Origin of the sequence: Kitasatospora sp. NPDC088548 (assembly GCF_044753005.1) — a bacterium.
GTDB lineage: Bacteria > Actinomycetota > Actinomycetes > Streptomycetales > Streptomycetaceae > Kitasatospora.
Genome location: NZ_JBIVMI010000027.1, coordinates 1 through 115,343, shown reverse-complemented (window position 1 = coordinate 115,343; position 115,343 = coordinate 1). Strand labels below are relative to the sequence as shown.

Genomic DNA, 115,343 nt, shown 5'->3' with positions numbered 1-115,343 from the left:
CGTACCAGCCGATGCGGCGGTCGAGCAGCCCCTGGTCCCTGACCGCCCTCAGGAGGGGCGCGAAGTCGCTGGCCGCACGGGGTTCGGCGCTGGCGTCAAGGGTCGTGCTGGCGTGTGGCATCGCGTCTCCGGCCGGTCGTCGTCCCCCGCAGTGACCTGCGCTGACCCCATGAAACGTACGGACCGGCAGGCCGCGGCGGCCATGACGCCACCACCCCGAAGCGGCAGGGGGCTATCCCCCGGCCCGACCGGGTGGTGCCGGCCCCACCACCCGGTCGGGCCCGGAAGGTCGTCGCTGCGGCCGGCGGGGCGGGACGATCCCGGCCGGGACCGGGTCCGCGTGACCGGCGGACCCGGGAGCTACCGTACGGCGGGCACCGCGTGATGGATCCCGGTGATGGCCGCGGCGGCGTCGAAGCCGAGCACCGGGTCGGGCCGGCCGGAGAGCAGGCTCGCGTAGAGGGGGCGGTAGTGGGCGACCTTCCGCGGGGTCCGGCCGTCGTTGCCGAAGGCGGCGAGCAACTCACCGTCCCGGGCGGCGAATCCGGTCATGGCGGTGTGGTCGATCCAGACCTCCACGCCCGACCGGCCGAGGACGAGGCTGCTCTCCTTGCTGCTGGAGCCGGTCAGCCAGCTGCTGCGCAGCCGGGCCGTACCCGGCTCGCCCTGGGAGCGGAACCCGATGGTGCACCATGCGCTCGCGCCACCGTCCGTCTGCCGGACGGCGGTGAGCTCGGTGAGGTCGACGAAACGGGTGAGCATGCTGAGCTGGTTCACCCCGGAGTCCGTCCAGCTGGAGACGTACGAGGCGAAGGCCTCGGGCCCCCGGAGCACATAGGGGTCGTAGAACGCCGAGGTGATGGCCGTGACCGGCCCCCAGCCGGGGTGCGCGGCGATCAGTTCCGCCGCCCACTCCACCTCGGGAGAGAAGGCGAAGTGGTGGGCGGTGAAGAGCCGGCCCCGCACGTCGGCCTTCCCGTCCAGCGCCCGCAGCCGGGTGAGTGAGCCGAGATCGTGGACGAGGGGCTTCTCCACCAGCACCCTGGCCGTGGAGCGGACCAGGGCCAGCGCCGCCAGCTCCGTGTGCGTCTGCGTAGGGGTGGCGAGGACCACCAGATCCGGCCGGTGCGCGTCGAGCGCCTCGGCGAGGCTGCTGTGGTGGGGCGGCGCGGCGCCGCGGAACGCGACCGGCCCCACCGGCCGGGGGTCGACCGTGAACTCCAGTACCACGTCGTCCCGTTCGGCCAGGACGGCGAGATGGGTCGCCGCGATGATGCCGACCCCGACCAGGCCGACGCGTACCGGGCCGACGCGTGCCGGGCCACGTACCTGGCCGGCGCCTACCGGGTCGGTCATGAAATCTGCTCCCCTCGTCCGGCCCGGCCCCGTGTTCCGAGGCCCTGACGCCTCATCGTCGCGTGACCACCTCGGCCCAGCGGCCCAACGACACGGCCGGACCGTCGACCCACTCGACACCGGGACCGTGCTCGACGGCTTTCGGCACGCCGTCGATCCAACTGGTCACGATCGGCACCCAGTAGGTGTTGCCCCCCGACCTGCGGGTGCGCGCGTCGAGCTCGGCCCGCGTGCGGCGGGCCCCGTCGTGGTCGCCGCCGAGCACACCGAGCAGGATCTCGGCCACGTCCGCCAGGTTGTGGCCGCCCCGGTAGCCGATGCCGTCCGCCAGCCGCCGGGTGCCCCCGACCGCGTCCATGGCGGCCCCGGCATCACCGGCCACCGCGTACGCGACCGCTTCCGCGGAGCGGATCTTGACCAGCTCGACGGGATTGGGCACGAGGTCGAGCAGGTCCCGCGCCCGGAGCGCCGCGTCCGACACGGTGGCCGTGTCGCCGGACCAGCAGACCGTCTGCGCCAGGTTGGCCAGCGCCTTCGCCTCCGCGGCGGCCAGGCCCTCGCGCCGGGCCAGGCCGATCGCCTCGGTGTAGGCGGCGGTCGCCTCGTCGAAGCGGGCGTTCACCCGCCAGATGTGCCCGACCAGCCGGAGCCGTTCGCCCTCGTCCTCCGGCCCCCGGCTGCGCTGCTCCCGCAGGGACCCGAGGGCGGCGGCGAAGCGCCCGTTGAGGTAGTCGAAGTCGCAGAGCCAGTACCGGGCCGCGGTGTCGAACTCGCCGCCCACCAGCGCGCGGTAGATCTCCGCCGCTTCCGTGTAGTCGCCGTGGTTGCGCAGGGCATGGGCGAGGTGGATGCGTACCAGCTGCGCCGTCGGGCTGCCGGGCGGCACGCCCTCCCCCGCGCCGCCGAGCAGTTCGACCGCCTCCGCGGCGCGGCCCGTACGGCGCAGCTGGACTCCCCGTATCGCGGCGAGGACGGCGCGGTACTCCGGCGCCCCGGAGACACCGGGGGTGAGCCCGGCACCCAGCTCCGACCACTGCCCGGCCTCGACGAGGCGTTGCGTGGCCCGCGCCATCCAGTCCTCGAAGACCCCGTGCGCCGCCGAGAGCTTGAGCCCGGATTCGAGGGCCTGGGCGACGGCGACCCGGCCGCCGGACGGCCCGAGGCGCTCGCCCAGCCAGGTCAGCAACCGGGCGGCGACCTCCCTGCGGTCGCGGTCGGACCAGCCGTCCCGGAGCGTCCGGTCGGCTTCGCCGATGGCACGGCGCAGCGCCGCGTGCAGGGCGTACGGCAGGGCGTAGGCGTCGTCGTGCGTCAGGAACGGCCGGCGCAGGAACCGGGCCACGCTCCCGTCGGAGACACCGCGCTGTCCGGCCCGCAGCAGTTCGGCGCCGACCCGGTCGGTGAGCGCCGCGGTACGGACCAGGTCGCGTTCGTCCCGGGGCAGATCCCGGATCGACCGGGTGGCCACGGCGGTGAACGAGCCGCCGAAGTCCGCGACCGACGGCTGCCCGCCGCGGGCGAGCAGCGCGGCGAAGTGGGACACCGACAGGTCCAGGTACAGCGGCAGGCCCTGGCCGCCGGCGATGATGCGCTCACGGACGGCCGCCGGCATCACGGGCTCGCCGTCCTGGGTGAGCGCCTCGCTGAGGTAACTGTCGGCGTCGGAGTCCGAGAGGTAGCCGACGAGGTGCTGCCGGGGCTCGGCCGTGTTGTTGCTGAAGTGAAGGTGCGGCCAGCACTGCGGCCCCGTGAAGTCCAGTTCCCCGCCCACCCCCTCATCGGCCCAGTCGACGCGGTTGCGGCCGGTGATCACGAAGAGCACGTTGGGCATCAGGTAGACGCACCGCTGGATCAGGCGCTCCACCGTGCGGTCGGCCCGGCCGTTGACCACCTCGAACGTGTCGAGGAACACGCACACCGTGGGCCGCCGGGCGGGCCGGCCCCGGCGGGTCTGGTGTTCCAGGTCCCAGGCCAGGAGGTAGGGGAAGTACGAGAGCGTCTCGTAGTCGGCGTCGGCCTCGACCAGTTCGGCGAACAGCTCGCAGTCGGAGAGCAGGCGTCCTTCGCGCACGCGGTCCCGGACGGCGCGGTAGGTGGCCAGGGCCGCCCGGTGCGCCAGCCCTGTGAGGCCGCCGAGCCCGGCGGGGTCGACCTGTCGCACGGCCTCCGCGATCTGGTCACCCAGGCCGATGCTCCGGGAGGCGCGCCGCAGCACCGGGGAGGAGTCCAGGAAGTCCTGGAGCGTCTCCCCCGGATGGGCGCGGGCCCAGTAGGAGGCCAGTGCCAGGTCGAAGGCCGGCCACCGGCTGCCCAGTTGCCCCAGCCCGGCCCGCAGGCGCAGCAGCAGGCTCTCGATGTCGCAGGCGCCGTCCTCGGAGACGTCGACGCGCACGGCCACGACATCGTCGCGCTCCTCGGCCGCCGCGTCGGCGAGCAGCCGGCGCTCAAGCTCGTGGGAGAGCGTCGTCTTGCCTATGCCGCCCACCCCGTAGAGCGTCAGGACGTTGCGGCGCCCCTGCGCCCGGTCCACGACCGGCGAGACCTCGGCCTCGTCCAGGATCCGGCGGAGCCCCTCCAGCGACCTGGTGAAGGCGGCCACCTCGTCGACCCGGTTGGTGAAGACCTGTTGTGCCGTGACGGTGGACGAGAGGCCGCTCATGAACGCGGCCCGCAGGTTCACCCGTGCCATTCCGCCTCCTCCGCATGCCGCCCTGAGGCCGCTTCGTCAACATACCCTGGTGCGGCAGGTCGAATTGAGATCCTGTCAGCAATCGATCGAGCATCACAAGAAGCCCATCGGGCGGTTCGGGCGTTCGGCCGATGACGCGGACGGGTCTCCGGTCGGCCGGGAGGGCGGCCTGGAGCGGCTCGGCACCTTCCTGCCGCACGCCGCCGGGCACCGCGTCTCGTGCGGCTCAGGCCGACAGCGAGGCCGCCAGCAGTTCGATCATGCGGCTGTAGCGGGCGGTGAAGTCGACGTGGGCGGCGAGCAGGGCCGGGTCCTCCACCGCGGCCACGACGGTCGGGCCGGGGTGGGCGAGCGGCCACAGGCCGGCGATCAGGACGATCGTCGCCGAGGCCAGTTCCTTCGCCGCCGACGGGTCGAGCCCGGGCAGGCGGGTGTGGACGATGCCGGCGAGGCGGTCGTTGTTCGCGAGCGCCCGCCGCTTGTAGTCGCGCACCGTCTCCACGGACACCGTGCGTTCCAGCACGCCGGCCAGCACGCTCGCGAGTTCGCACAGCACCGGGCGGGCGGTGAGAGAGGCGGCGTAGGCGTCCGCGAAGGCGCGCGCCGTCGAGGTCGCGCCGGTGCCGTCCGTGTCGCCGAGGGCGCCCGCCCGGTCCTCGGCGGCCCCGGCGCACCGGACGACCCCGGTCTGGAGAAGGGCTTCTACGTACGCCCCACCCTCTTCGCCGACGTCACCAGCAGCATGAGGATCGCCCGGGAGGAGATCTTCGGCCCGGTCCTGTCGGTGATCGCGTTCGACACCGAGGACGAGGCCGTCGCCCTCGCGAACGACTCCGCCTACGGACTGGCCGGCGGCGTGTGGACCGCCGACCCCGACCACGGGCTCGACGTCGCCCGCCGCGTCCGCACCGGCACCTTCACCGTCAACGGCGCCCCCAGGGACATGCGCGCCCCGTTCGGCGGGTTCAAGGCCAGTGGCCTCGGCCGCGAGTACGGCCCGGTGGGCCTGGGCGCCTACACCGAGTACCAGTCCATCGGCCTGCCGGGACCGGAAACCCTTCAAGCCGGGGCGGAGCGGCACCGGCCGGACGCTCGGCCGGGTCGGGCCGGCTCCGCCCGGAACCCGGAAGAGTAGTGCAGGCAACACCCCCCTTCGGGTGTGCGGTGTACTTTCCGGACCGCTGCGGTCGGCCAGACTCGAGACGTACGGCGGCGCGGTCGCGGCCGCGTCTTCCAGAGGTTTCGAGGAGTCTTCTCATGGCCGGTTCAACCGGAAAGCCCGGATCGGGCTGGGTGGTCCTTCCGCTGGTGGTCTTCCTCACCGGTGCCGTGCTGACCTCCGTGGTCTCCCACGGGGTGACGGGCAGCACCCACACCACCGTCATGGTCGCCGGGTTCGCCCTGGACGCGATCGCCCTGGTCTGGGGCATCGCCCGCCGGCGAAAGGCGAGCAACGGTGAGAACTGACGTCCCGACCGCGGCCGAGGCCGTCCCGTCCGCCCGCACCAGCGTCGGTGACATGGCGGGCTGACGTCCCGCCACCCACGAGCGGGAGGCTGTCGTGGGCGGAACCACCGCCCACGAAGCGGCCGACCGCCCCTGGCACCCGGTTCCGCCGTGTTCCGGGCCGCTACGACTCCTGGACGTCGTGCCCCAGGAAGGTCAGTACGGCGAGTACCCGGCGGTGCACGCTGCCGCCCTCCGGCGGCAGTTCGAGCTTGTCGAAGATGCTCCGGATGTGCTTGCTCACCGCCCGCTCGGTGATCACCAGTTGCTCCGAGATCGCGCTGTTGGCCTTGCCCTGCGCCATCAGCCCCAGTACCTCGTGCTCGCGCGGGCTCAGACTGCGCAGCGGCCGGGCCGCGACCTGTCGGCTGAGCAACTGGGTGACCACCTCCGGGTCGAGCACGGTGCCGCCGGCGGCGACCGTCGCCACCGCCTCCAGGAACTGCTCCACCCGCCCCACCCGGTCCTTGAGCAGGTACCCCACCCCGCTGGCGCCATGGGCCAGCAGCTCGGCCGCGTAGGTCTCCTCGACGTACTGGGACAGCACCAGGACCGGCAGGTCCGGCAGTTCGCGCCGAGCGGCGATCGCCGCGCGCAGCCCCTCGTCGCGGAACGACGGCGGCAGCCGGACGTCGAGGACGGCCAGATCGGGCCGGTGCCCGCGCAGCGCGGGCAGGATCTCCGGGCCCGCGCCGACCGCCGCGGGCACCTCGTGGCCGTTGCTGCTCAGCAGCAGGACCATCCCCTCCCGCAGCAGGGCGTTGTCCTCCGCGATCACGATCCGCATGGCAGCTCCACCTTCAGCTCCGTGGGCCCCCCGACAGGGCTGGTGAGGGTCGCCGTGCCGTCGAGCGCGGCCACCCTGCGGCGGATGCCGACCAGGCCGGAGCCGCCGTGTTCGTCGGCGCCTCCGCGACCGTCGTCGGTCACCGTGATGGTCAACTGTCCGCCGCCGCGGTGGAAGCGTATCGAGGACCTGGTCGCCCGACTGTGCTTGCGGACGTTGGTCAGCCCCTCGGCGATCACGAAGTAGGCCGCCGCCTCCACCGACGCCGGCAGCCGGTGGCCGCTCTCCATGGCGCTGATCCGGAGTTCCACCGGAATCGGTGAAGCGGCGGCCAGCGCCCGGACGGCTCCGGCGAGTCCACGGTCCGTCAGTACCGGCGGATAGACCGTCCGGACGACCTGCCGCAGATCGGCCAGGACCCGCTCGACGCCCTCCTGCGCCTCGTCCAGCCGCGCCCTGGCCGCCTCCGGGTCCTTCGCCAACTGCTGCCTGGCCAGCCCGATCCGCAGCGACAGGGCGACCAGCTGCGCCTGAACGCCGTCGTGCAGATCCCGCTCGATGCGCCGCAGTTCGGCGCTGTGCGCCTCGACGGCACCGGCCCGGCTCTCCGACAGCTCGGCCACCCGCCCGGCCAGCCGGGCCGACTCGGAGGGGCACAACAGCCTTGCCGTCCAGCCAGCCTGACGCTCCGCCAGGAACACGTGCAGGTTGAGCACCACCGGTTCGGCCCGCGACGGGACACCCCGCCGCCCCGCCGCCCCGACGGCCAGGCCCAGCCGCACGCCGTCGACCAGCAGGCCGACCGGCCACAGCACCAGGGTCAGCAGGCTCAGTACGATCACGCCCACGGTCTGCACGGGCAGCCAGCGGGCGTCGCGCCAGGTGCCGGGATCGGTCATCGCCAGCCGGAACCGGTCCGACAGCGAGCCGTCCAGCGGCAGGTACTGCTCCGGAACCGCGGCACCCAGGAAGGCCCCGGCGCGCATCCGTTCGTGACCCGCCAGCCGGCGCAGGGCCCGCACCACCTCCGGCCAGGCGGGCGCACCGATCACGAACAGGGTGAAGAACAGCGCGGCCGGCACGGCGAAACAGCCGAGGAAGCAGACCAGCGCCACCGGAAGGCCCGCGTACAGGAAAGCACTGGCGTCCCGGGCGTCCCGGACGGCCGCCGCGAGTCCCGACGTCTCCTCGGTGTCCGTCTGGAGCTCGAACTCTGACACCGGCTGGGCCTCCTGAGGACGGGGCGTGTCGCGGCGGCGGCCGCGCCGTGACGACGCGTCCACCGTAACGAACCGGTCGTGCACCGTGCGGTGCCCCTGTCACCCCAGTCGATGGGCGTGCTCGCCCGGAGGTTCACCGATGGTCGGGAAGCGACCTGCCAAGCTCCTCAGGCGGCCATCAGTAGCGATAATCCGACGGTGATTCAGTTGCCACGATCCGCGGCCACCGCCCGCGCGCCGGGTGCCGCCGGGGCGGATCGTGCTGCCGGGACCCGTGCCCGGCCGGTCTACGCTGCTGGCGGCAGCAAGAACCCGATCACTCGATGAGGGAAAGAACGATGCGCGTTCGCACAACGAAAGCCGTGGCGGTCACCGCCACCGGACTGCTCGCCGGCGCGTTCGGCTACGGTGCGGTCAATCTGGGGCCGACCTTCTGGGAAGTGCCGCTGGACATGCGTCTGTCGTTCCACGCCGAACTCATGAAGATGAACTCCCCGGTGATGCTGACCGCGATGGGGGTCGCGTCCCTCGGGTCGCTGGCCCTGGCCCTGCAGACGCGCGGCCGCGACCGGTTACTGGCGGCCGGCGCGACGGCACTGACCGGGATCTCCTTCCTGGTCACCCGGTTCGGCAACGTCCCGATCAACGCCCGGATCAAGGTCTGGGCGATCACCTCGCCGCCGGCCGACTACGCCGAGATCCTGCACCGCTGGGACCTGTTCAACCGGACGCGCACCATCACCGCGGTGGCCGCCTTCGTCCTGCTCGTGGTCGCTCAGAACAGTCCCAGGCCCGGCCCGACCCGCTCCGCGACGCCGTCCAGCTGACGGTCGAGGGCCTTCTCCGTCTCCGTCAGCGGCCGGCCCCGGAGCGTGCGCTCGGGATGCCCCGGGGCCGGCTCCTCCAGCTGTGGGACGGAAACGGCGATCTGGCACTGGCCGTAGGTGATGACGGCATTCCCGCAAAGACGCAGCAGATTCCTCAAGGACCAACGCATGCAAACATCGTGTCCGGTCACGGAAAAGCTCGGATAAAGCCCGGCTTTTCCCGTGACCGGACACTGTTCCCGACTAGGCGGACGCCCTCATCGGCACGGGGAGCATCTCGTCGTCGGCGAGCACGGCCTGGTGGGCCATGCGCAGCTCCAGCCCCGGTTCGATGCCGAGCTCCTCGATGAGGTGGGCCCGGGTGCAGCGGTAGGAGGCCAGGGCGTCACCGCTGCGGCCGCTGCGGTGGAGCACCGTCATGAGCCGGGCGCAGAACCCCTCGCTCAGCGGGTTCTCCGCCACCAGCCGGCTCAGCTCGCCGATCAGTTCCAGGTGGCGGCCGAGCTGCAGGTCCAGGTCGATCCGCCGCTTGAGCGCGCTCATCCACACCTCGTCGTACTGCAGGGCGGTGCCGGAGAGGGCCGAGCTGTCCCGCAGCCCCTCCAGCGTCGGGCCCCGGCGGAGGTCCAGGGCTTCCCGGTACTGCTTCGACGCGAGTTCGTGGTGCCCCGCCGCCGCCGACTCCGCGGCCAGCGCGCACAGCCGGTCGAAGCAGACGGTGTCGAGGATGCCCTCGTTGACCTGGAGCTGGTAGCCGGGCGCCCGGGTGCGCAGGGTGCACCAGCGGCCGTCGAGGTCGTGCCGGATCAGGAACTTGCGCAGCTGCGAGACGTACACGCGGAGCGCGGCGAGCGCGGTGGTCGGCGGGCGGTCGCCCCACAGTTCGCGGATGAGCGCCTCGTTGGACACCGTAGCGTTCGGCCGGATCAGCAGGGTGGCCAGCAGCTGCCTCAACTTCCGCTGGGGCAGCGGAACTTCGACGGAGTCGACGACGACCTCCAGCGGCCCGAGCAGGCACAGGGCGACCCCGCGGCGGGTGATGTCCGGCAGGCCGTAGGTCGGCTGCTTGTCCATGACGACCGTCATCCCAGCACCTCCAGCCGCGGGTGCGCGCTGCGGAAGAAGGTCAGCGGCTGGTCCTCGCGGAGCAGGCCGAGGTGGACGACCCGGCCCACCACGATGACGTGGTCCCCGCCGGGGAACATCGCGTGCAGCCGGCAGTCGAGGAAGGCCAGCGCGTCGGCCAGGACCGGGGAGCCGGTCACGCCGGGGCCGTGCCGCAGACCGCCGAAGTCCGCGGTGTCACGGCGGGCGAAGGCCCGGCACAAGTCCGCCTGGTCCGCCGCCAGGATGTTGACGGCGAAGGCGCCGACCTTTTCGACGACCGAGAGGACCCGCGAGTCCCGGTGCACGCAGAAAAGCACCAGGGCGGGGTCGAGCGAGACCGAGGTGAAGGAATTCACCGTCAGCCCCACCGGCTCCTCTCCGCCGGCCACCTCGCAGGTGATCACGGCGACGCCGGTCGGATAACGGCCGCACACCTCCCGGAGCACGCGCCCGTCCACGGGCGCGGTGTCTCTTCCACCTGTGTCGAATACGGTCAAACTGTCCACGTGTTCCCCCTAGGTGAATACCGCACGCACCTCACATCAGCGCAACGACGAACGCTGGGAACGGGCGGCGCAGGTGTCCGACCCTAACGAGGCGATGTTGGTACCACCTACAGCCCAAAGGACGAGGCGGGGCGTACTTTAGGCCGGACCGCCCCTACCAGAGCACCGTGTCGGCGCGCACAAGCGCAGGTCAAGGCGGGTTCAAGCAGGTGCTGCGGGCGAGGTCGGCCGCGCCGACTGGGCAATCTGGGAGACCGGGGGCAGGCGGTCCGCCGGCCGGCCGGCGCCGCGACCGCGGCCGGCGCCCGGCCTCCCCAGGGTCTTCCGACTTTCCGGCGAGAGCTTTTGCGGGCCCTCATCCGAATTTTATCGCACCGAGTGATCCTGTTTTCACCGGTCACCGAGCGACCGGCCCAGGAACGGAAGGGAACAGAATGCGCAGCACTCTCATCGTGGCTCGCATGAGGCCGTCCGCCGAAGCCGACGTGAAACGCATATTCGCCGAATCCGACGCCGGCGAACTTCCCCATCTGATCGGCGTGGCGGAACGCAGGCTGTTCCGCTTCCACGATCTTTACCTGCACTACATGGCATCCGACGACGACGTCCGCGGCCCCATCTCCGAAATGAAGGGCCACGAACTGTTCGTCGATGTCAGCGAGCGGCTGAGGCCCCACATCACGGCGTACGACCCGGAGACCTGGCGCGGCCCTCAGGACGCCATGGCCCACGAGTTCTACACCTGGCGCGCGCAGGGCTGAGACCCATCGTGCCCGAATGGCCCGGCGACGAGGCGTCACCGGTAGGGGGGCCCGCACCGAGGGTGCGGGATGACGAGAGGAGGCTGGCGTGGCCAGCGCACGAATGACCAGGATCGCGGCGAAGGACGTGGAGTCCAACCGGCGACGGGGCGGCGATCTGCGGACGCTGCTCAGCCCGGCCACCGCAGAGGCCACCGCGGGCTTCATGGGGGTGCTCACCCTGCTGCCCGGCGAGGTCGTCACCGAGCACTACCACCCGTACTCCGAGGAGTTCCTGTACCTCGTCAGCGGCGAGCTGCTGACGAGGATCGACGGGGAGCCGGTCCCGCTCGCCGCGGGCGAGGCGCTGCACCTGCAGATCAACGTCCGCCACCGGCTGGAGAACCACGGCACGGAACCGGCGTTCATGGTCTTCCAGCTGGGCCCGCTGGCGCCCCGTCCGGAACTCGGCCACGTCGACACCGAGCCCCTGCCGGGCCAGGAGCCGGCGTGACCCGGCGCAGGGCCGTCGTCACCGGGATCGGCGTGGTGGCCCCGGGCGGTGTCGGGACCAAGGCGTTCTGGCAGCTGCTGACCGACGGCCGGACGGCCACCCGCGCCATCTCCCACTTCGACGCCTCGGCCTACCGTTCCCGGATCGCCGCGGAGTGCGACTTCGACGCCGCGGCCGCCGGGCTCACCGCCGAGGAGGTCCTGCGCATGGACCGCGCGGCGCAGTTCGCCGTGGTCGCCGCGCGGGAGGCGCTGGCGGACAGCGGGGCCGGGACCGACGGGGTGCCGCCGCACCGCATCGGAGTGTCGATCGGCAGCGCCGTGGGCGCCACCATCACGCTGGAGCAGCAGTACGTCCGGGTCAGCGACCGCGGCAGCAACTGGGTCGTGGACGCGTCGAACCCGTACCCGTACCTCTACGGGGCGCTGGTGCCCGGCACGCTCGCCGCCGAGGTGGCGTGGACGGCCGGCGCGCAGGGCCCGGTCCGGGTGCTGTCGACGGGCTGCACCTCGGGCCTCGACTCGGTGGCCCAGGGCGCGCAGTTCATCGAGGACGGCTCGGCGGACGTCGTGCTGGCCGGGGCCACCGACGCGCCCATCTCGCCGATCACCGTCGCCTGCTTCGACGCGATCAGGGCGACCTCGCCCAACAACGAGGACCCCGAGCACGCCTCGCGGCCCTTCGACCGCGACCGTGACGGCTTCGTACTCGGCGAGGGCGCGGCCGTCCTGGTCCTGGAGGACGAGGAGTCCGCACGACGCCGCGGGGCGCGCGTGTACTGCGAGGTCGCGGGCTACGCGCAGCGCAGCAACGCCTTCCACATGACCGGTCTGCGCCCGGACGGCAAGGAACTGGCCGAGGCGGTCCGGGTGGCACTGGACCGCGCCCGGGTACCGGCCGACGCGGTGGACTACGTCAACGCCCACGGCTCCGGCACCCGGCAGAACGACCGGCACGAGACGGCCGCGCTGAAGGTCTCGCTCGGCGAGCACGCGTACCGGGTGCCGGTGAGCTCGATCAAGTCGATGGTGGGTCACTCCCTGGGGGCGATCGGCGCCCTGGAGGTCGCGGCCTGCGCCCTCGCCATCGAGAAGGACACCGTCCCGCCCACCGCCAACCTCGCGCACCCGGATCCCGAACTCGGGCTCGATTACGTACCTCTGACGGCCCGTGAGCAACGGACCGACACGGTGCTCAGCGTGGGCAGCGGATTCGGCGGGTTCCAGACGGCGATGGTGCTCACCGCGCCGGGGAAGGGGGCACGTCATGACTGACACGGCGACGGCCACACGCCGCGCGGTGGTCACCGGCATCTCCGCGGTGGCGCCGAACGGCTTCGGGACGAAGGAGTTCTGGGAGGGCGTGCTGGAGGGCCGCAACGGCCTCGGCCCGGTGACGCACTTCGACGCGGCCGGCTTCCCCGTGCGCACCGTCGGCGAGGTCTTCGGGGACGGCAACCTGCCCGGTGTCGACCCCCGGCTGGCGGTGCAGACCGACCGCTGGAGCCAGTTCGCGCTGCTGGCGGCCGACGAGGCCCTGGCCGACGCCGGGGTGCGGCCGGAGGAGTTCTCCCCGTACGACCTCGGGGTCATCACCGCCTCCTCCTCCGGCGGCAACGCCTTCGGCCAGCGCGAGATCGAGGCCCTGTGGTCGAAGGGACCGCGGCACGTCGGGCCGTACCAGTCGATCGCCTGGTTCTACGCCGCCACCACCGGCCAACTGTCCATCCGGCACGGCATGAAGGGCCCCTGCGGGGTCGCCGTGGCCGAGCAGGCCGGCGGCCTGGACGCCATCGCGCAGGCCCGCCGCGCGCTCCTGCACGGCGACGCCAGGCTCGTCCTGACCGGCGGCACCGAGGCACCGCTGAGCCCCTATGCGCTGACCTGCCAGACCACGTCCGGGGGGCTGAGCCCCGGCGCCGACCCGGAGCGCGCCTACCTGCCGTTCGACGCGGCCTCCCCCGGTCACGTGGCCGGCGAGGGCGGGGCGATCCTGGTCCTGGAGGACGAGCAGGGCGCCCGCGCCCGCGGTGTCGAGGCCCCGTACGGCGAGATCGCCGGTCACGCGGCCACCTTCGACCCGGCCCCCGGCACGCCGGAGGCCGGCACCCCGGTCGCACTGCGCCGGGCCGTGCTGCTCGCCCTCGCCGACGCCCGGGTCCGGCCGGAGGACGTCGACCTCGTCCTCGCCGACGCCGACGGCACGCCCGAGCGCGACCGGATCGAGGCCGCCTGCCTGGCCGAGGTGTTCGGGCCGCGCGGAGTGCCGGTGACCGCGCCCAAGGCGCGCTACGGCCGGCTGTACGCCGGCGGCGGGCCGCTCGACGTCGTCACCGCGCTGCTCGCCCTGCGCGACCAGGTGATCCCGCCGACCGGGCCGGCCGTCGTCGCGGACGCCGCGTACGGCCTCGACCTCGTGGTGGAGCCCCGGCCGGCGCGGCTGCGCACGGCCCTGGTCGTCGCCCGCGGCCACGGCGGTTTCAACTCCGCCCTCGTCGTCCGGGCCCTCGCCCCGTGACGGCGCGCCCCACCTACCACCCCGCGATGCCGAAAGGATCCCACCCCGATGACCGCAGTACCCCTTGAGTACGACGCGTTCCTGACCATCGTCGAACAGTGCACCGGCGTCCCGCTGGAGAGCCTGCAGACGGACGACCCCGCCGTGACGATCGACGACCTGGGCATCGACTCGCTGGGTCTGATCAACATCCTCACCGAGGTCGAGAACCGCTACGACATCCGCCTGGACGCCGAGGGCCTCACCCAGCTCCCCGGCATCTGCGGCCTGGTCAACGAGCAGCTGCGGCTGGCCGCGGCGCGCACCGAGAACGGCATCGTGATCGACGCGCCGTTCGACCTGGTCTGGGACATCACCAACGACGTGGCCGGCTGGCCGGACCTGTTCAGCGAGTACGCCGTCGCGGACGTCCTGGAGCGGCACGGCAACACGGTGCGGTTCCGCCTCGCCCTCCACCCGGAGCCCGACGGCAAGGTCTGGAGCTGGGTCTCCGAACGCGTCATGGACCGCGAGAACCGCAGCGTCCGGGCGCGCCGGGTCGAGACCGGCCCGTTCGCCTTCATGAACATCCACTGGACGTACGAGCAGACCGGCGCCGGCGTGGAGCTGCGCTGGGTACAGGAGTTCCGCATGAAGCCGGACGCCTCGGTGGACGACGCCGCGATGACCGCGCGCATCAACGAGAACTCCAAGGTCCAGCTGGCACTCATCAAGGAGCGCGTGGAGGCCGCCGCCCGCGCCGGCGCCGGAACGGCGGTGGCCCGATGACCGCCGCCCTCGGCTTCGGCCTCAAGGGCCGGCACGCCCTGGTGACCGGTGGCGCCCGGGGCATCGGGCGGGCCACCGTGCTCGCCCTGGCCGCCCAGGGCGCCGCGGTGACGGCCTGCTACGTCAACGAGAGCGAGCAGGTCGAGTCGCTCCGCGCCGAACTGGCGGAACTGGGCGCCCGGGGGACCCTGGTGCGCGCCGACGTCGCCGACCACGAGCACGCCGCCCGGCTGGCGGCCGAGGCGCACGAGCGGTACGGGGCGATCGACGCCGTCGTGAACAACGCGGGCGTCATCAGCCACCTGCCGCTGACGGACCTCGGTCCCGACGAGTGGCACCGCATCCTCGACACCAACCTGTCCGGCACGTACCACGTCATCCGCGGGGCGCTGCCGCACCTCGCGGAGACCGCCTCGATCGTCAACATCAGCTCCGCCGTGGCGCACCACGGCATGCCGGGCGCCGCCCACTACGTGGCGTCCAAGGCCGGGGTGATGGGCCTGACCCGGGCGCTGGCCAAGGAGCTGGGTCCGCGGGGCGTGCGCGTCAACTGCATCGCCTCCGGGCTGGTCGAGACGGACCAGATGAAGGCGGTCAGCGCCGAGGGGCGGGCCGCGTACGAGCAGCGGATCTCGCTGCGCCGGCTCGGCCGGCCGGCGGAGATCGCCGACGCGGTGCTGTTCCTCGTCTCCGACGCCGCCCGCTACGTCACCGGCGCCACGCTCGACGTCGACGGCGGCATCTGACCCGAAGGAGACCGCACGCCGTGATCCGCGCCGTGTTGGAGATGACGGTCCGGGAGGGCCGCGAGGAGGAGTTCCGCGCCGCCTGGCTGGAGACCGCACGGGCCGCCGCGCTACTGCCGGGCTCCGTCGCCCAGTCGCTGGCCCGGGACCCGCGCACCCCCCGCACCTACCTGGTGATGGCCGACTGGGCCGACCGGGCCGCTCTGGAGGCCTTCCAGAACGGCCCGGCGAGGGAGCAACTCAGCGCCAGGCTGGAGCAGTTCCGTGAATCAGCCCGCAAGCACGTGCTCGACGTGGTCGAGCACGTGCCGGGCACCACACCGATGAAAGGTGGTCCGTCGTGACCGTTCGCATCATGGTTTCCGCCCGGGTCGAGGAGAACGACCAGGCGGCCTTCGAGGAGGCGTACCGGCAGGTCACCGCCGCGGTCAAGGGCACCCCCGGCCACCTGCGCGACGAGCTGCTGCGCGACGCCGAGCAGCCCGGCCGTTACATCCTGCTCGCCGAGTGGGAGAGCGAGGAGGCGTTCCGCACCTGGGAGGACGCCCCGACCCACCGCGAGACCGCGGCCCCGATGTTCCCGTACTGGAGCAAGGGCGAGATCGAGCGGCGGATCTTCGACCTGCGGGCCCGCCTCGACAGCGTGCCGTCGCAGGGCTGAGCGGACCACGGCCCATGGCGACCATCCGAAAGGCCCTGGTGATCGGGGCCGGCATCGGCGGGCTCACCACGGCGGCGGGGCTGCTGCGGCAGGGCATCGCCTGCGAGGTGTTCGAGGCCCGCCCCACGCCGGGACGGCTGCTGACCGGCGGCGGCTTCATGCTCTGGCACAACGCCTTCCTGGCGCTGCGCCGGATCGGGCTGGACGAGGCCGTCGCCGCCGACGCGGTGCGCATGCGCTTCCACGAGTTCCGTTCCGACTCCGGCCGGCGACTCGCCCGGTGGCGGCTGGACGGCCCGACGGAGCGGATCGGTGCGCCGGCCTGCGCGCTGCGGCGGTCGACGCTGCACACGGTGCTGACCGAGGCGGTCGGCGAGGAGCGGATCCACCTCGGCCGCCGGTTCACCGGCTTTACCGAGGACGCCGACGGCGTCACCGCCCACTTCGACGACGGGTCCACGGCCCGCGGCGACGTGCTGATCGGCGCGGACGGACTCCGCTCCACCGTGCGCGCCACGCTGCGCAACGGCTTCGAACCGCCGCCGCGGTACGCCGGCTACACGGCCTGCCAGGCCATCACCCGGCTGCCGGGCGAGTCGCTGGTGCCCACCGGCACGTTCTTCAACATGTGGGGCAAGGGCGGGCTGCGCTTCCTGTACTGCCGGCTGAACGAGGAGGAGGTCTACTGGGACGCCATCACCAGTGACCGCGCGACCGCCGGGATCGACACCCTGCGCCTCTCGCGGGGGGCCGGGCTGGCGGCCGCGTACCGGAACTGGCCGGACCCGGTCGGCCGGATCATCGCCTCGACCGACGAGGAGGCGATCCTGCCGGTGCCGATCCACGACCGGCCGCCGGCCGGCGGGTGGAGCAAGGGCCGGGTGGTGCTCACCGGCGACGCGGCCCATCCGATGACGCTCAACCTCAGCCAGGGCGCCGGTCAGGCCATCGAGAGCGGTGTGGTGCTCGCCGACCTGCTGGGCCGGTGCGAGCCGGACGCCGTGCCCGCCACCCTGCGCGCGTTCGAGTCCGCCCGTCGCGCGCGGGCGGCGGACATGGTGACGACCTCGTGGCGCATCGGCGCGCTGGGGCTCGCCCACAGCGGCCCGCTGTGCCGGCTGCGCGACGCGGCGATGTACGCGTTCTTCGACTCGGTCGCGCGAGGCCAGAGCTACTCGCTGATGCTGGACGACCGGCTGGAGCGGGCCCCGCTGCGGACGGCCGAGCCGCTCGGCCACGGGGCGGGGTGAACCGGCCCGATGCTGGTCACCATTCTGGCCGTCGTCCTGGTCCTGTGCACGGGGATCCTCGCGGGCGCCCTGCTCGCGGTGGAACGCGCCATCGTCCCGATGCTGCTGCGGCTGCCGCGGCAGACCTGGTCCGACGTGCACCGGCTGCTGGACCCGGGGTTCGACCCGCTGATGCCGACCGTCAACAAGGTGGCCCTGGCCGCCGGCCTCGGGCTCACCGTGCTGGCGCCGGGGGCCGCCGCGAAGGCCGCCTTCGCGGCGGCGCTGGCCTCGGTGGCCGGGGTCGCCCTGGTGTCGGAGCTGCGCAACGTGCGGATGAACCGGCGGATCGACGGCTGGGCCGCGGCCGGCGAGATCCCCGACGGCTGGGACGCCCTGCGCACCCGGTGGGCGCGCGCCAATCTGCTGCGCACCGTCTTCGCCGGCCTGGCGTTCGGCATCGCGCTCGGCGGCACCTGGCTGGTGCTCGGCTGAACCCGGCCCCTGAGCCGAACTCCCCTTCCCTGGAGGGCACTTCGCCTTCCCTGATCCGACCTTCGTCCTCGGTGGACCGAGGACCCGTTCCCGATCCGAGGAGCTGATCCGGTGAATCCGGCACACGAGGAGCACGAACCGCACGCACCCGCCCCCGGGGCCGCCGGCCGGACACCCGGAACCCCGGAGTTCGCGGGCCGGGTCGCCCTGGTCACCGGTGCCTCCCGCGGCATCGGCGCGGCCACCGCCCGGCTGCTGGCGGCCCGCGGGGCGCGGGTCGCGGTCAACTACCACAAGAGCGCGGACCGGGCCGAGGACCTGGTGTCCGCGATCCGGCGGGACGGCGGTGAGGCGGTGGCCGTCCAGGGCGACGTCACCGACCCCGCCGGGGTGACCGCCCTGGTCGGGGCCGTCACGACCGCGCTCGGCCCGATCGAGGTCCTGGTGCTCAACGCCGCCGGGCTGGGCGCCCACGAGGCGCGCATCGCCCCTGCGGCGGACCTCTCCTGGGAGGACCTGGAGCACGTGGTCAGCCAGCAGCTCAAGGCGCTGTTCCTGACCGCGCGGGCCGTGCTCCCCGGCATGGTCGCCCGGGGCGGCGGCTCGGTGGTGGCGGTCGGGGCGGCGCTCGCCAAGCGGCCGGCACCCCGGTTCCTGCCGCTGACCGTGGCCAAGGCGGGCGTGGAGGCCGCCGTGCGCACCCTGGCACTGGAGGTGGGCCCGCACGGGGTGCGGGTCAACGCGGTGGAGCCGAACCTCGTGCTCACCGAACTCGCCCGCTTCATCCCCGAGGAGCAGCGCCGGGCGGCCGCCGAGCGGGCCGCGCTGCGGCGCAACGGCACCCCGGAGGACATCGCCGAGGTCGTCGCGTTCCTCGCCTCCGAGCGCGCCGCGTACCTCACCGGCAGCTGCCTGGTCGCGGACGGCGGCACGTCACTCGCCTGACGCCCCGGCCGGCCGGCACCCGGCCACACCCCAGCACCGGGTTTTCCCGCTCTTTATCACCCTCTTTGCAACCACTGATTGCCTGTCACCACGGCTGCCGTCCGCCTCCGGACGATCCGACCGAAAGGAATGAACCTTGTCGAAGCCCGAACGGAAAGTCGTCAACCGGGACGAGGTCGAGCCCGTCTGCTGGTTCGGCGAGGAGGGCCGGTTCCTGCTCCGCAAGGAGGACACCGGCGGTCTGTACAGCTTCTACCAGATCTCCACCCAGCCGGGCAGCGGTCCGCCGCTGCACGTCCACGAGACCGCCGACGAGGCGTTCTTCGTCAACAAGGGCACCTACGAGTTCGAGGTCGGCGGGGTCACCGAGCGGATCGGCGAGGGGACCGTGATCTTCGGCCCGCGCGCCGTGCCGCACCGCTTCCTCAACGTGGGTGACGAGCCCGGCCAGTTGCTGGTCATCGCGACCCCCGGCGGGGTGGAGAACTTCTTCATCGGGCTGTCGAAGCTCGTCTCGGGCGGCGGCATGCCGGACTGGGAGAAGATGCAGCAGCTCGCCAACGAGAACGAGATGCGCGGATTCATGCCGCCGCCCGGCGCCCGCGGCGACCTGAAGGGTCCGCAGGCCGTCCGGCACGGCCTGCACGGCGCCCCGGCCGACGCGCGGCCCCGCGGCTGATCCACCCGGCCCGGGGGTGACCCACCCGGCCCGGGGGCGGGGCCCGCGCCCTCCACCACCGGACGTCCGTCCGCCGAACGGCCCGCCGGGCCCCGGCCGGGGCAGCGCGCCATTCGCGCTGTCCCGGCCGACCCCGTTCCGCTCCGGCGCACCTGTGGCGCCGCCCACCTGCCTCAGTCCGACCAGGAGGACACCATGCCCGGACAACCCTCCGGCAACCGCGCCGGCCTGCGGCTCGCCGCGCCGCCGCGCCACGACGTGATCATTCTGGGTTCCGGCATCGCCGGTTCGACCCTCGGCGCCATCCTCGCCAAGCAGGGCGTCTCCGTCCTTCTCCTCGACGGCGGCGTCCACCCGCGGTTCGCCGTCGGCGAGTCGACGACGCTCTACACCCTCAAGGTGTTCCGGCTGCTCGCCCGGCGCTACGGCGTTCCCGAGCTGGAGTCGCTCACCTCCTCCGACGGCATCCGCGACGACATCTCGCCGACGTCCGGCACCAAGCGGCACTTCGGCTTCATCCGGCACGAGGAGGGCAAGGAGCCCGACCCTGCCGAGTTCCTGCAGTTCAGCCCGCCGTCCAAGGCCCTGCAGACCGGTCATCTGTTCCGTCAGGACACCGACGCGTACCTCTTCCACACGGCCATCCGCTACGGCTGCGACGCCCGGCAGGCGTTCCACGTCGAGGACGTGGAACTCGCCGAGGACCACGTCGCCGTGGTCGGCCGGGGCGGCGAGCGGTACGAGGGCCGCTGCCTGGTGGACGCCAGCGGTTTCCGCTCGCCGCTCGCCGCGAAGCTGGACCTGCGCCGTCCGCCGGAGGCGCTCAAGCACCACTCCCGCTCGATGTTCACCCACATGCTGGGGGTCCGGCCGACCGACGAGTGCCTGCGCGTGGGGCCCGAGGACGCGCCGCCGATCCCGTGGGTCGAGGGCACCATGCACCACCTCTTCGACCGCGGCTGGTTCTGGTCGATCCCGTTCAACAACTCTCCCGGCTCGAAGAACCCCCTGGTCAGCGTGGGGCTCACGCTCGACGAGCGGAAGTACCCGCGGAACCGCGACGTGACCCCGGAGGAGGAGTTCCGCGCCTTCGCGGCACGCTTCCCCGCGGTGGAGCGCCTGTTCGCGGACGCGCGGACGGTGCGGCCGTGGGTGTCGGCCGACCGGATCCAGTACACCTCGACCCGGACGGTGGGTCACCGCTGGTTCCTGATGTCCCACGCGGCCGGCTTCCTCGACCCGCTGTACTCCCGTGGTCTCACCAACACCGGTGAGGTGATCAACTCGCTCGCCTGGCGGCTCCTCGAGGCGCTCTCCGACAACGACTTCGACGAGGAGCGCTTCCGCTACGTCGACGAACTCCAGCAGGGCCTGATCCGGCACAACGACGAGCTCGTCAACAGCTCCTTCGTCTCCTTCCAGGACCACACGCTGTGGAACGCCGTGTACCGCGTCTGGTGCGCCGCCGAGGTGCCGATCAACCTGCGCTTCGACCGGTTCACCGAACGCTTCGAGGAGTCCGGCGACGACGGCGTGCTCCGCGCGATGGAGAAGGCCGCGTACCCCGGGCTGCCCGTTCCCGGGTCCCCGGGCTACAAGGCCCTGTTCGACGAGATGGTGCGGATCTGCGACGCGGTCGACCGCGGGGAGCGGACCGCCGCCGACGCCGGGGCCGAGCTGCTGAAGACGGTGGTCGAGGCGCCGGTCGTGCTGGACCACCTGGGCCTGCGCGACCCCGAGTGCCGGTTCGTCTACCCGATGCCCGACGACCTGCGGCGGATGGCCGGCTGGCTGCGCAACGACGGTCCCGACGAGCTGCGCTACCTGACCACCGGCGTCGACGTGCACGGTGCGCCGCTGCCGACCGAGGCGGACGTCGAGAAGGCGCTGCCGCACTGACCCGGCACGCGGAACGGCCGTCGGCGGCCGGGCGTTCCACGCTCCGGGCAGTGCGCCCGGCCGGCACGAGCGGCCGACACGAGCGGCCGGCTCCCACGAAGGTGTGGGAGCCGGCCGCTCGGTGCTGTGCGCGGCCCGCGGGTGCGCCGCGGGCCGCGGCCTCAGGGCGTCCGGGGCGTGACGCGGAACACCGGGCAGCGCTCCGCGGCCGCCTCGAAGTGCTCCGGGGAGCCGGACTCGACCAGCCCGTTGCGCACGAACGCGCCCACGCCCCGCGGGACCTGCCGCGGGAACTCCCGCAGCACGCGGCCCCGCTCCGCCACCGGCAGCTCGACCAGGTCCACCCGCTGCGAGCGCCGGCCCCGGGTCAGCGTCCCGTGGCCCGCCGCGCGGGCGTTCCTGACCCAGTCGGACTCCGGGTACGCCTGGAGAAGGTGGCGAACGCCGTCGACCACCACCGGGGCGACCGGGTTGGTCCGCGGCAGGCCGCTCCGGCGGCCGGGGACGGTGAGCAGGTACATGGGCCCGAAGGGCAGCCCCAGCCGGTGGAGGAGGACCACGGCCTTGTTGCGGACCCGGTGCCGGGGGGAGATCCGGCGCCGCGCGGTCATGCCGCCCGCCGCTCGTGGACGCGCCGCGTGATGGCCCGGACCACGGACCGCGGCATCGCCCGCATCAGGGGCAGCCGGACGCGGTACGCCAGGCCCGGCACCGTGGACGTCCGCCCGGCCGCCACCGCGTCCAGGCCCGCCCGGGCGACCTGATCGGCCGTCAGCCACTTGATGCCGGGCAGCGCGTCGGTCGACACCCCGGCCGCCTCGTGGAACCCGGAGCGGGTCAGGCCGGTGTGCACGGTGGTGATGTGGACGCCGTGGCGGGCGACCTCCATGGCCAGGCTCTCGCTCAGCGAGGAGAGGAAGGCCTTGGAGGCGGCGTACGTCGCCGAGCGCGGCTTGGGCAGGACGGCGACCAGCGAGGAGACGTTCACGATCCCGCCGGAGCCGCGGGCGATCATGCCCGGCAGGCAGGCGTGGGACAGCCTCAGCGGGACGACCGCGTTGAGCACCGCCGTGTGCAGCTCGCGCTCCGCCGGCAGCTCCGCGAAGTACCCCGAGCCGCTCGACCCCGCGTTGTTCACCAGCAGCTCCACCGGCCGCTCGGGATCGGTGAGCCGCTGCTCGGCGAGCGCGAGCTGACTCTCGTCGGTGAGGTCGAGCCGGAGCACCTCCACGGTCACCCCGTGGGCGGCCCGCAGGTCGCTCGCGAGCCGTTCGAGGAGTTCGCCCCGCCGCGCCACGAGGACGAGGTCGACGCCCTCCCGCGCCAGGAGCCTGGCGAACCCCTCACCGATCCCGCCCGACGCCCCGGTCACCATGGCCGAGGCGTAAGGAAATCGCCGCATGCTGTTCCCCCAATTCCTGAAAAATTCGACCGGACACGCTCGAACACATTAACCTAGGCCCCGGCGGACGGGCCAGTGAACGGAATACCCGAAGAAGCCCCGCGGCACCGATTTATACCTGCTTAACCCCGGTTTCATCGGCCGGTGGTGCAATGCTGCCGCACGATTTCCCGACCTCAGAAGACCGCCGGCCGCACCCGGCCCCGTCCCCGTCGAAATGGCTGGTGTCGTTTCCATGAGATCCTCCGCGCAAGAGCGGAAATCACCGCTCCCCGCGCCCTCCGCCCCCGGCGCCGGTCCGGCCGCCCGGCTGAACTCCCTCACCGGCCTGCGCTGGATCGCGGCCCTCGCCGTCTTCCTGTCGCACGTCGGCACCCTGCTGCCGCTGCCGGACGCCAAGCCGCTGCTGTCCCTCGGCTCCTCCGGCGTGACGTTCTTCTTCGTCCTCTCCGGCTTCGTCCTGACCTGGACGTGGACGGCCGGCGACCGGGTCGGCCCGTTCTACGGCCGCCGGTTCGCCCGCATCTGGCCGGTGCTGCTGGTGGCCGTGCTGGTCCCGCTGCTGCTCCAGCTGCCCGACGCCCGGCCGGACCACGCCGACACCCTGAAGGTGACCGCGCTCTCCGCCGTCCTGCTGTACCAGGCCTGGGTGCCCGGCCACATCCTGGACAGCGCGAACCCGGTGGCCTGGTCCCTCGCCTGCGAGGCGTTCTTCTACGCGCTCTTCCCGTTCGTCGCCAGGCCCCTGGCGCGGCGGTCGCTGCGCTGGCTCGGCGTCGCGGCCGTCCTGCTGCTGGTGGTGGGCTGGGGCCTGAGGATCTGGCTGTGGGACGCCTACCCGCCCCAGGCGCGGCCGAAGTTCACCGGGGTGAACGGCCTGCTCCTCGGCACCTTCTCGCCGGTCGCCCGGGTCTGGGAGTTCCTGCTCGGCGTGGTCGCCGCGGCCGCCGTGCGCAAGGGCTGGCGTTCCCCGATCGGCGTCGCGCCGGCCGCCGCCCTGGTCGCCGCCGGCTACGTCGTCCTGTGGCTGCTGCGCGAGGAGACCTGGCGTCTCTTCGTCGTCTACGACGCCCTTCCCCAGGTCACCGCTCCGCTGTTCGCCCTGCTGATCGTGGCCGTCGCCGGAAAGGAGATCTCGGGCGGCACTTCGTGGCTCGGCACGCGGCCCATGGTGAAACTCGGAGAATGGTCGTACGCCTTCTACCTCCTGCACTTCACGGTGCTCTTCGAGATTTCCTCCTCGCTTTTCGACAAGAACGGCGTCATGGAGTACTACATGCGCCCGGTGAAGGCGAGCTGGTCGAATGCGGGGTGGGCGGTCCTCGCCCTCGCGATCACCCTGGCCGCCTGTGCGCTGCTGTACCAGTTCTACGAGCGCCCCGTGGAGCGGTGGCTGCGCGCCCGGATCGGCGGCGGCCGCGGCGGACGGTGACGGCCGCCCGACGGACCTGACGGTGCCCGGCCCCGTCCCGGCCGGGCACCCGGCACCAGGCACCCGACACCAGGAAGCGACGAGCACCCGCTCCCGGACCGACCAGCAGTCCGGGAGCGGGTGCTCGTCACGCCCCTGGTCCCCGTCCGGCCCGGCCACCGGCCCCGGGGACCCGCGGCCCGTGGAGGGCCGGCCGGGGTCCACCGGACCGTACTGTCCGGATCACTGTATGGATGCGATCCCGCTGTGGAACCATACTGCCACCGCGTAACCATGATCCCAGGGGGAGAAACATGCCGGTGGCGCCCCGCCTCAGCATCCTCGTCGTCGACTCGCACCCCATCTCGCTGGCCGGCCTGCGCACCATTCTGGACAACTGTCCCGATTTGACGGTGGTCGGTACGGCGCACGACCGCGAGAGCGCCGTCGAACGGTACCGGGAGCTGCGACCCGATGTGGTGGTGGTGAGCACGCACAAGCATGCGGGCCGGGCCCTGGACATCGTGGGCGCACTGTCCAGGACCCGGTCGCCGCTGCCCGCGGCCAAGGCGCTCGTCCTGGTCGACGACGTGGACGCGGCGGCGGACCACGTGCTGCAGGCCGGTGTCCACGGCGTGCTGTCCTGCGCGAGCACGTCCGAGGAGGTCGCCGCCGCGGTCCGCATCACGGCCACCGGCCGCTCCCTGCTGATCCCCCGGGCCCGGGAGGAGTCCGGGGATTCCCCGCTGGAAACGCTGACCGAGCGGGAGCTCCAGGTCTTCCACCTCGTCGCCCAGGGATTCAGCAATGCCGAGATCTCGGCGGAGCTGAAGCTCAGCCAGAGCACCGTGAAATCGCACATCCGGAACGCGATGGAGAAACTCCATTTGCGCAACCGCGTGCACGCCGTCATCTTCGCCTACGAGAACAGGATCATTCACGCGGACCGGTAGCGAAAGGCGCCGGGCCCGGGGTGTCCCGGTCCTGCGCCCGCAGCTGGGAAAGGACCCGCTGCACGTCGAAGACATTCCGGTCCTCGACGACGAGCCCGTTCTCCACCCGCCACAGCTGGATTCCTTCCGAGGAGATCGCCCGCCCGGTGGGCGGAACGCCGGCGAACTCCCCCACGTGCGTGCCCCGGGTCGTGTACCAGCTCGCCACCCACGGGCCCTCGGCCACCTGCAGCCCGACCTCGACGGTGAGCCCGGCGAACGCCGCGCGCCGCAGCCGGACGCTCTCCCGGGGGCCCTCGGGGCCCACCGGCCGGCCGCCCAGCCGGAACTCCGGGGCGAAGATCAGGTCCGCCACGTCCAGCTCCCCGCGACTCCAGCCCTGGTCGAACCAGCGGCGGGCGAGGGCCTTGTTCGCCTCCTGGACGCTCGCCACCCCCTCCGGGGCCACGGTGCTCACCGGCCTCCCTCCGCGGGGAGGGGGGCCGACCCGGCACCGGCCGCGCGCAGGGCGTCGAGGCTCTCGCGGCCGATGGTGCTCAGCGCCGGCACCGGCGATCCGGCCGCCCACTGCAGGAACTCCACGATCTGGCCGCGGTCCGGGTGCATGAACCGCCGGTTCTCGTCCTTCCAGCCGAATCCCGGGTGGACCGCCTCGGAACCCCTGACGAGTCCCATGATGATGTCCGCCGCCCGGTCGCCGTCGATCTCCTTCGCCTCGTACTGCTCGCAGGCCCTCGCCGTACCGTCCAGAAGGGCCTTGAAATCGTCGTTGTCGGGCCACCAGAGGCCGACGTGCGGCACCTTCTCCAGCTCGTCGAAGACGCGCGCGTCGCGGTCGGCGCGGTACTTGCGCAGCGCGTTGTTGATCCGCAGCGTGCCGGGTGTGTTGCCGCTCCCCCAGACACGGAAGACGGCGTCCCAGAGCCGGAAGTGGGAAAAGGAGATGAACGAGCAGTTGACGAGGGTGTCGTTGTAGTCGAGCAGGCCCTGTTCGAGCTCCTCGACGTAGCGGAAGCGCTCCTCGTCGAAGTCGTCGTCCGCGAGTGCGGCGAGCAGCCGCGGGGCGAGCGCGTGGATGATCTCGAAGGTGTTGGACATGCCCCGGGAGTAGAGCGGGTCGAGGAAGCCCGCGGCGTGCGACATCAGGCACCACCGCTGTCCCACGGTCTTGTTGGAGGAGTACTGCAGCCGGCCCGTGGACACCCACTCCCGGACCTTCCTGGCCCCCTCGAACTGCCGTGCCACCGCCGGGAAGCGGCTCAGCAGCAGCTCGAACTCCTCTTCCGCGCCGATGCCCTCCGGCTTGGGGTACAGCCGCGGGTCGAAGGTGACGCCCACGCTGCACAGCGGGTTCCGGGAGAGCTCGTGGTTGTCGAACGGGATGATCCAGAACCAGCCCCGCTCGAAGAGGTGGTGCATGGTGCCGTTGTGCCAGGGCACCGGCGGCCGGTCCTGCTCGGGCACCTCCAGCACGTCGTCGAACCGCTTGACGCCGATCATGTGCGTGAACAGCGAGCGGGAGTGGTGCCGGAACCGGGCCGGCTGCTCGCGCAGGCCCAGGTGGTCGGCCAGCGGCGAGCGGAAGCCGCTCGCGTCCACCAGGTAGCGCGCCCGGACCAGGTGCCCGTCGGTGCCCGTCACGGTGACGCCGTCGTCGTCGAAGTCGATCTTCTCCGCGCGCCACTGCTGACGGGTGTCGCAGCCGTACCCGACGGCGACCCGCAGCAGGTAGGCGTCGCTGTCCTGGCGGAACAGGTGGCTCGCCGAGGTCAGCGCGTCGGGGATGACGAACTGGTGCGCCTCGGTCGGGTCCGGCTCCTGGCCCGGCCGGTGCAGCATGAAGCCGAAGTGCTGCTTGCGGCCGAAGGTGTTGCTCACCTGCTGGTTGATGGTCGTGGCGTCGGTGAGGGCCTCGAACTCGGGGATGTCGTAGCGTTCGGCCAGTACCTGGAGCCAGGCGACGAGTTGAGGGATCATGGACTCGCCCACCGCGAAGCGGGGGTGGGTGCCCGCGTCGGCGATCAGCACCTTCGCCCCGCTGCGGGCCAGCACCGCGCCGAGGGTGGATCCGGCGATTCCCGATCCCAGGATCACCACATCGTGGCTGGGGCTCTGTATCGACACTGTCGGTTCCCTTCGCACTCGTCCGGTCGGGGGCGCCGCGTTGCCGTCGGCGCCCGCGCCACCAGCCTTGCGCACTCAGGTGAAGCGGTGAGAAAGCGCGTGCAGGCCACCGCGCCGTGGCGCGGTGGCCTGCACCGTCAGGCGCGGTTCTGCGGGCCGGCCTGCGTGGCGGGAGCGGCGGACGAGCCGTCCGTCCGTCCCGCTTCCCCTGCCGCGTCGTCAACGGCGGGGCGGTTCCTCGGGGCGGGTACCCGTTCGGGGGTAGTGACGAGCAGCCGGCCCAAGGAGCGTGGGAACCACCAGTTGGACCGCCCGAGGAGGGTGACCAGAGCCGGGGTGAGCAGACCCCGGACCACGGTGGCGTCGATGATGATGCCCGCCGCCAGAGCGGTGGCGAACACCTTCACATCGGTGATCGGAATGCTGGCCAGTGCGGTGAAGGCCAGGAAGAGGATGAACGCCGCGGAGGTGACCAGCCGGCCCGTGCGGCTGATGCCCGTCACGACGGACGGCACCACGGTGTCGCGCACGCCCTTGGCACTCAGCTCCAGGTGGGTCTCGCGGATGCGGTGGAGGATGAACACCTCGTAGTCCATGGACAGCCCGAAGAGGAAGGCGAAGACCGCCATCGGGACCCAGATGGTCACCGCCCCGATCGCCGGGGTGTCGAACAGCAGCTCGCTGCCGTAGCCCTTCTGCCAGATCAGGACGACCACGCCGTACGCCGCGCAGGTGGACAGCGCGTTGAGGATCAGCGCCTTGATCGGCAGAACCACCGAGCGCAGCGTCCGGGCGAGCACCACGAAGGTGAGCAGGGCGACGAAGACCAGGATCAGCCCGAGGGAGCCGTAGACCCCGTCGATGAAGTCCACGTCCGTGGCGGGGCCACCGCCGACCAGGGTGCCCGGGGTGTCCTCCGCGAGGTCCATGACCTTGGTGACCGTGTCCCGGCCGGTGCTGCTGGACGGGTCGGCCTTGGTCCACACGTCGATGACGCGCTGTCCGCCGCGCGCCCAGTCCGCCGGGGCGGCCGAGCCCGCGACGCCTTCGAGCGCGGCGAGCCTGCCCTGCACGGCGTCCGAGCCGCCCGCGTCGACGACGACCTCCAGCGGGCGGGCGATGCCCTCGCCGAAGCCAGCGTCGACGATCCGCTGGTAGGCCGCGGCGGGCTTGCCGCCCTGGGCGAGCGTCACGGTGGCCGGCTGGCCCAGGCGCAGGGCGAGCACGGGGGCGGCGAGGGCCAGCAGCACCGCGCCGCTGAGCACCGCGCACAGCGCGGGACGGCGGGTGGTGAAGCCCGCGATCCGGCCCCACAGCCGGCTGTCCGGACGGTGCACCCGGCGCGGCCGGTCGAGCTTGTCGCCCCAGGCGTACAGCAGGACGGGCAGCAGGGTGATCGCGACGCCGACGCTGACCAGCGGGATCAGCAGGCCCGCGTAGCCGACGCTGCGCAGGAACGGGACCGGCAGGACCACCAGCGCGGCGAGCGAGATCGCCACCGTGGCGCCGCTGAGCACCACCGCGTGGCCCGCGCTGGAGACGGCCCGGACGACCGCCTCCCGGCGCTCCTCGGGCGAGGAACCGTCGGATCCGGGCTTCTGCCGCTCCTCCCGCCAGCGGGTGACGATCAGGAGCGCGTAGTCGATCGCGATGCCCAGGCCGATCAGCGCCACCAGGTACTGGACGATGAAGGAGACGTCGGTGATCCCGGTGATACCGCGCACCAGCAGGAACGTCGTCGGGATGGCGACCATGGCCATCAGCAGCGGCACCACGGCGAGGCCGCTGGCGAAGACCAGGGCCAGCACGACCAGGGCGCCGAGGGCCCCGATCAAGGTCTCGTAGATCGGGCTGCGCTGGCCTCCGCTGTCGCGGCCGGACAGGACCGGCTGGCCGGTCAGTTCGACCGGGGCGCCGCCGATCCTCGCGCTCTCGACCGCCGTCTTGATCGCCGGGAGCGACTGCTCGTAGGGGGCGTTGGAGCGGTTGGCCGGCGGGTAGACCAGCGCGACCGTGGTGCGCTTGTCCTGGGAGACCAGGGACTCGCCGCCGGGACCGGCGAACGAGACGCTGCGGCCGCCCTTCGGGGTGACCTTGGCGATCAGGTCGCCCCACTGCTCGCGGACACCGCCGCTGTCGACCGTCGAGCCGTCGGGCACGGTCACGACGAGCAGCAGCGGGGCGTTCTTGCCGCCGGTCTGCGAGAAGCGCTGGGCCAGGGCGTCGTTCGCCTCCTGGGAGTGCTTGTCCGGGAGCCGGGACTCGAACGAAAGCTTGTCGATCGTGCTGCCCGACATGGCACCACCGGCCAGGGTGAGCACCACCCAGACCAGGACGACTGACAGCCGATGGGCGAGCACCCACCGCGTCATGCGCTCCAAGGTAACCCCTCCTGTAGGGACGCTACTGTGTAGCTACGCTACGCATGTAGGAGGAGACCATAGCCCGGCCACAACCGGTGACGCAATATCAAATGAACCGATCCGGTCGCGAGTTGGCACACGACGGAACGGCCCCGGAACGCACCGGTCCCCTGGTGGGCGACCGGCCGCGAGTGGCACAACGACCGGCCCGAGGGCCGGGTGAGGGGACCGGGGCCGCCAACGCGAAACGCCCGGCCGGGAGACCCCGGCCGGGCGCCTGCGTGAACTCATCGCGGCCCGGACGACCGACCACGTGGTGCAACGTCCCCCCGGAAACCGCCGTGTCGGCGGCCGGGGCCGGACAGGAGACGGCGCTACACGGGATCCGCCCCGCGCAGGACGGAGAGGAAGCGCTTCAGGGCCGTCCCGAAGTACCCGGCGGCCAGCAGCGTCAGCGTCGCCGGCAGGACGACCTTGGGCCAGTCCAGCGACTCCGGATGACTCACACCCCGGTTGACCAGCAACAGGGTCAGCGCGCCCAGCACGCAGAGCAGCCCGATCAGGGCCGCGAGCGTACCGGTGGCGACCACCTGGTCCCGCGGAGCGGCCGCCGCCTCGAAACCGATGCCCTTGCGGATGCCGGAGAGCCCGCCCGCCAGTGACAGCACGCAGCCGAAACCCACCACCGCCAGCCCCACCAGCAGCAGCGGCGGATGCTGCGGCCAGGGGCCGGCCGGCCCGCCGAGCAGCGCCGAACCCCAGGCCACCGCCAGCAGCGGCAGGGCACAGACCGCCTGCAGCGACAGCCGGTTGGCACTGATGCGCAGCGTGGCGTCGTTGTAGGCACGGGCGACCTCGGACGGCGCACCCCACTCCAGGACGGCGCGCTGCGCCGCCTCCTCCAGGTCGTCGCAGACGTCCAGATTGCCCTCCGCCGCGCACTGGAGGCCGTCGAGTATCTCGTCGACGATGGCCGAACGGCGCGAGTCCGGCCCGACCAGGTGCTCCGCCACATGGTCGGTGAAGCTCTGCAGCACGGCCGCGTGCGTCACGGCTGCCCGCCCAGGACGACCGAGATCACGGAGGAGACCTCCCGCCACGCCGTCCGTTTGTCGGCCAGTGCCCGGCGGCCCGCCGTCGTGAGGAAGTAGTTCCGCCGGCGACGGCCGTTGTGGGTGATCCACTCGCTGTCGACCAGCCCGGCGGCCTCCAGCCGGTGCAGCGCCGGATAGACCGTCCCGGTCGGGAGGTTGATGGCGTCGCCGCTACGCCGCCGGAGCTCCTCGATCACCGCGTAGCCGTGCTGCGCCCCGGGCTCCAGCACCGACAGCAGCATGCCTTCCAGATTGCCTCTCAGGGTCTCGGCCTTCACGCTTCCCCACCCTACACATCGGGGCCCGGCCGGAACACGGCTGATTCGAGCCGCAATCGTTCAGCCGGACGCACGGCCCTGCCGTCCGGCCGTGGCCATGTCCTCCTCGACCGCGCCACCCCCGGCGCCGGGGCCCGGCACCACGGCCGGCGCCCGGCGGGCGCTCCTGGCCTCGATCAGGTTCAGGACCGGCCCGGTCATGGCGGTGGTCACCAGCGCCATGACGACCATCAGCGAGTACAGCGGGCCGTCCAGCAGGCCGAGTTGCAGTCCGACGCCGAGGATCACGAGTTCGGTGAGGCCCCGGGTGTTCATCAGCGCCGCCAGGGTCCCCGAGTCCTCCGCGGTGAGTCCCTGCGAGCGGGCACCCAGGTACGTCCCGCCGAACTTGCCGCCGATGGCGACGAGGAGGATGACGGCCAGCTCGGTCAGCCCTTCGAGGCCCACCCCGCGCAGATCGACCTTCAGGCCCGCGACCACGAAGTAGACGGGGAGCAGCAGCGAGGTGATCTCGCCCGTGCGCTCGCAGAGCTCCTCGCGCGTCGCCTCCGTCCCCTCGCGGGGCATCAGCGCACCGAACAGGAAGGCGCCGAAGATGTAGTGCATCCCCATCGCCTCGGTCGCCGTTCCGGACAGGAAGATGCCGACCATCACGACGGCCATGCCCGTCGGGGTGAGCCCCTTCCCGGGGGCGCCGTGGGTGAGCACCCGCCGCAGCAGGGGCCGCAGGGCCAGCAGGAGCACCGTGAACGGGACGAGCAGGGAGACCTGCCAGTAGCCGCCGGCGCCGCCGACGACGGCCTGCACCCCGGCCAGCGCGGACCAGGCGACGACGTCGACGACCGCGGCGGTGGCCAGTGCGAGGCCGCCGATCGCGAGGCGGGACATGCCCCGGCCGACCAGGATGCGGGCGAGCACCGGGAACGCGGTCACCGACACGGACAGGCCGATGAACACCACGAACGCGGCCCGCTGCTCGGTCGGGTGGTTGCGCAGCAGGAAGAAGGCGAGCGGGATGCCGAGGGCGAACGGCACCAGGGTCGAGCCCGTCGCGGCGCCGACGGTGATCCTCACCCGGCCGCGCAGGAAACGGTGTTCGAGTTCCAGCCCGACGACGAACATGAACAGGGCGACGCCGATGTTCGCCAGCGCCCCCAGCAGGGGCCGCACGTCGGCGGGGAAGAGCCGGTTGGCGACCAGGCTGCCGAACAGCGTCGGTCCGAGCAGGATGCCGGCCAGGATCTCGCCGACCACGGGCGGCTGGCCGAGACGGCCGGCCAGCGCGCCCAGACCGCGGGCGAGCAGCAGGATGAGACCTAAGTCCAGGAACAGCAGCTCAACTTGATGGGTCGTCATGATCGGTACGGTCCTCGATTCGGCCGGGCGTCGACGGAAAAGGCGTTGACCGAGCGCCACCCGTGCCGCGGGGCGCGGGGGTGTTCGTTCGACGTGCCGGTGCGGCCACGTCGTGAAAGGGGCGCGCGACGAATCGCGGCCCCGCAGCGCGCGTCCCGGTTCGGGGAAGGTGCCATCGACGGCACGCGGCGGCTGCGCGGCGTTTCCCGACGGGGGGTCACACGCTCCGTCGGCGCTCCCAGCCTGCGGTTCGCTCCGCGGCGGTGTCATCGCCCAGATTGCCCATCCGGCGCCCGGCGCCGACCCCCCCGGCAAACTTTCCATAAATCACGTGACCTGCGTATCCGTCGCCGACGTTTTGTCGGTTGCCTCGAAGCGGATCCGTATGCAAGGCTCAAAGCCGCCGTAACAGACTGCAACGGGGGGTTGCTGAGTGTCTGCAGGTGAACACAGACCCGGGCGGGGCCGGCTCCGGCACGGACCGTCGCACGAAGAGTCTTCCGCACAGTCAGCATCGCCGCCCACGGCCGGAGTCCTCCTCCGGGCCGACTGCCCGCACGAGCCGCCGACACCTCCGGGTGTGTCAGGTGCGCGGCCCGTCCGCGCGACGCCCCGCTCCCCCGGCAGCACCCTCCGCTGAACATCACTCTGTTCTCGTACGGGCGCGCTTTCCTGCTGCCGTTCCAGTCTCTGCGGGACACCGGAACGGCGCCACAGCGGCCGCACGCCCGTTTCTCATCGTCGTCGACCGGATCAGGGAGTGCGGAGAATGGAGCACCATGCGCGCCGCGCCGTCACGATCATTCGCCAGAATTACCACGAGCCACTCGTCCTGGACGATCTGGCCCGATCGGTAATGGTGAGCAAATTCTATTTGATCAGGGTTTTCCAGCGAGCCACCGGAGTAACTCCAGGGCGCTTTCTGAGCGCCGTTCGGCTGCACGAGGCGAAATCCCTCCTGGTGCACAGTTCCCTGAATGTGGCAGAGATTTCCGCACGGGTGGGCTACAGCAGTCCCAGCACGTTCTCCCGCCGTTTCACGACCTCGGTGGGCGTCTCCCCCACCCAGTACCGGCGGATCGGCCGGCACGACACGGACGAGGACCCCGGCATCGCCCCCAGCCCCGTCGAGCGCGGCCCGCTGGGATCCGTGGCGGGCACCGCCCATGTGCTCGGGACGTCGCGCTCGCCGCTGTACATCGGCCTGTTCGACAGCCCGATCCTCCAGGGGCAGCCCGCGGCCTGGACGAAGCTCGACGGGACCGGGCCCTTCCGGGTGAAGAACGTGCCGCCCGGCACCTGGCACCTGCACGCGGTGACGCTCGGGGCGCGGACCTCGGCCGAGCAGTGGGGCGACTCCCCGCTGCTGGTGGGTACGGTCGGTCCGGTGGACATCTGCGCCGGCGCCCGCACCCGCATCGACGTCGTGCTCCAGCAGGAGGACTGGACCCGTCCGCCGGTCCTGCTCGCCCTCCCCGGCATCGGCTCGCGGCCCGGCCGCCCGGTGCGGTCCCGCGGCCGGTTACCGCACCCCGCCGCGGCGTTCTACGGCCCGCAGCCGATCCGCCGGAGCGGGCGGCCGGCCTGCCGCGGCGCGGAGTGAACGGACCGGGGAAGCGCGAGGGCCGCCCGGCGGACAGCCGGGCGGCCCTCGGGCGCGCCGTGCGGAGCTGGGCGGACCTCAGCCCAGGGTGAAGCGGTCCGCCGCGGCACCCCGGAGCCGGCCCTTCGGCACCTTGCGGCCGAAGGTGAGGAGCAGCAGGTCCTGGGCGGCGCCGGTGACCTGCGATCCGCTGCCGAAGCTCCAGTCGAGGTCGTCCGCGCTCAGCCGGACGCCGTCGAGCTGAGCGCCGAAGAACTTGAACGCCTTGGGGTCGACGGCGTCCAGCAGGATGCGGAGCCGGTCCTCGGGGAGCTTCCGGTCGAGACCGATGGGCACCGTGATGTCGAGTCCGTGCACGACGTCGTGGCCGAGCGCGGCGGCGAAACCGCCGACCGGGGGCTTCCACGGGTGGGTGGCGTTGTCCCGCAGGAAGGCCGCGAGCCGGTCGGTGGAGAACTCGGCCGCGTCCTTGCGCGCGCAGCGGTCGGTCATGCGGTTCAGGCTGCCGCCGGCCAGGACGAGCTCCTTGGCCATCCGGGGAACGGAGTAGCGGAATCCGAACGACATGTGGGCGACGACTTCCCGGACCCGCCAGCCGGTGCACAGCGACGGCTCGTCCCATGTCTCCGCGGGCAGCTCGTCGAATACGGCGGCGAGTTCCCTGCGCTCGGCCGCGATCGCCGCGCGAATCTCGGATTCCGGATGCCCGTGTGACACGTTGCTCATGGCCCCATTTTACCGACCGGCCGGGGAGGAGCCAATAACATTCCGTTATCGCACCCAGGGCCTGCGGTTATGACCGCAGGTCACCTCGGTTGCATTCCGGTCCCGGTGAAAACCCGCCAGAACCAGAACTGGCCGAGGGTCACCGGGACGAGGGCCGGGAGCACGATCGCGGCCAGCAGCGTCAGGGAGCCGGAGTCGGCGATCGCCCGGGACAGCTCCAGTCCGCCCTGGCCCGAGTGGGTGGCCAGCACCGTGGTGCCGTTGACCGCGCCGACCAGGACGGGCAGGGCCACCAGCGGCGCGGCGCCCAGCAGCAGCGCCGCTCCGGTGCGCCCGGTCGCCTGGACCCGGTCGGAGGCGTACACGGCCGCGGCGGTGAGCACCCCGACGACGCCCACCACCACGGGGGCGTCGGTGACCACCGCGGCGGCCACCACGACGAGCAGGGGCAGCAGCAGGAGAACCGGGGTCAGCACCCGGGTCAGCCGGCCGAACCCGACCCGCACCGGGTTCCCCTCCGGCAGGCTGCGGGCGGCGCAGAGCAGGCCCTGGCGCAGGCAGCCGGCCACCGCCAGGGCGGCGCAGAGCAGCGTGAAGGGGTGGACCAGATCGGCCGCGGCCGCCACCGAGTGCCCGTCCGGCCCGACCGAGAGTCCCCGGACCAGCATGCCCAGCACCGCGCCCCAGCCGGCCGCGAGGACCAGGCTGGCGGCCGACAGCACGATGTCCCAGGTGCGTCGCCAGCGGGCGCCCTCGTACGCCGGGCGGAACCACAGCGCGCCGTCGCGCAGGAACCAGGCGCAGAGCACGGCGAGGAAGGGCAGCCGCAGCGCGCGCAGCAGTTCGCCCTCCGCCACGGGCAGGGCTCCGAAGAGGAGCCCGCCGAAGGCGACCAGCCACACCTCGTTCGCGAGGAAACGGGGGACGATCGCGCGCCGCATCCGGACGCGGCCGGCTTCCGTGTCGGCGAACGGCATCAGCATCCCGATGCCGAAGTCGATGCTCTCCAGAGCCAGGTAACCGGCGAGGAGGAGCCCGACCAGGGCGTACCAAAAGACATCCACCGTTGATTCCCCATCAGCTGGACATGTGTGCGTTCATGGCATGGGTCAGTAGGAGGGGCGGACGTCCGCCGGGGGTGCGCCCCGGCCGTCCTCCCGCGGCGCCCCGCGCTCTTCGGCGTCCGGGAAGAGGTCCGTGTCGCCGAGCAGTCCCACGTCCGGTCCGAGCCTGGCGAAGCGGACCATCAGCGCCCAGTCGACGACGGCGAGGGTGGTGAGCACGAGCGTGAAGACGACCAGGGAGGCGAGCATCCCGCTGACGGGGACGTCCGCGACCGCGTCCCGGACCGTCAGTTCGCCGGTGACCATCCAGGGCTGCCGGCCGACCTCCCGGCTGAGCCAGCCGCAGATCAGGGCCAGGAAGCCGAGCGGCAGCAGGAAGGCGGGGAGCCGCAGCCCGAACCGCCGGGCCGGTGGCGTCCCGCCCGCCCGGCCACGGCCGGCCGTGGCCGGGATCCAGACCAGGAAGGCCAGCAGGACACCGATGAGGAGCATGAGCACGGCCGCTCCGCCCACCCAGGCGGGCGGCATCCAGTCGCCGGCGCCGTACCGGGCCTGTGCCCCGGCGCGGACCGCGTCGAGTTCGGCGCCGCTCTGCCCCATCACGACGGCGTACTTCTCCGGCTGGTAGTCCTTGAGCGCCCCCAGGTGCACGAACCCCGCCACCACGGTGACGAGCGCCCCGCCGCCCGCGAGGTACGAGCCCTGGAGCAGCGTCGGGCGGAAGAACTCGGTGTCCCGGTCGCGGCGCAGGTGGTAGGCGCTGACGGTGGCCATGAACAGCCCGGCGATCAGGGCCACGGCACCGGCGATGTGCACCACCGCGTACCAGGTCGCCCCGTTGGTGAGCAGGGCGCCCCAGTCGGTGACCCGGGCGACGCCGTCGCGCATCTCGTAGCCGACGGGGTTCTGCATGAAGCCGTTGACCACCATCACCCAGAACGTGGAGGCGTACGCGGTGAGGGCGACGCCCCAGATCAGCGCGAGGTGGGCCCGCGGCGGCACCCGGGCGAAGCCGAAGGCCCAGAGCCCGAGGAAGGTCGATTCGAGGAAGAACGCGACGACCGTCTCGATCGCCAGCGGGGCGCCGACGACGTTTCCCACGACGTGCGACAGGCCGGACCAGTTCATGCCGAACTGGAACTCCTGGGCCAGCCCGCTGACGATGCCGAGCGCGTAGTTGACGACGTAGAGGCCGCCCCAGAAACGCACCCGCCGCATCCGGGTGGCGCGCAGGACGGGGTCGGTGGTGCGCACCGCCCGGGTCTGCGTCAGGGCGACCACGGTGACCAGTCCGAGGGTCATCGCGACGAACAGGAAGTGCAGGGTCGCCGTGACGGCGAACTGGAGTCGCGCGAGGTCGATTGCGTTCACGGGGCGTCTTCCGGTCGGGTGGGAGGATCGGGAACGGTCGGCGAAGGGCCGGCGGCGCGGGCTAGCCGAGCTGGGTGCGCGCCTGTTTCGCGAGGGCCTTGGCCGCCGGGCTCATCCGGCCGCCGGCCCGCCAGGCCAGGGCGAGACCGCCCCGCAGGTGCATGCTGGAGATCCGCACCGGGTGCAGCAGCTCCGGCTGGGAGAGCACGAACCGCTCCGGCAGGATCGCCATGCCGATGCCCCGGGAGGCGAGCTGGGCGAGCACCCGGGGATCGCTGGCCTCGAAGGCCACCCGGGGTTTGACGCCCGCCGCCGCCCAGGTCGCGTCGGAGGCCGCGCGCACGGCGCTGCCGACGGGCAGGCACATCAGCGTGTGGGATTCCACCTCGTCCACGGTGATGCTGCCGCGCCCGGCGAGCGGGTGGGCGTGACCGACCGCCCCGACCAGCAGTTCGTCGGCGATGACCAGGGTTTCCAGCCCGGCCGGCGGATCGACGCCGACACCGATGATCGCGACGTCGATCCGGCCCGCCCGCACGGCCTCGACCAGGTGTTCCGTGCTCCCCTCACTCAGGGAGATCTCCACGGCGGGGTACTTCTCGCTGAAGTCCGCGACCAGATCGGGAAGCCGCAGGGACAGCGAGGACGCGACGGAGCCCAGCGCCACCTGTCCGCGCACGACGCCGGTGACGTTCTCCACCGCGTCCCGCACGCTGTCGACGGCGGCCAGTGCCGCACGCGCGTGCGGCAGCACCGCCGCGCCCACACCCGTCAGTTGGACCGTCCGACCGCTCCGGTCTATCAGGTCCTTGCCCAACTCCCCTTCCAGCCGTCTGATCTGCGCACTCACACAGGGCTGGGTCACGAAAACGCGCGCGGCCGCTTTCGTAAAGCTGGCTTCTTCGGCCACCGCCACGAGGTACTCCAGCTGACGCAATTCCATGGATTGATCGTACCGGTCAACCACCCTCGAAGAGTCGGCAATTGGGACACCCGGCGAACGGCGGAACAGCGAACCTCCACAGCGGCGTGAAGAAATGTCAGACCCCCGTGAGCAAAGGGTCAAATCCGGGTCAAGACTTCGCCGCCGGGGCTTCGAGCCGGTTGAGGGTCCCGGTCAGGTACTGCTCCCGGCAGGGCCGGCGGCGCACCTTTCCGCTGGTGGTCTTCGGCAGCGTCCCGCGGCGGATCAGCACCACGTCGGCGACGTCGATCCGGTGGTTGCGGCGCAACGCCTCCCGCACGGCGGTGGTCACCTCCTCCGCGCTCGCGTACCGGCCCACCCGGCTGTCGCCCTCGACCACGACGACCACGGACTCCTCCCGGCCGTCGTCCACCGGGAACGCGGCGGCGGAGGCCGGCCGCAGCAGCGGGTGGCTGCCCTCGACGGTGTGCTCCAGGTCCTGCGGGTAGTGGTTGCGGCCCTTGACGATGATCAGGTCCTTCAGGCGGCCGGTGACGAAGAGGTCCCCGCCGTGCACGAACCCCATGTCGCCGGTGCGCAGGAACGGCCCGTCCGCCCCGGCTCCGGATATCCGCGCCCGGAAGGTCCGCTCGCTCTCCTCCTCGCGCCCGAAGTAGCCGGCCGCCACGCACGGACCGGTCACCCAGATCTCGCCGACCTCGTCGGGTGCCGCCTCGCGGAGGGTGTGCGGGTCGACGATCCGCACCCGGGTGTCGCCGACCGTACGGCCGACGCTCATGATCGTGCTGGTCCCGGTGACGGCCTCCGGCTCGCCGGCGACCGGGACCACCTTGCCCCGGCCCAGCGCCCGCGCGTCCAGCACCAGCGGTGCCGGCTCGATGCCCGGCCCGCTGCCGCTGACCTTCAGGGTGTGCTCCGCGAGGCCGTAGCTCGGTGCGAGGGCGGCGCTCTCCAGGCCGCTGGCGGCGTACTTGCCGGCGAAGTCCCGCAGCGTGTGCTCACGGACCGGCTCGGCGCCGTTGGCGGCCATCCGCCAGCGCGAGAGGTCGATCGAACCACGCACGCTGTCGCTGCGCACGCACAGGTCGTAGGCGAAGTTCGGGGCCGAGGAGTGCGTGCCGCCGAACCGGGACAGCGCCTCCAGCCAGCGGCCGGGGCGGCGGATGAAGGCCTCCGGCCCCATCAGGTACGAGGGCCGGCCCGCCCACAGCGGCAGCACGATGCCCAGCAGCAGGCCCATGTCGTGGAAGAACGGCAGCCAGGAGACGACGGAGCCGTCGTCCTCCAGCGGCCACAGCTGGTCCGTCTCCCCGGCGTTGAACCAGAAGTTGGCGTGCGTGACCATCACGCCCTTGGGCGTTCCGGTGGAGCCGGAGGTGTACTGCAGCAGGGCCACGTCCGACAGCGCCGGCACGGGCAGTGCGGTCCCGGCGGCCGGCACCGGCAGCTCGTCGGTGGCGACGATCTCCAGGCCCTCCAGTTCGGGCAGCCCGGCGAAGTCGGTGAGCACCTGGTCGCGGACCTCACGGGTGGTCAGCACCAGTGTCGTGCGGGCGTCGTCGGCGATGGTCCGCAGGCGCTGCACCGCGTGGTGGCGGGTCGGCACCTGGACCGGGGCCCCCATCAGGCCGGCCGCGGTGCAGGCCAGCCAGGCCCTGATGAACTCCAGCCCGTTGGGGTACATCAGCACGGCACTGCGGCGCTCGCCGGCCAGCCCGGCGAGGGCGCCGGCCCTGGCCAGCACCTCGCGGTGCAGTTGCCCGTAGGTGACCTCCTCGCCGACCTCCTCGCCGTTGCGCAGGTACACGTAGGCGACGGTGTCGGGCATCTCGTCCGCCCGCCCGGCCAGCAGCGCGGGCAGCGGCAGCGGAGTGCGCTCTGTCATGGAATCAGTGCTCATTGCCGTCCGTTCATCAAGGGTGGCAGGCGGACATCCTCGAAGGGCCGCTCAGGCGAGGTCGGTGAGCCCCGCGCGCGGCGCGTTGATCAGCGCCGCCATGTTGCCGGGGGGCTGGCGGTTCTCGTGCATCAGCTGGTGGGCCTCGCCGATCTCCGGCAGGCTGAACAGCCCGGAGAGGCAGGGGTCGAGCTGCCCGGAGGCGACGAGGTGGATCACCGCCCGGCACTGGGCCGGGTTGAAGCCGTGCGAGCCCTGCAGGCGCTTCTGGCGCATCCACAGGAACCGCAGGTCGACGTCGGCGGCGTAGCCGGAGGTGCCACCGCAGATGGTGACCATGCCGCCGGTGTCGCACAGGTACATGGAGGTGGGGATGGTGTCCTGGCCGCTGTGCTCCAGGACGACCTTCGGCGCCCGGCGGTCGCCGAGGGCCTCCCAGTAGGCCCGGCCGAAGCGGCGCAGCTCCCCCATCCAGGCGCCGAACGCGGCCGGGTCGTTCAGGTCGGGCATCCGGCCCCAGTGGGAGAACTGGCGGCGGTCGACCGTGCCGACCGCGCCGAGGCCGCGGCAGTACTCGGCGCGCTCCTCGCTGGAGACCACCGCGACGGGCAGCCCGCCCGCGTTGCGGACCAGCTGGATGGCCATCGACCCGAGCCCGCCGGCACCGCCCCAGATCAGCACCGGGTCGCCCGGCCTGACCGTGTTGGGCGCCCAGCCGAACAGCTGGCGGTAGGCGGTCGAGCCGGTGAGGATGAACGCGGCCGCGGCCTCCCAGGTGAGGTTCGCGGGCTTCGGGTGGCACTGGTAGTCGTCGACGAGCGCGAACTGGGCGAAGGTGCCGAAGTTGGACTCGTACCCCCAGGCCTGCAGGGTGGACGAGAAGGTCGGGTCCCCGCCGAGGCGGATGTCCTCCGAGGTCTCGTCCCACTGGCCGCCGGAGAGCACGACCTGGTCCCCCACGGAGACCCCGGCCACGCCGTCGCCGACGGCGAAGACCACGCCCGAGCCCTCGGAGCCGCCGATGTGGAAGTCCTCGGGCTCGCCGCGCTTCTGCCGGGCGCCGATGACGTCCAGCGGGTAGCCGAGGCCGGCCCAGACGTTGTTGTAGTTGATGCCCGCCGCCATCACCCAGACGAGGACCTGGCCGCGCCCCGGCTTCGGGGTGTCGACGACCTCGGTGGCGAAGGACTTCAGCGGCTCGCCGAAGCGGCTCCGGCGGATCACGGACGCGTACATCTTCTCCGGAACGGAGCCGAGCGGCGGCATCTCACCCAGCTCGTAGAGGCTCTTCCCCATGGACACTGCTCTCCTGTGGTCGTGGAACGGATGACGGTCGAACGGAACGCCGGGGTGCCGGGAGGTGCGCGGTCAGACCGCGGGCACGGGGAACGCGGAGCGTTCGTACGGGTAGCCCGGCAGCGAGGTCCGGCGGGGGGTGCGCCGCGGGTGCAGTCCCGGCCAGTCGATCTCGACGCCGGCGGCCCACAGCGCGCCCAGCGTCGACAGCAGGATCTCGGGGTCGGGCGTCTCGTCGGTCGGGTGCGGCAGGCCCTGCAGGATCGGGTGGTTCCAGCGGAGTTCGGCATGGCGCCGGGCCAGCGACGTGAGCGTGGTGCCCGGTCCGACCTCGACGAGGGCGCAGCCCGGCAGGGCGTTCAGCGTCTCCAGGACGTCGTGGTAGCGGACGGCGTGGCGCATGTGCCGGCACCAGTAGCCGGGCGTGCGGATCTCGTCCGGGTCGGCCCAGGTCCCGGTGGTGTCGGAGACCACCCGGATCGCCGGGCGGTGGAAGGTGATGCCGGCGAGGAACTCCTCGTACTCGTCGAGCACCGCGTCGACCAGCGAGGAGTGGCCGGCTCCCGGCACCTTCAGCAGGCGCGTCTCCAGGCCCTTGGCCGCGTGCTCCTCGACGAACCGCTCGACCGGCTCGCGCGGCCCCGAGACGGTCACCTGGTCGGGGCCGCTGATCACGGCGATCCCGACGCCCTCGGGGAGCAGCGGCAGCAGTTCGGCCTCCGGCAGCCGGACGGCCGCCATCGCGCCGGGCGCCAGGGTCAGCAGCAGTTCGGTGCGCTTGAGGACCATCCGGACGGCGTCGGGGAAGGAGAACACCCCGGCGGTGCACGCGGCGGCGTAGCCGCCGAGGCTGTGGCCGACGACCGCCGCGGGGCGCACGCCCCACCGGACGAAGGCCTTGGCGAGGGCGTACTCCAGGACGAAGACCGCGAGTTGGGCGATCCGGCCGTCCGCGACGGCCTGCCGTGCGGTTTCCTCGGCGGCCTCCCCCACCGGGTCGTAGACGACGCCGAGGTCGATGCCGGAGGCGTCCAGGACGTGCGCCACGCACGCGTCCAGATCGGCCCGGAAGTACGGGTCGAGGCGGTAGAGCCCGCGGGCCATGCCGGCGTGCTGGCCGCCGTGCCCGGGGAAGGTGAAGACCACCGGCGGCGGGTCGTCCGCGGCCGACCCGCGGGGCCGGTCCTTGTCCTTGACCTTGACCCCGGCGAGCGCGGCGGCGGCCCCGGCGGGGTCGCGGGCCACCACGAAGCCCCGGTGGGCGTACCTGGTCCGGCCGGTCTGCAGGGTCCACGCCGCGTCCTGGAGCGCCGCGCCGTCCGCGGCCCGTTCCAGGTGGCGGCCGAGCCGCGCCGCGACGGCGGCCAGCGCGGTCGCGGACTTCGCCGAGTACGGGAGCAGCTGCCAGCCGTCCGCGTCGGGGGCGGCCGGTCCGGTCCGCGGCGCCGCGGGCGGCTGCTCGACGATCACGTGGGCGTGCGTTCCGAAGGGGCCGGAACCGCCGGCCGACGCGCGGCGCGGCCCGGTGTCGTCCGCCCGCCGGCCGGGCCCGTCGTGCACCGCGAGGACGGCCCGTACGAAGGCGGCCGCGGCGGGCGCGGTGTCGGTGACGCCTCTCCCCGGGGCGGTGTCCTGTTCGGCGACGGTGTCCGCGGCGACGCCGCTCACCGCGAGGGCGTCCCGGACGATCCGGGCGCGGCCCTCCGCCGCGGACTCGCCCGGCCCCGTGGTGCCGACGGCGGTGCCGCGGACCACCGCGTAGATCCGGTCGCCGTCGTCCAGCGCGGCCCGGAGCGGCTTCAGCACGGCCACCGCGCAGCCGCCGCCCGGCTCGGCGCCCTCGGGGCCGAGCACGCCGACCGACCCGGCCAGGGCGAGGTCGCACTCGCCGCCGAGCAGCGCCTGGACGGCGGTGTGCACGGCGACCGGGGCGGTCGCCCCGGCCGCCTGTACGGAGACGGCGGGGCCGGTCAGCCCCAGCTTGTAGGCGACCCGCGAGGCGAGGAAGTCGGCCCCGGTGGCGGCCCGGATCTGCCGGTCGTCGATCGGGGGCGCCCCGGCGGGCCGGCCGCGCAGCCGCGCCGCGTGGGTGGTGGTGGCGCCGCCCGCGTAGATGCCGACGACCGCCTCGTCCCTGGCCGGGTCGTGCGCGGCGTCCTCCAGGGCGTGCTGGGCGCACTCCAGCAGGAGGCGCTGCTGCGGGTCGAGGATCGCCGACTCGCGCGGTGAGATGCCGAAGAATCGGTGGTCGAACGCGTAGGGGTCGGCCAGCGGTCCGGCGGTCGGGTCCGCCGGGCCGGCGGACCGGCACCCGCGGAAGGCGTCGAGGCCGTCGGCCTGCCCGATGCGCGCCGCCAGGCCGACGACGGCGATGTGGGCGTCGGGGTCGACGTCGTGGTCGCCCGGTGCGAGGTCTGTCATGGGGTCCGCCGTTCCCTTTCCGGTTGAGAGTGCGTGCTCGTGCGGCCCGGTCAGGCCACGGGAACGGTCGGGCGGACGAAGCGGTCGCCCTCGCGGCCCAGCGCGGCGTCCTGGTGGTTGGCGATCAGCTCGTAGGGCTGGCCGGGCCGGAACCCGCCGGCCTGCTCCAGACGCTCGAACTGGGCGTCTTCGAGGGTGAGTTCGAGCGCGGCGAGGTAGTCCTCCAGCTGCTCGGCGGTGCGCGGGCCGATGACGGGCACCATCGCGGTGGCCGACCGGGCCGACCGGGCGCGCAGCCAGGCCATGGCGACCTGCCCGGCGGGGGCGCCGGTCTCCTCCGCGACGGCGAGCACGGCGTCCAGGACGGCGGTGCGCTGCTCGGAGTCCTCGACCCGGATGGCCTGGCCGTCCCAGTCGGTCAGCCGGCCGCTCCGGCTCTGCCGGTACTTGCCGGTGAGCAGGCCGCCGCCGAGCGGTGCCCACAGGGTGGCGCCCAGGCCCAGGGCCTCGGCCATCGGGAGCAGTTCACGCTCGGCGCCGCGCTCGGCGAGGCTGTACTCCAGCTGGATGCCCACCAGGCGGGGCAGTCCGCGCAGTTCGGCGAGGGTGACGGCGCGGGAGATCCGCCAGGCCGGGAAGTTGGAGAAGCCCGCGTAGAGGATCTTGCCGGACCGGACGAGGCCGTCGAGGGCGCCCAGGATCTCCTCGACCGGGGTGACCGAGTCGGGCAGGTGGGCCCAGTACACGTCGATGTAGTCGGTGCCGAGGCGCCGGAGACTGGCCTCGACCGAACTGCGGATGTTCTTGGCGCTGTTGCCGGTGTTGGAGATCCGGGGCCGGCCGGCGCCCAGGGTGAACTTGGTGCTGACCACGAAGTGGTCGCGGTCGGCGCCGAGGAACTCGCCGAGCAGCTTCTCGGACTCGCCGATCTGGTAGTTGTCGGCCGAGTCGAGGAAGGTGCCGCCGGCCTCCGCGAAGCGGTCGAAGATCTTGCGGGCCTCCTCGCGGCTGGCGCCGCCGCCCCACAGGGTGCCGAAGTTCGCCGTGCCGAGCGCGTACTCGGAGACCCGCAGGCCGGTGGCGCGGCCGAAGGTGGTGTAGTGCATGGCTGTCCCCTAATTCTCCGTGGTCAGCGCGTCGTTGACGATGCGCAGCAGTTCGGCCTGCGACTGCGGGTCGCGGAAGTAGAAGTGACCGCCGGGCAGGACGTGCGCGGCGAAGGCGTTCCGGGTGTGCGGGGCCCAGGCGAGCTGGCCGGGGTCCTCCTGGTCGCCGACGAAGGCCGTGATCGGGATGTCCAGCGGCTCCTCGGCGACGTACTCGTGGGAGTCGGCGAGTTCGGCGTCCGCGCGCAGGTAGCGCAGCGCGAGCCGCTTGAGGTCGGATTCCTCGTGGACGACCATCGGCAGCGCGCCCCAGCGTTCCTCGATCGCGGCGAGCAGTTCGTCGTCCGGCAGGTCCCGGATGTTCCGGCGTTCCGGGAGAGGCGGCGGCTGCATGGAGGACAGCAGCAGGGCGCGGGGCAGGCGCCGTCCGGCCCGGCGCAGGGCCCGGGTGGTCTCGAAGGCGATCAGCGCGCCCAGGCTGTGCCCGAAGAAGGCGAAGTCCCGTCGGCCGAAGTCGGCCTGCTCGACGAGGTCGCGGACCAGGTCGCCGATCCGCGTGTACGGGGCCTCGTCCTGCCGGGGGGCGCGGCCGGGCAGCTTGACCGCCCAGACCCGGATGCCGGGCAGGGCGCCGCCCCAGCGGACGAACTCCCCCGCCGAGCCGCCCGCGTGGGCGAAGCAGTACAGGTCGAGCGTGGTCTCCGTCCTGGGCCTGCGGCCGGAGAGCCAGCGGGCCTGCAGGTCGGCCGGGGTGGTGGCCTCGGGTGCGGGGCCGCCGCCGGTCGCGGTTCCGGTGCCGGTCATGCCGACTCCTCCTCGGTGTCCTGGTGCGGGGCGGCCAGTTGCTGCTCGATCAGTGCGGCCAGGTCGGCCGCCGTCGCGGACGCGAACAGGGCGCTCATCCTGATCTCGACCGGGTAGATCTCCTTGAGCCGGGCGAGGAGTTTGACGGCGATGAGGGAGTCGCCGCCGAGTTCGAAGAAGCTCTCGTCCGGTTCCAGGTCGGGCAGTCCGAGGGCGTCGCCGAACAGCCGCAGCACCACGCCGAGGGGGGTGTCGTCGGCGGACTCCGGCCGGCTGCCGTCGGCGGGGGCGGTGCTCGTGACGGCGGGCTCCTCGTCCGCCGTCCGGGTCTCCGCGACGCCGGTGCCGGTGACGCCGGCGGTGGCGACGGCGCCGTTCCCGCCGGCCGTCCGGGACTCCTCGTCCGGGTGGCGCACCAGGTACGGGAGCCGCTCGAAGGGGTAGCCGGGCAGCGGGACCTTGGCCCGCCGCTCGCCCTCGTGCACGCCCGCCCAGGAGACCCGGGCGCCGGACAGCCACAGCCGGCCCAGCGCGTCGTAGAGGACCGCCAGCGCGTCACCGCCGTCGTCGGGGTCGGCCAGCCCGGCGAGCAGGAGGTACCCGGGGGTGCACCGGGGCTTGCGGCGGGCGGTCTCGACCAGGCTCGAACCCGCGCCCACCTGGAGGAGAACGCGCTCGGGGTCGGCGAGGAGCGTGTCCAGCGCGGCGTCCGGGTCGGCGGCGGTGCGCAGTTCCGCCGCCCAGCGGCCGGCCGTGACCGGTGTCCCGGGGTCGTTCCAGCTGCCGTCGCCGAGGACGACGGGGATCCGCTGCGGCCGCGGGTCCAGTGCGTCGAGCAGCGCGCGCAGGTCCTCCTCGGTCCCGCCGGAGCGGGCCGGTTCGGCGATCAGCCGCACCGCGCCGGCCACCGGGAGGACACCCGCGACGACGGCCGCGACCAGCGAACCGGTGCCGGTGCCGAGGACCGCGCCCGGCCGGATGCCCCAGCGCTGCCAGAGCGCGGCCAGGGCGTACTCGAGGGCGAACACGTAGGTGTCGCGCACCACCGGGTCGCGCGGCAGGGCCAGGCCGCGGGCGGTCTCCCGCACCGCGCGGACGAGCTGCTCGTCGACGCCGTCCAGGACGCTGTCGAACGCCTCCCGGAAGGCCGGTTCGGTGAGGTGCAGCCGCCAGGCCTCCGCCGGTCCGATCCGCCCGGGGAAGAGGAACACCACGGGCCGTTGCCGCGGCGCTCCGGTCGAGTGGACCGTCGTCCGCTCCCGGCCGTCGCCGAGGACGGTGAACGCCCGGTGCCCGTGCTCGCGCCGGCCGGTCTGGAGGGTCCAGGCGGCGTCGGCGGGCGCGGGCGCCGCGGGGCCGGCCAGGTGCGCGTCGAACCGGGCCAGCCGGACGCCCAGCGCCGGGGCGGTGCGGGCGGAGTGCACCAGCAGGTGGGCTCGCCGCTCGGACGCGCGGACCGGCCGCTCGGGCGCCTCCTCCAGCACCAGGTGGGCGTTGACGCCGCCGACCGCGAAGGAGCTGACCCCGGCGCGCCGGGGGAGGTCGCCCGGCGCCCAGGTGCCGAGTTCGGTGGCGACCCGGAACGGGCCGCTCTCGAAGTCGATCTGCGGGTTGGGTTCGGTGAAGTGCAGGCTCGGCGGGATCTGCCGGTGGCCGAGCGCCAGGACCGTCTTGATGAGGCCCGCGGCGCCGGCCGCCGCGTCGGCGTGCCCGATGTTGGTCTTCACCGAGCCGATGGCGCAGAAGCCCCGCTCGTCGGTGTCGGCCCGGAACGCCCGGGTGAGGGCGGTCACCTCGATCGGGTCGCCGATCGGGGTGGCGGTGCCGTGGGCCTCGACGTAGGTGACGGTGCGGGCGTCGGTGCCCGCGGTGAGCAGTGCCTCCCGGACGGCGGCGGCCTGGCCCGCGACGGTGGGCGCGGTGAAACCGATCCGCCCGGCGCCGTCGTTGGTCACGGCCGAGCCGCGGACGACCGCGCGGATGTGGTCGCCGTCGGCCAGCGCGTCGGCCAGGCGCTTGAGGACGACCACGCCGACGGCGTTGCCGGCGACGGTGCCCTCGCCCTTCGCGTCGAAGGCGCGGCAGACGCCGTCGGGCGCCAGGGTGCCGTCCGGTCCGGTCCAGGTGATCTTCTTCGGGGGCACGTGCACGGCGACGCCGCCCGCCAGGGCCAGGTCGCAGTCGCCGGCGAGCAGGCCGCGTCCGGCCGTGTGGACGGCCACCAGGGCGGTGGCGCAGGCCGATTGCACGGCGACGGCCGGGCCCCGCAGGCCGAGGCGCTCGGCGGTGCGGGCGACCAGGAAGTCCGGGGCGGTGCCGAGGACGATGTCGTCCTCGGTGACTCCGCCGAGCCGGTCGCTCTGGGCGGCGAGCGCCTCCGCGTAGCGGGTCTCGGTGCAGCCGCCGTAGACGCCGACGGTGCCGGGGAAGCGGTCGGGGTCCGCGCCGGCGTCCTCCAGGGCCGCGACCGCGCACTCCAGGAAGACCCGGTGCTGCGGGTCGAGGAGGAACGCCTCCCTGGCGGAGTAGCCGAAGTAGTCGGCGTCGAACCACTCGGCGCCGTCCAGCCGGCCGCGGGACGGCACATAGGTGAGGTCGCCGCCGTCGGGCGCGCCGCCCGGAACGACCTGGGGGGCGTCGCGGGTGACGGTGTCCCGGCCGGCCACGAGATTGTCCCAGAATTCGTCGGTGTCGGCGGCGCCGGGAAAGCGGCCGGCCATTCCGATCACGGCGATGAATCCGCTGGTGTCTTCCGGGGTTCCGATGTCACTCACCGAATTCTCCGTCGGGATCGGGTGCCTGTCCGCCCAGCTGGGCCCGCCGGTTTCCCAGGCGGTTCAGCCGGCCGGCCGGGCGGCGGCGGCCCTCGGCGGGTGCGGCGGCCCCGCCCTCCTTCAGGCGGCGGGCGAGGGACCGCACGGTCGGGTGCGTGAAGAACTCGACGAGTTCGATGTCCTGGCCGGTGCGCCGGACGACCTGCTCACGAACCATCTGGAGCAGCAGGGAGTGTCCACCGAGATCGAAGAAGCTCTCGTCGTGGCCCACCTCGGGGACCTGCAGGACCTCGCACCAGATCTCGGCGACGACGGCCGTGAAATCCATTTCCGGTGGATTCGCTCGGGATGCGTGCACTCCACTCCTCCCCCTTCGGGTCGCCGGTTCGGCGGCTCCGCAGAATCATCTGCCGTCCCCCCGGAAGGTGTCCAATAACTACCTTCCCGGCCGGGCAGAACTGTCGTTTATGGCAATGGGCATGAAACAGCAGCACAACCCGGTCCGGTTTCCGGAAGGCAATTCCGGGGCCGGGTTGTGCTGCCGGTGTTCGTGGGGCGGTGCCGCCCGCTGGTACTGCCTGCCGTTACCGGCCGCCGGCGGCCCCGCTCAGACCCGGACCACGGTCTTGCTCCGCATCAGGAACTCGCCCAGGTAGCCGTCGTGCGGCAGACCGGGCCGGTGCCAGTGCGTGGCGTGGCTCCCGACGTGCACGTTGCTGATCGTCGGTTCGTCGATCAGGGCCTGCACCAGCTCCTCGTCCCCGGTGACGACGGTGAGGACCAGCGTGTCGCGCAGCGGCTCGATGTCGTCCGCACGGCTCCACGGGCCGACCCACACGCAGGGAAAGGGCACCTCGGCGCCGAGCTGGGAGGCGGAGGCGGAGTCGACCTGGTGCACGGCCGGGCGCAGCACGGCGCTGCCGTCCCCGAGGTCGTCGACGAACCCGGTGCCGCCGAGCCAGGCCCGGGTGCCCCGCGCCCGGTCCAGCACGAACTTCTCCAGCGTCCGCGCCGACTTGAGGTTCTGCACGGGCAGGACGGCCTTCTCGTCGTGCGGCGGGAGGCTGGGCAGGGCGGCCAGCCGCTCGGCGATCGCGCCCGCGAGCGGGGCCGGGTCGCCCTCGACCAGGACGGCGGTGACGTTGACGCAGCCGCTGCCGGCGTGCCGGGTCGCCGAGTCGACGATCATGTCGAGGTGGTCGCGCCAGTCCGTGTCCGCGGTCAGCAGGATCTTCGAGCGGCCCGGCTGCAGGGAGAGCACCCCGGGCTCGTCGGCGTACTGCCGGATGACCTCGTCCCCGCCGTAGGCGAGGTCGGCGCCCCGCACGACGGCGTCGGCCGCCTCGTGGCCGCAGGGCAGCAGGACGACGCTGTCGGTGCCGAACCCGGCCTCGCGCAGGGCGAGGACCAGGCGGTGCGCGGTGAACGGCTCGCGGGCGGCGGGGCGGACCGCGACCCGGTAGCCGAGCGCCAGCGCCTCCGGCCAGAACCCGTGCGTGCCGGGGTGGTTGCCGGGGACGTGCACGGCGAGGACCTCGCCGCGCCGGGTCCACACCGCCTGCGAGGTGCGGACCAGCGGGTCGCGCCAGTCGGGCACCGCCCCGGCGGGTCTGGCCGACTGGACGCTGCGGTAGGAGCTCGCGACCCGGTCGGCGCAGGTCGCGGTCGCGGTCCGGACGACGTTGACCGGCAGGCCGGAGACCCGGCTGACGGCGGCCTCGTACTCCCGCACCGTCAGCCCGCCCAGGGTCGCCGTGCGGAACAGTTCGGCGGCGCGGGCCAGCGCACTCGCCCGCTCGGCGGCGGGCAGCGGGGTCGCGGCGTGCAGGGCCTTCATCGTCCGGTTGACGTAGAGCGCGGGCACCAGGCTCAGTTCGGCCATGACCGCGCCGGTCACATCGGTGATCTCCTGGCGGTTGTGGGCGCGGTACGGGCCGGCCGGGCCCAGCGCGTCCAGCACGGGGATCGCGGGCCCGTCCGGTCCGTCCCGGTCCGCCGGCTGCTGCGGCCCGGCGGTCATCAGTAGACCCCCTCGATGACGACCTCGTCGTCGAAGCGGGCGACCGGGGCGATGCCGGCCGCCGAGTCGCCGATCCGGCCCTCGGGCGCCGCCACCCTGATCGCGGTGTCGCGTTCGAGGTTGTTGGGCAGCAGCAGGGCCTTGCTGACGTGGTGCATCACGACCTGGCCGCGCTCCCCGTACGCCACCGGCCGCCGGGTGGCGGGGTCCACCACCTCGAAGGTGATGTACGGCGAGAAGGTGTCGAAGACGCACGGTTCGCCCAGCGGCGTGCCGTGGCGCTGACCGGCGATGCCGAGGATCATCGTGCTGCCGTAGTGCCCGTAGAGGGTGGCTTCGGGGAAGATCTCGGTCCGGTACAGGGCCTCCGTGTCGGGGTCCATCTGGGTGCCGCCCCAGCGGATGGCCTTCACCTTCCGGTTGATCAGCTCGACGAGTTCCTCGCGCTGGGCGATGCGCTCCAGCAGGGGCGGGGTCACCGTCATCACCCCGATGTCCTGGGTGCGCAGGACGTGCGCGGCCTGGTCGATGACGTGTCCCGCGTAGGCGTCCGCCTGGCCGCCCCGGCCCTCCGCGATCAGGCGCTTGACCCACCGGGGGTCGAGGTCGACCTGGAAGGCGTACCGGCCGTGGGTGCGGGCCGAGCGCCGGAAGATCTCCCCGACGACGTGCGGACCGGACGGGGTGATCCCCAGCCAGTCGACGCCGCGCGGGAAGCCGTGCACGTCGAGGTTGGCGTTGCTCCAGGCGACCAGCTTCTCCAGCCAGTCGGCCGGGCAGACCACCCGCTTGGGCGCGCCGGTGGTGCCCCCGCTCTCGAAGACGCCGACGACGTCGGGGTTCCCGCCGTAGCCGCGCGGCACCAGGTCGGCCGCGGGCACGTCCCTCAGCTCGTTCGCGACGTTGGGGAAGAGCGCCAGGTCGGCGTGGGACTTGACGTCCGACCGGGGGTCGAAGTCGAGGGTCCCGGCCCGCTTCAGCCAGAACGGCGAGCCGGTCTCCGGGCCGAAGTGCCACTCCATCGCCGCCCGCACGAGTGCGTCGGGGTCCGGATCCGCGTCGTACGGCAGGTCCAGGATCGACAGATCGGTTGGTGCCACTCGTCCTCCCATGTCAACAGGCGGCATCACAGAGCCGGCCGGCCTCCCGCATCGGGCCCCGCCGACTTGACGAACGTCCCCCATTCGATCACCGGCCGGCCGCCGCCGCCTGAGTAGTCACTACTCAATTCGACTGTCCGTCCACGAATTTGACGGGCAGTCCGTTCCCCGGAGACGGCCGCCGAGCCTAGACTGACGCAATGAAGGCGATGATTGCGTGGTGGGACGTCACCGATTCCCGGCAGAACGCCGGCACGCTCCGCGATTTCATCCGCGCGGAGTCGGAACACTGGACGGACATTCCCGGCCTGCTCCTGAAGATCTGGCTGTCGGATCCGTCGACGGGCCGCTGGGGCGCCCTTCTGCTGTGGGAGTCGGAGGAGGCCGCGCGCAGCGCGGAACTTCCCCGCAGCCCCGCCGAACTCATCGGCCACCCGGTGGATTTCCGGGCCTGGTTCGACGTGGAGGCGACCGTCGAGGGAGTGCATTCCCTGGATTCGCTGGCCGGGCTCGGCCCCGCCCTGGGCGGGCTCGTTCCCGCCGTTCCCGCGGAATAGGACACGACGGAGCGGCGCCCCGGAATTCCGGGGCGCCGCACAACACCGCGGTGTGCCGTTCCGGCCGTCGCGCCGTTCAGCCCGCGGGCTCGATGTTGCGGTTGAAACGGAACAGGTTGGCCGGATCGGTCCGGGCCTTCAGCGCGGCCAGCCGGCGGTGGTCGGCCGGCTCCCAGAAGTCCGTCGCCGGCACGGCCGGAGCGCCGTCCGCGCACCCGCCGTACACCAGGCTCTGGAACCGGCCGCCGACGGACTCGGCGGCGAGCGCCCCCAGCACCTTGTCGGTGGCGCCGCGCGCCTCCTCCGGCCCGGCGCCCATCAGGGGCGTCAGCACGCGCAGCAGGTAGCGGGCCGAACGGTGCCCCACCGCGTTGGGCACCTCGGCCGGCCGGCCGAGCGCCCCGCCCAGGTGACGGACGTCGAGCACGCACGGCACGGCGGCCCCCGGCCCGACCAACTCCGTCACCTCGGCGGCCTGTTGCGGACCGAAGGCGCGCAGCAGGACGTTGTCGCCCCGGTAGGCGTGCGGTTGCGGCGGGTCGTTGTAGATCGTGCCGCACTCGGTGTACGGCATCTCCGCGACGGTGTCCGCCAGCCGGGGGCCGAGCGCGCGCAGCGGGGCGACCAGCCGCTCGCCGGTCCGGGAGTCCCCGGTGTACGCGATGCGCACGTGGGCCACGAACCGGCCGCGCACCGCCGCGGGGAAGAACGGCAGATCGGGGCAGTCGAGCAGCGACACCGAGGAGGTCAGCTCCTCCGGGAGCGTCTGCGTCCAGCGGAGGTAGCCGGCGAGCAGGTCCGGGGTGCGGGCGAGGTCGAAGACCAGCTCCCCGCCGTACAGCCGGCTGACCGGGACCAGGTCGATCTCCATGCCGGTGACCACGCCGAAGTTGGCGCCGGCCCCGCGCAGCGCCCAGAACAGCTCGGGGTCGCTGTCCGCGGTGACCCGCCGGGAACGGGCGTCGGCGGTGACCAGGTCGATCGACCGCACCCGGTCGGCCGCGTAGCCGAACTCCCGGGACAGCAGCCCGAGTCCGCCGCCCAGCACGTACCCGACCACGCCGACCCCGGGGGCGGAGCCGTTGAGCGGGGCCAGGCCGTAGCGGGCCGCCGCGTCGACGACGGCGGCGAAGCGGGTGCCCGCCCCGATCCGCGCCGTGCGGGCCGGGGCGTCGATCGTGACCTGCGACAGCTTCGCGGTGCTGATCAGCACGCCGCCGTCGGTGGGGACCGAGAGGCCGTGCCCGGTCGCCTGGACCGCCACCGGCAGTTCCCGCGCACCGGCGTACGCCACGGCCGCCGCCACGTCCCCGGGGTCGGCGGCGCGGACCAGCACGGACGGGCGGTGCCGGTAGGCGGTCTGGAATCCCGCGCACCGGGCGGCGAATCCGTCGTCGCCCGGCAGCAGCACCTCACCGCGTACGCGGTCGCGCAGCGCGGCGACCGCGGCAGGGTCGTTCATCTACGGCGTTCCTTCCTGTTCGGACGCGTTCCTGGAGGGCGTCGGACACCCGCTCACGGGAGGATCGGCTCCAGTTCCCCGGAGACGACCCGGTGGCGCAGCGCCTTGCGGTCGACCTTCCCGTTGTCGTTCAGCGGGAAGCCGTCCAGCAGGTGGTAGAAGAGCGGGATCATGTACGGGGGCAGGGTCCGGCGCAGTTCCTCGTCCACGTCGTAGACGTCGAGGTCCTTGCCCACCAGGATCCCGGTGAGCACCGTCACGCCCTCCTCCTCGCCCGGCACCGCGAGGACGACGGCCTGCTCGACGTTCTCCTGCCGGAGCAGGTGCGCCTCGACCTCGCCCGTCTCGATGCGGTGGCCGAGGATCTTGACCTGGGTGTCCAGCCGGCCGACGTAGCCGAACTCGCCGTTCTCCGCGCGGCGGACGAGGTCGCCGGTGCGGTACCAGCGGCGGCCGGGACCGCCGTCCGCCGGCGGGGCGAGGTGGAAGGCGCCCGCGGTCTGCTCGGGCGCGTTCAGGTAGCCCTCGAAGACCTGGTCCCCGGAGAGGCAGAGTTCACCGGTCCCGCCGTCGGGCACCGGGCTGCCGTCCTCGGCGAACACCGCGGCGGCCGTGCCCGGGTAGGGGGAGCCGATCGGGACGACGCCGTTGACCACCCCGGCCGGCGAGGTCCGCGGGTCCCAGCGGTGCACCAGGCACGCGATGGTCGCCTCGGTCGGCCCGTACAGGTTCTCCACGACGGACCCGGACGCCGCCTCCCCCCAGACCTGCGCCGTCGCGGCGGGCAGCGCCTCGCCGCAGAACAGGCTCCAGCGCAGCGACGGCAGGCTGTCCGGCACCAGCGCGCCGCGACGGTGCTGGAGCACCGCGACCGAGGGGACCGAGAACCAGACGGTGATGCCGTGGGTGCGGACGAAGTCCAGCGGCGTCATCAGGTCGAAGGTGTCCATGGGGACCAGGCAGCCGCCGCTCCCCCAGGCCATGAACAGGTCGAAGACCGACAGGTCGAAGGTCTGGTCGAAGGTGTTGGTGAACCGGTCCTGCTCGGTGAAGCCGTACCGCTCGGTGTTGGCGTGCAGGAACGCGGCCACGTTGGCGTGCGAGACCGGCACGCCCTTGGGACGGCCCGTGGTGCCGGACGTGAAGAGCAGGTACGCGCCGTCCTCGGGGGCGACCGCCACGGGCCCGCCCGACGGGACGCAGGCCGCCACGTCGGCGCGGGTGAGGACCCGGACCGCCGCGGGGACGTTCCCGGGCACCTCGTCGCTCTCCGGCAGCACCACCGCGGGGGCGCCGGCCAGGCCGTCGAGGAGCGGGCCGAGCCCGGCGAGGGAGCCCGCGTCGGCCAGCACGACATCGGCCTCGGCGCGCTCCAGGATGTCGCGGTTGCGGGCGACGGGGTACTTCTTGTTCAGCGGGACCACGGTCGCCCCGGCGTACAGGGCGGCCAGGAAGCCGGCGTACGTGACGATGCTGCGGTGGCCGAGGATGGCCACGCGCCGCGGCCGCGCCGCCGACCGCGTGATCGCCGCGGCCCACTGGCGGGCGATGCCGTCGAGTTCCCGGTAGGTCCAGGTCCGTCCGCGCAGGAGCAGCGCGGGGTGCTCCGGGACGCGCCGGGCGGAGGCCCGGAAGCCGGAGTGCAGGAGGGGGGCGGCTGACTGCATGGTGTACTCGCGTTCCACTTCGACGGGTTCGGCGGGTTCGGCGGGTCGGGCGGGTGCTGCGGATTCCGCGGCTGCTGCGGGTACCGCTGGTGCTGCGGGTACCGCTGGTGCTGCGGGCCGGGTCAGGTGTCGGGCCGGGTGCCGGGTCAGGGCTGGAGACGGCCGGCCCGCCACCCCTCGCCGTCCCGGTCGTAGCGCAGCCGCTCGTGCAGCCGGTCGGACCCGTTGGCCCAGAACTCCACGCTGTCGAAGCGCAGTTCGTAACCGGCGAAGCCCTCCGGGCGGGGCAGCGGCGTGCCGCTCTCCGCCAGTTCCAGGGCCCGCTTGCGCAGCGCCTCGACCTCGTCGGGGCCGCTCACCGGTTCGCTCTGCCGGGAGGCGGTCGACATGGCGTGGGTGAACACCGGGCGGGCGCGCCACAGGGCGTCCGCCTCCGCGTCGGACAGCCGCACGACCGGCCCGTCGACCATGATCTGCTGACTGGTCTCCCGCCAGTACAGGACACCCGACGCCCACGGGTTGACCGCCAGGTCCCGGCCCTTGCGGCTGCCCGCGTGGGTGATGAACACGAACCCGCGGTCGGTCACCTTGTTGATCACCACGATCCGGGTCGACGCCCGGCCGGCCGCGTCCGCGGTGGCCAGCGCCAGGGCCAGCGGCTCGCGGACCCCGTTGCCCACCGCATCGGCGAGCCAGCCGCGCAGCAGGCCCACCGGCTCGGCCGGCGGCTGCGCGTACTCGGGGAAGCGGACCTCGACGGTCCCGGTCATGCTCTCCGACCTGGTGCTGCTCATACGTCTCTCCGGGGTGTCTGGACTACCGGGGGGATGGACCGCTCGCCTTCGGGCGCGTCACAGGTGCAGCACGCCTTCGAGCGCGATGACACCCTCGCCGCCGACCTCGACCCGGGCGACCCGCTCGCCGCTGCCCTCGGCGAGCGCGTGCATGGGCGAGGGCCGGCCCATCTCGACGCCCTGCGTGATGACGATGCGCCGCCCGTACTCGACCAGGCCGTGCCGCGCCAGGTGGATCGCGATGGGACCGGCCGCGGAGCCGGTGGCCGCGTCCTCGACGACCCCGTACGCGGGCGAGAACATCCGGCTGCGCCACTGCGTACCGGAACCGGCGAAACAGTTGGCCGCCATGTCCTCGAACGCGCTCAGCGCCCGGTGGTCGGGGCGCAGGGCGGACAGCTCCGCCACGCTGCTCAGGCCGACCAGCACGTGACGCGGCCCGTTGCGGTAGATCTCCACCGGCAGCGCGGGGTCCTGCACGCCGAGGGCGGCCAGCAGTTCCTCGCGCCGGTCGAAGGGCTCCCACTCCGGGATGGGCTGCTGCATCCAGGCGCCGGTGACCACGCCGTTCGTGCGGACCAGCTCGAAGGGGACGATCGCCCTGGCCGTCTCCAGCTTGAGCTGGTCCAGCGGCCCCCGGTTGCCGATCGCGATGGCGGTGCCGAGCAACGGGTGCCCGGCGAAGGGCAGTTCGTTGACCGGGGTGAAGATCCGGATGCGCGCGTCGCCACCCTGCTCGGGCGCGAGCACGAAGGTGGTCTCGGAGAGGTTCATCTCCCTGGCGATCGACTGCATCCGACTTTCCGTCAGGTCGTCCGCCCCGAAGTAGACGGCGACCGGATTGCCCTTGAGCACCTCGGTCGAGAAGGCGTCGACAACCACGTAACTGTGCATGGAGATCTCCCGCTGTTCCTTCGTCATGTGCCGAAAACGTTCCGGAAGGCGCCGGCCAGGATACGAGGGCCGTTCTGGGTGAGCACGGACTCGGCGTGGAACTGCATGGTCATGAAGTGCGGACCGCGCAGCCCGAACACCTCCCCCGTCCCCCGGTCCCGGCTGACCTCGATCACGCCGACGCCCTCCACCTCGCGCTTGTCGTCGTCGCTCACCGCGGCGAAGGTGTTGTAGAAGCCCACCCGTTCGACGGCCCCGAAGTAGTCGATCTCCTTCTGCAGCCCCTGGTTGGGGGCGGGCAGCCGGGATATCTCGAAGCCGAGCGCGAGACTGAGCACCTGGTGGCTCAGGCAGACCGCGACGAAGGGCCGTCGCTCGGCGAGCAGGGTGCGCACCGCGGCGTGCAGATGGCCGATCCGGGGGTGGGCCGTGTCACCCGGGTCGCCCGGCCCCGGGCCCATCACGACGAGGTCGTACTCCTCGAAGGCGTATTCCTCGTCGAACCGGCGGACCGTGACCTCCAGACCCTGGGCGCGCAGCAGGCCGGCGATCATGAAGGTGAAGGTGTCCTCGGCGTCGACGACCAGAACCCGGCGGCCGGCCGGCCCGGTGTGTGCCGGCAGCCCGTCCCCGGCCCCGCGCATCCAGAACCCGGCGATCGGGTCGTTGCGCCGCTCCAGGGCGGCGCGGACCTCGGGGTGGTCGGCGAAGCCGCCGGCCCGGCCGGACTCCAGCGCGCTCACCAGCGCGGACGCCTTGGCCCGGCCCTCCGCGGCCTCGCGGGCGGGGTCGGAGTGGCGCACCAGCGTGGCGCCGACGCCGATCTCGACCCGGCCGGACGCGTCGATGTCCGCGGTGCGGATGAGGATCGCCGAGTCCATCGCCCGGCGGCCGTGCTCGTCGCGCCCCACCAGCGCCGCGACGCCGCTGTAGTAGCCGCGCCCGCCGGGCTCGTACGTGTCGATCACCCGGCAGGCGCTCTCCAGCGGGGAGCCGGTCACCGTGGGGGCGAACATGGTCTCGCGCAGGATGTCGCGCACGTCGTGCGCGGTGCGGCCCTCGATGAAGTACTCGGTGTGCGCGAGGTGGGCCATCTCCTTGAGGTACGGCCCGTTGACCCGGCCGCCCTCCTCGCAGATCCGGGCCATCATCTTGAGTTCCTCGTCGACGACCATGTACAGCTCCTCGGTCTCCTTGCGGTCGGCGAGGAAGTCGAGGACGTCCGGCAGCGTCGGGCCGGTCGACGGGTAGCGGTAGGTGCCGCTGATCGGGTTCATCACGGCGGTGCCGGCGTCGAGGCTGACATGCCGTTCGGGCGAGGCGCCGACGAGCGTGCGCTCCCCGGTGTGGATCAGGAACGTCCAGTACGCGCCGACCTCGCGCTGGACGAGCCGGGAGAAGAACGCCAGGGCGCTGGCCGGCCGGTAGTCGGTGATGGTGGCGACGAAGGACCGCTTGACGACGAAGTTGGCCCCCTCGCCGGCGCCGATCACGTCGTCGACGACCCGGCGGACGATGTCCTGGTAGGCCTCGTCGTCCACGTCGAAGTGGGCGCCGGCCAGTTCGGTCGGCACCTGCGGGATCCGGCGCAGTGCCTCCGCCAGCGGGATCCGCTCCTGTCCGGTGACACTCAGCGCGACCAGGGGCGCGCCGTCGTCGGTCGCCACGAAGCCGCGCTCGGTGATCTGCCGGTACGGCACGACCGCGAGGACCTCGTGGTGCGCCCCGGCCGTCCGGGCGGCGTCCGGCAGCGGGATCCCGGCGAGCGTCGCGGGGGTCGTGACGTCGCCGGTCAGCACGTCGAGGACGCCGGGGCCGGCCGCCTCCGGCCGGTACAGCAGGGCGAAGGCCCCGGCCCGACCGTTCAGGACGCGGTCGAGCAGGTCACCGGTCGCCGCGGTCATGCGAAGACCTCCTTGGCCGTGACCACCATCGCGCAGCGCCCGGCCGCGTAGTCGAGCGCCATCCGGTGGAAGTCCTCGTTGAAGTCGGCGACGGCGTCCGCGACGAGGAACGCCTGGATGTCCTGGGTGAAGGCCTCGACCGCCGTCATCAGCACGCCGACGTGGGCGTAGACGCCGCAGAGGATCAGCTGGTCGCGGCCGGCCGCCCGCATGCGCTCCAGGAGGTCCGACCGGTGGAAGGCGCTGTAGCGCCACTTGGTCAGCTGCCAGTCGCCGTCCCGGGGCGCCAGGTCGTCGACGACGGCACGGTCCGCGAGGTCGCCCCGCATGCCGGGACCCCAGAAGTCGGCCAGCAGGCCGCGCTCCTCGGGGGTCATGCTGCCCGGCTGGGCGGTGTACGCCACAGGGACGCCGAGTTCGGCGGCGCGCTCGCGCAGCGCCGCCGCGTGTCTCACCAGGGGGTCGCGGACGCTGCCCGGGAAGGGTGCCAGGAAGAAGCGCTGCATGTCATGGACGAGCAGCACGGCACGATCGGGATCTGGGGTCCACTGGGCGGTGTTGGCGGGCAGGTCGCCCGCGGTCGGCAACGTGTAGGGCTCGATGGGAGGAATCCCGACCATTTGCTTCCTTCTCACGCCTGACTCGGATCGAGCGGGGTACGACGCGTCTGGGGATCAGACGCTCCAGGTGGACACGACGGCGACGGCCTGCCGCGGATTGAGCCGCGGGTCGCAGAACGTCGTGTACTTGTCGCCGACGCGGTCGAGGTCCGCCTGGCACGAGACGCACTCGGTGACGTCGTTGGGGGTGGTCTCCAGGTGCAGCCCGCCGGGCACGCCGCCGGCCCCGGTGACGGCCCGCTGGAAGCGCCGGACCTCGCGCGAGACGGTGTCCACGTGGCGGGTCTTGTTGCCGTCCGGCGCCGCGACCGTATTGCCGTGCATCGGGTCGGTCAGCCAGATCACCGGGTGCCCGGCCGCGCGGACGGCCTCGACCAGCCGCGGAAGGCGCTCCGCGACCCGCTCGGCGCCCATCCGGGCGATGAGCGTCAGCCGGCCCGGGGTGCGGTCCGGGTCGAGGATCCCGCACAGCGCCACCAGTTCGGCGGGTTCCATCGACGGGCCGACCTTGCAGCTCACCGGGTTGCTCACCTTGGCGAGCAGGGCGACGTGCGCGCCGTCCGGCTGCCGGGTGCGCTCGCCGATCCACGGCCAGTGCGTGGAGCCGAGGAACAGCGTGCCGTCCTCGCCCCGGCGCAGCATGGGGATCTCGTAGTCGAGGAGCAGCGCCTCGTGGCTGGTCCACACCGGTGGGCCGAGGACGTCGTGCAGCGGCGCGTTCCCCCGCCAGCCCAGGTGCTTCACGATGTCGCCCGCCGCCATGTGGCAGGTGAGCATGCGCAGCGGGTCGGGCCGCCTGGCCTCGGGGTCCGGTTCGGGCCCGTTGACCATGTGGCCCCGGAAGGTGGGGAGCTGGGCGCCGCCCACCGACTCGGTCGCGCTGGAGCGGGGTTTGGCGAACTGGCCCGCGATGCGGCCGACCCGGACGACGGGCTTGTGGGCGGTCATGCGCAGCGTTCCGGCGAGCAGGTCGAGGAGTGCCGCCTTGCGGGACACGTCCGCGACCGTGCACTCGTCGGGGTCCTCGGCGCAGTCGCCGGCCTGGACCACCATGGCCTCGCCGGCCGCGACCCGGGCGAGCGCGGCACGCAGCACGCCGAGGTCCTGCGCGCGCACCAGCGCCGGCCCGGCGGCCAGCGTCTCCGTCACTCGTTCGGTCTGCGCCGGGTCGGGCCAGCTGGGTTGGTGCAGTGCCTTGCGGAGACGGATGTCGGGCAGGACTTCGTCCACGGGATGCTCCTATGCGGCGGGGCGACGACCGATCAGGTGGGTATGCCGGCGCGCTTGATCTCCGGGACGGGGATGCCCAGGGAGCGCAGCTGCTCGAACGGGTTCATGAACTCCCGCTGCAGCTTGATCAGACCGTTCTCCAGCTCGAAGGAGTGCAGGAAGTGGTTCTCGTAGTGGCCCTCGGGGTAGTCCGCGAAGAGGATCTTGCCGCGGCCGTCGCACTCCGCCCAGAAGCGGTTGGGGTCCTGGGTCTCGAAGATCTGGACGTTGTACCACTCCCAGTCCGGGAAGGTCTTCAGCGACCACACGGCGTGCTCACCGAGCCGGTCCCGGCCGCGGATGGCGATCGGGGCGCCGGTGTCGGTGGTCCAGAGGCCGCCGACACCGTCCTCCGTGAAGAGCAGGTGGCGCTTCAGCCGGGCCTCGCCGAGGGAGGTCATGTACGTCTCCACCGTCGCCCGGTTGATCCTGCGCAGCTCGGCATCGTCGGCGAAGGCATTGTGCTGAACGGTTTCGGACATGGGTGAACTCCAAACTGTGCGCTGGGTGTCGATTTCCCGGCGGGAAAAGGAGGAGGCGGTGTCTGGGGCCGACGACCTGAGGTGAGGGGCACCCGGTCGTCGCGCCGGAGCCATCACCGATCCTGCCGGGTGGCTCCGACGCGTTCAAGGAACGAGCGCCCAACTCGGAGTCAGACTGAGTGCAGGTTCCTCAAGTTGTTGCCCGGAAATGTCAGATGAGTTTCAACTCCGCAGCTCATCAGTGGAGTTGACGAAAACGTGTGGAACAGGTGAAGCGGTCGCGGCGGGGTTCGGAAGGACGCCGCACAGAAGGGGCGACGAGGCTCAGGCCCAGCCGAGCTGGAAGCCGACACCGCGGACGTTGCGGATCCAGTCACTGCTCCCGAGCTTGCCCCGCAGGCTGCTGATGTGGGTGTCGATGGTGCGCCGGGACCAGACGTCGCCCCAGACGGTCTGCATGATCGTCTTGCGCGAGACAACCGTGTCGGGCTGGACCGCCAGCAGGTACAGGAGGTCGAACTCCTTGCGGGTGACGTCGATCCGCCGGCCGTGCAGACGCACCTGGCGGGCCCCCGCGTCGATCCGCAGCGGGCCGCGGACGATCACCGACGGATCGGCGGCCGCCTTCCGGACGCGCCGCATCACCGCCTCCATCCGGGCCAGCAACTCCTGGAAGCCGTACGGCTTGACCAGGTAGTCGTCGGCGCCGGCCTGCAGTCCGAGGACCCGGTCCAGCTCCGTCCCCCGCGCGGTCACGGCGATGACCGCGGTGTCCCCCGCGGCGCGGATCTGCCGGCAGACCTCCAGTCCGTCCAGGTCCGGCAGTTCGAGGTCCAGCAGGACCACGTCGACGCCCTCGTACGCGCCGAGCGCCGGGATGCCGCCGGACACCCGCTCCACCAGGTGCCCGTGCCGCCGCAGGCCCGCCGTCAGGGGCTCCGCGTCCTCGTCGTCGTTCTCCACCACGAGGATCCGCCAGGCGGACGGCGCACTGCGCACCGGCCGACGCGGGACCGCGGCGTCCGGGGCGACCTGGTCCACCTGCCCCACCGACGGCACCGCCACGAGGTTACGGCCAGCCATCACCTCAGAACGGGCGACCACGGCTGCCCCCCTTCGGCAGCCCGCGCGACGGACCGCGCACCCATCGGGGCGCGCACGCACGAGAACCCTTCCTGGTTCTGTTCCTGGTTCTGTCCGGGTGCCGGAAAACCGCACCCGCACCCCAGCCGATCAGATGTCATGCAAACACTCTCCCCCGTACCGCGAACCGGAATACAACAGGACTCGCAATCCGCCTGCAGCGGGCGGAGCGACCTGGAATTTCGGGCACAGCCTTCCCGTCGGGCCACTCGGTCCGGCCCGCCCGGACGATGCACCCCCGCGGCACAAGGGAGCAACACCGGGACATCGCCATCCTACCCAGGGGCCGCTGACTGCCCGTCAAATTACCGCCCGGGTGGTTAAGCGCCCATAAAACGGATGGATACCGGGGGACGGATTGCGACCGGGCCCGCTCACCTGCGTAGGACCCGGCGGGCCGCCCGCGATCTGAGTAGCCGGTACTCAGGCGCCGGCCCGCGCGCCGTGGTCGGCTTGGAGCCGAAGAGCACGGATCTGGCCATGCGCATCCGATCGACGGGCGCTGGAAGGGAACCACCATGAAGTTTGAGGACGTCTACCTGTCGAGCCTCGGCACCTACGTGCCCGGCCTGGTGACGACGGAGCAGGCCGTGGCGGCCGGCTGGTACGGTGCGGACGTCCGGGAGGCGTCGGGCCTCGAGTCCGTCGCGGTCTCCGATTCGCTGTCGGCCCCCGAAATGGCCGTCCTGGCGGCCAAGGAGGCAATTCGGCGTTCGGGGCACGCGGCCGAGGACTTCGGTGCGCTGTTCCACAGTTCCGCGTTCCACCAGGGCCCCGACGGCTGGTCGCCCGCACACTACATTCTCACCAATACCCTGAACACGCCGATCACGGCGCTGGAAATCAAGCAGGGTTGTCAGGGAATGCTTTCCTCCCTCGTCTTTTCCGCGCACCGGCTCGCCCACGACCCGCGCACCTCCGCGGTCCTGCTCACCGCCGCGGACAACTACTCCGCGCCGCTGGTCGACCGATGGACCACCTCGCGCCTGTCCATCTTCGGCGACGGCGCCGCGGCCGCGGTCGTCTCGAACACCGGCGGCATCGCCAAGCTGCTGTCCGTCGGCACGCACTCCGCCCCCGGGATGGAGGCGCTGCACCGCGGCAGCGAGCCGATCTTCCCGCCGGCCGTGACCGTGGGCCGGGAGCTGGACTACGAGGCCCGGGTCAAGTTCTGGATGGAGGAGTGGGCCAAGGGCAACACCCCGCCCATGGAGCACCCGGGCGAGGTGCTGCAGAAGGCCCTCGACCAGGCGCTGGAGGACGCCGGCATCACCGTCGACGAGATCAAGCGGGTCTGCCACCCGAGCGCCACGCTGGACGCGCTGCGCGACCAGTTCCTCGACCCGATCGGCTTCACCCTCGACAGCGGGATCTGGGAACACACCAGCAAGGTCGGCCACATCAGCGCCGCCGACGTCTTCATCGGCCTGGAGCACCTGTGGCGCACCCGCCAGGTCGGTCCGGGCGACAAGGTGATGCTCTTCACCGGCAGCCCCGGCTTCGAGGCCGGGGTGGCCATTCTGGAGATCACCGCCCAGCCCGCCGAGTAACCAACGCCGCCAGGCCGGAAGGACGACACCCAGCACCATGACCGACAACACCAACCGGAAGAACGCCGCGGCCACCGTCCTGACGGGCGAGGACCTGCGTGCGGCGCTGGCCGAGCTGATCGGCATCGACCCCACCGAGGTCGGGGACGACGACAACCTCATCCAACTGGGCCTCGGGTCACTGGAGATGATGCGGCTGGTCACGAAGTGGCGCCGGGCCGGCCTGCCCGTGGCCTTCGGGGAGCTGACCGACACCCCGACGTTCGCCGCCTGGAACGCGCGGATCACCGAGGAACTGGCCAGGGCCTCCACCGTCTGACCCGCGCCCGCACGGTGGTGGGCGGGTCCGGGATGCCCCCCCGGACCCGCCCACCGCCTGCCGACCGCTCGTACCGTTCGTGCGACTCAGGCCGGTTCTGCGAGAACGGTGGCGAGTTCCTTGCGCGCGGTGACACCGAGCTTCCCGTACGCGTGGTACAGGTGGTTCTCCACGGTGCGGACGGAGAGCACCAGCCGGTCGGCGATCTCCTGGTTGGACAGCCGGGAGACGGCCAGCGCCGCGACCTCCCGCTCCCGGGCGGTCAGCTTCGTCCCGGCCCCCTGCTCCCGGCGGTCGGCCGGCACCGCCCACACCGGCGGCTCGACGCCACCGCGCGCCACCAGTTCGGCCCCAGCGGCCTGCGCGGCCCGCGCCGCCCGGCGGTTGCCGGCCGCCTGATGGGCCCCGGCCGCCTGATAGGCGGCCTCCGCCGCCAGCGGCAGCAGCCCCAGCGCGGCGAACCGCCCCGAGACCTCGTCCAGGGCGGCGCCGTCGCCCTCCGCGAGCGCGAGGACGTGGCGCAGGACCACCGCGCCACCGGCCGACCCGCCGGGACCGGCCGGTGTCCGGATCGCCGCGGCCCGGGGCGCCGCACCCGTCCGGGCCGCCAGGTGCAGCGCGGAGAGCGCCTGGGCGTTCCGGCCCGCGGCCAGCGCCCGCCCGGCGACCTCCAGTGCCCGCGCGGCCGCTGCCGCGTGGTCGCCCTGGCGCGCCGTCACCAGCGCGGCCTCCAGCTCCACGGCATCCGCCATCAGCGGGTACGCGCACTCCTCCCGCTGCGCCTCCCGGGCCTCCGCCAGCAGCGAGGCCGCCTCCGCCGCGTCCCCCGACTCGGCCACCGCACCGGCGAGCCGGGCCAGGCGCAGGGACCGCGTGGCGAGCCAGTCAGTGGTCCCGCCGAACGCGGCCGCCTCCCGGAGCAGTTCGACCGCCTCGGCCGCACGGCCCTCGGCCCGCAGGAGGTGCGCCTCCAGGAGCCGGGCGTAGGTGCGCCCGCGGCGGCCGCCGCCGTCGGCGGCCGCGCGCAGTTCCGCCAGCACCGGCCGGGCCCCGGCCGGCCCCCCGGTGTGCGCGGCCACCAGTCCGGCCACGTAGAGGTGCTCCACGTCCTGCGCCGGGCCCGGGCCGACGGCCGGCGTGCCCTCGTCGTCGCCCGACTCGTGGCGCAGGAGGGCGAGCAGCGCACCGGCCCCCTCCGCCGTCACGGCCAGCTGCCGGGCCTCGCCGATCCGGTCCTTGAGCAGCCGCACCAGGGCCCGCGCCCCGAGGTCCGTCTCGGCGACCGCCTCCGCCTCCGCGAGCCGCCCCAGGCCGAGGCCCATGTTCAGGGCCCGCGGGCGCAGCACGGCGGCGGAGTGCGCGGCCCGCGCGAAGCAGGCCTCGGCCTCCACGTGGCGGGACTGACCGGCCAGCGCCTCGCCGAGGAGCACGACAGCCCCGGCGTCGACGCCCGCTGCGGCACCGGACGCGGCGGAAGCGGCACCGGCGGCGAGCGCCGCCCGGCTCAGCCGCTCGGCGAGCGGGTGGTCCTCGGCGCGCAGCGCACCGGCCGCCGCCTCGCGCAGTCGCGCGGGCCCGGCCGACGCCCTCGTCCCGAGGCTCAGCGCGGCGATCCGGACGGCGTCGCCGGAACGCCTGGCCCCGGTGCCCAGGATCGCGTCGGCGATCTCCGACCTGAGCCGGCGGGCCGTCAGCTCGGGCAGGTTCGCCGCCACCACGGCCGCGCAGAACGGGTGCGCGAGCCGCAGGGAGAGCCGGGAGCGGGACCGCTCGGCGACCAGCACGCCACGGTGGTTCAGCGCCTCCGCCGCCTCCCGCAGCGCGTCGACGACCGGCAGCCCGGCCTCCAGCGGCCCGGCGAACGCCAGCATGTTCACGAGCTCGCGCTCGCCCGGGTCCAGCTCGCCGAGGAGCAGGTCCACCAGATCGACCAGCCGGCTGTCGGGCGTGCCCTGCAGACCCGGCCACCACCACCGTCCCCCCACCCGGCGGAGGCTTCCCTCGGCGAGCGCCTGGTCCGCCACCTCACGGAGGATCAGCGGATTGCCGCGGGTGAGGTCCCAGAAACGGGCCGCGGCGTCGACCGCCACCGGCCCGCCGAGCCGGGCGGTGAGCATCCGGACGACGCCCGACCGGTCGAGGGCGTCCACGGCGAGCCTGCGCACCCGTTTGCCGATCAGCAGGCGGCGCAGCGCGTCGGGCAGCGCGGCCCCGGGCTCGGTGCTGGCCAGCAGCACCGCCCGGCCGCCGCCCACCAGCCGGCACACCAGCTCCAGGGTCACCCGGTCGACCAGGTGCACGTCGTCGATCGCCACGGTGACCCGGCGGTGCGCGGCCGGCGCCGTGCCACCGTTCAACAGGTCGCGCACGGCGTCGCCGCTCACCACCCGGTCCCCGTGGCCCCCGGCCTGCTCCAGCGCGGCGTTCAGCAGCGTGGTCTTCCCCGCCCCCTGCTCGCCGACCAGCAGTACACCGACCCCCGCGGCCGTCCACTCGTCGATCTCCGCGAGTTCCGCCTCCCTCGCGGTGACCGGCCACTCACCTTCGACCACTGCTGCCATTTCTCCCCCATGCAGACCGCGGACGTCCCACTGCTCCCTCCGGCGAATTTCCCGGAGGCCGTGAATCAGGACTTCGGGGCGTTCGCCCGAATGTAGACGATCGGCACCGGAACGCTGATGACGCCGTGCTCGTCCCGCAGCGTGTCCAGCCGCCGGGAAACCTCGGCGATCAATTCACGACGCTCGTTCTCCTCGATTCGCTCCCACATTCCGCGCATTCCGGTGGTGTAGGTGAATTCGACCCACTGCTCGCCCGACGTCACGACGACCGGCAGTTCCTCCTCGACCACCTCGATGTCGACGAACCCGGCGTCCGCCAGGGTCTTCTCGATCGACTCCGCCGTGATCAGCCAGTTCGCGCCGGCGTTGGCGAACTGCGAGTCGTACGCCCCGCTCTGCTTCAGCGACAGCAGCATGTACGGCATCAGCAGCTCGTTCACGGCCTCCGGGAACAGCGCCCACTTGCCGTGCGCGGTCGAGAAGAACGACGGCGCGGCCGTCGCGAACCGCCCACCGGCCCGCAGCAGTTCCAGGTAGGGCCGGACGTCGTCGGCGCTCTTGACCCAGATGAACAGGCTGCAGCTGCCGACGACCGCGTCGAACCGCCCGGCCTCGAACTCCGGCCGCTGCCCGTTCATGACCTGCACGCCGACGTGCCGCAGCCCCAGGTTCGCCGCGTCCGCCTGCGCGTACTTGACCATCTCCTCGGAGATGTCGATGCCGACCACCTCGCCGCCCGCCCCGACGGCCTCCGCCGCCGGGAAGAGCACGGCCCCCCGGCCGGAACCGACGTCGAGGACCGACGCCCCCGCGGAGATCCCCGAGAACTCGACGAGGCGACGCCCGATGGGCCGGAAGAACTCCACACCGCTCTGGTCGTAGACCTTCGCCGCCTTGTTGAAGAGCTTGTACATCTCTTCGGTGTTCTCAGTGGTTCCCATGCCAGCCTCCCCGAATTCGACGGGCCGCCGCCCTGGCCGCCCATCACATTTTCCGGGCAATATCAACACGATTCCGGCCACCTGTCCAATAGCAAGCCCCACTCCCCGCCATCAAGAATCGTTATGACCCCGGGCCACCCGTCCGCGCCCACCGGATCGACCCAGCTCAGCGCCACCGTGCGGGCGCTCCACTCCTTCGCCGCCAGCGGCTCTGCTCCTCAACGCCGCCCAGCCCATGGCCGTCCCCCGCTCCCAGGCCGACGAGACACCGGAAAGGCCGTTCTCGCCGGCGGCGAAAACGGCCTAAGACCTGCAGTTGTGCAAGTCGGGGCGACAGGATTTGAACCTGTGCCCCCTTGACTCCCTCTTTCGCCCGAGACTGCTGCGGCTGAGTGACACGGGTACGGCTCCCCGAGGATGTTCACGATGTGACGAGTCGACTCCTCTTAACTTCTTCTGAGATTCGGATGCGCCGCTCAGCAGGTGGTCGCCTGCGTCCGCCGCCCATGGAGGTCATTGCATGAATCTTCGTCCCTGGGTTGCAGCATCGCTGGCGGGCGCGGTTGTCGCCCTTGCGTCTCCGTCGGCAGGCGTCGCCGCGCAGGCGTCTGCACGGCACGCGTCCGGCTCCCCGTGGCTCCAGGACAGGGACGGGGACGAGGACAGGGACGGGGACCACCATCACCACAATCCCTGGCGTGACTGCCACAGTTCCCGCCGTGTCGTACTCATCGACCAGAACTTCAGGGCGATCCTGGTCAACGGCCGGTACGGGCCGGAGGCTATCGTCATCCAGGGGGACTCGTCATCCTCATCGTCGTCGCCGGCCGCACCATGGAACAGCTTTACTGTTTCGACGTATCTGAACGTGGATTACCCCACCCAGAGCAGCAATCAGTACCAGTGGAAGATCCGTGACTTTTTCAGGGAACACCCGCTCTTCGTGGTGAGGGCATTCGGCCGCCACGAACGAGCTTTCCCCTTCCCGGCCACCCACTGCACCAACGGCCAGGACGACGGCGACCGCGGTGACCGTGCCTTTCCAGACGGTGGTGAAGCCGCCGACGGAAGAGGCGCGTCCGGCTCCCCGTCGCCCCTGGGAGGGGACAACCCTCAAAACGGCCGGCCCGAGCCGGAGACTCCCGGCTCCGGGGGCACCGTCCGCCCTCTTCCGCGCGATACTGCGGCATCCGGCAGGAGCGACCGTCTTTTGAGCGCGAAGCACATCGGGATCGCGGCCGGCGGTTTGCTGATGGTTCTGGGAATGCTGGCTACGGCACGGCTTCGCCGACGTCGTTCCGCCGCGCGATCCTCGACCGGAAGAGGAACCGACAGCACCTTTGGTCCCTGACATCACGTTGCAGCAGGAGCCTGATGAGCCGCCACCCCCGCCCTACCGATGACGAACGGCCGGCCTCCGGGGAGGCGGCCGGACCGGCCCCGGTGCGGAGATCGGGGCCCTTCCAGCAGGACTGGTCAGGAGGGACTGCTGCTTCCGGCGGAGGGCGGGCCGGCCGGGGGGCCGGGTGCGGCGAAGGGACTGAGGGTGACGGAGGGCGGGCCGGCCGGGGGCCCGGGTGTGGCAGCGAGGCTGGGTGCGGCGGAGGCCGAGCCCGCCGGGGGGCCGGGTACGACAGAGGAACTGCCGCTTCCGGCGGAGGCCGAGCCGGCCGAGGGACCGGGTGCGGCGGAGGCCGAGCCCGCCGGGGGGCTGGGCGCGGCGGAGGGGCCGGGCTTGGCCGAGGGGCTTGGGTGTGGCCGAGGTGCCGGGTTCGGCCGAGGTGCCGGGTTCGGCCGAGGTGCCGGGTTCGGCCGAGCGCGGCTGGGTGTGGCGGAGGGGCCGGGCTCGTCCGAGGGGCTGGATGTGGCCGAGGGGCTCGGGCGGGGGTCGTGGAGGCAGATCAAGTCAGGGTTCTTGAATCCAAAGCTCAGGCCCCACTCCCTGTCGCAGCCGCCCCAGTATGTTCCCACCCAGCCGCAGTAGGGGCCGCCGTAGCTGTGACAGGGGGGCACTGATCCCTGCGGGCCCGGATTCGTGACGGGGGGCTGGGGTGATTCGGCTTCGATCCGCGAGGTGCCGAGGGCGCTGACCATGCGGACCTGCGTGACATCGGAACCCTGGGACATCCAGCCCGAGAAGAAGAGGGGCAGGCCAAAGGCCGAGGCGGAAGCCGCCACCGTTGAAGCAGCGAGAGCGCAGCGGGTGAGGCGCATGACTATTCCTCTTGGCTTTGTGGTCTGTGGCAGGTGTGAATGAACTCCGTACACGAGCGCCGCCGCTGTTAGCGCCGGACTTGAACGTATGGTATGGAGATCCCCGGCAGCCGGCGGAACCGCCAATCAGGCGGCCTTGCTCCGGTTTTTCACTCGAAGAGCCTCGCCTCGATCCACCGTCGATGTGCCACCGAACTGCATGGAGGATTCGGACCTGATCCCGGCCATCGCCCGGATCAAACGCCTGCGCAACGCCCTCGACGCCGCCGTCCGTGCGCAGGACGGCCACGTCACGCGGGCGGATACCGCCCGTGAAGCCGGTGCCGAGGGCCTTCAGCACCGCCTCCTTGGCGGCGGACCGCCCGGCGAGGAACTCCCGCGCGCGGTCGGGACCGAACGCCTCGGCGGCGGCGAGCTCGGCCTCGTCGTAGACGAAGGCCCGGGGAGAAATTCCGTGCCCGAGGGGGGACTTGCCCCATCCGCCACCCTCTTGCCCCATCCGCCACCCTGGAGTGGGCCTCCGTGGTCCGGTAGCCGGACAGCCGGTGACCTGCGGCCCGCAGGGGAAGCTCCCGCGCCGGTGGTTGCACGTGCTGGATCGACATAGCGCGCAAGGTGTCGAGAAGGACCGGTCCGTCGGCGGTTCGGACGAGCCAGCAGGTCCAGCCGTTGGCATCCGCTCCCATGGCTCCCGCGGCTCCGGACGGCGAGTCGCGGACGGCGCCGTCTGCGGTTTGCCGCGACCGGTTTGTCGGTTAGGTTGACAAGTGGAGGCCGATCCCGATGCCCTTGGCCAGGGTGATGGCCAGGCCCGCGAGTTCGGGGCCGCACAGGCTTACGGCTCCGGTGGAGTCGTACCGGCCGGGCGCGGGTGTTCGCGGGGCAGTTCATGGCCGCTGGAGGGTGGGTCGGACACGATGGGGGGGCTCGCGTTGGATCGCCTGGCCGGAGCGGACCTGGAAGTCGGCCCGGCCCAACTCGTGCTTGACGGGTTTGTCATCTTGCCCGGTCCGGCCGCGCGGCTCGTACGGGCTGACGATCCCGGCCATGACGGAGGGCGGCAGCGGGCAGTTCCCGCGGGGCTCGACCGCCGCCGCGCAGGGGGTCGCGACGCGGACGAGTCCGGCGATGAAGTGCGGGCTTTCGCCGGGGCCGCAGAAGCGGTCGGCGACCAGTGCCCGAATTCCGAACTACCCGCGGGAGCCCGGGTGCTGACGGGACACACGGGCCGTGGCGTGCCCGGACCCACGGCCACCGGAGTCGTCCGGAGACAACGCCCCGCCGTCGTGCCCGCGGGTCGACCGGACGCGGTGGGCATGTGACCGGCCGGCCGGCGGCCGCGATGCTGCCCCCACTGCGCGTGTGGCTCGGGCTGATCGCGACCCTCGCCGCACTGGTGGTCGCCGTGCTCGGGATCCGGTATGCCGACGAGGGCGAGCCCGGCATGGTGGACGCGCGGATCCAGGCGGCGGTGGACGGTGTGGGGCCGCCGTGGCGGTACGTCGCTCTGGCCGCGGACTCCTTGGGGGAACCCGTGGGAGCCGCGACGCTGGTCGCGGCCACCGTGACGGGCTGCCTGCTGCTTCGGCGTCCTCGCGCGGCGGTGTTCATCGTTGCCGGCGTCGGCATGACCGTGGGGACGGCGACGCTGCTCAAGCACCTGGTGGGACGCACCATCCACGGCGGGTACCTGTCCTACCCGAGCGGGCACACCGCCTTCGCCACCGCGCTCGCCCTCGCGGTGGCGATGCTCGCGACTCGCCGCCGGGACCGGGACGGGCTCGGCCCCGGCAGGACGGCCGGCACCTTGCTCGTGCTCGCCGCGGCGCTGGTCGCCGGCGCCGCCATGGGCTGGGCGCAGGTCGCTCTGGGCGCGCACTACCCGACCGACGCCCTCGGCGGCTGGTGTACCGCGCTGGCGGTGATACCGGCGACCGCGTGGCTGGTCAACCGGACGGCCGACCGGCTGGCCGACGCCGGTCGGCGGGAGCGTCGCTGACGTCACGTCACGTCACGTCACGTCAAGCGGCGGAATACGGGCTTCACCGGCCGCCCTGCCAGCCAGGGCGTGGGGTCGGCGGCGTCCAGTGCCTTCCGGTACACGGCGCATGCCTCGGCCACCACGTCGACGGTGCGGTCGATGTCGGCGTCGCCGAGCGCGCTGCTCACCACGAACGACGGGGCCAGCACTCCGCCCGCGAGGAGCCGGCGCAGGAACAGGGTGCGGTACTGCTGCGACGGCTGCCGGTTCTCGTCGAGGGTGGCGAAGACCAGGTTGCTGGCCCGGCCCCGGACGACGAGGTGGTCGCCGACGCCCGCGCGGGCGGCGGCCTCGCGGACACCGGCAGCCAGCCGCTCGCCGAGGGCGTGCAGCCGAGCGGTGATGCCCTCCTCGGCGTAGGTGGTCTGCACCGCCATCGCGGCGGCCAGCGAGTGCGTTTCCGCACCGTGCGTGGTGGACAGCAGGAACACCCGGTCGCCGGAGTGACGCAGCCCGCCCCGCTCCATCAGGTCGCGGCGCCCGGCCAACGCGGAGACGGCGAACCCGTTGCCCAGCGCCTTGCCGAACGTGGAGAGGTCGGGGACGACGCCGTACAGGCCCTGGGCGCCCGCCTCGGACCAGCGGAAGCCGGTGATCATCTCATCGAAGATCAGTACGCAGCCGTGCCGGTCGGCCAGCTCGCGCAGGCCGGCGAGGTACCCGGGCGGCGGCTCGGCGTGGCCGGCGGGTTCGAGGATCAGGCAGGCCACCTCGTCCCGGTACCGGGTGAGCAGTTCCTCGGTGGCCGCGAGGTCCCCGTACGGGAAGGAGACGGTGAGGTCGGTGATCGCCTCCGGGATGCCGGCGTTCATCGGGGTGGTGCCGATGAACCAGTCGTCGACAGAGAAGAACGGGTGGTCGGCGCAGATCGCCACCCGGGTGCGGCCGGTGACGGCGCGGGCGAGGCGTACGGCGGCGGTGGTGACGTCGGAGCCGTTCTTGGCGAACTTGACCATCTCGGCGGTGGGCACGGTGGCCAGGAAGCGTTCGGCGGCGTCGAGTTCGAGGATGGACGGCCGGGCGAAGTTGCTGCCCCGGTCGAGTTCGCGGCGGACGGCTTCGGTCACCCGCGGGTGGGCGTGGCCGAGGCTGACGGAGCGCAGGCCGGAGCCGTACTCGACGTAGCGGTTGCCGTCCACGTCCCAGACGTGGGCGCCGCGGCCGTGGCTGATGACCGGGGCGAGGTTCTCCGGGTACTGGTCGTCGCCCTTGGCGTAGGTGTGTGCGCCGCCGGGGATCAGGACGTGCAGCCGCTCGTTCGCCGCCCGGGACTTGGGGAGCTGGAAGTCGTCAACGGCCATGGGGGCTCAGTTCTCCTCAGAACGCAGGACCTCGGCGAGGCTCGGCGCCTCCCGGTCCCGCTTGGACATGGATGCGGGCGGCAGCGGCCAGGCGATGGCGAGCTCCGGGTCGTCGAAGGCGATCGTCACGTCCTCGCTCGGGTCGTGCGGGCGGTCGATCCGGTACGAGATGTCGGCGTCGGTAAGCGCCTGGAAGCCGTGCGCGCACCCCGCCGGGATGTATACGCTCGCCTGCGTCTCGCCGGAGAGCTGGAAGGTGGCCACGTTGCGGTAGGTCGGCGAGCCGGGGCGCAGGTCCACGACCACGTCGAACACCTCCCCGTGCGAGCAGCGCACGATCTTGGCCTCCCCGGCGCCGGAGCGCAGGTGCATGCCGCGCAGCACGCCCCGCACCGAGCGGGAGACGCTGTGCTGCACGAAGGCGTTGGGGTCGATGCCCACCGAGCGCAGCACCTCGGCGTCGAAGGTGCGGCAGAAGAAGCCGCGCTCGTCGGCGTACGGGCTCGGGGTGAACAAGAACGCGCCGGCGATCGCCGGGACTTCGGTGACCTTCATGAGGAGTCCTTGGACAGAAAGAGGGCCCTGGTCAGGGCGGTGAACTGGTGCTCAAGGCGTCGGACGGCGGTCAGGTTCCGCTCGGTGAGGGTCCGCCGCAGCTCCCCCGATCGCTGCTCCAGCGCCCGGAACTGCTCGATCAGCCGGTCGGCGTCGACCTCGCGAGCCGGGTGGCAGTACGCGCCCAGCCCCATCCGGGCCATGAGCGCGTCGCTCTTCGCCGCGTAGCTCAGTGCGAGCGTCGGCGTGCCGACCTTCAGCGCGCAGATCAGGTTGTGGTACCGGGTCGCCACCACGGTGTCGGCAGCCGCCACCTCCTTCATCAGGTCGGCCAGTGAGGCCGCCTCGGCGGCGGTGACCAGCGGCGAGTCCACCGCGTCGAGGATCGCGGCGACCACCGGCACGTCGACCTCGTCGCCCATGAGCAGCCGGACCGGCCTGCCGTCCTCGACCAGCGCGCGGACGAACCGGGTCGTCCCGTCCAGGTAGCGCCGGTGGATCTCCTCGGCCCGGGCCCGGTCGTCGTTGCCGCCGTGGAAGGCCATGACGCCGACGCAGACCGGGCCCGGCCGGCCCGGGGACGCGCTCGCCGGCGGCGTCGGCAGGGAGAAGGCGAGGTCCGGGTAGACCTCGTCCCGCGCGGTGTCCACGCCCATCGCCCGCATCGCGTCGCGGGACGGGGCGTCCCGGTACGACCGGTACGCGGCCAGCCGCGCCGACCAGCGCACCAGGGCCCGGGTGGGCCGGTTGCCGATCGCGGCGGCGCCGACGCAGACCAGCGCCACCCGGGTGCCGAACAGCCGGCCGGACGCGCAGAGCAGGAACAGCGAGTACGGGAAGCCCCACGGCCGCAGCGGCAGCGTGGCCTCCAGGACGCCCATGCCCGGCACGATCACCACGTCGTGCCGGCGCACCCAGGCAGCGGTGCGGAAGGCGTCGACGAGCTTGCCCAGGCCCTTCGCCGCGATCGCGCCCGCCCGCGATGCGGTCCGGTACTCCCCGCGGTACCAGTGCATCCGCGTCGCGGGGATCCGGTACCGGGTCGCGACGACCTCGGGTCCGCCGCACAGCGCGTCCACGACCGCCGCCGGGTGCTCGGTGCGGAGGTAGCCGAGCACGGCCTCGAGCGACCCGTCGTTGCCGAGGTTGCCGGAGCCGAGCAGGCCGAACACCCCGACGCGCACCGGAGTTCCGTCCGCCGACGTCATACCTGCCTCCCCTCACGTCCGGCCACGAGGGCGTCGACGGAGACCGTGAGCAGGGCCGGGTCGACCGGGGCGCGGTCCTCGACCCGCTCGCCGGCGCCCGGCCGGACCCGGCTGGCCATCCATGCGGCCAGGTGGCGGTAGCACGCGCGCCGGTCGTCCGGGGACAACGGCGCCCGCCGGATCGCCGCGACGAAGCCCCAGACGTACTCGGCGAGCAGCCGGGGCGTCGGGTGCAGCGGGCCTGCCCGGCGCGGGTCCAGGTTGACGCACCGGGAGCGTTTGGAAGGGTTCGCCCGCTCGGCGCGGGTGGGGTGGTCGCGGCGGAAGTACAGCAGCTCCGACACCTGGTGGAAGGGCCCGCGCAGGCCGATCTCGGCGACGAACGTGCGGTCCGCGTGGTGGTAGCTGTCGAGCGGCTTCACCCGGCGCAGCACGTCGGCCCGCATCACCCCGTAGAAGTCGTCGCCACCGGGCTCGAACAGCATGCTGCGGAAGCGCTCCGGCGCGTGCGGCGAGTCGGTGGCGAGCCCGTACTCGTAGGGGACCTTCACCTGGCCGTCGCCGTCGACGACCGCCTGGTCGGCGTGCGCGAGGATCACGTCCGGCCGCTCGTCCAGCGTCTCCACGCAGCGCAGCAGCAGGTCCCGGGCGTACAGGTCGTCGTGCGAGGCCCACTTGAACAGCTCGCCACGGCACTCGGTGAACACGTGGTTGTGGTTCGGTGCGGCGCCGATGTTCCGGGGCAGCCGGAGGTACCGGATGCGCGAGTCCCGCGCGGCGTACCGGCGGCAGATGTCCTGGGTCGCGTCGGTCGAGGCGTTGTCGGAGATGACCAGCTCGAAGTCCTCGTAGGTCTGGCCGAGCAGGGCGTCGAGCGACTCGGTGAGGTATTCCTCGCCGTTGTAGACGGGCAGGCCGATGCTCAACCGGGGAAGGGCGGTCATGGCGTCCTCACTTCGGGGATGGGGTTCCGGCGGTGCTCGCGCAGGGCGGACCGCAGTTGCAGCCACCACACGGCCGAGCCGCTGACGGTCGCGGCGGCGACGCCCCAGGCCGAGCCGACCGTGCCGGCGACGGCCGCCCCGCCGAGCCCGCCGCCGACATAGCAGGCGGAGGCGAACAGCTGACAGCGCAGGCTGCGCCGGGCCGCGCCGAGCGCGCGCAGCCCGGCGGCCGCGCCGGTGCCGAGGCCCGCGCCCGCGACGCTGAGGGTGACCGGCATGACGAGCGCCGCGGAGGAGTGCCAGACCCCGCCGAGCACCAGCTCGCCGAGCCGGTCCGGCATCAGCAGCAGCGCCCCGCCCCAGAGCAGTGCGGCGGCGGCCTGCCCGCCGCCCAGCAGGAGGCAGAACGGGCCGAGGCGGTGCGGGGCCTGACGTAGCACCCGTGCCGCCTCCGGGACGGTGACCAGCGACAGCCCCATCAGCAGAGCGAGGAACGGGCCGAGCAGGAGCTCGGCGCCCCGGACCGCACCCACCGCGGCGACCCCGACGATCGCGCCGAGCCCGTACGCCCGCAGCTGGCTCGCGCCGCTGAGGCTGACGTTCTCGACCAGGTACCGGTAGCCGAGATCGCGCTGCTCGCGAAGCCACCCGCGCGCCTGGGCCACCCGGGGCCGGATGCCGGACTGAAAACACCCGTACCCCGCGGCCACCGCGGCGGAGGCGCCCCAGGCCAGCAGGAAGGCGGCCACGCTGCCCACGCGGGCCGCCACGACCATGGCCGGGACGAGCGCGACGCCCTGCACGAGGTCGTTGGCGAACGCCTTCTGCCCGGTGCCGGCGGCGAAGAACGCGAACCGCCAGGCGTCCTGCAGCAGCAGCGCCGGCAGGACGACGCCGAGGCAGGCGAACGCGGGCCCCACGCGGCCGCCGAGGCCGAGCCCGACCAGCAGACACACGGCGCCGAGGGCGGCACCGACGCCGAGCGCGGCACCCGACGACCGGGCCACCGCCGCGCGCCAGAGCGCGTCCGGCACACCGCTGAAGCGCACCACGAGCGGGTCGGTCGCCAGCCCGCGGGCGACGTTGAGCACCAGGCCGTAGGCCAGCCAGGCCAGGCTGAACACGCCGAACGCGGTCACCCCCAGCGAGCGTGCCACGTAGATCCCCACCGCGAAGTTGGTCATGCTGGAGGCCGCCTGGTCGGCCAGTCCCCAGGACAGCCGGCCGACGACGGCCCGCTTGGCGGTCCGCCGGGCTTCTCCGGGCGCCTCCGCCGATGTGGCTGTCGCCGGTGTCGTCGTCTTCACCCCCTCGGTGGTCATCGGCGTCATGCCTTGATCAGCCCGGCGCCCCGCAGGGCGCCGGCCGCGACGGCGACCGTGTCGAACGGCAGCCCGGACCGCTCGGAGACGTCCAGCAGACTGTGCTCGCCGTCGGAGAGGCTGAGCACCCAGAGCATGGCCAGCTGGGCCTGCTTCGCGTCGCTGCGGCCGCCGAGCGAGTCGTACAACCCGCGCCGGCCCAGCTGTGGTTCGCCGTAGGGGCTGAGGTTGAGGTACCGCCGGTTGCGGTCGAGAACGCCGAATGCCTCGCGGCAGACGGCGAGCGTGTCCGCCATCGCCTCCGGGGAGACGAAGTCCGGGTTGTCCGCCGAGGTGTGGTACTCGGGGTACCCGGCGTACGGGGTCCGGCTGAGCGAGCCGACGCCGAGATCGAACCCGGGCGAGCAGAACTGTCGCTCGTCGTAGCCGTACGGAGTGAACTCGGTGACGCTGTGCGGGCGTTCGGATGCGAGCAGGACGTGCCGCATCACCCGGTCGATCTCCGCGTCGCCGCGCCTGCTCTGCTTGTACGTCAGCCGGCCCGGGTCGCCGGCGCAGGCCAGCACCAGCCCGTGCTTGACCCTTCCCCCCGCTCTCGGCTCCGCTGGAGCAGCGGATACCCCACCCACCCGCTCCGCGTTGCGGGCCAGCCAGGTGATCGCCCCGATGGTGCCGGGCGCGAACAGGAACCGGTAGGTGTACCACGGCGTCCGCTCCGCCAGCGCCCGCGCCAGGAACGTCGCCACCGCGATGCCCGCCAGGTTGTCGTTGGCCAGCGACGGGTGGCAGACGTGGCAGGAGACGATCACCTCGTCGGGGACCTGCCCGGGGACGACGTGCTCGGCGTAGGTGAGGTGGCCGTCCGTGAGGGTGGAGTCGATGCGCACCTCGTACTCGCCGTCCGGCAGCGCGTCCAAGGTCTCCTGGGCCAGGCAGAACCCCCATTCCGGCGTGTAGTAGCTGGTGCGGTACGGCACCCAGGTCGGGTGGTCCGGCAGGGTGTGCAGGTGTCCGCGCAGCTCGGTCAGCGGCATGGTCGCCGCCACCGGCACGCTGTAGCCGAGCACGTGCAGGCTGGACGCGGCGAAGTCGACGACCCGGTTGCCGGCGGTGTCGGCGATGTACGCGTCCCGGATGTTCCACTCCTGCGGCACCGTCCAGTCGAGCACCTGCGTCCCGGTCGGCACCTCGTGCACCTGCAGCGGGACGTACTCGCCGACGATCTCCAGGGTGGCGCGCACACCGTCGCCGGTGATGCTCCGGCACAGCGGGTACAGCCGCTCCACCAGCGCGTGCATCTGTTCGCCGACCGTGGTCATCGGCGCCACCGCAGGGTGTCGTCGACGGTGCCGGCGTCGGACGCCGCGCGCAGCACGGCCAGCCGGGTGAAGCGCCGCTCGAAGCCCTCCCGGGTCAGCCCGAACTTCCGGTAGGCGTCGGCGAGTTCGAGCGCGCCCCGCTTCACCGTCCACTCGCAGTCGAAGCCGGGTACGGCGGCGCGGAACCGGGAGAAGTCCACCCGGTACGACCGCGGATCGGCACCGGCCTCCCCGGTGATCACCACCCGCGAGCCGGGCACCGCCTCGGCGACCTGCCCGGCGATCTCGGCGACCGTGACGTTGTTGGTCTCGCTGCCGATGTTGAACGCCCGGTCGTGCACCGCTTCGCGCGGCGCGATCAGCGCGGCCGCGAAGGCCCGGGCGATGTCGGCGGCGTGCACCAGCGGGCGCCAGGGGGTGCCGTCGGAGAGCACCAGCACCTCGCCGGACAGGAGCGCGTGGCCCACCAGGTTGTTCAGCACGATGTCGGCGCGCAGCCGGGGCGAGTAGCCGAAGGCGGTGGCGTTGCGCATGAACACCGGGCTGAAGTCGCCGTCGGCCAGCGCGTGCAGGTCGTCCTCCACCCGCACCTTGGACTCCGCGTACGGCGTCACCGGGCGCAGCGGGGCGTCCTCGGCCACCAGGTCGTCGCCGCCGGCGGCGCCGTAGACCGAGCAGGTGGACGCGTACAGGAAGCGCCGCACTCCGGCGTCGCGGGCCAGTCGGGCCAGCCGTACGGAGGCGTGGTGGTTGATGTCGTAGGTGAGGTCCGGCGCCAGCGAGCCCAGCGGGTCGTTGGACAGCGCGGCCAGGTGGATCACGGCGTCCACCCCGGCCACGTGGTCGGCCGTGACGTCGCGCAGGTCCACCCGCTGCCCCGGCGGGTCCGCGGGCGGCGGGCCGAGGACGCAGTCCGCGAACAGGCCGGCGTCCAGGCCGACGACTTCGTGCCCGGCGGCCGCGAGGACCGGGGCCATCACGGTGCCCAGGTAGCCCTGGTGTCCGGTCAGCAGTACACGCATGGTTCATCCCCCCAGATTGAGAGTGCCCAGATTGAGAGTGAGTTTGGTGACGGCGAACGCCTCGGCGTAGCGCGCGTGGCATTCGATGCCGCGGATCCGCGCCAGCCCGAGGAAGGCCTCCCGGTCGTACCAGGGCCGGTGCCGTTGCGAGGGGTAGTGCTCCTGCAACAGCCGCACCTTCTGTTCGGCGGTCTCCGGCGACAACGGCTGGTACGCCGCCGGGCGGCCGAGGTCGCCGTCCCACTTGACGATCTCGTAGCCGAGCACGAGGTGGTCGCGGAACCCGGTGGTCACCAGCTTCGCCAGGCCGCGGTGATCCTGGTGCGCGTCGTCGGTACGCGGTGCGAGGACCAGGTCCGGCTCGGTCCGCGCGCGCAGTTCCTCGACCGCGGCCTTGGCCTCGTCCCAGTGCGCGGGCAGCCGGCCGTCCGGCAGTTTGAGCACGGTCAGGCGCAGTTCGGCACCCGGGCAGAAGGCGGCGAGCGCGGCCCGCTCCTCCTGCTCCCGCTCGCTGCCACCGCCGGAGAGCACCAGCGCGTCGACACGGACGCCCGGCCGCGCGAGGCACATCGTCAGCAGCGTGCCGCCGGCGCCGATGGCGATGTCGTCGCAGTGCGCCCCTACCGCGACGATCCGGTCCAGGTGCCCGGCCCCGAGCCGGATCACGCGGTCCCCGCCCCGGTGCCGTCCCCGCCGCCGTCCCCGCTGCCGGTCGCGCCCGCCCCCGCGCCGTCCCGTTCCCACACGGCCCACGGGCGGTCGCCCCGGGCGTAGGCGGCGTCGAGCGCGGCCCGCTCCTTCACGGTGTCGGTCGGCTTCCAGAAGCCGCGGTGCTGGTGTGCCACCAGCCGGCCGCGCTTGGCCAGTCCGGTACATCCGTCGGCGACCAGGTCCCCGTTCTCCGGGATGTGGTCGAAGACCTCCTGGCGGAGCACGAAGTAGCCGCCGTTCTCCCACAGCGGCAGTTCGCTCACCGCGGTGATGCCCCCCACCAGGCCGTCCTCGCCCAGGTCCACGCAGTGGAACGAGGACTGCGGCGGCACCACCATCATCGACGCACCGGCGTCGCGCCGGGCGAACCGGTCGATCATCTCCGGCAGCGGGGCGTCGGTGAGCACGTCGGCGTAGTTGGCGAGGAACATCTCGTCGCCGTCCAGGTGGTGCCGCACCCGGCGCAGCCGCTCTCCGATCGGCGACTCGATGCCGGTCTGCGCGAACGTGATCGTCCAGGAGGCGATGTCGGTGGACAGCAGCTCGGTCTGCCCGTTGCGCAGCACGAAGTCGTTGGACGTCGTCTCCTCGTAGTTGAGGAAGAAGTTCTTGATGTGGTGGGCCCCGTACCCGAGACACAGGATGAACTCCGTGTGCCCGAAGTACGCGTAGTAGCGCATGACGTGCCAGATCAGCGGCCGCGGGCCGACCATCGCCATCGGCTTGGGCACGTCGTCGGAGGCTCCGCTGCGCATCCGCAGCCCATAACCGCCGCAGAACAGTACGACCTTCATGGCTTCACCTCGACAATGCTCAGTTCCGGGATGGGAAAGACCAGCCGGCCGCCCCAGGCGTGCACGAAGGACAACTGCTCGACCAGCTCGGCCCGCAGGTTCCACGGGAGGACGAGGACGTAGTCCGGCCGGTCGGTGCTGATCTGCTCCGGCGGCAGGATCGGGATGCGGGTGCCCGGGGTGAACCTGCCGTGCTTGTAGGGGTTGCGGTCGACCGTGTACGGGAGCAGGTCGGGCCGGATGCCGCAGTGGTTGAGCAGGGTGTTGCCCTTGCCCGGGGCGCCGTAGCCGACGACCGTCTCGCCGCGCTCGGCCGCCTCGATCAGGAACCGCAGGAGGTCCCGGCGCACCTTGGCCACCCGGGCGGAGAACTCGGTGTACCCGGACAGCTCCTGCAGCCCGGCGGCCTTCTCCCGGTCCAGCACGTCGGCCACCCGCCGGGTCGGCTCGCCGGCCGCCTCGGCCGGCCGGGCCCACAGCCGGATGGAGCCGCCGTGCGTGGGCAGCAGCTCGACGTCCACGAGCGCGAGTCCGCCGCTCGCCAGCGCCCGGGTCGCGGACGCGACCGTGTAGTACTGGAAGTGCTCGTGGTAGATCGTGTCGTACTGGTTCTCCTCGATCAGGGTCAGCAGGTGCTGCACCTCGATGGAGACCCAGCCGTCGTCGGCGACCAGGGCGCGCAGCCCCCGGGTGAACCCGACCACGTCGGGGATGTGCGCGTACACGTTGTTGGCCACGACCAGGTCCGCCGGGCCGTGCTCGGCGCGGACGGCCGAGCCGGTGGCCGGGTCCAGGAACTCCGTGAGCGTGGGCACACCCGCGTCCCGCGCCGCGGCGCCGACGTTCACCGACGGCTCGATGCCGAGGCAGCGGATCCCCCGGTCCACCACGTGCCTGAGCAGGTACCCGTCGTTGCTCGCGACCTCGACCACGAAGGCGTCGGGGCCGAGGTCCAGCCGCTGTACGGCACCGGCGACGAACGTGCGTGCGTGCTCCACCCAGGAGGTCGAGTAGGAGGAGAAGTACGCGTACTGCGTGAACGTCTCCTCCGGTGTGATCAGCGGAGGGATCTGCGCGAGCCAGCAGTCGGTGCAGACCCGCAGGTGCAGCGGGTACGCCGGCTCCGGCCGGTCCAGTCGGTCCGCGGCGAGAAAGCTCTCGCACGGCGGGGTCGCCCCGAGATCGACGACGCTCGCCATCGCCGCCGAGCCGCAGAGTCGGCATCGTGTCATCTACTGCCCCCATTCCTGCTCGCGCGGGTGCCCCGCCGCGAGCCAGCGTTTCCGTTTCCTGCCGGCGGCGCGCCGTCCGCGCCGCCGGACCGACCCGCGATCGCGGTGCGGTACTCCTCCACCAGGCGCTCCAGCCCGACGGCCGGGCTGAAGTTCTGCTCGTATCGGCGCCGGGCCGCCTGGCCCATCTCCCGGTTGCGGGCCGGCCCGGCCGTGATCCGGCGCAGGCAGGACGCGAGCGAGGCGGGCTCGCCCGGCTGGTGCAGCAGCCCGGTCACCCCGTCCTCGACGAGTTCGACGAAGGCACCGTGACCGGCGGCGACGGCCGGGACCCCCGCCGCCATCGCCTCCGCGATCACCAGGCCGAACGTCTCCAGGGACATCGAGGGAGCCACCACGGCGACCGACCGCGCGACGGCCTGCTCGCACTGGGCCCGGTCGTACAGGCCGACGTACCGCACGTCGTCCCGGCCCGCCGCCCAGGCGGTCACCTCTTGCCGCAGTGGCCCCGAGCCGGCGAGCACGAGCGGCACGCCCACACCGCCGCCTGCGGCGATCTCGTCCCACGCGGCCATGAGCAGCCGCACGCCCTTGGCCTCCGCGAGCCGGCCGAGGAAGAGCAGCTGCTCGCCGTCGCCCGCCCGGCGGGCGCCCGGGTCGGGTACGAAGTTGTGCTTCACCGCCAGCCGCTCGGACGGCACGCCGGACCGCACCAGGACGTCACGCTGCGCCGCGGAGATGCAGAAGAACCGCTCCACGCCGGACCACCACCGCCGCCGGTTGACCGACAGGCTGACCGCGAGCGGCACCGTCGCCAGCCGGGAGTTCCGGTAGCAGCCGTGCCGGACGGCGGGCAGCGTCGCCGCCGACCCGACGCACTCGGTGCACAGCCGGCCGTCCCGCCACAGCGTGCCCGGCGGGCAGACCTGGGTGTAGTTGTGCAGCGTGGCGACGGCGGGCACACCGGCGTCGGCGCAGGCGGCCAGCACCGCGGGCGACAGGAGCGGGAAGACGTTGTGGACGTGCACCACGTCCGGCCGCTCGGTGCGCAGCCGGGCGGCGAGCTCCGCGCGGACCGCCGGGTTCCACGGCACCAGCAGCGGCACCGCGGCCTTGCCCAGCAGGGACCGGGCGGCGATGTCGTCGCTGCGCCGCTCGAACACCTCGACCCGGTGGCCGGCCTCGCGCAGCAGCCCCACCTCCTGGTCGACGACCTCGTTCTCCCCGCTCGGCTGCGCCGAGGAGTAGCGGTTGTGCACCACGAGGATGTGCATGGTCAGGTCACCTCCCGATTCCGGTCCCGGCGCGGGATGCGTCGTCGCGGGACTGCGGGCGTTGTCAAAGGTGTCGTCAAGGACGTGGTCAGGGATGTCGTCAAGGGCGCGGCCTCGGCGGGTGTCGCGAGCAGGGCGGCGGCCAGGGCCAGGTGCAGCAGGTACGGAGAGGCGTCGCCGAGCCCGGCCTCGGTGTACGACGACATCGCGACGTAGGTGATCAGGAAGATCGCGCAGGCCCTCGACAGCGACGGCGGGCGCAGCAACGCGACCCCGCCCAGCGCGAGGAGGATCGCCGCCACGACGGCGATGCCGAGCAGACCCTGTTCGTTGTAGACGGCCAGCCAGCTGTTGTCGATCGGCAGCCCGCCGAAGGACTTGTCGCCCAGACCTGTGCCGAACACCTTCTCCGGGATCGTCCGGGGCTCCGTCAGCAGGGCGTCCCAGACCTTGGCCCGACCGGTGAGGTTGGAGAAGTTCTCCTTGCTCTGTCCGCGCATGAACCACGTCTGCAGCGCGGAGGCGAACGCCACCGCGGCCACCGTGGCGCACAGCACCGCCCAGGAGAAGAACCGGCGGGCGGCGGCGCTGGTCAGGATGAGCGAGCCGATCGCCACCGCCAACCCGACGAGCAGGCCGATCGTGGCCGTCCTGGTGTGGGTCATCGCGAGCAGGACGAAGGACGGCACGATGATCACCGCCGCGCCGGCCCCGGTGGTCCGGCCGTCCAGCAGGAGCAGCACGGTGAGCCCGATGATCACCGCGGAGTACTGTCCGATCTGCGGCGGGGTGAGCGGCCACAACGCGCCGACCAGGCGCCCGCCGTAGTACTCGGGCATGGCCGTGCCCGGTGAGATGACCAGACCGGCGGCCACCGACACGAGCACCGCGAAATACATCCGGATGTGGGTCCGGACGAACAGCAGGCTGTCGGCCCACCAGCGGCTGATCAGCCACAGCGTGCTGATGAAGATCGTCAGCCGGCCGCAGCGGAACAGCGCACCGAACCCGACCTCCAGATGCAGGCTGGAGATCACGCTCGGCACCAGCAGCATGGTGAGCAGGAACAGAAAGGCGCCGGCCCGGACGCGCAGCCGGAGGTTGAGCGCGAGCGCCAGCGCGAACGCGGAGACCAGCGAGCCCATGGTGGCCATCTGGATGAGGGAGCGGGGCAGCGTGACGATGGTCTTCGCCCCGGCGGAGCCGAGCGTGTTGAGGCCCAGCAGCGCCCAGACGATCCAGACGGCCTTCGGCGTGCCGTCAGGGCCGTGTTCGGCACCGGGCCGCGCGGTCGCCTGATTCGGTCCGCCCGTCGGCCCGCCGCGCGTCCGGTCCCCGCGCACCTCAACCACCGGCCTGTGCGGCGAAGGTGCTGCCCGCGTCCTGCTGGTACGGCATGCCCTGCCACTGCGCGGAGTCGAGCGGCCGGCCCGGGTCGTCGGCGATGAAGCTCCACGGTCCGCGGTAGACGTTGTCGTGCCAGCGGTTGTCCTGCTTGAGGGTGATCGCCTCGGCCACCCGCCTGCCCTTGTACGGCGACCAGTCCGGATAGGTGCCGTAGTTGGAGAGCACCGCCATGCGGCCGCACTCCACCGAGCACTTGACGACGGACGTGTCGAGGGCGAAGCGGTTGTCGTGGATGTCCACCCGCTGGGTCTTCCACCGGCAGTCGGCGTAGAGCGGTGCGGTGTCGATCGCCGGCTTCACGCAGCGTCGGGTGTCCTTCACCAGCAACGTGCAGTAGCCGGTCGAGGTGTTGGCCGGGCTGTTGCAGAACCGGTCGGCGTTCTCCCAGAGGGTGATCCCTGACCAGTTGTCCTCCAGCACGTTGTGGTCGATCTCGATCCTGTCCGTGCGGGCCGGGACCCGTGGTTCGCCGCCGGCCTCCGACACGTAGACGGTCGCGTGCGGGAAGTCGTCGCCGTCCGCGGCGTGCCGGCGGCCCTCGACCCAGTTGTTCCGCCGGATCGTGTTGTTCCGGATGACGGCGTTGTAGCTGGTCTCGTAGATCAGCGCGGCACCGTCGTTGGCCTCCAGCACGTTGTCCTCGAAGCGGAAGTCGTTGTTGTCGTTGTCCGCCCACAACCCGGTTCCGCGGTTGTCGTGCACCCAGTTGCCGCGGATGTCGGCGCCGTTGACGGCCCAGAACTTGATGCCTCCGGTGCAGCCGCAGCCCGGCTGCTGCTTCTCCCAGTCGTCGGTGTTGTTGCCCACGACCTCGTTGCCCTCGACCAGCAGGCCCTTGATGGAGTCGCCGGTCTTGTACGCGTTCATTCCGTACTGCCCGTTGTCGCGCAGGCAGCTGGCGCGGACCTGCTGGCGGGCACCGGCCATCAGCCCGGCGCCGGAGTTGTACTGGATCGTCGCGTGCTCGATCACCCAGCCGTCGGCCATGTCGTGGTTGACCACGCCCTCGTCGTGCGGTGCGACGAAGCCCTGCACGGTCAGATAGCGGATGGTGACGTCGGGGGCGGTACCGCTGAACGCGTAGTTGTTGGTCTTCCGGCCGTCGAGCACCGCGCCCGGCGCGCCGAGGTAGGTGTCCCCCTCCTTGGCCATGACCTGGGCGTAGCGGTCCGGTTCGAGCGTGTGCCTGCCCGGGAGCAGCCAGAACGTGGTGTTCGGGGGGCTGCTCCCGGTCTTCGCCGCCAGGTCACCGACCACCGCGGGGTCGACCGTCACCGCGCCCGCCGGCGCGCTCGTCGGCCCGGCCGCGGGGTTGGCGCACACCCGGGCCACGGCCACGGACCCGGCCACGGACCCGGATGACGTGGCGGTCGGCTCCGCCGGGGCGTCCGACGAGCTCGTACAGCCGGTCGCCGCCAGCAGGGCCAGCGTCAGCGGCGCCGCCGCCGACGCCCCCCACCGCCGCCTCTTGATCCCCACCCGCCCCCCCTAGCCGCGGAACCCGAGTACGGTGGTGAACCCCTGCGCGCCGTCGGCGAAGCCGGTGCCGACCAGCGTGGTGGCGGGTTCCTTGCGTCCGAAGCCGGCGGAGTACCAGCCCAGCGGCGGCTCGCTCTCGCCGCGATGCGCCTGCCAGGACAGCTGCCCGGGCAGGTCGAGTACCGCGGAGCGCTCCTCGCCGTCGCGGGTCCAGGTCAGCACGGCCCGCCGGCCCGTCAGCTCCGCGGCGATCGCCGGGCCGAGGTGGAAGGCCAGGCGTACGGTGCCGCCCGGGCCGTGCACCTCGTCGACGATTCGCAGCTCCCGGCTCGCGGCGGTCAGTTCGACCCGGCGGCGGTGCACCGAGGGCTGGTAGCCGTCGTGCTCGGCGCACCAGCGGACCACGGTCGGGTCGGAGGTGTCCGCGACCAGGACGCGGCTGCGGGCGTGCCTGATCCACAGGAACGGGCCGCCGGAGACGGACTGGTCGGCGCCGTCCAGCTCCAGGGTGTTGTGGCCCAGGGTCGAGCGGAAGTACCGCCGCCACTCGGGCTGCCCGTGGTAGCAGAACGTCCCCGGGTCGGCGAGCACGTCGACCCCGTCGTGCCGGACCTCCACGGACAGCGCGTCCGCGTGGCCGTGCGCGGCGATGGACAGGAACCCGTGCGGACCGCCGTCGCAGCGGCACCAGATCTCCTCCCCGGCGCGCAGGATGCTCATCCCCGCGTCGGGGAAGTGGACCGGCCGGCTCGCCGGGCGGGTCACGGTTCCGTTCGTTCCGTACGGCCGCAGGAGCGCGGCCAGCAGCGGGGTGCGCACATCGGTGCCGGTCGCCGCCGGCCACCAGGGGAGCCGGCCGAACACGGCGTTGCCGGTGGCCAGCAGCGAGGCCCAGCGGTCGGTGCCCGCGCCGTCCACCACCAGACCGTGCCCGTCGTCCGCGTCCCCCTGGCGCGGCGGCCGCAGCCGGTTGTCCACGACGGCCGCGAGCGCGTCGGTCATCCGCAGCAGCACCAGCCGGACGGTCGCGGGGACGGGCACGTCGGCGGCGTCCGCCTCGGCGAGCGCGGCCAGGCCGAGCTCCAGGACGAGTCCGTGGTACTCGGTGGCCAGCTCGCGGTTGAGGCCGGAAGGGAAGGTGTTGCCGCGCAGGTGCCGCTCCAGCGACCGCAGCGCGCCGGCTCGCCAGCACGCCGAGGAGGGGAACCACCCGAACGCGCAGGCCGCGGCGAACTGCCCGGCGGCCTCGGCGATGACGTGGTTGTTCGCCGAGGACCCCCGGCTGGGGAAGGCGGCCAGCCAGCGCTGGTGGTGCCAGATCTGGTTCAGCGCCACCGGGTTGCCCTCGAACAGCCCGGCCGCGCCCGGCCAGCCGTCGAGCAGCCGGCGGATCCACACCCAGGACAGCAGCCGGATGCCCAGCTCGATGCCGCTGATCCAGTGCACGCCGCGCAGCGGCGGGTTGGCCGCCCACCACGACCGCAGATGCTCGGCCACGCGCTCGGCGTACCGCTCGTTCCCGGTGATCGCGTAGGCGGCGGCGAGCACGGTCAGGTACTGGTGCCGGGACGGCTCCCAGATCTGCTTGATGTCCCCGACCGCGTCCTCGTTCCGGTACGGCACGTCGAAGGCGTAGCCGGACGGCGCCCGGCGCCCGGTCCTGGGGTCCGACCACCAGTCCGGGGCGGCCAGGTCGTCGCGGTCCACCCCGAAGAACTCGGCGTGCCCGTCCATCAGCCGGTCCGCCTCGGCGACGAGGCGTTTCGCGGCGTCCGGTGGCACTGCGGCGATCGTCCCGGCGGGCAGGACGGCGGTGAACCGGGCGCCGGCCACGCTCGGGCCCTGCGGCGGCGCCGACCGCCACCGCCGCCTGCGCACCGCGTCGCCCACCCGGCCGCCGACCTCCCGCGGTCCCATCCGGGACAGCCGCCGCAGGTACCACCCCGGGCTCATGGTCACAGCGACCTCGCCAGCGCCACCGGCGCGCCGCCGGCCAGGCCGGCCTGCACGGCGAGGGTGGCCGCCGTGGTGGCGACCAGCGACTCCAGCGGCACCGGCATCGGCCCGCCGGTCCGCACGGCCTTGATGAACGCGGCCAGTTCGGCGGACTGGCCCTTGTCCCGGGCCTTGGGCAGCCGCGAGCTGACCCACCGCTTGCGGCCGACCGTGTTCTCGAAATACACCGAGGCGCGGACGAAGTCGTCGAGCTTCAGCACCTTGCCGTCCGCGACGAGGTCCAGCGTCTCCTTGGGGAAGCCGGGCGCGCCGGTGGTGACGTAGCTGAGGGTGGCGGTGGAGCCGTCCGGGTAGCGCAGCACGACCTGCAGGTCCTCGTTGCCGGACGTGGCGACCGCGTACACCGAGACCGGGTCGGCCTCCAGCAGCCAGCTCGCCGTGTCGATGAAGTGCCCGCCCTCACCGGCGAACCGCGAGCCCTCGGTGCCCTGTTGGAGGTACCAGCTGCCGTGCTGCAGCCGGCCCGCGTTGACCAGGTAGCGCAGGCTCGCCGGACCGGTCCGGGTGCCGAACCGGGTCCTGGCCTCCCGCAGCAGCGGCGCGAACCGGCGGTTGAAGCCCACCTGCAACCGGTCGTTGCCGGACTCCTCCACCGCCGCGAGCACACCGGCCAGCTCGTCCTCGGTGAGGGCCAGCGGCTTCTCCACGAACACCGTCTTGCCGGCCAGCAGCGCCTGCCGGGTCAGTTCGGCGTGCGAGCTGTGCCGGGTGACCACGAACACCGCGTCGATGGACGAGTCCCCGAGCACGGCGTCGAGATCGGTGGTCGCCTGGGCGAAGCCGAACTTGCGCTGCGCGTTGGCCGCGGACAGCGCCGTCGTGGTGACGACCGTGGACAGCGAGACGCCCTCGCGCTGAGCCAGGTGCGGCAGCAGCATCGACGTCGCGTAGTTGCCCGCACCGATGAACGCGAGGCGCACCGGCGCCCCCGCGGATCGGGCGGGCGCGGACCGGGCCGGGGCGGCCGTCCTGGCGTCGCGTCGCACCGCGGGCACCGCCACCGCCGGGGCCTGCGCCTTCTCGTCCCCCGCGGCTTCGGGGTAGCGGAACAGCACGGCCACGGCCTTCAGGTCGCCGTCCTTCAGGCGCCGGTACGTCTCGACGGCGTCGTCGAAGTCGGCGATGTGGGAGACCAGGGGGTCCACGTCGACGCGGCCGCGGGCCATCAGGCCGAGGAAGCAGGCCAGGTTGCGGCGCTCCGTCCAGCGCACGTAGCCGACCGGGTAGTCCCGCCCCTCCAGTTCGTACGACGGGTCGTAGCGCCCGGGGCCGTACGAGCGGGAGAACCGGACGTCCAACTCCTTCTCGTAGTACGCGTTCCACGGCAGGTCCAGGCGGCACTTGCCGATGTCGACGACCCGGCCGCGGTCCCGGGCCAGGTGGGCGGCCAGCTCGACGGGCTGGTTGCTGCCGCCGCCGGCGGCCAGGTACACCTGGTCCACGCCGTGCCCGTCGGTCAGCTCGGCGACGGCGGTCTCCACGGCCGCGGACCCGGGATCGCCGCAGGCCACGGCACCCAGGCGCTCGGCCAGCTCGCAGCGCACCGGGTCGGGGTCGGCCCCGACGACGCGCACCCCCGCGGCGGTGAGGAGCTGCACCACCAGCTGCCCGATCAGCCCGAGGCCGATGACCAGCGCCACCTCGCCGAGCTGCGGCTCGCCCTGGCGCACGCCCTGCAGGGCGATGGACCCGACGGTGCCGAAGGCGGCGTGCCGCGACGCGAGGCCGTCCGGCACCGGGGCGTAGAGGTTCTTCGGCACCCAGTTCAGCTCGGCGTGCAGCGCGTGCTCATTGCCGGCGCAGGCCACCAGGTCGCCGACCTTCACATCGTCGATCCCGGCGCCGACCTGCTCGACCACCCCGCACAGCGAGTAGCCCAGCGGCGTGTAGGAGTCCAGCTTGCCCATCACCTTGCGGTAGGTGGCGGGCAGCCCGTTGGTGGCCACGCTCTGCATGACCTTGGCCACCTGGTCCGGCCGGGAGCGGGCCTTGCCCAGCATCGACATGCCGGCCTCGGAGACCTTCATGAGCTCGGTCCCGGTGGATATCAGCGAGTAGGCGGTGCGGACCAGCACGCCGCCCGGCTTGCACCCCGGCACCGGCACGTCGAGCACCGCCAGCTCGCCGCTCTTGTAGTTCTGCACGACCTGTTTCACCGAAGTCCCCTTGTTTCTAAGCCGTCTTCTACGCTGCCGGGCGAGTGCTCCGGCCGGACCCGGAGGTCGCGTCGCGGTACCAGTACTCGAGGGTCAGCACGTGCCACAGATGCTTGGAGAAGTCCCGCTGCCCGGCGGCGTCCTCGGCGACCATGCGCGCGAGCGCGTCGCGGCGCAGGAGACCGGAGTTGACGAGCACGCCGTCGTGCACCACCTCGCGCACCAGCGGTGCCAGGTCCCGGCTCATCCAGGCCCGCAGCGGGGCGCTGAACAGGCCCTTGGGCCGGTACACGATCTCCCGGGGCAGGATCGAGGTGGCCGCCTCCTTGAGGACGGCCTTGCCCTGCCGTCCGACGATCTTGCGGTCGCCGGGCACGGTGAACGCCGCCCTGACCACCTCGACGTCCACGTACGGCACCCGCACCTCGGTCGACGCGGCCATGCTGGAGCGGTCCGTGTACGCGAGGTTCAGGCCCGGCAGGAACATCCGCGCGTCGCCCAGGCACATCCGGTTGACGAAGTCGTCGAGGTCGTTGTCCTGGTAGACGTCCGCGTGTTCGGTCAGCACGTCCTGGACCGTCCCGGCCAGGTCCGGATTCACCAGGGCGAGCAGTTCCTCCTGGTCGTACATGGTGTAGCTGCGCCGGAACGCGGTCTCCTCCGGCAGATCGGCGAAGGAGAGGAACCGCTTCGCGAACCGCACCGACCGGTACCCCCGGCGGGCCGTGGCGACCGGCAGCCGGTCCACGGCCGCGGACAGGCCGCGCCGCAGGGGTCGCGGGACGCGCTGGTAACGCAGCGCGATCAGGTTGGCCAGGTGCTTGCGGTAGCCGGCGAACAGTTCGTCGGCCCCCATCCCCGAGAGCATCACCTTGACCCCGGCCTCCCGGGCGGCCGAGCAGATCAGGAACGTGTTGATCGCGGCCGGGTCGCCGATCGGCTCGTCCAGGTGGTACGTCATCCGCGGCAGCAGGTCGAGCACGTCCGGGGCGATCTCGATCTCGTGCAGGTCGACGCCGAACCGCTCGGCCACCTGCCGGGCGTAGCGCAGGTCGTCCGGCATCGCCTCGAATCTGGCGTCCTCGGCGCGGAACCCGATCGTGTAGGCGGAGATCCCGGGGTGGTCGCGGGCCGCCAGCGCGGTCAGGTAGCTGGAGTCCAGCCCGCCGGAGAGGAAGGTCGCCACGGGAACGTCGGAGAGCAGGTGACGCCTCGTCGACTCCTCGACGATGGCGGCGAGGTCCGGCAGTTCGCCGGCCCGGGCCCGCTCCCGGCCCTCGGCGGCGACGTCGCGCAGGTGCCAGAACCGGCCGCGCTCCACCCGGCCGTCGGGCCGGCACCGCAGCCAGCTGCCCGGCGGCAGCTTCTCCGCCTCGCGGAACGCGCACCGCGTGTCCGGCACCCAGTAGTACAGCAGCGAGGCCACCAGCGCCGCGTGGTCCACCTCCAGCGAGCCCCCGGTGGCGGCGGCCAGCGCCTTGAGCTCGGAGGCGAACACCAGGCCCTCACCGCGCCGCACCAGGAACAGCGGCTTGATGCCGAGTTGGTCGCGGGCGAGCACCAGCTCACCGGTTCGCTCGTCGAAGATCCCGAACGCGAACATGCCGCGCAGCCGGGGCAGGCAGTCCGTGCCCCAGCGCCGCCAGGCCTCCAGCAGCACCTCGGTGTCGGAGGTGCCACGGAAGCGCACTCCAGCGGCCGCCAGTTCGGCGCGCAGCTCGGGCGCGTTGTACAGCTCGCCGTTGTACGTCAGGACGAGGCCGTCCGAGACCATCGGCTGGGCGCCGGTCTCCGACAGGTCGACGATGGCCAGCCGGCGGTGCCCCAGGTGCACTTCGCCGTCACCGACGGAATGGCTGTACCGGCCCGCCCCGTCCGGACCGCGGTGGGCGAGGGTCTCGGTGAGCAGGTCGGTCACGGCCTTCCCGTCCGGCCATCGGTACGTGCCTGCGATGCCACACATGTCCTACCTCGCCTCCTGGTCGCTGTCGGGGACCCGTGCGGTCCACACCGGTAGTCGTTCCGTCCGCCGCCGGCCCGTGCCGATCTGCCGGGCCGGCCGCTCGTTGCGGCCGCTCGGCGCGACGTCGGTCCTGTCCCACAGCGTGCCGTCGGTCCGGTCACGCGGATCGGGGTCGATCAGCACCACCCCGATCACCGCGATGTGCTGGTCCGCGAGTTGGCGCGCCACGGTGTGCAGCCAGGCGGCGCTGCCGTGCCCGGCCCGCACGACGAGCACCGTCCGGGTGCCGAGGTGGCGAAGGTCGGTCCACGCCGTGCCGGGTGCCACCGAGCCGACGCCGAGCCGGTGTTGCTCACCCGGTACGGACTCGGCGCCCCCGCCGTCGACCACGGTCGGACCTCCGGCCTTGCGGCGGCGGCCGGCGAGCTGCGAGCCGGGCAGACCGTCCACGACGGCCACCGGCCCCTCGGCTTCCAGTGCCCCGGCGAGGTCCAGGGCGATGGCGCTCGCGTTGCGCGCACAGCCCAGTTCCAGCAGCGACACCGCCTCCTCGGAGCCGCGTACGGTGCGGGCCAGGGTCGTGGTGAGCCTGGCCCGGGCCGCCCGGGTCCGTTTGCGCTGCCACCGTCCGGCCGGCCGGTGGGGCAGCTCGGCGATGACCGAGGCGCCGAGGTCCGCCGCGATCTCCCGGCGCAGCACCGGGCGGTCCGCCACCACCGCGCCGACCGAGGCCACCGCGAGCCCGAGGACGAGGCCGAGGACGAGGCCGATGGCGGCGTCGGTCGCGGCGGTCTTCGGCAGGGACTGCTTCACCGCGTGCGGGGCGTCCACGATCTGGGTGCCGGCGACGAGCCGGGGCGTGCCGGCCCCAGCCGCCGCGGCGCGCTGGCCGAAGTCGGTGATCCGCGAGGTGAGATCGGCCCTGCTGGCGTAGAGCGACTCCAGGTTCGCCGATGTCTTCGGCCCGCTCTGCTGCGATCCGTCCCCGATCGCCTTGTTGACCTGGGCGAGTTCGTCCTTCATCCGGTCGCGCTCGTCGAGCAGGGCCTTGGCCTCGGCGTCCGCGGCCTGCTGTATCCGCTTCACGTGGCTTGCGACGAACGCCTCGGCGAGCGCCTTGGCGCGGGCCACCGCCTCCGTGTCGCTGTGTCCGGTCACGGTGATCTGCAGCAGGTTGTTGGTCAGGCCGAGGCCCCCGTAGTCCTTCAGGAAGTCCTCCGGCTTCTCCGAGGACCCGAGGGACTGGAGGGCCTGGCCGGCGATCCCCACGGTGTGCAGCAGGGCGGCGTCGGTGCGGATCAGCGTTCCGGGGTCGTTCGGCTGGTCCGCCTGATGCGCGACCAGCACCGTTGTCACCGCGCTCGGCGGCGCGGGCTGCAGGACGGCCGCGGCGGCGCCGAGCAGCAGCCCGATCAGGGCCAGGGAACACCAGAGGCGGCGGCGCCTGCGCACCGCGACCACCAGCGACTGGAGGTCCACCAGGGGAGGGGCGGCCGACGACTCCGCGGTCCTGCTCGTCGTCACTCCGAACCTCTCCTCGCATCGTCGCCGACCGCGAGCGCCGGCGTGGCGCCCTGACGGTCGGAGGATTGCGTCGTACGGGCCCGGACCGGGGCCGCGAGGACGATGCCGACGACCTCGTGCTTCGCGTCCGCACACGCCCCGGCGATGCCGGCGAGCTCCGCCGCGGTCCAGCTGCCCGCGCTGAGCACGACCAGGGCACCGGACTCGTCGTCACGGTCCGGCACCAGCGGCCGGGACACCGAAACCCCCACCACCCGCAGCATGGGGTATCCCCTGCTCGAAGAGCTCGGGGAGGGATCGCCGCCCGCCTCGGCCGCGAGCTGCCCGGCGGCCAGGCGGGCCGGCTCGTCGCCGTCCGGGACGACGACCAGCAGCCGCCGGGGGGACGGCAGCCGGTCCCGCAGGCGGGCGCACACCCGCTGGAAGCGGATCCGCCGGCTGGCCTCGTCACCGGAGGCCTGCGGGGCCGGCAGGTCCCACCGGACGTCGATGCCCAGCAGCCGGCGGATCCGGGCCCGCGGGCCACGGCCTTCCGGCCGGTGCCCGGGCAGGTCGGCGGGTACGTCGACGGTGCCGAGGAACGCCGAGCCCAGCGCTGCGGCGATCTCCGGTTCGGTGCGCAGCCGGCGACCCATCCGGGCGGCGGCGAGATGGCCGATGACCGCCGCCAGGAAGAACAACAGAGCACCGCCGACGATGAGTTGAATCCTCGTCGGCGCCACCGCGCCGGTCGGCCGGGCCGCCGGCCCCATGACGACCATGGCGGCCTTGGTGGAGGCCGGGTCGACCTGGTCCAGCTTCTTGACGGCCTCCTCCAGCGCGGTGCGCAGCTTCGCGAGTTCGGTGCGGGTCTGCACGCTCTCCACGGTCTGCCCCGGATTGGCCGAATCGGCCAGTTCGGTGATGCGCCGGCTGGCCTGAACCACCATCTGCCGAAGCGCCTCGGGCTGCGCCGCTCCGGGGTCGGTGCCGTCGCCCGCTATCCGCGCGCTGAACGCGACGAACTGCTTGGCCATCTGATCGGACAGCTGCTGTGCGCGCTCCGGGGTTTCGGCCGTACCCGAGACCTTGACGATGTTCCCGTCCGAGGCCGTGGCGCTCACCCGGTCCCGCAGCTGGGTGCCGTCGACGCCCTTCCAGCCGAGCGCGGCGGCCGCGCGGTCGATCACCACCGAACTGGTCGCGATCTCCGCCTGGGTCATCAGCTCGCGCTCCTGCCACACCCCAGGCAGCAGCACCGATGCCGACGTCGTGTAACTCGGCGGGAACAGCAGGGAGCTGCCGTAGCCGACGAGCGCACCCACCACGGCGAGGGCGGCGAGAAGCCGCCAGCGCCGACGGAGGATCCGACCGATCGTGACCAGGCGTATCGTTTCATCGCTCAACGGCGCGGCCTTCCCCCTGGCCGGTTCTGGTCGCCCGCCGACGCCGGAGCGTGGTCACGACAGGCGGCGGCGTAGGCGGCGAGCAGCGATCGCTGGGAGTTCCGCCAGGAGAGCGGCCCGTTGATCCGCTCCTGGCCGAGCTTGCCCATCAAGGCCCGCTTCTCCGGATCGTCCAGCAGCAGCGCGATGAGCCCGGCGAACCCGGCCTCGTCGTTGGCGGGCGCGTAGACGGCGGCGTCACCGGCGGAGACCCGGGCCTCCCGGAGGTCGAACGAGACGATCGGCCGGCCCATCGCCATGTACTCCAGGACCTTGTTCATGGTCGACACGTCGTTGAGCGGATTGCGCGGGTCGGGAGAAAGGCACACGTCCGCGGTGGACAGGTAGCGCGCCAGATCGGCGTCCGGAACACGCCCGGTGAACTGCACCTGCTCGGAGAGCCCGAGCCGCCGGGACAGCTCCACCATCGCGTCGAAGGCGTCGCCGGCGCCGACGAACACCGCGTGCCAGTCGGTCCGCCCGAGCTCGTCGCGCAGCTTCGCGAGGGCCCGCAAGGCGTAGTCGACGCCGTCCTGCGGGCCCATGACGCCGAGGTAGCACAGCAGATGAGGCTTGCCGCGCTTCAGCTCCGGCTCGGGCGGTACCGGCTGGAACCGGTCGGTGTCGGGCGCGCTGCGCACCACGAAGACGTCCGCCGGCCGTTGACCGCCACGGCGCAGCGCGACGTCCCGGTAGCTCTCGTTCGTGGCGAGCACGATGTCCGCGGCCCGGTAGGTCAGCCGTTCCAGCGCGCACACGGCGCGGTAGAGCAGATCCTCGCCGCGGTCGAACCGGGAGAGGTACAGCTCGGGTACCAGGTCGTGCTGGTCGAACACGAACCGCGCGCCGCGCCGCTTCAGCCACAGTGCCGGCAGGAACAGCAGGTCGGGCGGGTTGCAGGCGTGGACCACGTCGACCGGGCCGACCTTGCGGGCCAGCCGGACCGTGTGCCACAACGCCGATCCGTACTCCCGCAGGTAGCCGGCCGGCCCTCCGGTGGCCGCGCGCAACGGATAGCGGTGGATCCGCACCCCGTCGATGTCCGCTTCCGGTTCCGTGTCCCGCTTGCTCCCCCGGGGACAGATGACGTGCACCTCCCAGCCCGCGTCGCGCAGCGTCGTGCACTCCTGCCACACCCGCCGGTCGAACGGCACCGACAGGTTCTCCACCAGGATCAGCGCGCGACGGGCCGGCCCGTCGCCACTGACCGTGTCACCGAACGATGTGTCACCAGGCAAGGCCCACGTACCCCCGTTCGGTCCGGCGCGCCTCGGCGTCGGGAAGGTGGACGAGGTCGACGATCACCGGGCCGTCGCCATGGGGCAGCGCGGACAGCACGGCCGGATCCCTGGTCCCGACCACGCACACCTCGGCGTGCTCGAGCACCTCGCCGACGGACTCCGCGAGCAGCTGCGCGAGGTGCGGCAGCCGGGTCTCGATGTACTCCCGGTTCGCGCCGAGCAGCCGGGAGAGGTTCACGTTGGGGTCGTAGATCCGCAGGTCGTAACCCTTGCCGAAGAGCCTCTCCGCCAGCTCGACGAGCGGGCTCTCGCGGAGGTCGTCGGTGCCGGGCTTGAAGGACAGACCGAACAGGCCCACCCGACGCCTGCCGGTGCGCTCGACCAACTCCACCGCGCGCTGCAGGTGTTCGGAGTTGGAGGGCAGCACGTGGGAGAGGATGGGCACCGAGACGTCGGCCCGCTGCGCCGCGTGGACCAGGCTGCGCAGGTCCTTGGGCAGGCAGGAGCCGCCGAAGGCGAAGCCGGGCCGCAGGTAGGCGGGGCTGATGTTCAGCTTGCGGTCGGCCAGGAACACGTCCATCACCTGGTGCGAGTCCACCCCGAGCGCCTGGCACACCGCGCCCAGCTCGTTCGCGAAGCCGATCTTGAGGCCGTGGAACGCGTTGTCCGCGTACTTGATCGCCTCGGCCGTCGGGACCGGCACCCGGAACACCTCGCCGGGCAATCCCTCGTACAGCGCCGCGACCACGTCGCCGCTCGCCGGGTCGAGCTCACCGATGACGGTCTTGGGCGGGTCGAAGAAGTCCCGCACGCTCGTGCCCTCGCGCAGGAACTCCGGGTTGACCGCGACCCCGAAGTCCACGCCGGCCGTGCCGCCGGCGTACTTCTCCAGGATCGGTACCAGCAGGTTCAGGCAGGTGCCCGGGAGCATGGTGCTGCGGAACACGACGGTCTGCCGCCCGCCCCGCTCGGCCACCGCGGCACCGATCTGCTCGGTGACCCGCTCCAGGTAAGTGGTGCACAGGCTGCCGTTGGGCTCCGACGGCGTGCCCACGCAGACCAGCGACACCTCGCTGCCCATGATCGCCTCGCGGACGTCGGCGGTGGCGCGTAGCGCTCCGGCCCGCACGACCTCGGCGATGAGCTCGCCGATCCGCTCCTCGACCACCGGGGCCTTGCCGTCGTTGACCAGGTCGACCTTCACCTGGTTCACGTCCACCCCGATGACCTCGTGCCCCAGACTGGCCAGGCACGCGGCCGACACGCAGCCCACGTAGCCGAGCCCCAGGACGCTGACCCTCATGACCCGTTCCTCCCCTCGGGCAGGCCCTTCTGGCCGGCCATCCGCGCGCCGATCGGACGACGCCCCCCGCGCATCAGTAGGCCCCCTGCCCCTGAAGCACCGCACGCAGCGTCTTCCACAGAATCACCGCGTCAAGGGCGAGCGACCAGTCCTCCACGTACCGCAGGTCCAGCCGGACCGCCTCCTCCCACGGCAGGTCGCTGCGCCCGCTGATCTGCCACAGGCCGGTGAGCCCGGGCTTGACGAGCAGCCGCCGCCGGATGTCCGGGCCGTACGCGGCGGACTCCTCCGGTAGCGGAGGCCGCGGACCGACGAGCGACATCGAGCCGGTGACCACGTTGAGAAGCTGCGGGAGCTCGTCGATCGAGTACCGGCGCAGCACTCCTCCCACCCGGGTCACCCGCGGATCCCGGCGGAGCTTGAACAGCAGGCCGGCGCCCTCGTTGCGGTCGGCCAGCCCGGCACGTGCCCGGTCGGCCCCGGCGACCATGGTGCGAAACTTGACCAGGGTGAACTCGCGGCCGTCCTTGCCGACCCTGTGCTGTCGGAAGAACGCCCCACCCCGGCTGTCCACCAGTACGAGCAGCCCGACGAGCACCATCAGCGGCGCGAACAGGATCAGCAGGGCCGCGGCGCCCAGCCGGTCGACGACCTCCTTGACCACCCGGCGGCCCCCGGTGAAGGTCGGCATGCTGACCCGCAGCATCGGGATCCCGAGCACCGCGTCGACGTGCAGCCTCGGGCCGGCCACCTCCATCAGCACGGGGGCCACGACCATCTCGGCATCGCCGTTTTCGAGGTTCCAGGCCAGCCGCTGCAGCCGGTCCGGTGACCAGTGCGGGTCCGGTGTGATCGCAACGACACGGTAGCCGTCGCGGCGGACGTGGTTGGCGACGTCCGTCAGTCGGCCGACGACCGGCACTCCGTCCAGTCGGCCACCGTTGTCCCCGAGAGCGTACGGCGTGCACACCGCCTCCACCCGCCAGCCGAGGTGCGGGAACTTGCGGGTCCGGGTGATCAGGTCGCGCACGGTGGCCGGGCTCCCGGCAGCGAGCACCGGGCGCAGGCACCGTCCTTCCTTCCGCCGTTTATGCAGCCAGAGGCGCAGCAGATACCGCTCGGTCATGGTGATGAGCGTGATCGCCGGGATCGCGACGAAGATCCAGAGCTTGATGTTGCGCGAGGTGAGGGCGATCCCGCCGAGCGCCAGTACGACGGCCGCCGTGAACAGTGAGCGTCCGAGCCGGCGGAATTCCTCGGCGCCCTGGCCGAGCACGGCCGGAGCCCACGACCGGGTCATCGCGAGCGCTCCCAGCACCAGCAGCTCGGTGCCGAAGGCGAGAATTCCCCACTTCTCGTGCCAGTTGGCCGCGTCCCGAACCCCGAAGAAGCCGCCTATCGCCGCTACCACGAAGGCGGTGGCCACGGTATCGCTGATGATCACAGTACGGCGGTACTGCTGCTCCCAGTCGATCTCGGGCCGGCTGATTATCCCGTTCATCGGGCGCCCCCGCGCCGATAGAAACGGGCTGACTAATTCCTCTTCCCCCTGCTCCACAGCCCGCTCCAGGTCACCAGTGGGTTCGACGTGTTCGCTCCACACGGTTCCTCCCCCCGGGAGGCCCGCGCCTCCCGCACTGTTCCTCCCCTTGGGAGGCCCCGCCTCCCGTGCCGCGCTGTTCCTACCCCCGGGAGGCCCCACCCCCCGCGGACGGCAAACCGGCTATTGCAGCGCTACTCGAACATCCCGCCCAGGCGCCGGCAGACCCGAATGTCCTGCCAGAGTCCCGAGATGCGCGGGAAACCGTCGACGGTCGCTCTCCACACTCAAAGCCCCCTCTCGGGCGCCAAGAATTGATCACCCCACGTCTGCCGCCGGGGACGCGACTACCGGCCGTCCGCAGCACCGGACCTGTAGATCATTATTTGTCGCCTCGCGTCCGACCATGCGAGGCGAAAATCAATCTAGAGCATCGAGGCCGCCCAAAGAGGGGGATATGTGAAACGCGTGCTCGAGATTTGAAGTGGATCTACCGAACGATGACTGCCGACGGGTGCCCTGAAGACGAAGACCCGCGTTGTGACCTGTGATGACGGGAGCTCTCCGGGCTGCCGGCACCGGCAATCCCGAGGCGTCCCGCCACTGCCGCCCGGGCCGCGCTCAGGGCACGGGCGAAGCCACCTGTCCGCCGGCGCCGCGCGGCGAGGATGCGCGCCTGGCGGCGCGGGCCCCGGCGAGATCCGCAAGACACTGGAGATCGTCTTCAAAGGGTCGGATCCAGACTGGCAGCACAGCCGTGCCGGCGTTCACCGGGTCTTGAGCAGGTAGGGGGGCGGTGCGGCGCGCACCGGCCCCGGTCTCGGACCGGGGCGGGTGCGCCGTACGGCGGTTACTTGCACTTCTCGTCGATCTTGTACTGGAGTGCCCGCGGGTAGTCGTGCCGGCTGAGCCGGACCCGGGCCAGGATCGGGGCGTGGTTGATGTCGTTGCCCGGATCGGCAATGTCGAGCAGCAGTGAATCGAGCTCGGTGTGGGTGGTGACCTCGTACCCGTGCATCCGGTCCTTTTCCGTACCGAAGACCTCGGCCAGCTTCTCGTACCGCCACGGGTGCAGCACGTTGTAGAAGTCGGCCCCGTCGGACGGCTTCTCCTTGTAGTAGCAGGGGCTGACCAGCATCTGCTCGATGCCGTAGAAGCCCTCGTTGTCCAGTACGAAGACCACCGGCCGCAGGTGGTGGCGCACCTGGGTGGACAGCTCCTGGCAGATCTCCTGGAACGAGCCGTCCCCGACGAACACCAGCGGCCGCTTCATCGGTTGCTGTCGGCCCAGCGCCACGCCGGTGGCCGCGCCGACCGAGTAGCCGATGGACAGCCAGCTGTTCTGCGCCAGGAAGCCGGCCCGTTCGGTGATCCGCAGGTTCATGGACCCGAGCAGCGCGAACGCCGCGTCCGAGACCACCGTGAACGGCGAGGGGGCCTGCGGGTCCCCGCCGGTGGCCTGGTGCTCCAGGAAGAAGTTGACGTGCTGGAAGAAGCTGTCGTACGTCAGCTCCGCCGGATACCGGGCGGAGCTCAGCGAGTCCAGGAAATCGGACGTGCTGGCCGGGACGTCCAGGCCCGCCGCGTGCGCCAGCGCGAAGTGGTCGGCCGCGAACGTCTGTCCCGCCAGTGCGTTGCGCAACGCCGGTACGAACCGCCCCAGTTGGACCTCGGGGAAGTACCTGGCGCCGACGCTGACGCCGTCGCGGGCCGCCACGATCCAGTCATCGCCGATCGACTGCTCGCCGCCGAGGTTCTTGGACGTGGACCAGGTCCCCAGGCCGATCCGGCACCCGGCGTTCTTGAAGGTCTTCCGGATCTCCGGCAGGCTCGCCTTGCCGTTGTAGACGCCGGCGAACTGCGGATGCCGTTCGGAGACCACGGACTTCGCGCCGACCGTGGTGCAGAACTGCATCCGGGTGCTCTGGACGAACTCCAGCAGTTCGCCTTCCAGCCGCTGGCGGACCAGTTCCTCGCCGGCCCAGACGATCGGCGTGCCGAACTCACTGATCAGCTCCACCGCCGCCGTGACCGCCTTGGCCAGCATCTCCTCGTTCCGCTTGGTGAACGTCCGCTCACGAGCCCGGAGTTCACCCTGCGGAGGATCGCACGGCGCGTGCCAGAGGTCCTCCATCACCTCCAGGTAGACCGGCTTGCGCCCGGTCAGGCACGCGGTGATCGCGCTGTCGATCTGCCAGGGCGCGAGCCCCGGGTTGGAGAGCACCTGCGCGTCCACCGTGACCTGCCGGTAGATGTCCAGGTTGCTCTCCCGGCGCCAGCTCATGTGCGAGGTGAGCAGGCCGACCGCCTGGTAGTTGAGCCACTGTTCGTACGAGGGCGCCGCGTTGATCGCGATCAGCGGCACGTCCTCGACGTACGCGCCGCCGATCGTGTTGAGCAGGCTGAACGCGCCCACCCCGTAGGTCACCGCGACGGCGCCGATGCCCTGCTCGCCCTTGTCCAGGTCGGCGTCGGCGGCCCGCACCCGGGCGTAGGCGTCCGCGGCGTAGCCGCCACCCATCTCGGTCGGGGTTCCGATCCAGCGCACCCCGGTGGTGGCGTGCATGATCGTCAGGAACGGGCCGAGGAAGTCGCCCGGCACCCCGAACAGGTACCGGATGCCCAACTGCTCCAACCTGGTGGCCAGGTAACGGCCCACTGTCCAATCGTCATCGCCGCTCATCTGCTCAGCATCTCCTCTCGGCGTTCCCGGCGGACCTGCGCCTCGGGCCGGATCTCCGGTTCCGCCGGGGGTGGCGGCGGTGGCGCCTCGTGCACGGCGATGGCCGCCCGGACGGCGGTTTCCACCGCGCCCTCGATCCAGGCGTGCTTGAGCGAGACGTGCTCGCCGGCGAAGTGCACCGGGCCCTCCGGCTTGACCACGTCGAGGTGGAAGCTGGTCATCTGGTGCGGGGTGTAGACGGCTGCCTCGCCGAAGGCGTACGGGTCGCGCAGCCAGCTCTGGGTCTTCCCGTAGCCGGTGTAGAACACCTCGATCCGCCGGCCGTGCACCGACTGGAGGTTGCGCAGCGCGTAGACGTACCGCTCGTAGTCCTCCATCGAGTCCCAGCGCACCGCGTCGTCCGACCAGCTGTAGCTGGCCAGCACCACGCCGCCGCCGTCGCTGTCGGGCACCGGGTGCGAGGGGTAGTACATGAAGCGGTTCGGGTTGTCGGTGGTCGAGCCGCCACCAATGCAGTTGGTGGCGGGGCGCACGCTCGCCCGGTGCAGCGGGGTGTGCCGGTAGGCCTCCAACTGGTCCTGGCCGATCCGGTTGGAGTCCACGCTCCGGTGGGCGCCGAGCAGCACCTTCGGCAGGTTGGGCGGGGGCCGGTGCCCGTTGTGCGCGGCCGCGACGGCCGCCTCGGCGTCCTCCTCGCCGGCCCGCTGGTAGTACTCGTACAGGCCCGGCTCAATGGAGTCGAGCTCGGCCTTCCAGTCCGCCTCGGTGAACTCCCACCACCGGCGGGAGAATTCCAGCAGCACCTTGGTGGCCTGGTCGTAGTGCGTCTCGATGATCGCCCTGCGCTTCTTGTACGAGAACGGGGGTGCGACCTGAACGAACCGCAGCGCGGAGAACGGGACGGTGACGATCGCGAAGTCGCCCTTCCAGACCGTGGGTTCGGCCTCCGGGTTGCCCTCGGGCACGGTGTGGACGGCGACCTGCGGCCCGTTCGGTCCGACGTCCTGGCCGGCCCCGCCGTCGCGGCGCGGGTCCCAGTACTCCATTCGGATCATCCGCTCGCCCATTTCGAGCTCGTCCCGGAGGTCCTCGGCGAGGGCGTAGGGCAGTTGCCAGCTGCCGCCGACGATCTCCCAGTAGGTGGCGTCCGGGTTGATGTCGCTGCGGCCCAGGAAGGTGTGGAAGAAGGACAGGTGCAGCCGCGAGGTCATGTTCTCGATCGTGCCGATCGCCTCGATGGCCTCGTCGCTGAAGCCCGCGTACTCGCGCAGGAAGCGGCCCATCGAGTAGCCGTCGAAGTCGCGGATCACCCGGGCCCAGCCGTCCAGCCACTCGGCGAACGGCTTGCGCACCCGCTTGCCGTTCTCAATGTACGAGTAGTAGTCGCGGACCGGCTCCAGTGCCTGGTTGACCATCTCGGCCGCGGTGATCCGCGCCTCGTCGCCGGTGAGGTGGAAGCCCTCGTTGATGCCGCTCGGGTCGGCGGCGTACTCGCTGCGGCGGGCCTGGATCCGGTTGGTGCGGATCCAGCTGTTGAAGCGCTTGACCGGCTCGCGGAAGTCCGGGCTGTCCTCGCCGTACTTCCAGACCTTGTCGTCCTCGAAGGACTCGTAGACCACCGGCGGGACGGGCGCGTTCTGGTTGCCGGTGTCGGGGTCGACGTCGACGTTGTAGAACAGCTGCCTGCGCAGGCCGAGGCTGTCGACCAGGGCCAGGGTGAGCGGGTGGAAGCTGGGCAGCCGCATCGCCCCGGCCTCCCCGTACTGCTCCGGGTCGTAGAACGGGCCGTCCTGCTCGTCGCCGGTGGAGCGGAAGGTCTTGATCCGCCCGCCGACCCGGCTGGCGTTGGCCTCCAGGATGGTGACGTTGTGCCCGGCGTCCTTGAGCAGCTTCCCGGCGACCAGACCGGCGATCCCGGCGCCGACGATCAGCACGTCCTTGGGCTGGTCGGTCTTCGGGACGCCCTCCTTGATCAGGACGTCGAGGTAGCGCAGTTTCAGGTCCTTGTCGTCCGGACCGACCAGCAGCAGCTCGCGGGCCAGCTCCTGGCAGGTTCGCCGGCGGGCGCGGTCGTTGGCCGTGCCCTCGACGGTGGGGTTCTCGCTCATGGCTTCTCCTCGCCGCTCAGGAGCCGATCGACTTGTTGGGGAGGTCCTTGCCCTCGGCGAGCAGCCGCAGCGTGCTGATCGAGGGGGTGAAGGCGTAGAGCGCGCCCGTGGTACGGACGAAGCGCTTCATGTCGACCGTGCCGGAGGTACCGTCCGCGAGCTCGATCGAGGCCTGGCCGGCGAGACCGATGACCTTGTCGAAGCCGTTGGCGACCACCTGGTCAGGCCGGCTCTCCCCAGGGGGGAACGTGTCGGAGTTGGACCAGTGCTGCTGGACCAGTTCGAACTGCTCCTCCAGCGAGCTGCCGTAACAGACGAACATCAGCCCGCGGTCCTTGCCGTCGTCCGGGCCGCCCTTGAACTCAGGGCCGTACGGGATGCCGCGGCGCATCAGACGGTGGCTCTTCGGCTTGTTGTCGACGATGCCGGCGAAGGCGCGCGGATGGGTGCGGCGGATGTGCGCGGCCCAGGGGGTGTGCTGGCCGATGGCGTCGTTCACGTAGTCGAAGTCGTTGCGGTCCGAGCCGAGGCCGGTCACGGCGCTGCACGGCGGGGCGAGCGGTGTGCCGTCCTTGGCCCGGCCGACCAGACAGGCACCGAGCCGGTTGGCGTCCATGTTCCCGGTGAAGTCCTTGACGCCGTCCACCACGGCCTTGTTCCAGCCGGCGACGTCCTGGCGAAGGCGGCGCACCACCTGGAGGGAGCCGTTCTTCATCCACGCCGGCGCCTTCCGGTCGCCCTGTTCGCTCTTGTAGCCGAAGACGAACTCGCCGGGTTCGATCAGCTCGGTCCCGGCGTGGTTGTCGCGGAAGCCCTTGCGGCCCGCGTCCTCGCGGTGGAAGTCCTTGACGCCGGGCTGGGAGATGCCGTCCTTGTAGCCGAAGTGCTCGTGGCCCTTCAGGTCGCCCGTCAGGGTGCGGCCCTCGTCGACATGGACGCGCGTGATCTGGTGGGTCTGCTCGACCGTGTCGAGGTTCTTCAGCTTCTCCCTCAGCAGTTCCTCGGTGTCCGCGGCGACGACGAGGACCGCGTGCACGACCTTGTCGCCGGTCCCGGCCCCGAACAGCCAGGTCTTGGGGTCGCTCTCGCCGGTGTCCCCGAGATCCTGGGCCCGCGCGGCCGCGCCCGCGCAGAACGACGCGAAGGCGCTGAGGTCCTTCTTGATCTGGTCGGGCTTGTTGGCGACCGTCACGAGGCCCTCGAAGGTGAGGGAGACCCCGCAGCGGACGGCCGTGATCGCGGGGTCGCGGCCGAAGGCCCGGCGGGCCAGCGAGAACTGCTCGTTGAAGTCCTCCGTCTCATTGGTCGTCGCGACGGTGTTGAGGATCGCGGAGAGCCAGCCGCGGCCCCTGGCGGCGTCAGGGAAGTGCAGGTAACGGAAGTCCGTGAAGTCCTTGTTGAACGCGGCCAGGATGTTGCCCTGGATGTCGGTGGACCCACGCAGCTCCGGCTGGGGCAGCTGCTCGACGGATGGGACGGCCGTGGGACGGATGGGAGTCATGGTCACGGTGGGGCTCCTCGCGTGAGGTGGCGGGCGGCAGCGGATTCGCACACGGACGGCGCGGCGCCATCGATCACAAGAAGTGACGAATCGGATACCTAGAGTAGGTTCGCTGTCGCCGACGGGACCTGTCAAACGGAGGTCAGCCCCTCGGCGGGGTCACCCGGCGCCGCCCGGCTGTACGACCCCGAATACGCCGGGACCTGGGACCGCTTCGATGCCAAGTTCGACTTCCGGCCCAGCATTTACGAGTTCCCGGGCACACGGAGCCCTCGCCTTCGATCACGTGGAGTCTCGACGAGCTGAACGACGACCCCGGCTACCGAAAGCTCGACCGTCTGGTCGACGTCGTGCGGGACGGCCTCGCCGGCTGCAGCAAGCCAGGGGAGTCGCTCCGGATACTGGACTGGCAGCACACCTGTTACGGGCTCCGTCCGGATCTCCCGAAGACCGATAGTCCCGGGGTGAAGCCCACTGGGCTCCTCCCCCTGCCTGTACAGCCGCATCGTCGCCGTCCACCGGCCCGACGCGGACGAGGCCGTCCGACGCCTGCTGGACCTGATCGAGCGGAACGTTTCCAGCGTCTCCCGCACCACCCCGCAGGTGAGGCCTGCTGTCCCCATCGGCGTTCAGCCGCGTCCACGGACACCGAACGGCCGGTCGATCCTCGGATCGACCGGCCGTTCCCCGTGGTCAACCGACACGGCCCCTTCCTCTCCCCGGCTCCTGCGCTCCTCGGGCACAGCAGCCCTCGGAGGTCACCGGGGGGTGATCTCGCCCATCTCCCCCCAGCCGTCCATGCCGGGGATCTCGATCGAGACGATCTGCGGCTTGGTGGCCACCGCGTACGACAGGTCGTCCATGGCCTTGGTGAAGTGCGCGGACTCCACGTGCTCCTTGCCCGCGTCGCCGTCGCGGAACGCCTCGACCAGGACGAACTCGTTGGGGTTGTCGACGCTGCGGGACCACTCGAAGAAGAGGTTGCCGGGCTCGTTGCGGGTGGCCTGGGTGAAGTCGTCGACCAGGCTGAGCCAGTCGTCGGCGCGCTCGGGGCGGACCGCGAACTTGACCGTGATGAAGATCATGGGACTTCCTTTCGCTCCACGTTCACACGTGGCAGTGCGGGTAAGGGCAGGCTACTCAGCGAGCACGGTGGCAATCGTCGCAGGTCAGACGGGTGGTCTGCGACACAGGAGGCGACACGCGACCCAGGCCGGTCAGCCGGTGGACCCCGACACCACCGGACCGGACTCGTACACGATCACCACCGCGTGGTTCTGACGTGCCTCGCGCACCGCCCCGCGCGCTCTGCCGCCACGCCCGACGAGGCGGCGAACCTCGGCACCGGCAGGTCACCGAGGCCCGCGCCGAACTGGAGGCGACCGAGCGGCGCCACCGCGACGCCGTCCACCGGCGCGGCCGGCCCGCCAACAGGCCACCGGCCGCCAGCCGCCAGCCGCCAGCCGCCAGCCGCCGGGAAAGTCCCCCGGTTGCGATCCCGGGAGACCGCCGCCATCACCGCCCGATGTCGATCAGCACGGTCCTCGACGGGATGACGGAGGGGTGGTTGACGATGGGTCAGGTCGGCGCAGGCTACGTCGGATCGCCGCTGTGCCCGCGCCGTACCCGGCGTGGCGACGGGTGGCGTGGTGCTCCTCTCGGTGGGGTTCGGGGTGTCCATCCGGCCCAACTGGTGGCCGGGGTTGTTCAGGGGAGTGTGTGGAGGGTGGCGAGGAGCTCGGCCTCGACGACGGCTGTGGGGGTGTAGAGGGTCTTGTCCTGCCACAGGGGCGGGTTCGCGGGGGCGTCGGTCAGGTGGTCGGCGAGGTAGGTGCGGGCGCGGGTGAGGGGCTCGGTGGGGGTGGTCGGGGCGGCGAGCAGGATCTGGCTGCCGTAGGCGGTTTCCTCGGCGCTGGGGCCCCAGATGCCCCAGGAGCCGTCGGGGTGCTGGGTCCGCATCGCCCATTCGGCGGCGCGGCGCAGTGCGGGGCGGGCGGTGGAGCCGCCGTGGCGGGCCAGTGCGGTGGCGGCGCGGCTGGTCGCGTACAGGGGTGAGGCGTGCCACTTGTCGGTCCAGTGGCCGGCGGGGGTCTGCTGGGAGGTGAGCCAGGTGCGCAGTGCGGCGACTGCCTCGCGGTGGGCCGGGTGGTGGGGCAGGCAGGCGCCGAGCGCGAGCAGGGCGTGGGCGTTGGCGGAAAGGGAGCCGGTGTCCTCGCCGAGGTAGCAGGCGAAGTGGTCGCCGGTCCGGAACGGGGCGAGCGCGTCGTGGTCGTGCGGCAGGCCGAGTTCGGCGGCGACGAAGAGCGCCATGGCGGTGTCGTCGGCGTCCGGCGCGAGTCCGGGTGCGCCGCGCACGCTGCCGTGCTCGGTGAGGGGTTCGAGCCATCGTCGGGCCAGGTGTTCGGCTCCGGTCAGCAGTCCGGTCTTGGCGAACGCGGAGAGGACCCAGAGGCGTTCGAACGCCGCCAGTGGGGCCGTTTCGGGCAGCAGGCCGCGGTAGCGGTGCGCGGTGGCTTCGAGGGCGGCTGCGGCCGGGCGGTGGGAGGGGGAGGCGGGTGTGGTGGCGAGCCAGGCGGCGGTGGCGGCGGGCGAGGCGCCGAGCAGCCCGGTGGGAGGCGGCGGGACGAGGCGGTCGGGGATCCGGGCGGCCAGTGCCTCGTAGCAGTGGTGCCATTTGACGGGCAGCTGCGGCAGCCGGTGGAGCCGGTGCGTGAGCGCGGTGGGAAGGTCGGCGGGTTGGCCGCAGAGCGGGCCGAGGCGGGGTGAGTGGTGCAATGCGGGGTACCGGCCGCTGGCCGGGGCGTCGAGGAGCCGGTTGACCTCGGCCAACAGGGCGGGGACGAGAAGTTCGACGGCTGCGGTGTCCGGTGGTGCGCCGTGGCCGGGTATGTGCCGCAGGGCGGCCAGGGCACGGGTGACGGCTGCCGGGATCCGGCCTTGTGGCGGCTCGTCGTGCAGGTGGGACAGCAGCGCGGCGGTGGCGCTGAGGGTCGGAAGCACCTGGTGTCCGGTGGAGCCGGTGCCCCACCGGCCGTCGGCCCTCTGCTGGTCGAGGAGCCATCCGACTCTCTTCGCGGCGCCGGGCAGGCGGGGCAGGTGGGCGTGGACGCGTGCGGTCTCGTAGACGGACGGGGTGAACTGCCCCCACGGGTCGGCGTCGACCTGTTCGAGGAGGTGCCGCGCCCGCTCGGCGCGCTGCGCGGGTCCGCCGGGGCCGGGCGGCGCGCCGGGGCCGGGCAGGGCGGGCCTGGCGACGGTGTGGTTCATGACGCCGGGCACTGCCGCTGCGGCGGGGTGTCGATCCCGCTGGGTACGGTGACGGTGGCCCTCATGCGGCCGGGGTTGAGGGTGAGTTGCGGGAGCCGGGGCAGTGCGAGGCTGTCGGGGGTGAGTTCGAGGTGCCAGCGGCCGACCATGGAGGCGAGCAGCAGGACGCCCTCGACCATGGCGAACCGGTCGCCGACGCAGGAGCGGGCGCCGCCGCCGAAGACGGTGGCCGGGGCCTGCGGAGTCCGTTCTCCTGCCTGCCAGCGGCCGGGGTCGAAGCGGCCGGGGTCCTCGTAGAGCGCGGGCAGGCGCCCGATCAGGTAGGGGCTGTAGGCGACGGTCGTGCCGGCCGGCAGGTGGTGTCCGCCGAGTTCGGTGGCGCCGGTGGTCTCCCGGGTGAGGAACCAGCCCGGCGGGTACATCCGGATCGCTTCGGTGAGGACCTGCCGGGTGTAGCCGAGTCGGGGCAGGTCCTCCCAGGTCGCGGCGCGTCCGCCGAGGACGGTGCGCGCCTCGGTGCGCAGCTTCTCCTGGGCGTCGGGGTGGGTGGCGGCGAGGTGGAGCGCCCAGCAGACCGCGCCCGCGGTGGTCTCGGTGCCCGCGGTGTACATGGTGATGGCCTGGTCGACGAGTTCGTGGTCGGTGAAGGCGTCGGCGTCGCTGTCGGGGTCGCGGGCCGCCAGCAGCAGGGACAGCAGGTTCGGGGCGGCGTCCGCGGCCGTGTCGGCGCTGCGTTGGTCGGCGATCAGCCGGCCCAGCTCCTGGCGGATGCGTTCGGTGGCTCTCCGGTGGCGCAGGTTTCCGGGGATGGGGAGTGCGCACAGCGCCTCGGGCATGAGGATGCGCCGGGAGAAGCCCGCCATCATGACGGTGAAGTCGGCGGCCAGGCGGGCGTGGGCGGCCTCGTCCAGGCCGGTGCCGAAGAAGGCGGCGATGACCACGCCGGCGGTGATCTTCCGGGCCTCCTGGGTGAGGTCGATCCGCTGCCCGCTGCGCCAGCTGCCGAGAGCCTTCTCCACGCGGTCGGTCATGACCTGGGCGTAGCCGGGCAGTCGGGGCTGGTGGAACGCCGGTTGGACGAGGCGGCGCTGGCGGCGGTGGTCGCTCGCGGGGCAGCTGGCGACACCGTGCCCGCCCGCCTCGCGCAGCCGCTGGTAGAGCGGGCCGCCCTTGTCGAAGACCCGGTCGTGGACCAGCATCGTCCGGGTCAGCTCCGGGTCGCACACCACGACGATCCTGCGGCCGGCGAGGCGGACCTCCACCACTTCGCCGTACGCCGGAAGCCGCTCCAGGAACGCCAGCGGCGCGCGCAGGAGGGCGACGGTGTGTCCCAGGAGCGGTAGCGCGCCGGGCACTTGGGGCAGTACCGGGCCCCCGCTCATGCGTGCCGCCCGTCGTCGTCGGAGAGTGGTGCGCGCGGCGCCGGCCCGGTTCCGTAGCGGCCCGGCAGACCGTTGGAGAGCAGCCCGGCGAGGAAGTCGTCCAGCGCGCCCAGGTAGGCGCCGGCCTGTGGGGCGCCGACCGCCACGGCGGCGCGCCGTACGCGGTACCGGTCGAGCGCCGTGTCGAGCATCGTTCGCACGACCGCGGCGGCTTCCGCGTTCGGGCGCCCGGTGTCGCGTGCGGTGATCGTGATCAGGTTGGACAGGTCCTCGGCCCGTCCCCGGTGCGCCTGTTCCCAGGCGAAGGAGACGAGGTCGTTGTGGATCAGGACGACGTCGCAGAACTCGGTCAGCAGCCGGCGGGTCACCGGGGCGTCGTGCAGGCCGGCCGGGAGTTCGCGGCCCGTCGTCCATTCGAGCAGCGGCGGGAGCAGACGGGCGAAACTCAGGTGGCGCCGCATGGCGAGGTAGTCGGCCGCGCGGACGTCGCGGGCCGAGTGCTCCCACAGCACGGCGAGGAGGTAGCCGCGGACCGCGTCCGCCAGCCGGCCGAACTGCGCAGGGGTGAGCCGGCGACGCAGTTCGGCGCTCACCGCCGCGAACGCGGCGACCGCCGCGCCCTGCCCGGTGCCGCAGCCGGCAGGCGACTCGCCGGCGCCGTCCAGGTCCAGGACGGCGACGAGGCCGGCGATCGCGGCGGCCGTGTCCGCAGCCTCGGGGCCGGTCCCGGGCTCGTGGAGGTCGTCGAAGGCCGTGAACCAGGTGAAGGCCTCGGTGATGATCCGCTTGCCGTCCGCGTCGGCCGCCGGAAAGCACCGGGCCACACTGCCGCCGATCCCCGTGCGCAGCAGACGGTCCCTCACCTCGCCCTCGGGCACCATGCCCCAACGGTGCAGGAACGCGGCGACAGCGACTTCGGGCCCCGCGAGACCGGTGCCACCGGCGCTCACCGGACGGCCCGTCGCGTTCGCCGCCGTCACCCGACGTCCTCGCCGCGCACATTCACTCCCTTGGCCCGCGCCGTTGTGTCACAGCATCAAACTGCGTTGTCCGACGCGCGATTGATACCCGCCGTCCCATCCGCCACACCCACGCTTCCACCGCTTCCCCGCCCCTTCGCGGCCTTCGGGTCGGGTGCGGGCTCCGGTGACGGCCGACCTCCTGGGACTGACTCCCGCATGTCGCACGGTGGGACGACTGCTGCAACCCTGCGGACATGGCGGGGCCGACGGCCTGCGACGGCGTGCCATCGCGCCCGGGACCAGGCGCGGTGGGGGTGCTGCCGACGACCCGCGGCGCCAGCCTGCGTCCTTCAAGTGCGCGAACACCTCGAAGACCTCGACGACGACCTCACCGAACACACCGGCCCGGACACCGACCCCGAGGACACCGGCCTGCGCCTCACCCCCTCGACCCCAGGCGCCCCGCCCGCGACCTCCTCGAAGACCTCCTCACCGGCATCCACGGCTGCCAGCTCCTCCACGAGGAATACGACGACCCCGACGACGAGGACGCCGATGCCGACGAGGCGGAGGACCAGGACGACGAGCACGCCGAACAGCACCTGACCCGCCACCGAGACTGCCCGCCCGGACACACGACGCATCCCTCGACAATCACCCAGGGTGACAACGGAGGGCTCTGACCACCCGCTCCCCTCGGCGACTCCGCGCGACAGCCGTCGACCTGTCGGCAACCGCACGTTCACCCAGGCCGTCGACGCCTGCCCCGCCGAACGTGATCCACAAGGCCGCGAGCCGCTGAAGGGAGCCGTAGGCGATCTGAGCGCAGGTCAAGGGATCACGCCAGGTCAGAGCTATGCCGTCATGCGGCGGGCCCGGTGCGGTGGGCTTCGATGAAGCCGGGGGCGCCGGGGCCGGCGGCGGGCGGGAGGGGGCGGGCGTGGGTGGTGGCGAGGTGGTCGAGGGAGGTGAGGTGGGTGGTCCAGCCGCGGGCGGCGAGCCAGTCGTGGGTGCCGGGGCCGAGGCCGCCCCGCCACAGTGCGGTGATGTGGGCGAGCGCCGGGTCCTGCGGGGTGCCGGTGACGTCGCGGCCCTGTTCCAGCAGCAGGCGGCTGCCGGGGGCGGAGAGCGCGCCGACGGCGGCGAGCAGGCCGGCCGCCTCGTCGGCGCTCAGGTAGACCAGCAGGCCCTCGGCCAGCCAGGCGGTGGGCCGCCCGGGGTCGAACCCGGCCGCGGTGAGCAGGGCGGGCCAGTCGGGGTCGACCAGGTCGGCGGCCAGCGGGACGCGTTCGCAGGCGGGGGCGGCACCGAGCCCGTCCAGGACCCGCTGTTTGAAGGCCAGCACCGGGGCGAGGTCGAGTTCGAACAGTCGGGTGCCGGACGGCCACGCGAGCCGGTGGGCGCGGGTGTCCAGGCCGGCCGCGAGCAGCACGACCTGGCCGGTTCCGGCGGCGAGGAGGCGGTCGTCGTAGAAGCGGGTGCGCAGGATGCCCTGGGCGACCAGGCGCCTGGCGAGAGGTCCGTGGGGCCCGTCGGGCAGCGGCATCCCGGCGGCGGCGACGAAGGCGGCGGCGTAGGGGTCGGTGAACAGCGGTTCGGGCCGGGCGCTCTCGTAGGCCCGCACCAGGGCGACGGACAGGGCGGTGCGGGACACCGGGCTCAGGGCCTCGGGGGTCTGGGGCGTCATGGCCGAGAACTTACATCGGCACCGATGCATCTGTGAAGATGTATTCTTTCGGGGTGGACGGCGTACGGCTTCTCAGACTCGGCAAGCGGCTGACCGAACTCGGCCGGGAGATGGTCACCGACCCGGCTTCGCAGACCCTCACCCCCGGCGAGGTCGCGGTGATCGCCGACGTGTTCGGCCACCCCGCCAGCTCCGTCCAGGAGATCCGGGTGCGGACGGGCTTCGCGCAGAGCCACGTCTCCGGGTCGGTCGCGCGGCTGCGCGAACGCGGGCTGCTGGACGCGGCCGCCGACCCGTCGGACGGCCGGCGCACCCTGCTCACCGTCTCCGCGATGGCCCGCCAGGCCGTCCACGGCTGGGTCGCCGAACCGGTGGAACCGGTGATCGCCCGGGCGGTGCCGGACGATCAGCGGGCCCGCCGGGCGGTGGAACTGCTCGACGAACTCGCCACCCTGCTGCTGCCCTGACGCACCCCGGGCCCGGCGCACCGTCGGCCCGGTCGGCCGGGGGTCAGGGACGCCAGTAACCCTGGGCGCACAGACGGGGTTTGGGCACGGTCAGGTCCCGGCGAGTGCGGGACGGTGTCCCGTCGGGCCTGGGGGGCAAGCCGCGGACCGATTTATGAAACCACCGGCGACCATTCCCCACGAACCCGTCAATTCACCCGGCCGCCCCGACCACGCCCGACGGCCCGGACCACCCCGAAGCGGCCCCGGCGACCCCCGGACGGCCCCCGGGTCCCGGGATGGCAGGGCTGACGAACACCGAGCGTCACCGAACCCGCAACACCCGGAGCGCCCCGAACGACCCGTCAGCCGCTGGTGAGTGGTTAGACCAATCCGGGCACGGAGGCCAGAAACCCCGAAAACACGCCGACTCTCACTCCGACCGCCGAACGAGGTCACACCCCGAAACGCCCCCGAGAGCACACCGGGAGCACCGGGGTCTGCCCACGGGAACGCCCACGGCGGCAGCCCGGACAGGCCCTCTGGCAGCCGAAGCAGGCGCGCCGCCTGGCACCGATCTGGCTGGGACGAGGCTCCAGCCGGGGCGTCGATCGGGGGACGGCAACGCCGGGCAGCATCGCGGCGGCCTGGCCTCCGGCATGACCGCCCCGGTCCAGCCCGCTCAGGTGCAGCAGGCGTGTCTGCTGCACCAGCGGTGTCGCAGCCGCGGGCTACCCTCCGCCACATGGATGATCAGTTGTGGGTGGGTGTGCGGGAGCGGGTGCAGACGCTGGCCGGCGCATCGGTGACGGGGCCTCGGCCCGTGTTCGGGGCGATCGGCCACCAGTTCCGGCTCGAGCCTGTGCTGTCACCGGCTGAGCTGGCCGAGTTGGAGGCGCAGATCGGCGTCCGGTTGCCGCAGGAGTACCGGACGTTCCTGCTGACGGTCGGCGCGGGCGGGGCGGGGCCGGCCTGACCCGACAAAATCACTCGTCCCACCAATTTCCCTACGTCGCGGGGTAGCCGATCCCGGCGATGTCCTCAGCAAGGTCCGCGAGAGTCAGCTCGGTATTGAGGGCACGGACCACGTCATCGGTGAGTGGCCGCAGTGCACAGACGTGCCTGACGGAATCCAGGTCGACTGGTACCTCGTAGTAGTCGACGGCGAAGCTCACGTACGCCTCCGGAGATCGGTCGACGAGGAGGTCGAACAACCAGTCGGCCCCGTCGGGGTCGACGTGTCCCTCCGGAAAATCAATCTCCCCCGTTTGCCAACTCTCGTCAGTCGTCCTGCGCCACAGGCAGGCCGTCACCGTCGGAACGCCGTCGTCGCTGAACGCAGGCTCCTCCACACACGACCGGAACTCTTCGGGAACAGAGTCCACCACGCCCGGCCACACTCCGTCCTCGACGTAGGGGCTCATCGGCGACTCGTGGTCAAAGCCCCGAACGTACACACCGGCCGGAGCGAAGACAATCGAGTACTCGTCCCCCGAACCGTTGCACATCGACGCCATCTCCTCCGTCGGCGACCACCGCGCATCGAAGGAGTAGTAGCGCGAGGACCAATCGGGACTGAGGATCGCATCCAGCATCGCCAAAGCCCGGCAGTGGTCCCGCAAGACATCGGGATCGGGCAGAGAACGGGCGACATCGTTGACGGTCATGCCGACCATCCAAGCGGACCCCAGTGACAACCAGCACGGTCGCCGCCAAACCGCCACACAAGGGACGTCGGCAACCAACCGGGACTGAACCGCTGCGGGTTTGACCGAGACTTGTTCTCTTGGAAGGATCGAGTCCGTTATGAGGAAGCCATACCCCAGTGAGGTCCGGGAGCGGGCGGTGCGCCTGGTGCTGGAGACCCGCGATCAG

General features: G+C 72.5%; 97 protein-coding genes and 4 pseudogenes (1 of these 101 running past the window's edge). 28 read left to right on the top strand and 73 right to left on the bottom strand.

Annotation, left to right across the window (positions count from 1 at the left end):
- From ACIP82_RS29190 to ACIP82_RS29175, 4 genes and pseudogenes are all read right to left on the bottom strand, one after another.
- Positions 1-121, bottom strand: the 5' portion of a protein-coding gene (locus tag ACIP82_RS29190; RefSeq protein ID WP_363607783.1) for an acyl-CoA desaturase. The gene continues 923 nt to the left of window position 1, outside the view; the window shows 121 of its 1,044 coding nt (coding positions 1-121); the start codon lies at positions 119-121; the stop codon falls past the left edge of the window.
- Positions 122-360: 239 nt separating this feature from the next.
- Positions 361-1,356 carry a Gfo/Idh/MocA family oxidoreductase gene (locus ACIP82_RS29185; RefSeq protein ID WP_363607782.1) on the bottom strand — a complete coding sequence of 332 codons (996 nt, stop codon included), beginning with the start codon at positions 1,354-1,356 and terminating at the stop codon, positions 361-363.
- Between the two features lie 52 nt (positions 1,357-1,408).
- On the bottom strand, positions 1,409-4,045 hold the full coding sequence (locus ACIP82_RS29180; RefSeq protein ID WP_400657615.1) for a tetratricopeptide repeat protein: 2,637 nt from the start codon (positions 4,043-4,045) through the stop codon (positions 1,409-1,411).
- 226 nt (positions 4,046-4,271) lie between these two features.
- A pseudogene (locus ACIP82_RS29175) lies at positions 4,272-4,631 on the bottom strand (TetR/AcrR family transcriptional regulator); the annotation flags it as partial.
- Positions 4,632-4,676: 45 nt separating this feature from the next.
- Here ACIP82_RS29175 and ACIP82_RS29170 point away from each other — a divergent pair.
- Positions 4,677-5,081 (top strand): annotated as a pseudogene (locus tag ACIP82_RS29170) (aldehyde dehydrogenase family protein); the annotation flags it as partial.
- 221 nt (positions 5,082-5,302) lie between these two features.
- A complete protein-coding gene (locus tag ACIP82_RS29165) occupies positions 5,303-5,512 on the top strand; it encodes a hypothetical protein (RefSeq protein ID WP_363607780.1) in 210 nt (69 codons plus the stop codon).
- A gap of 163 nt (positions 5,513-5,675) precedes the next feature.
- On the opposite strand, the gene ACIP82_RS29160 is transcribed toward ACIP82_RS29165, so the two are convergent.
- Positions 5,676-6,338 carry a LuxR C-terminal-related transcriptional regulator gene (locus ACIP82_RS29160; protein ID WP_400657612.1) on the bottom strand — a complete coding sequence of 221 codons (663 nt, stop codon included), beginning with the start codon at positions 6,336-6,338 and terminating at the stop codon, positions 5,676-5,678.
- On the bottom strand, positions 6,326-7,558 hold the full coding sequence (locus ACIP82_RS29155; protein ID WP_400657609.1) for a histidine kinase: 1,233 nt from the start codon (positions 7,556-7,558) through the stop codon (positions 6,326-6,328). Before ACIP82_RS29155 ends, ACIP82_RS29160 begins: the two co-directional genes overlap by 13 nt.
- A 338-nt stretch (positions 7,559-7,896) precedes the next feature.
- Here ACIP82_RS29155 and ACIP82_RS29150 point away from each other — a divergent pair, with 338 nt between their 5' ends.
- Positions 7,897-8,385 (top strand): anthrone oxygenase family protein, encoded by a 489-nt coding sequence (locus ACIP82_RS29150; protein ID WP_400657607.1) that lies wholly within the window; start codon positions 7,897-7,899, stop codon positions 8,383-8,385.
- Here ACIP82_RS29150 and ACIP82_RS29145 read toward each other — a convergent pair.
- The 3 genes from ACIP82_RS29145 to ACIP82_RS29135 all read right to left on the bottom strand — a co-directional run bounded on the left by ACIP82_RS29145 (position 8,334) and on the right by ACIP82_RS29135 (position 9,950).
- On the bottom strand, positions 8,334-8,555 hold the full coding sequence (locus tag ACIP82_RS29145) for a DUF6059 family protein (protein WP_363607776.1): 222 nt from the start codon (positions 8,553-8,555) through the stop codon (positions 8,334-8,336). The genes ACIP82_RS29150 and ACIP82_RS29145 overlap by 52 nt on opposite strands.
- A 73-nt stretch (positions 8,556-8,628) precedes the next feature.
- Positions 8,629-9,471 carry an AfsR/SARP family transcriptional regulator gene (locus tag ACIP82_RS29140; RefSeq protein ID WP_363607775.1) on the bottom strand — a complete coding sequence of 281 codons (843 nt, stop codon included), beginning with the start codon at positions 9,469-9,471 and terminating at the stop codon, positions 8,629-8,631.
- Positions 9,468-9,950, bottom strand: a complete 483-nt coding sequence (locus tag ACIP82_RS29135; protein WP_363607774.1) for a flavin reductase family protein — start codon at positions 9,948-9,950, stop codon at positions 9,468-9,470. The genes ACIP82_RS29140 and ACIP82_RS29135 overlap by 4 nt, the downstream gene beginning before the upstream one ends.
- 482 nt (positions 9,951-10,432) lie before the next feature.
- Here ACIP82_RS29135 and ACIP82_RS29130 point away from each other — a divergent pair, with 482 nt between their 5' ends.
- The 14 genes and pseudogenes from ACIP82_RS29130 to ACIP82_RS29065 all read left to right on the top strand — a co-directional run bounded on the left by ACIP82_RS29130 (position 10,433) and on the right by ACIP82_RS29065 (position 21,191).
- Entirely contained in the window at positions 10,433-10,759 is a 327-nt protein-coding gene (locus ACIP82_RS29130; protein ID WP_363607773.1) for a TcmI family type II polyketide cyclase, read from the top strand.
- A gap of 88 nt (positions 10,760-10,847) precedes the next feature.
- Positions 10,848-11,252: a cupin domain-containing protein gene (locus tag ACIP82_RS29125; protein ID WP_400657603.1), complete on the top strand. Its 405-nt coding sequence runs from the start codon at positions 10,848-10,850 to the stop codon at positions 11,250-11,252.
- Positions 11,249-12,526, top strand: a complete 1,278-nt coding sequence (locus tag ACIP82_RS29120; RefSeq protein WP_400657601.1) for a beta-ketoacyl-[acyl-carrier-protein] synthase family protein — start codon at positions 11,249-11,251, stop codon at positions 12,524-12,526. The genes ACIP82_RS29125 and ACIP82_RS29120 overlap by 4 nt, the downstream gene beginning before the upstream one ends.
- On the top strand, positions 12,519-13,769 hold the full coding sequence (locus ACIP82_RS29115; RefSeq protein WP_400657599.1) for a beta-ketoacyl synthase N-terminal-like domain-containing protein: 1,251 nt from the start codon (positions 12,519-12,521) through the stop codon (positions 13,767-13,769). The genes ACIP82_RS29120 and ACIP82_RS29115 overlap by 8 nt, the downstream gene beginning before the upstream one ends.
- A gap of 48 nt (positions 13,770-13,817) precedes the next feature.
- Positions 13,818-14,018: pseudogene (locus tag ACIP82_RS29110) on the top strand (acyl carrier protein); the annotation flags it as partial.
- A 39-nt stretch (positions 14,019-14,057) separates the two neighbouring features.
- Entirely contained in the window at positions 14,058-14,537 is a 480-nt protein-coding gene (locus ACIP82_RS29105; RefSeq protein ID WP_400657635.1) for an SRPBCC family protein, read from the top strand.
- Complete coding sequence (locus ACIP82_RS29100) at positions 14,534-15,283, top strand: SDR family NAD(P)-dependent oxidoreductase (protein WP_363607770.1); 750 nt, start codon at positions 14,534-14,536, stop codon at positions 15,281-15,283. Before ACIP82_RS29105 ends, ACIP82_RS29100 begins: the two co-directional genes overlap by 4 nt.
- Positions 15,284-15,303: 20 nt before the next feature.
- Positions 15,304-15,627, top strand: a complete 324-nt coding sequence (locus ACIP82_RS29095; protein WP_363607769.1) for an antibiotic biosynthesis monooxygenase family protein — start codon at positions 15,304-15,306, stop codon at positions 15,625-15,627.
- On the top strand, positions 15,624-15,944 hold the full coding sequence (locus ACIP82_RS29090) for an antibiotic biosynthesis monooxygenase family protein (protein ID WP_363607768.1): 321 nt from the start codon (positions 15,624-15,626) through the stop codon (positions 15,942-15,944). Before ACIP82_RS29095 ends, ACIP82_RS29090 begins: the two co-directional genes overlap by 4 nt.
- A 14-nt stretch (positions 15,945-15,958) precedes the next feature.
- The gene (locus ACIP82_RS29085; protein ID WP_400657595.1) at positions 15,959-17,194 is read left to right on the top strand and encodes an FAD-dependent monooxygenase; all 1,236 of its coding nucleotides are present in this window, start codon (positions 15,959-15,961) and stop codon (positions 17,192-17,194) included.
- Positions 17,195-17,203: 9 nt separating this feature from the next.
- Positions 17,204-17,668 (top strand): DUF1772 domain-containing protein, encoded by a 465-nt coding sequence (locus tag ACIP82_RS29080; RefSeq protein WP_363607766.1) that lies wholly within the window; start codon positions 17,204-17,206, stop codon positions 17,666-17,668.
- Positions 17,669-17,779: 111 nt separating this feature from the next.
- Complete coding sequence (locus tag ACIP82_RS29075) at positions 17,780-18,613, top strand: SDR family oxidoreductase (protein ID WP_363607765.1); 834 nt, start codon at positions 17,780-17,782, stop codon at positions 18,611-18,613.
- 136 nt (positions 18,614-18,749) lie between these two features.
- Positions 18,750-19,292 carry a cupin domain-containing protein gene (locus ACIP82_RS29070; protein WP_363607764.1) on the top strand — a complete coding sequence of 181 codons (543 nt, stop codon included), beginning with the start codon at positions 18,750-18,752 and terminating at the stop codon, positions 19,290-19,292.
- Between the two features lie 195 nt (positions 19,293-19,487).
- Entirely contained in the window at positions 19,488-21,191 is a 1,704-nt protein-coding gene (locus ACIP82_RS29065; RefSeq protein ID WP_363607763.1) for a tryptophan 7-halogenase, read from the top strand.
- A 161-nt stretch (positions 21,192-21,352) separates the two neighbouring features.
- Here ACIP82_RS29065 and ACIP82_RS29060 read toward each other — a convergent pair whose 3' ends face one another.
- Positions 21,353-21,802, bottom strand: coding sequence for a nitroreductase family deazaflavin-dependent oxidoreductase (locus ACIP82_RS29060; RefSeq protein ID WP_400657590.1), 450 nt, complete (start codon positions 21,800-21,802; stop codon positions 21,353-21,355).
- Positions 21,799-22,593: an SDR family NAD(P)-dependent oxidoreductase gene (locus ACIP82_RS29055; protein WP_400657587.1), complete on the bottom strand. Its 795-nt coding sequence runs from the start codon at positions 22,591-22,593 to the stop codon at positions 21,799-21,801. Before ACIP82_RS29055 ends, ACIP82_RS29060 begins: the two co-directional genes overlap by 4 nt.
- Before the next feature lie 235 nt (positions 22,594-22,828).
- On the opposite strand from ACIP82_RS29055, the gene ACIP82_RS29050 reads away from it, so the two are divergent.
- Complete coding sequence (locus ACIP82_RS29050; RefSeq protein ID WP_363607760.1) at positions 22,829-24,025, top strand: acyltransferase; 1,197 nt, start codon at positions 22,829-22,831, stop codon at positions 24,023-24,025.
- Between the two features lie 293 nt (positions 24,026-24,318).
- Entirely contained in the window at positions 24,319-24,957 is a 639-nt protein-coding gene (locus ACIP82_RS29045) for a response regulator transcription factor (protein WP_363607759.1), read from the top strand.
- On the opposite strand, the gene ACIP82_RS29040 is transcribed toward ACIP82_RS29045, so the two are convergent.
- From ACIP82_RS29040 to ACIP82_RS29015, 6 genes are all read right to left on the bottom strand, one after another.
- Complete coding sequence (locus tag ACIP82_RS29040) at positions 24,938-25,414, bottom strand: ester cyclase (RefSeq protein ID WP_363607758.1); 477 nt, start codon at positions 25,412-25,414, stop codon at positions 24,938-24,940. The genes ACIP82_RS29045 and ACIP82_RS29040 overlap by 20 nt on opposite strands.
- Positions 25,411-27,081, bottom strand: coding sequence for an NAD(P)/FAD-dependent oxidoreductase (locus ACIP82_RS29035; RefSeq protein ID WP_400657583.1), 1,671 nt, complete (start codon positions 27,079-27,081; stop codon positions 25,411-25,413). The genes ACIP82_RS29040 and ACIP82_RS29035 overlap by 4 nt, the downstream gene beginning before the upstream one ends.
- A gap of 137 nt (positions 27,082-27,218) precedes the next feature.
- Complete coding sequence (locus ACIP82_RS29030) at positions 27,219-29,453, bottom strand: MMPL family transporter (protein WP_363607756.1); 2,235 nt, start codon at positions 29,451-29,453, stop codon at positions 27,219-27,221.
- A gap of 365 nt (positions 29,454-29,818) precedes the next feature.
- Positions 29,819-30,481, bottom strand: a complete 663-nt coding sequence (locus tag ACIP82_RS29025; RefSeq protein ID WP_400657580.1) for a hypothetical protein — start codon at positions 30,479-30,481, stop codon at positions 29,819-29,821.
- Positions 30,482-30,492: 11 nt separating this feature from the next.
- A complete protein-coding gene (locus ACIP82_RS29020; protein ID WP_363607754.1) occupies positions 30,493-30,816 on the bottom strand; it encodes a helix-turn-helix transcriptional regulator in 324 nt (107 codons plus the stop codon).
- Positions 30,817-30,876: 60 nt separating this feature from the next.
- A complete protein-coding gene (locus ACIP82_RS29015) occupies positions 30,877-32,172 on the bottom strand; it encodes a cation:proton antiporter (protein ID WP_400657577.1) in 1,296 nt (431 codons plus the stop codon).
- Positions 32,173-32,941: 769 nt separating this feature from the next.
- Between ACIP82_RS29015 and ACIP82_RS29010 the strand changes: the two genes are divergently transcribed.
- On the top strand, positions 32,942-33,775 hold the full coding sequence (locus ACIP82_RS29010; RefSeq protein ID WP_363607752.1) for a helix-turn-helix domain-containing protein: 834 nt from the start codon (positions 32,942-32,944) through the stop codon (positions 33,773-33,775).
- 78 nt (positions 33,776-33,853) lie between these two features.
- Here ACIP82_RS29010 and ACIP82_RS29005 read toward each other — a convergent pair whose 3' ends face one another.
- The 13 genes from ACIP82_RS29005 to ACIP82_RS28945 all read right to left on the bottom strand — a co-directional run bounded on the left by ACIP82_RS29005 (position 33,854) and on the right by ACIP82_RS28945 (position 51,306).
- Positions 33,854-34,501, bottom strand: a complete 648-nt coding sequence (locus ACIP82_RS29005; RefSeq protein ID WP_363607751.1) for a maleylpyruvate isomerase family mycothiol-dependent enzyme — start codon at positions 34,499-34,501, stop codon at positions 33,854-33,856.
- Positions 34,502-34,581: 80 nt separating this feature from the next.
- Entirely contained in the window at positions 34,582-35,565 is a 984-nt protein-coding gene (locus ACIP82_RS29000) for a cytochrome d ubiquinol oxidase subunit II (RefSeq protein WP_400657573.1), read from the bottom strand.
- A gap of 45 nt (positions 35,566-35,610) precedes the next feature.
- Positions 35,611-36,936, bottom strand: coding sequence for a cytochrome ubiquinol oxidase subunit I (locus ACIP82_RS28995; RefSeq protein ID WP_363607749.1), 1,326 nt, complete (start codon positions 36,934-36,936; stop codon positions 35,611-35,613).
- A gap of 61 nt (positions 36,937-36,997) precedes the next feature.
- Positions 36,998-37,879 carry a LysR family transcriptional regulator gene (locus ACIP82_RS28990; protein ID WP_363607748.1) on the bottom strand — a complete coding sequence of 294 codons (882 nt, stop codon included), beginning with the start codon at positions 37,877-37,879 and terminating at the stop codon, positions 36,998-37,000.
- Positions 37,880-38,009: 130 nt separating this feature from the next.
- Positions 38,010-39,746 carry a fatty acyl-AMP ligase gene (locus ACIP82_RS28985; protein WP_363607747.1) on the bottom strand — a complete coding sequence of 579 codons (1,737 nt, stop codon included), beginning with the start codon at positions 39,744-39,746 and terminating at the stop codon, positions 38,010-38,012.
- A gap of 63 nt (positions 39,747-39,809) precedes the next feature.
- Positions 39,810-41,054 carry a crotonyl-CoA carboxylase/reductase gene (gene ccrA / locus ACIP82_RS28980; protein ID WP_363607746.1) on the bottom strand — a complete coding sequence of 415 codons (1,245 nt, stop codon included), beginning with the start codon at positions 41,052-41,054 and terminating at the stop codon, positions 39,810-39,812.
- Positions 41,055-41,126: 72 nt separating this feature from the next.
- The gene (locus ACIP82_RS28975; RefSeq protein ID WP_400657568.1) at positions 41,127-43,475 is read right to left on the bottom strand and encodes an acyltransferase domain-containing protein; all 2,349 of its coding nucleotides are present in this window, start codon (positions 43,473-43,475) and stop codon (positions 41,127-41,129) included.
- A gap of 50 nt (positions 43,476-43,525) precedes the next feature.
- The gene (locus ACIP82_RS28970) at positions 43,526-44,581 is read right to left on the bottom strand and encodes an aldo/keto reductase (protein ID WP_363607744.1); all 1,056 of its coding nucleotides are present in this window, start codon (positions 44,579-44,581) and stop codon (positions 43,526-43,528) included.
- Positions 44,582-44,590: 9 nt separating this feature from the next.
- Positions 44,591-45,385 (bottom strand): alpha/beta fold hydrolase, encoded by a 795-nt coding sequence (locus ACIP82_RS28965; RefSeq protein ID WP_363607743.1) that lies wholly within the window; start codon positions 45,383-45,385, stop codon positions 44,591-44,593.
- Entirely contained in the window at positions 45,382-48,159 is a 2,778-nt protein-coding gene (locus ACIP82_RS28960) for a type I polyketide synthase (protein WP_400657565.1), read from the bottom strand. Before ACIP82_RS28960 ends, ACIP82_RS28965 begins: the two co-directional genes overlap by 4 nt.
- Positions 48,152-48,487, bottom strand: a complete 336-nt coding sequence (locus tag ACIP82_RS28955; RefSeq protein WP_363607741.1) for an acyl carrier protein — start codon at positions 48,485-48,487, stop codon at positions 48,152-48,154. Before ACIP82_RS28955 ends, ACIP82_RS28960 begins: the two co-directional genes overlap by 8 nt.
- Before the next feature lie 279 nt (positions 48,488-48,766).
- Positions 48,767-50,179, bottom strand: coding sequence for an aldehyde dehydrogenase family protein (locus ACIP82_RS28950; RefSeq protein WP_400657562.1), 1,413 nt, complete (start codon positions 50,177-50,179; stop codon positions 48,767-48,769).
- Positions 50,179-51,306: a phenazine antibiotic biosynthesis protein gene (locus tag ACIP82_RS28945; RefSeq protein ID WP_400657560.1), complete on the bottom strand. Its 1,128-nt coding sequence runs from the start codon at positions 51,304-51,306 to the stop codon at positions 50,179-50,181. The genes ACIP82_RS28950 and ACIP82_RS28945 overlap by 1 nt, the downstream gene beginning before the upstream one ends.
- 173 nt (positions 51,307-51,479) lie before the next feature.
- On the opposite strand from ACIP82_RS28945, the gene ACIP82_RS28940 reads away from it, so the two are divergent.
- A complete protein-coding gene (locus ACIP82_RS28940; protein ID WP_400657558.1) occupies positions 51,480-51,836 on the top strand; it encodes a hypothetical protein in 357 nt (118 codons plus the stop codon).
- 76 nt (positions 51,837-51,912) lie between these two features.
- Here the strand turns inward: ACIP82_RS28940 and ACIP82_RS28935 are convergent, their stop codons facing one another.
- From ACIP82_RS28935 to ACIP82_RS28895, 9 genes are all read right to left on the bottom strand, one after another.
- Positions 51,913-53,298 (bottom strand): FAD-binding oxidoreductase, encoded by a 1,386-nt coding sequence (locus ACIP82_RS28935; RefSeq protein WP_400657556.1) that lies wholly within the window; start codon positions 53,296-53,298, stop codon positions 51,913-51,915.
- 53 nt (positions 53,299-53,351) lie between these two features.
- Positions 53,352-54,965: an amino acid adenylation domain-containing protein gene (locus tag ACIP82_RS28930; protein WP_363607736.1), complete on the bottom strand. Its 1,614-nt coding sequence runs from the start codon at positions 54,963-54,965 to the stop codon at positions 53,352-53,354.
- Positions 54,966-55,111: 146 nt separating this feature from the next.
- A complete protein-coding gene (gene phzG / locus ACIP82_RS28925) occupies positions 55,112-55,759 on the bottom strand; it encodes a phenazine biosynthesis FMN-dependent oxidase PhzG (protein WP_363607735.1) in 648 nt (215 codons plus the stop codon).
- Positions 55,760-55,816: 57 nt separating this feature from the next.
- Entirely contained in the window at positions 55,817-56,680 is an 864-nt protein-coding gene (locus ACIP82_RS28920) for a PhzF family phenazine biosynthesis protein (RefSeq protein ID WP_400657552.1), read from the bottom strand.
- Complete coding sequence (locus ACIP82_RS28915) at positions 56,677-58,557, bottom strand: anthranilate synthase family protein (RefSeq protein WP_400657550.1); 1,881 nt, start codon at positions 58,555-58,557, stop codon at positions 56,677-56,679. Before ACIP82_RS28915 ends, ACIP82_RS28920 begins: the two co-directional genes overlap by 4 nt.
- Positions 58,554-59,177 carry an isochorismatase family protein gene (locus ACIP82_RS28910; protein WP_363607732.1) on the bottom strand — a complete coding sequence of 208 codons (624 nt, stop codon included), beginning with the start codon at positions 59,175-59,177 and terminating at the stop codon, positions 58,554-58,556. Before ACIP82_RS28910 ends, ACIP82_RS28915 begins: the two co-directional genes overlap by 4 nt.
- Before the next feature lie 54 nt (positions 59,178-59,231).
- A complete protein-coding gene (locus ACIP82_RS28905; protein ID WP_400657548.1) occupies positions 59,232-60,407 on the bottom strand; it encodes a 3-deoxy-7-phosphoheptulonate synthase in 1,176 nt (391 codons plus the stop codon).
- Between the two features lie 32 nt (positions 60,408-60,439).
- The gene (locus ACIP82_RS28900) at positions 60,440-60,928 is read right to left on the bottom strand and encodes a PhzA/PhzB family protein (RefSeq protein ID WP_363607730.1); all 489 of its coding nucleotides are present in this window, start codon (positions 60,926-60,928) and stop codon (positions 60,440-60,442) included.
- A 324-nt stretch (positions 60,929-61,252) separates the two neighbouring features.
- A complete protein-coding gene (locus ACIP82_RS28895) occupies positions 61,253-62,011 on the bottom strand; it encodes a response regulator transcription factor (RefSeq protein WP_400657546.1) in 759 nt (252 codons plus the stop codon).
- Positions 62,012-62,589: 578 nt separating this feature from the next.
- Here ACIP82_RS28895 and ACIP82_RS28890 point away from each other — a divergent pair.
- Entirely contained in the window at positions 62,590-63,621 is a 1,032-nt protein-coding gene (locus ACIP82_RS28890; RefSeq protein WP_400657544.1) for a ketoacyl-ACP synthase III family protein, read from the top strand.
- Between the two features lie 37 nt (positions 63,622-63,658).
- Positions 63,659-63,940 carry a phosphopantetheine-binding protein gene (locus tag ACIP82_RS28885; RefSeq protein ID WP_400657541.1) on the top strand — a complete coding sequence of 94 codons (282 nt, stop codon included), beginning with the start codon at positions 63,659-63,661 and terminating at the stop codon, positions 63,938-63,940.
- An 86-nt stretch (positions 63,941-64,026) separates the two neighbouring features.
- Here ACIP82_RS28885 and ACIP82_RS28880 read toward each other — a convergent pair whose 3' ends face one another.
- Positions 64,027-66,501, bottom strand: a complete 2,475-nt coding sequence (locus ACIP82_RS28880) for a LuxR C-terminal-related transcriptional regulator (RefSeq protein ID WP_400657538.1) — start codon at positions 66,499-66,501, stop codon at positions 64,027-64,029.
- Positions 66,502-66,566: 65 nt separating this feature from the next.
- On the bottom strand, positions 66,567-67,442 hold the full coding sequence (locus tag ACIP82_RS28875) for a methyltransferase domain-containing protein (RefSeq protein ID WP_363607725.1): 876 nt from the start codon (positions 67,440-67,442) through the stop codon (positions 66,567-66,569).
- A 520-nt stretch (positions 67,443-67,962) separates the two neighbouring features.
- Between ACIP82_RS28875 and ACIP82_RS28870 the strand changes: the two genes are divergently transcribed.
- Positions 67,963-68,793, top strand: coding sequence for a hypothetical protein (locus ACIP82_RS28870; protein ID WP_400657535.1), 831 nt, complete (start codon positions 67,963-67,965; stop codon positions 68,791-68,793).
- A gap of 555 nt (positions 68,794-69,348) precedes the next feature.
- Here the strand turns inward: ACIP82_RS28870 and ACIP82_RS28865 are convergent.
- Positions 69,349-70,155 (bottom strand): 4'-phosphopantetheinyl transferase superfamily protein, encoded by an 807-nt coding sequence (locus ACIP82_RS28865; protein ID WP_400657532.1) that lies wholly within the window; start codon positions 70,153-70,155, stop codon positions 69,349-69,351.
- An 819-nt stretch (positions 70,156-70,974) separates the two neighbouring features.
- On the opposite strand from ACIP82_RS28865, the gene ACIP82_RS28860 reads away from it, so the two are divergent.
- A complete protein-coding gene (locus tag ACIP82_RS28860) occupies positions 70,975-71,655 on the top strand; it encodes a phosphatase PAP2 family protein (protein WP_400657529.1) in 681 nt (226 codons plus the stop codon).
- Between the two features lie 17 nt (positions 71,656-71,672).
- Here the strand turns inward: ACIP82_RS28860 and ACIP82_RS28855 are convergent, their stop codons facing one another.
- The 24 genes from ACIP82_RS28855 to ACIP82_RS28740 all read right to left on the bottom strand — a co-directional run bounded on the left by ACIP82_RS28855 (position 71,673) and on the right by ACIP82_RS28740 (position 105,724).
- Complete coding sequence (locus tag ACIP82_RS28855; protein WP_400657526.1) at positions 71,673-72,998, bottom strand: glutamate-1-semialdehyde 2,1-aminomutase; 1,326 nt, start codon at positions 72,996-72,998, stop codon at positions 71,673-71,675.
- 6 nt (positions 72,999-73,004) lie between these two features.
- Positions 73,005-73,553 carry a dTDP-4-dehydrorhamnose 3,5-epimerase family protein gene (locus ACIP82_RS28850; RefSeq protein ID WP_400657523.1) on the bottom strand — a complete coding sequence of 183 codons (549 nt, stop codon included), beginning with the start codon at positions 73,551-73,553 and terminating at the stop codon, positions 73,005-73,007.
- Complete coding sequence (locus ACIP82_RS28845; RefSeq protein ID WP_400657520.1) at positions 73,550-74,761, bottom strand: polysaccharide pyruvyl transferase family protein; 1,212 nt, start codon at positions 74,759-74,761, stop codon at positions 73,550-73,552. The genes ACIP82_RS28850 and ACIP82_RS28845 overlap by 4 nt, the downstream gene beginning before the upstream one ends.
- Complete coding sequence (locus ACIP82_RS28840; protein WP_400657517.1) at positions 74,758-75,705, bottom strand: glycosyltransferase family 2 protein; 948 nt, start codon at positions 75,703-75,705, stop codon at positions 74,758-74,760. The genes ACIP82_RS28845 and ACIP82_RS28840 overlap by 4 nt, the downstream gene beginning before the upstream one ends.
- Positions 75,702-77,027, bottom strand: a complete 1,326-nt coding sequence (locus ACIP82_RS28835; RefSeq protein WP_363607798.1) for a hypothetical protein — start codon at positions 77,025-77,027, stop codon at positions 75,702-75,704. Before ACIP82_RS28835 ends, ACIP82_RS28840 begins: the two co-directional genes overlap by 4 nt.
- Before the next feature lie 5 nt (positions 77,028-77,032).
- Entirely contained in the window at positions 77,033-78,346 is a 1,314-nt protein-coding gene (locus ACIP82_RS28830) for a DUF4910 domain-containing protein (RefSeq protein WP_400657514.1), read from the bottom strand.
- Entirely contained in the window at positions 78,343-79,368 is a 1,026-nt protein-coding gene (locus ACIP82_RS28825; protein WP_363607715.1) for an SDR family oxidoreductase, read from the bottom strand. Before ACIP82_RS28825 ends, ACIP82_RS28830 begins: the two co-directional genes overlap by 4 nt.
- Positions 79,369-79,371: 3 nt before the next feature.
- Positions 79,372-80,034: a PIG-L deacetylase family protein gene (locus tag ACIP82_RS28820; RefSeq protein WP_400657510.1), complete on the bottom strand. Its 663-nt coding sequence runs from the start codon at positions 80,032-80,034 to the stop codon at positions 79,372-79,374.
- Positions 80,031-80,873, bottom strand: coding sequence for a glucose-1-phosphate cytidylyltransferase (locus tag ACIP82_RS28815; protein WP_400657507.1), 843 nt, complete (start codon positions 80,871-80,873; stop codon positions 80,031-80,033). Before ACIP82_RS28815 ends, ACIP82_RS28820 begins: the two co-directional genes overlap by 4 nt.
- Positions 80,870-82,105, bottom strand: a complete 1,236-nt coding sequence (locus tag ACIP82_RS28810; RefSeq protein WP_400657504.1) for a class I SAM-dependent methyltransferase — start codon at positions 82,103-82,105, stop codon at positions 80,870-80,872. The genes ACIP82_RS28815 and ACIP82_RS28810 overlap by 4 nt, the downstream gene beginning before the upstream one ends.
- Positions 82,102-83,379: a glycosyltransferase gene (locus ACIP82_RS28805; protein ID WP_363607711.1), complete on the bottom strand. Its 1,278-nt coding sequence runs from the start codon at positions 83,377-83,379 to the stop codon at positions 82,102-82,104. The genes ACIP82_RS28810 and ACIP82_RS28805 overlap by 4 nt, the downstream gene beginning before the upstream one ends.
- A gap of 2 nt (positions 83,380-83,381) precedes the next feature.
- The gene (locus ACIP82_RS28800) at positions 83,382-84,722 is read right to left on the bottom strand and encodes an O-antigen ligase domain-containing protein (RefSeq protein WP_400657500.1); all 1,341 of its coding nucleotides are present in this window, start codon (positions 84,720-84,722) and stop codon (positions 83,382-83,384) included.
- Position 84,723: 1 nt separating this feature from the next.
- On the bottom strand, positions 84,724-86,265 hold the full coding sequence (locus ACIP82_RS28795; protein ID WP_400657497.1) for a right-handed parallel beta-helix repeat-containing protein: 1,542 nt from the start codon (positions 86,263-86,265) through the stop codon (positions 84,724-84,726).
- Positions 86,266-86,274: 9 nt separating this feature from the next.
- Positions 86,275-88,224, bottom strand: coding sequence for an alginate lyase family protein (locus tag ACIP82_RS28790; RefSeq protein ID WP_400657494.1), 1,950 nt, complete (start codon positions 88,222-88,224; stop codon positions 86,275-86,277).
- Complete coding sequence (locus ACIP82_RS28785; protein ID WP_400657490.1) at positions 88,221-90,437, bottom strand: bi-domain-containing oxidoreductase; 2,217 nt, start codon at positions 90,435-90,437, stop codon at positions 88,221-88,223. The genes ACIP82_RS28790 and ACIP82_RS28785 overlap by 4 nt, the downstream gene beginning before the upstream one ends.
- Before the next feature lie 28 nt (positions 90,438-90,465).
- A complete protein-coding gene (asnB, locus tag ACIP82_RS28780; protein ID WP_400657487.1) occupies positions 90,466-92,400 on the bottom strand; it encodes an asparagine synthase (glutamine-hydrolyzing) in 1,935 nt (644 codons plus the stop codon).
- 3 nt (positions 92,401-92,403) lie between these two features.
- On the bottom strand, positions 92,404-93,924 hold the full coding sequence (locus ACIP82_RS28775; protein WP_400657484.1) for a Wzz/FepE/Etk N-terminal domain-containing protein: 1,521 nt from the start codon (positions 93,922-93,924) through the stop codon (positions 92,404-92,406).
- On the bottom strand, positions 93,921-95,309 hold the full coding sequence (locus ACIP82_RS28770) for a Wzz/FepE/Etk N-terminal domain-containing protein (RefSeq protein WP_400657481.1): 1,389 nt from the start codon (positions 95,307-95,309) through the stop codon (positions 93,921-93,923). Before ACIP82_RS28770 ends, ACIP82_RS28775 begins: the two co-directional genes overlap by 4 nt.
- On the bottom strand, positions 95,306-96,586 hold the full coding sequence (locus tag ACIP82_RS28765) for a glycosyltransferase family 4 protein (protein WP_400657479.1): 1,281 nt from the start codon (positions 96,584-96,586) through the stop codon (positions 95,306-95,308). Before ACIP82_RS28765 ends, ACIP82_RS28770 begins: the two co-directional genes overlap by 4 nt.
- On the bottom strand, positions 96,576-97,892 hold the full coding sequence (locus ACIP82_RS28760) for a nucleotide sugar dehydrogenase (protein WP_400657477.1): 1,317 nt from the start codon (positions 97,890-97,892) through the stop codon (positions 96,576-96,578). Before ACIP82_RS28760 ends, ACIP82_RS28765 begins: the two co-directional genes overlap by 11 nt.
- A gap of 73 nt (positions 97,893-97,965) precedes the next feature.
- A complete protein-coding gene (locus ACIP82_RS28755) occupies positions 97,966-99,393 on the bottom strand; it encodes a sugar transferase (RefSeq protein ID WP_400657475.1) in 1,428 nt (475 codons plus the stop codon).
- Between the two features lie 889 nt (positions 99,394-100,282).
- Complete coding sequence (locus tag ACIP82_RS28750) at positions 100,283-102,115, bottom strand: alpha-keto acid decarboxylase family protein (RefSeq protein WP_400657472.1); 1,833 nt, start codon at positions 102,113-102,115, stop codon at positions 100,283-100,285.
- Positions 102,112-104,223 carry an FAD-dependent oxidoreductase gene (locus ACIP82_RS28745; protein ID WP_400657470.1) on the bottom strand — a complete coding sequence of 704 codons (2,112 nt, stop codon included), beginning with the start codon at positions 104,221-104,223 and terminating at the stop codon, positions 102,112-102,114. Before ACIP82_RS28745 ends, ACIP82_RS28750 begins: the two co-directional genes overlap by 4 nt.
- A gap of 16 nt (positions 104,224-104,239) precedes the next feature.
- On the bottom strand, positions 104,240-105,724 hold the full coding sequence (locus ACIP82_RS28740) for a Dyp-type peroxidase (protein WP_400657633.1): 1,485 nt from the start codon (positions 105,722-105,724) through the stop codon (positions 104,240-104,242).
- Between the two features lie 128 nt (positions 105,725-105,852).
- Here ACIP82_RS28740 and ACIP82_RS28735 point away from each other — a divergent pair.
- Positions 105,853-106,161 (top strand): annotated as a pseudogene (locus ACIP82_RS28735) (DUF2716 domain-containing protein); the annotation flags it as partial.
- Between the two features lie 321 nt (positions 106,162-106,482).
- Here ACIP82_RS28735 and ACIP82_RS28730 read toward each other — a convergent pair.
- The 6 genes from ACIP82_RS28730 to ACIP82_RS28705 all read right to left on the bottom strand — a co-directional run bounded on the left by ACIP82_RS28730 (position 106,483) and on the right by ACIP82_RS28705 (position 113,022).
- Complete coding sequence (locus ACIP82_RS28730) at positions 106,483-106,809, bottom strand: putative quinol monooxygenase (RefSeq protein WP_400657468.1); 327 nt, start codon at positions 106,807-106,809, stop codon at positions 106,483-106,485.
- Between the two features lie 622 nt (positions 106,810-107,431).
- Positions 107,432-108,991, bottom strand: coding sequence for a prenyltransferase (locus ACIP82_RS28725; RefSeq protein WP_400657466.1), 1,560 nt, complete (start codon positions 108,989-108,991; stop codon positions 107,432-107,434).
- On the bottom strand, positions 108,988-110,373 hold the full coding sequence (locus ACIP82_RS28720; RefSeq protein WP_400657463.1) for a cytochrome P450: 1,386 nt from the start codon (positions 110,371-110,373) through the stop codon (positions 108,988-108,990). Before ACIP82_RS28720 ends, ACIP82_RS28725 begins: the two co-directional genes overlap by 4 nt.
- The gene (locus ACIP82_RS28715; RefSeq protein ID WP_400657461.1) at positions 110,370-111,353 is read right to left on the bottom strand and encodes a hypothetical protein; all 984 of its coding nucleotides are present in this window, start codon (positions 111,351-111,353) and stop codon (positions 110,370-110,372) included. Before ACIP82_RS28715 ends, ACIP82_RS28720 begins: the two co-directional genes overlap by 4 nt.
- A gap of 332 nt (positions 111,354-111,685) precedes the next feature.
- Entirely contained in the window at positions 111,686-111,925 is a 240-nt protein-coding gene (locus tag ACIP82_RS28710; RefSeq protein ID WP_400657459.1) for a hypothetical protein, read from the bottom strand.
- Between the two features lie 272 nt (positions 111,926-112,197).
- The gene (locus ACIP82_RS28705; RefSeq protein ID WP_363607695.1) at positions 112,198-113,022 is read right to left on the bottom strand and encodes an SAM-dependent methyltransferase; all 825 of its coding nucleotides are present in this window, start codon (positions 113,020-113,022) and stop codon (positions 112,198-112,200) included.
- Positions 113,023-113,060: 38 nt separating this feature from the next.
- Here ACIP82_RS28705 and ACIP82_RS28700 point away from each other — a divergent pair, with 38 nt between their 5' ends.
- Both ACIP82_RS28700 and ACIP82_RS28695 read left to right on the top strand, forming a co-directional pair.
- Positions 113,061-113,489, top strand: a complete 429-nt coding sequence (locus tag ACIP82_RS28700; protein ID WP_400657631.1) for a MarR family transcriptional regulator — start codon at positions 113,061-113,063, stop codon at positions 113,487-113,489.
- Between the two features lie 724 nt (positions 113,490-114,213).
- Entirely contained in the window at positions 114,214-114,444 is a 231-nt protein-coding gene (locus ACIP82_RS28695; protein ID WP_400657456.1) for an SMI1/KNR4 family protein, read from the top strand.
- A gap of 31 nt (positions 114,445-114,475) precedes the next feature.
- On the opposite strand, the gene ACIP82_RS28690 is transcribed toward ACIP82_RS28695, so the two are convergent.
- Positions 114,476-115,135: a hypothetical protein gene (locus tag ACIP82_RS28690; RefSeq protein ID WP_400657454.1), complete on the bottom strand. Its 660-nt coding sequence runs from the start codon at positions 115,133-115,135 to the stop codon at positions 114,476-114,478.
- Positions 115,136-115,343: the final 208 nt, after the last annotated feature.

Coding starts and splice junctions, on each gene's coding strand:
- ACIP82_RS29185 (WP_363607782.1), bottom strand. CDS start 1,356: ATGACCGACCCGGTAGGCGCCGGCCAGGTACGTGGCCCGGCACGCGTC.
- ACIP82_RS29180 (WP_400657615.1), bottom strand. CDS start 4,045: ATGGCACGGGTGAACCTGCGGGCCGCGTTCATGAGCGGCCTCTCGTCC.
- ACIP82_RS29165 (WP_363607780.1), top strand. CDS start 5,303: ATGGCCGGTTCAACCGGAAAGCCCGGATCGGGCTGGGTGGTCCTTCCG.
- ACIP82_RS29160 (WP_400657612.1), bottom strand. CDS start 6,338: ATGCGGATCGTGATCGCGGAGGACAACGCCCTGCTGCGGGAGGGGATG.
- ACIP82_RS29150 (WP_400657607.1), top strand. CDS start 7,897: ATGCGCGTTCGCACAACGAAAGCCGTGGCGGTCACCGCCACCGGACTG.
- ACIP82_RS29145 (WP_363607776.1), bottom strand. CDS start 8,555: ATGCGTTGGTCCTTGAGGAATCTGCTGCGTCTTTGCGGGAATGCCGTC.
- ACIP82_RS29140 (WP_363607775.1), bottom strand. CDS start 9,471: ATGACGGTCGTCATGGACAAGCAGCCGACCTACGGCCTGCCGGACATC.
- ACIP82_RS29130 (WP_363607773.1), top strand. CDS start 10,433: ATGCGCAGCACTCTCATCGTGGCTCGCATGAGGCCGTCCGCCGAAGCC.
- ACIP82_RS29115 (WP_400657599.1), top strand. CDS start 12,519: ATGACTGACACGGCGACGGCCACACGCCGCGCGGTGGTCACCGGCATC.
- ACIP82_RS29100 (WP_363607770.1), top strand. CDS start 14,534: ATGACCGCCGCCCTCGGCTTCGGCCTCAAGGGCCGGCACGCCCTGGTG.
- ACIP82_RS29085 (WP_400657595.1), top strand. CDS start 15,959: ATGGCGACCATCCGAAAGGCCCTGGTGATCGGGGCCGGCATCGGCGGG.
- ACIP82_RS29080 (WP_363607766.1), top strand. CDS start 17,204: ATGCTGGTCACCATTCTGGCCGTCGTCCTGGTCCTGTGCACGGGGATC.
- ACIP82_RS29065 (WP_363607763.1), top strand. CDS start 19,488: ATGCCCGGACAACCCTCCGGCAACCGCGCCGGCCTGCGGCTCGCCGCG.
- ACIP82_RS29060 (WP_400657590.1), bottom strand. CDS start 21,802: ATGACCGCGCGGCGCCGGATCTCCCCCCGGCACCGGGTCCGCAACAAG.
- ACIP82_RS29055 (WP_400657587.1), bottom strand. CDS start 22,593: ATGCGGCGATTTCCTTACGCCTCGGCCATGGTGACCGGGGCGTCGGGC.
- ACIP82_RS29050 (WP_363607760.1), top strand. CDS start 22,829: ATGAGATCCTCCGCGCAAGAGCGGAAATCACCGCTCCCCGCGCCCTCC.
- ACIP82_RS29045 (WP_363607759.1), top strand. CDS start 24,319: ATGCCGGTGGCGCCCCGCCTCAGCATCCTCGTCGTCGACTCGCACCCC.
- ACIP82_RS29030 (WP_363607756.1), bottom strand. CDS start 29,453: ATGACGCGGTGGGTGCTCGCCCATCGGCTGTCAGTCGTCCTGGTCTGG.
- ACIP82_RS29015 (WP_400657577.1), bottom strand. CDS start 32,172: ATGACGACCCATCAAGTTGAGCTGCTGTTCCTGGACTTAGGTCTCATC.
- ACIP82_RS29010 (WP_363607752.1), top strand. CDS start 32,942: ATGGAGCACCATGCGCGCCGCGCCGTCACGATCATTCGCCAGAATTAC.
- ACIP82_RS29005 (WP_363607751.1), bottom strand. CDS start 34,501: ATGAGCAACGTGTCACACGGGCATCCGGAATCCGAGATTCGCGCGGCG.
- ACIP82_RS28990 (WP_363607748.1), bottom strand. CDS start 37,879: ATGGAATTGCGTCAGCTGGAGTACCTCGTGGCGGTGGCCGAAGAAGCC.
- ACIP82_RS28985 (WP_363607747.1), bottom strand. CDS start 39,746: ATGACAGAGCGCACTCCGCTGCCGCTGCCCGCGCTGCTGGCCGGGCGG.
- ccrA (WP_363607746.1), bottom strand. CDS start 41,054: ATGGGGAAGAGCCTCTACGAGCTGGGTGAGATGCCGCCGCTCGGCTCC.
- ACIP82_RS28975 (WP_400657568.1), bottom strand. CDS start 43,475: ATGACAGACCTCGCACCGGGCGACCACGACGTCGACCCCGACGCCCAC.
- ACIP82_RS28970 (WP_363607744.1), bottom strand. CDS start 44,581: ATGCACTACACCACCTTCGGCCGCGCCACCGGCCTGCGGGTCTCCGAG.
- ACIP82_RS28965 (WP_363607743.1), bottom strand. CDS start 45,385: ATGACCGGCACCGGAACCGCGACCGGCGGCGGCCCCGCACCCGAGGCC.
- ACIP82_RS28955 (WP_363607741.1), bottom strand. CDS start 48,487: ATGGATTTCACGGCCGTCGTCGCCGAGATCTGGTGCGAGGTCCTGCAG.
- ACIP82_RS28950 (WP_400657562.1), bottom strand. CDS start 50,179: ATGACCGCCGGGCCGCAGCAGCCGGCGGACCGGGACGGACCGGACGGG.
- ACIP82_RS28945 (WP_400657560.1), bottom strand. CDS start 51,306: ATGCCGCCTGTTGACATGGGAGGACGAGTGGCACCAACCGATCTGTCG.
- ACIP82_RS28940 (WP_400657558.1), top strand. CDS start 51,480: ATGAAGGCGATGATTGCGTGGTGGGACGTCACCGATTCCCGGCAGAAC.
- ACIP82_RS28935 (WP_400657556.1), bottom strand. CDS start 53,298: ATGAACGACCCTGCCGCGGTCGCCGCGCTGCGCGACCGCGTACGCGGT.
- ACIP82_RS28930 (WP_363607736.1), bottom strand. CDS start 54,965: ATGCAGTCAGCCGCCCCCCTCCTGCACTCCGGCTTCCGGGCCTCCGCC.
- phzG (WP_363607735.1), bottom strand. CDS start 55,759: ATGAGCAGCACCAGGTCGGAGAGCATGACCGGGACCGTCGAGGTCCGC.
- ACIP82_RS28920 (WP_400657552.1), bottom strand. CDS start 56,680: ATGACGAAGGAACAGCGGGAGATCTCCATGCACAGTTACGTGGTTGTC.
- ACIP82_RS28915 (WP_400657550.1), bottom strand. CDS start 58,557: ATGACCGCGGCGACCGGTGACCTGCTCGACCGCGTCCTGAACGGTCGG.
- ACIP82_RS28910 (WP_363607732.1), bottom strand. CDS start 59,177: ATGGTCGGGATTCCTCCCATCGAGCCCTACACGTTGCCGACCGCGGGC.
- ACIP82_RS28900 (WP_363607730.1), bottom strand. CDS start 60,928: ATGTCCGAAACCGTTCAGCACAATGCCTTCGCCGACGATGCCGAGCTG.
- ACIP82_RS28895 (WP_400657546.1), bottom strand. CDS start 62,011: ATGGCTGGCCGTAACCTCGTGGCGGTGCCGTCGGTGGGGCAGGTGGAC.
- ACIP82_RS28890 (WP_400657544.1), top strand. CDS start 62,590: ATGAAGTTTGAGGACGTCTACCTGTCGAGCCTCGGCACCTACGTGCCC.
- ACIP82_RS28885 (WP_400657541.1), top strand. CDS start 63,659: ATGACCGACAACACCAACCGGAAGAACGCCGCGGCCACCGTCCTGACG.
- ACIP82_RS28880 (WP_400657538.1), bottom strand. CDS start 66,501: ATGGCAGCAGTGGTCGAAGGTGAGTGGCCGGTCACCGCGAGGGAGGCG.
- ACIP82_RS28875 (WP_363607725.1), bottom strand. CDS start 67,442: ATGGGAACCACTGAGAACACCGAAGAGATGTACAAGCTCTTCAACAAG.
- ACIP82_RS28870 (WP_400657535.1), top strand. CDS start 67,963: ATGAATCTTCGTCCCTGGGTTGCAGCATCGCTGGCGGGCGCGGTTGTC.
- ACIP82_RS28865 (WP_400657532.1), bottom strand. CDS start 70,155: ATGGGGCAAGAGGGTGGCGGATGGGGCAAGTCCCCCCTCGGGCACGGA.
- ACIP82_RS28855 (WP_400657526.1), bottom strand. CDS start 72,998: ATGGCCGTTGACGACTTCCAGCTCCCCAAGTCCCGGGCGGCGAACGAG.
- ACIP82_RS28850 (WP_400657523.1), bottom strand. CDS start 73,553: ATGAAGGTCACCGAAGTCCCGGCGATCGCCGGCGCGTTCTTGTTCACC.
- ACIP82_RS28845 (WP_400657520.1), bottom strand. CDS start 74,761: ATGACGTCGGCGGACGGAACTCCGGTGCGCGTCGGGGTGTTCGGCCTG.
- ACIP82_RS28840 (WP_400657517.1), bottom strand. CDS start 75,705: ATGACCGCCCTTCCCCGGTTGAGCATCGGCCTGCCCGTCTACAACGGC.
- ACIP82_RS28835 (WP_363607798.1), bottom strand. CDS start 77,027: ATGACCACCGAGGGGGTGAAGACGACGACACCGGCGACAGCCACATCG.
- ACIP82_RS28830 (WP_400657514.1), bottom strand. CDS start 78,346: ATGACCACGGTCGGCGAACAGATGCACGCGCTGGTGGAGCGGCTGTAC.
- ACIP82_RS28825 (WP_363607715.1), bottom strand. CDS start 79,368: ATGCGTGTACTGCTGACCGGACACCAGGGCTACCTGGGCACCGTGATG.
- ACIP82_RS28815 (WP_400657507.1), bottom strand. CDS start 80,873: ATGAAGGTCGTACTGTTCTGCGGCGGTTATGGGCTGCGGATGCGCAGC.
- ACIP82_RS28810 (WP_400657504.1), bottom strand. CDS start 82,105: ATGACACGATGCCGACTCTGCGGCTCGGCGGCGATGGCGAGCGTCGTC.
- ACIP82_RS28805 (WP_363607711.1), bottom strand. CDS start 83,379: ATGCACATCCTCGTGGTGCACAACCGCTACTCCTCGGCGCAGCCGAGC.
- asnB (WP_400657487.1), bottom strand. CDS start 92,400: ATGTGTGGCATCGCAGGCACGTACCGATGGCCGGACGGGAAGGCCGTG.
- ACIP82_RS28760 (WP_400657477.1), bottom strand. CDS start 97,892: ATGAGGGTCAGCGTCCTGGGGCTCGGCTACGTGGGCTGCGTGTCGGCC.
- ACIP82_RS28755 (WP_400657475.1), bottom strand. CDS start 99,393: ATGAACGGGATAATCAGCCGGCCCGAGATCGACTGGGAGCAGCAGTAC.
- ACIP82_RS28750 (WP_400657472.1), bottom strand. CDS start 102,115: ATGAGCGGCGATGACGATTGGACAGTGGGCCGTTACCTGGCCACCAGG.
- ACIP82_RS28745 (WP_400657470.1), bottom strand. CDS start 104,223: ATGAGCGAGAACCCCACCGTCGAGGGCACGGCCAACGACCGCGCCCGC.
- ACIP82_RS28740 (WP_400657633.1), bottom strand. CDS start 105,724: ATGACTCCCATCCGTCCCACGGCCGTCCCATCCGTCGAGCAGCTGCCC.
- ACIP82_RS28730 (WP_400657468.1), bottom strand. CDS start 106,809: ATGATCTTCATCACGGTCAAGTTCGCGGTCCGCCCCGAGCGCGCCGAC.
- ACIP82_RS28725 (WP_400657466.1), bottom strand. CDS start 108,991: ATGAACCACACCGTCGCCAGGCCCGCCCTGCCCGGCCCCGGCGCGCCG.
- ACIP82_RS28720 (WP_400657463.1), bottom strand. CDS start 110,373: ATGAGCGGGGGCCCGGTACTGCCCCAAGTGCCCGGCGCGCTACCGCTC.
- ACIP82_RS28705 (WP_363607695.1), bottom strand. CDS start 113,022: ATGACGCCCCAGACCCCCGAGGCCCTGAGCCCGGTGTCCCGCACCGCC.
- ACIP82_RS28700 (WP_400657631.1), top strand. CDS start 113,061: ATGTATTCTTTCGGGGTGGACGGCGTACGGCTTCTCAGACTCGGCAAG.
- ACIP82_RS28695 (WP_400657456.1), top strand. CDS start 114,214: ATGGATGATCAGTTGTGGGTGGGTGTGCGGGAGCGGGTGCAGACGCTG.
- ACIP82_RS28690 (WP_400657454.1), bottom strand. CDS start 115,135: ATGACCGTCAACGATGTCGCCCGTTCTCTGCCCGATCCCGATGTCTTG.